This is a genomic window from Amycolatopsis halotolerans (genome assembly GCF_042647905.1).
Lineage (GTDB): Bacteria > Actinomycetota > Actinomycetes > Mycobacteriales > Pseudonocardiaceae > Amycolatopsis > Amycolatopsis halotolerans.
Map to the genome: position 1 here is coordinate 110,647 of NZ_JBHRWI010000007.1, position 115,343 is coordinate 225,989.

The 115,343-nt window shown below is 69.9% G+C and carries 96 protein-coding genes and 1 pseudogene (1 of these 97 running past the window's edge); 55 read left to right on the forward strand and 42 right to left on the reverse strand.

Features of this window, described 5'->3' with window-relative positions; genetic code table 11:
- Positions 1-72 precede the first annotated feature (72 nt).
- A complete protein-coding gene (locus ACFORO_RS06910) occupies positions 73-807 on the reverse strand; it encodes a zf-HC2 domain-containing protein (protein ID WP_377870514.1) in 735 nt (244 codons plus the stop codon).
- A 100-nt stretch (positions 808-907) separates the two neighbouring features.
- Between ACFORO_RS06910 and ACFORO_RS06915 the strand changes: the two genes are divergently transcribed.
- Both ACFORO_RS06915 and ACFORO_RS06920 read left to right on the forward strand, forming a co-directional pair.
- On the forward strand, positions 908-1,477 hold the full coding sequence (locus ACFORO_RS06915) for a sigma-70 family RNA polymerase sigma factor (protein ID WP_377870515.1): 570 nt from the start codon (positions 908-910) through the stop codon (positions 1,475-1,477).
- Between the two features lie 472 nt (positions 1,478-1,949).
- Positions 1,950-3,890: a cytochrome c oxidase assembly protein gene (locus ACFORO_RS06920; protein ID WP_377870516.1), complete on the forward strand. Its 1,941-nt coding sequence runs from the start codon at positions 1,950-1,952 to the stop codon at positions 3,888-3,890.
- 153 nt (positions 3,891-4,043) lie between these two features.
- Here the strand turns inward: ACFORO_RS06920 and ACFORO_RS06925 are convergent, their stop codons facing one another.
- Positions 4,044-4,277 carry a hypothetical protein gene (locus ACFORO_RS06925; RefSeq protein WP_377870517.1) on the reverse strand — a complete coding sequence of 78 codons (234 nt, stop codon included), beginning with the start codon at positions 4,275-4,277 and terminating at the stop codon, positions 4,044-4,046.
- 188 nt (positions 4,278-4,465) lie between these two features.
- On the opposite strand from ACFORO_RS06925, the gene ACFORO_RS06930 reads away from it, so the two are divergent.
- The 15 genes and pseudogenes from ACFORO_RS06930 to ACFORO_RS07000 all read left to right on the forward strand — a co-directional run bounded on the left by ACFORO_RS06930 (position 4,466) and on the right by ACFORO_RS07000 (position 28,906).
- The gene (locus tag ACFORO_RS06930) at positions 4,466-6,703 is read left to right on the forward strand and encodes a heavy metal translocating P-type ATPase (RefSeq protein ID WP_377870518.1); all 2,238 of its coding nucleotides are present in this window, start codon (positions 4,466-4,468) and stop codon (positions 6,701-6,703) included.
- A gap of 89 nt (positions 6,704-6,792) precedes the next feature.
- Positions 6,793-6,939 (forward strand): annotated as a pseudogene (locus ACFORO_RS06935) (SDR family NAD(P)-dependent oxidoreductase); the annotation flags it as partial.
- 282 nt (positions 6,940-7,221) lie between these two features.
- On the forward strand, positions 7,222-7,938 hold the full coding sequence (locus ACFORO_RS06940; protein ID WP_377870612.1) for a 2,3-dihydro-2,3-dihydroxybenzoate dehydrogenase: 717 nt from the start codon (positions 7,222-7,224) through the stop codon (positions 7,936-7,938).
- 152 nt (positions 7,939-8,090) lie between these two features.
- Positions 8,091-9,506: an isochorismate synthase gene (locus ACFORO_RS06945; RefSeq protein WP_377870519.1), complete on the forward strand. Its 1,416-nt coding sequence runs from the start codon at positions 8,091-8,093 to the stop codon at positions 9,504-9,506.
- Complete coding sequence (locus ACFORO_RS06950; RefSeq protein WP_377870520.1) at positions 9,503-11,098, forward strand: (2,3-dihydroxybenzoyl)adenylate synthase; 1,596 nt, start codon at positions 9,503-9,505, stop codon at positions 11,096-11,098. The genes ACFORO_RS06945 and ACFORO_RS06950 overlap by 4 nt, the downstream gene beginning before the upstream one ends.
- Positions 11,099-11,101: 3 nt before the next feature.
- Positions 11,102-11,764, forward strand: coding sequence for an isochorismatase family protein (locus tag ACFORO_RS06955; RefSeq protein ID WP_377870521.1), 663 nt, complete (start codon positions 11,102-11,104; stop codon positions 11,762-11,764).
- The gene (locus ACFORO_RS06960) at positions 11,761-12,003 is read left to right on the forward strand and encodes a phosphopantetheine-binding protein (RefSeq protein WP_116199911.1); all 243 of its coding nucleotides are present in this window, start codon (positions 11,761-11,763) and stop codon (positions 12,001-12,003) included. Before ACFORO_RS06955 ends, ACFORO_RS06960 begins: the two co-directional genes overlap by 4 nt.
- A complete protein-coding gene (locus tag ACFORO_RS06965) occupies positions 12,000-12,857 on the forward strand; it encodes a siderophore-interacting protein (RefSeq protein ID WP_377870522.1) in 858 nt (285 codons plus the stop codon). Before ACFORO_RS06960 ends, ACFORO_RS06965 begins: the two co-directional genes overlap by 4 nt.
- Positions 12,858-12,883: 26 nt before the next feature.
- Complete coding sequence (locus tag ACFORO_RS06970; protein ID WP_377870523.1) at positions 12,884-13,882, forward strand: ABC transporter substrate-binding protein; 999 nt, start codon at positions 12,884-12,886, stop codon at positions 13,880-13,882.
- Positions 13,879-14,862, forward strand: coding sequence for a FecCD family ABC transporter permease (locus tag ACFORO_RS06975; RefSeq protein WP_354743294.1), 984 nt, complete (start codon positions 13,879-13,881; stop codon positions 14,860-14,862). Before ACFORO_RS06970 ends, ACFORO_RS06975 begins: the two co-directional genes overlap by 4 nt.
- Entirely contained in the window at positions 14,859-15,881 is a 1,023-nt protein-coding gene (locus ACFORO_RS06980) for a FecCD family ABC transporter permease (RefSeq protein WP_377870524.1), read from the forward strand. The genes ACFORO_RS06975 and ACFORO_RS06980 overlap by 4 nt, the downstream gene beginning before the upstream one ends.
- A complete protein-coding gene (locus ACFORO_RS06985; RefSeq protein ID WP_354743290.1) occupies positions 15,878-16,654 on the forward strand; it encodes an ABC transporter ATP-binding protein in 777 nt (258 codons plus the stop codon). Before ACFORO_RS06980 ends, ACFORO_RS06985 begins: the two co-directional genes overlap by 4 nt.
- A 16-nt stretch (positions 16,655-16,670) precedes the next feature.
- Positions 16,671-26,498, forward strand: a complete 9,828-nt coding sequence (locus ACFORO_RS06990; protein WP_377870525.1) for an amino acid adenylation domain-containing protein — start codon at positions 16,671-16,673, stop codon at positions 26,496-26,498.
- 41 nt (positions 26,499-26,539) lie between these two features.
- Positions 26,540-27,850, forward strand: coding sequence for a DHA2 family efflux MFS transporter permease subunit (locus ACFORO_RS06995; RefSeq protein WP_377870613.1), 1,311 nt, complete (start codon positions 26,540-26,542; stop codon positions 27,848-27,850).
- A complete protein-coding gene (locus ACFORO_RS07000) occupies positions 27,851-28,906 on the forward strand; it encodes a 3-deoxy-7-phosphoheptulonate synthase (protein ID WP_377870526.1) in 1,056 nt (351 codons plus the stop codon).
- Here ACFORO_RS07000 and ACFORO_RS07005 read toward each other — a convergent pair.
- On the reverse strand, positions 28,903-29,748 hold the full coding sequence (locus ACFORO_RS07005) for a LuxR C-terminal-related transcriptional regulator (protein WP_377870527.1): 846 nt from the start codon (positions 29,746-29,748) through the stop codon (positions 28,903-28,905). The genes ACFORO_RS07000 and ACFORO_RS07005 overlap by 4 nt on opposite strands.
- A 91-nt stretch (positions 29,749-29,839) precedes the next feature.
- Between ACFORO_RS07005 and ACFORO_RS07010 the strand changes: the two genes are divergently transcribed.
- Positions 29,840-31,468: an AMP-binding protein gene (locus ACFORO_RS07010; protein ID WP_377870528.1), complete on the forward strand. Its 1,629-nt coding sequence runs from the start codon at positions 29,840-29,842 to the stop codon at positions 31,466-31,468.
- Between the two features lie 31 nt (positions 31,469-31,499).
- Positions 31,500-32,384 carry an SDR family oxidoreductase gene (locus tag ACFORO_RS07015; RefSeq protein WP_377870529.1) on the forward strand — a complete coding sequence of 295 codons (885 nt, stop codon included), beginning with the start codon at positions 31,500-31,502 and terminating at the stop codon, positions 32,382-32,384.
- Here ACFORO_RS07015 and ACFORO_RS07020 read toward each other — a convergent pair.
- The 8 genes from ACFORO_RS07020 to ACFORO_RS07055 all read right to left on the reverse strand — a co-directional run bounded on the left by ACFORO_RS07020 (position 32,381) and on the right by ACFORO_RS07055 (position 39,723).
- Complete coding sequence (locus tag ACFORO_RS07020) at positions 32,381-33,010, reverse strand: SMI1/KNR4 family protein (protein WP_377870530.1); 630 nt, start codon at positions 33,008-33,010, stop codon at positions 32,381-32,383. The genes ACFORO_RS07015 and ACFORO_RS07020 overlap by 4 nt on opposite strands.
- Before the next feature lie 53 nt (positions 33,011-33,063).
- The gene (locus ACFORO_RS07025; RefSeq protein WP_377870531.1) at positions 33,064-34,026 is read right to left on the reverse strand and encodes an NAD(P)H-dependent flavin oxidoreductase; all 963 of its coding nucleotides are present in this window, start codon (positions 34,024-34,026) and stop codon (positions 33,064-33,066) included.
- Positions 34,023-35,594, reverse strand: coding sequence for an AMP-binding protein (locus ACFORO_RS07030; protein ID WP_377870532.1), 1,572 nt, complete (start codon positions 35,592-35,594; stop codon positions 34,023-34,025). Before ACFORO_RS07030 ends, ACFORO_RS07025 begins: the two co-directional genes overlap by 4 nt.
- Positions 35,591-36,331 carry an enoyl-CoA hydratase/isomerase family protein gene (locus tag ACFORO_RS07035; RefSeq protein ID WP_354743264.1) on the reverse strand — a complete coding sequence of 247 codons (741 nt, stop codon included), beginning with the start codon at positions 36,329-36,331 and terminating at the stop codon, positions 35,591-35,593. The genes ACFORO_RS07030 and ACFORO_RS07035 overlap by 4 nt, the downstream gene beginning before the upstream one ends.
- Entirely contained in the window at positions 36,331-37,521 is a 1,191-nt protein-coding gene (locus tag ACFORO_RS07040) for a CaiB/BaiF CoA transferase family protein (protein ID WP_377870533.1), read from the reverse strand. The genes ACFORO_RS07035 and ACFORO_RS07040 overlap by 1 nt, the downstream gene beginning before the upstream one ends.
- Entirely contained in the window at positions 37,518-38,234 is a 717-nt protein-coding gene (locus ACFORO_RS07045) for an enoyl-CoA hydratase/isomerase family protein (RefSeq protein WP_377870534.1), read from the reverse strand. Before ACFORO_RS07045 ends, ACFORO_RS07040 begins: the two co-directional genes overlap by 4 nt.
- 21 nt (positions 38,235-38,255) lie before the next feature.
- Entirely contained in the window at positions 38,256-39,176 is a 921-nt protein-coding gene (locus ACFORO_RS07050; protein WP_377870535.1) for a hydroxymethylglutaryl-CoA lyase, read from the reverse strand.
- Between the two features lie 61 nt (positions 39,177-39,237).
- Positions 39,238-39,723 (reverse strand): MarR family winged helix-turn-helix transcriptional regulator, encoded by a 486-nt coding sequence (locus ACFORO_RS07055; RefSeq protein WP_377870536.1) that lies wholly within the window; start codon positions 39,721-39,723, stop codon positions 39,238-39,240.
- A 97-nt stretch (positions 39,724-39,820) separates the two neighbouring features.
- On the opposite strand from ACFORO_RS07055, the gene ACFORO_RS07060 reads away from it, so the two are divergent.
- The 4 genes from ACFORO_RS07060 to ACFORO_RS07075 all read left to right on the forward strand — a co-directional run bounded on the left by ACFORO_RS07060 (position 39,821) and on the right by ACFORO_RS07075 (position 47,410).
- The gene (locus tag ACFORO_RS07060; RefSeq protein WP_377870537.1) at positions 39,821-41,158 is read left to right on the forward strand and encodes an MFS transporter; all 1,338 of its coding nucleotides are present in this window, start codon (positions 39,821-39,823) and stop codon (positions 41,156-41,158) included.
- A gap of 220 nt (positions 41,159-41,378) precedes the next feature.
- A complete protein-coding gene (locus tag ACFORO_RS07065) occupies positions 41,379-42,812 on the forward strand; it encodes an LCP family protein (protein WP_377870538.1) in 1,434 nt (477 codons plus the stop codon).
- A 270-nt stretch (positions 42,813-43,082) separates the two neighbouring features.
- Positions 43,083-46,967: a Pls/PosA family non-ribosomal peptide synthetase gene (locus tag ACFORO_RS07070; protein WP_377870539.1), complete on the forward strand. Its 3,885-nt coding sequence runs from the start codon at positions 43,083-43,085 to the stop codon at positions 46,965-46,967.
- 53 nt (positions 46,968-47,020) lie between these two features.
- Positions 47,021-47,410, forward strand: coding sequence for a hypothetical protein (locus tag ACFORO_RS07075; protein ID WP_377870540.1), 390 nt, complete (start codon positions 47,021-47,023; stop codon positions 47,408-47,410).
- A gap of 8 nt (positions 47,411-47,418) precedes the next feature.
- Here the strand turns inward: ACFORO_RS07075 and ACFORO_RS07080 are convergent, their stop codons facing one another.
- Both ACFORO_RS07080 and ACFORO_RS07085 read right to left on the reverse strand, forming a co-directional pair.
- Positions 47,419-48,621 carry a CaiB/BaiF CoA transferase family protein gene (locus ACFORO_RS07080; RefSeq protein ID WP_377870541.1) on the reverse strand — a complete coding sequence of 401 codons (1,203 nt, stop codon included), beginning with the start codon at positions 48,619-48,621 and terminating at the stop codon, positions 47,419-47,421.
- Positions 48,621-49,805, reverse strand: a complete 1,185-nt coding sequence (locus tag ACFORO_RS07085; protein ID WP_377870542.1) for an acyl-CoA dehydrogenase family protein — start codon at positions 49,803-49,805, stop codon at positions 48,621-48,623. Before ACFORO_RS07085 ends, ACFORO_RS07080 begins: the two co-directional genes overlap by 1 nt.
- A gap of 124 nt (positions 49,806-49,929) precedes the next feature.
- Here ACFORO_RS07085 and ACFORO_RS07090 point away from each other — a divergent pair, with 124 nt between their 5' ends.
- Together ACFORO_RS07090 and ACFORO_RS07095 are read left to right on the forward strand one after the other, a co-directional pair.
- A complete protein-coding gene (locus ACFORO_RS07090; protein WP_377870543.1) occupies positions 49,930-50,670 on the forward strand; it encodes an IclR family transcriptional regulator in 741 nt (246 codons plus the stop codon).
- Between the two features lie 145 nt (positions 50,671-50,815).
- The gene (locus ACFORO_RS07095; RefSeq protein ID WP_377870544.1) at positions 50,816-52,132 is read left to right on the forward strand and encodes an MFS transporter; all 1,317 of its coding nucleotides are present in this window, start codon (positions 50,816-50,818) and stop codon (positions 52,130-52,132) included.
- Here ACFORO_RS07095 and ACFORO_RS07100 read toward each other — a convergent pair.
- Together ACFORO_RS07100 and ACFORO_RS07105 are read right to left on the reverse strand one after the other, a co-directional pair.
- The gene (locus tag ACFORO_RS07100) at positions 52,125-53,297 is read right to left on the reverse strand and encodes a polysaccharide pyruvyl transferase family protein (RefSeq protein WP_377870545.1); all 1,173 of its coding nucleotides are present in this window, start codon (positions 53,295-53,297) and stop codon (positions 52,125-52,127) included. The two genes, ACFORO_RS07095 and ACFORO_RS07100, sit on opposite strands and share 8 nt — an antisense overlap.
- Positions 53,294-53,833, reverse strand: coding sequence for an OmpA family protein (locus ACFORO_RS07105; protein ID WP_377870546.1), 540 nt, complete (start codon positions 53,831-53,833; stop codon positions 53,294-53,296). The genes ACFORO_RS07100 and ACFORO_RS07105 overlap by 4 nt, the downstream gene beginning before the upstream one ends.
- 407 nt (positions 53,834-54,240) lie before the next feature.
- Here ACFORO_RS07105 and ACFORO_RS07110 point away from each other — a divergent pair, with 407 nt between their 5' ends.
- The gene (locus ACFORO_RS07110) at positions 54,241-54,858 is read left to right on the forward strand and encodes a DUF998 domain-containing protein (RefSeq protein ID WP_354750831.1); all 618 of its coding nucleotides are present in this window, start codon (positions 54,241-54,243) and stop codon (positions 54,856-54,858) included.
- On the forward strand, positions 54,855-56,870 hold the full coding sequence (locus ACFORO_RS07115; protein WP_377870547.1) for a glycosyltransferase: 2,016 nt from the start codon (positions 54,855-54,857) through the stop codon (positions 56,868-56,870). Before ACFORO_RS07110 ends, ACFORO_RS07115 begins: the two co-directional genes overlap by 4 nt.
- Before the next feature lie 71 nt (positions 56,871-56,941).
- Here ACFORO_RS07115 and ACFORO_RS07120 read toward each other — a convergent pair whose 3' ends face one another.
- The 4 genes from ACFORO_RS07120 to ACFORO_RS07135 all read right to left on the reverse strand — a co-directional run bounded on the left by ACFORO_RS07120 (position 56,942) and on the right by ACFORO_RS07135 (position 63,188).
- Positions 56,942-60,217 (reverse strand): GH92 family glycosyl hydrolase, encoded by a 3,276-nt coding sequence (locus ACFORO_RS07120; RefSeq protein ID WP_377870548.1) that lies wholly within the window; start codon positions 60,215-60,217, stop codon positions 56,942-56,944.
- A gap of 558 nt (positions 60,218-60,775) precedes the next feature.
- Entirely contained in the window at positions 60,776-61,978 is a 1,203-nt protein-coding gene (locus tag ACFORO_RS07125; RefSeq protein WP_377870549.1) for a sensor histidine kinase, read from the reverse strand.
- Entirely contained in the window at positions 61,975-62,646 is a 672-nt protein-coding gene (cseB, locus tag ACFORO_RS07130) for a two-component system response regulator CseB (RefSeq protein ID WP_377870550.1), read from the reverse strand. Before cseB ends, ACFORO_RS07125 begins: the two co-directional genes overlap by 4 nt.
- 8 nt (positions 62,647-62,654) lie before the next feature.
- On the reverse strand, positions 62,655-63,188 hold the full coding sequence (locus tag ACFORO_RS07135; RefSeq protein WP_377870551.1) for a hypothetical protein: 534 nt from the start codon (positions 63,186-63,188) through the stop codon (positions 62,655-62,657).
- Positions 63,189-63,341: 153 nt separating this feature from the next.
- Between ACFORO_RS07135 and ACFORO_RS07140 the strand changes: the two genes are divergently transcribed.
- Positions 63,342-64,493 carry a DUF418 domain-containing protein gene (locus ACFORO_RS07140; protein WP_377870552.1) on the forward strand — a complete coding sequence of 384 codons (1,152 nt, stop codon included), beginning with the start codon at positions 63,342-63,344 and terminating at the stop codon, positions 64,491-64,493.
- Positions 64,494-64,496: 3 nt separating this feature from the next.
- Here ACFORO_RS07140 and ACFORO_RS07145 read toward each other — a convergent pair whose 3' ends face one another.
- Both ACFORO_RS07145 and ACFORO_RS07150 read right to left on the reverse strand, forming a co-directional pair.
- Positions 64,497-65,798 (reverse strand): MFS transporter, encoded by a 1,302-nt coding sequence (locus ACFORO_RS07145; RefSeq protein WP_377870553.1) that lies wholly within the window; start codon positions 65,796-65,798, stop codon positions 64,497-64,499.
- Positions 65,799-65,876: 78 nt separating this feature from the next.
- Complete coding sequence (locus tag ACFORO_RS07150; protein ID WP_354748113.1) at positions 65,877-66,680, reverse strand: IclR family transcriptional regulator; 804 nt, start codon at positions 66,678-66,680, stop codon at positions 65,877-65,879.
- A gap of 89 nt (positions 66,681-66,769) precedes the next feature.
- On the opposite strand from ACFORO_RS07150, the gene ACFORO_RS07155 reads away from it, so the two are divergent.
- The 3 genes from ACFORO_RS07155 to ACFORO_RS07165 are packed head-to-tail and all read left to right on the forward strand — an operon-like array spanning position 66,770 to position 69,523.
- The gene (locus ACFORO_RS07155; RefSeq protein WP_377870554.1) at positions 66,770-67,936 is read left to right on the forward strand and encodes a mandelate racemase/muconate lactonizing enzyme family protein; all 1,167 of its coding nucleotides are present in this window, start codon (positions 66,770-66,772) and stop codon (positions 67,934-67,936) included.
- A gap of 4 nt (positions 67,937-67,940) precedes the next feature.
- Entirely contained in the window at positions 67,941-68,819 is an 879-nt protein-coding gene (locus ACFORO_RS07160) for a dihydrodipicolinate synthase family protein (protein ID WP_377870555.1), read from the forward strand.
- Positions 68,816-69,523, forward strand: a complete 708-nt coding sequence (locus ACFORO_RS07165) for an SDR family NAD(P)-dependent oxidoreductase (protein ID WP_377870556.1) — start codon at positions 68,816-68,818, stop codon at positions 69,521-69,523. Before ACFORO_RS07160 ends, ACFORO_RS07165 begins: the two co-directional genes overlap by 4 nt.
- On the opposite strand, the gene ACFORO_RS07170 is transcribed toward ACFORO_RS07165, so the two are convergent.
- From ACFORO_RS07170 to iolC, 5 genes are read right to left on the reverse strand one after another with little or no spacing between them, the layout of a single operon-like run.
- Positions 69,520-70,863 (reverse strand): MFS transporter, encoded by a 1,344-nt coding sequence (locus ACFORO_RS07170; protein ID WP_377870557.1) that lies wholly within the window; start codon positions 70,861-70,863, stop codon positions 69,520-69,522. The genes ACFORO_RS07165 and ACFORO_RS07170 overlap by 4 nt on opposite strands.
- Positions 70,864-70,906: 43 nt before the next feature.
- Positions 70,907-72,766: a 3D-(3,5/4)-trihydroxycyclohexane-1,2-dione acylhydrolase (decyclizing) gene (gene iolD / locus ACFORO_RS07175; RefSeq protein ID WP_377870558.1), complete on the reverse strand. Its 1,860-nt coding sequence runs from the start codon at positions 72,764-72,766 to the stop codon at positions 70,907-70,909.
- The gene (gene iolB, locus ACFORO_RS07180; protein ID WP_377870559.1) at positions 72,763-73,569 is read right to left on the reverse strand and encodes a 5-deoxy-glucuronate isomerase; all 807 of its coding nucleotides are present in this window, start codon (positions 73,567-73,569) and stop codon (positions 72,763-72,765) included. The genes iolD and iolB overlap by 4 nt, the downstream gene beginning before the upstream one ends.
- Positions 73,566-74,432: a Cgl0159 family (beta/alpha)8-fold protein gene (locus ACFORO_RS07185; protein WP_377870560.1), complete on the reverse strand. Its 867-nt coding sequence runs from the start codon at positions 74,430-74,432 to the stop codon at positions 73,566-73,568. Before ACFORO_RS07185 ends, iolB begins: the two co-directional genes overlap by 4 nt.
- Positions 74,429-75,376, reverse strand: a complete 948-nt coding sequence (gene iolC, locus ACFORO_RS07190) for a 5-dehydro-2-deoxygluconokinase (protein ID WP_377870561.1) — start codon at positions 75,374-75,376, stop codon at positions 74,429-74,431. The genes ACFORO_RS07185 and iolC overlap by 4 nt, the downstream gene beginning before the upstream one ends.
- A gap of 90 nt (positions 75,377-75,466) precedes the next feature.
- Between iolC and ACFORO_RS07195 the strand changes: the two genes are divergently transcribed.
- Positions 75,467-76,231: a GntR family transcriptional regulator gene (locus ACFORO_RS07195; protein WP_377870562.1), complete on the forward strand. Its 765-nt coding sequence runs from the start codon at positions 75,467-75,469 to the stop codon at positions 76,229-76,231.
- Between the two features lie 33 nt (positions 76,232-76,264).
- Here the strand turns inward: ACFORO_RS07195 and ACFORO_RS07200 are convergent, their stop codons facing one another.
- Complete coding sequence (locus tag ACFORO_RS07200) at positions 76,265-77,110, reverse strand: enoyl-CoA hydratase/isomerase family protein (RefSeq protein WP_446681600.1); 846 nt, start codon at positions 77,108-77,110, stop codon at positions 76,265-76,267.
- 39 nt (positions 77,111-77,149) lie between these two features.
- Complete coding sequence (locus ACFORO_RS07205; protein WP_377870563.1) at positions 77,150-78,025, reverse strand: FAS1-like dehydratase domain-containing protein; 876 nt, start codon at positions 78,023-78,025, stop codon at positions 77,150-77,152.
- A 207-nt stretch (positions 78,026-78,232) separates the two neighbouring features.
- Between ACFORO_RS07205 and ACFORO_RS07210 the strand changes: the two genes are divergently transcribed.
- Positions 78,233-78,910: a GntR family transcriptional regulator gene (locus ACFORO_RS07210; RefSeq protein WP_377870564.1), complete on the forward strand. Its 678-nt coding sequence runs from the start codon at positions 78,233-78,235 to the stop codon at positions 78,908-78,910.
- Between the two features lie 9 nt (positions 78,911-78,919).
- Here the strand turns inward: ACFORO_RS07210 and ACFORO_RS07215 are convergent, their stop codons facing one another.
- Entirely contained in the window at positions 78,920-81,703 is a 2,784-nt protein-coding gene (locus ACFORO_RS07215; protein ID WP_377870565.1) for an FAD-binding and (Fe-S)-binding domain-containing protein, read from the reverse strand.
- 54 nt (positions 81,704-81,757) lie between these two features.
- Between ACFORO_RS07215 and ACFORO_RS07220 the strand changes: the two genes are divergently transcribed.
- Together ACFORO_RS07220 and ACFORO_RS07225 are read left to right on the forward strand one after the other, a co-directional pair.
- Entirely contained in the window at positions 81,758-82,537 is a 780-nt protein-coding gene (locus ACFORO_RS07220) for a FadR/GntR family transcriptional regulator (protein ID WP_377870566.1), read from the forward strand.
- Between the two features lie 5 nt (positions 82,538-82,542).
- Positions 82,543-82,881 (forward strand): DUF3140 domain-containing protein, encoded by a 339-nt coding sequence (locus ACFORO_RS07225; RefSeq protein WP_377870567.1) that lies wholly within the window; start codon positions 82,543-82,545, stop codon positions 82,879-82,881.
- Between the two features lie 366 nt (positions 82,882-83,247).
- Here the strand turns inward: ACFORO_RS07225 and ACFORO_RS07230 are convergent, their stop codons facing one another.
- The 6 genes from ACFORO_RS07230 to ACFORO_RS07255 form a co-directional block, all read right to left on the reverse strand.
- The gene (locus ACFORO_RS07230) at positions 83,248-83,553 is read right to left on the reverse strand and encodes a MoaD/ThiS family protein (protein WP_354748083.1); all 306 of its coding nucleotides are present in this window, start codon (positions 83,551-83,553) and stop codon (positions 83,248-83,250) included.
- On the reverse strand, positions 83,550-84,665 hold the full coding sequence (locus tag ACFORO_RS07235; RefSeq protein ID WP_377870568.1) for a WD40/YVTN/BNR-like repeat-containing protein: 1,116 nt from the start codon (positions 84,663-84,665) through the stop codon (positions 83,550-83,552). The genes ACFORO_RS07230 and ACFORO_RS07235 overlap by 4 nt, the downstream gene beginning before the upstream one ends.
- 32 nt (positions 84,666-84,697) lie before the next feature.
- On the reverse strand, positions 84,698-85,495 hold the full coding sequence (locus ACFORO_RS07240; RefSeq protein ID WP_377896499.1) for a helix-turn-helix transcriptional regulator: 798 nt from the start codon (positions 85,493-85,495) through the stop codon (positions 84,698-84,700).
- 296 nt (positions 85,496-85,791) lie between these two features.
- Positions 85,792-86,010 (reverse strand): hypothetical protein, encoded by a 219-nt coding sequence (locus ACFORO_RS07245; RefSeq protein WP_377870570.1) that lies wholly within the window; start codon positions 86,008-86,010, stop codon positions 85,792-85,794.
- A 92-nt stretch (positions 86,011-86,102) separates the two neighbouring features.
- Entirely contained in the window at positions 86,103-86,291 is a 189-nt protein-coding gene (locus ACFORO_RS07250) for a hypothetical protein (protein ID WP_377870571.1), read from the reverse strand.
- A 153-nt stretch (positions 86,292-86,444) separates the two neighbouring features.
- A complete protein-coding gene (locus ACFORO_RS07255; protein WP_377870572.1) occupies positions 86,445-86,999 on the reverse strand; it encodes a CGNR zinc finger domain-containing protein in 555 nt (184 codons plus the stop codon).
- Positions 87,000-87,081: 82 nt separating this feature from the next.
- Here ACFORO_RS07255 and ACFORO_RS07260 point away from each other — a divergent pair, with 82 nt between their 5' ends.
- Positions 87,082-88,236, forward strand: a complete 1,155-nt coding sequence (locus ACFORO_RS07260; RefSeq protein ID WP_377870573.1) for an epoxide hydrolase family protein — start codon at positions 87,082-87,084, stop codon at positions 88,234-88,236.
- 73 nt (positions 88,237-88,309) lie between these two features.
- Positions 88,310-89,743 (forward strand): alpha/beta hydrolase, encoded by a 1,434-nt coding sequence (locus ACFORO_RS07265; protein ID WP_377870574.1) that lies wholly within the window; start codon positions 88,310-88,312, stop codon positions 89,741-89,743.
- A gap of 58 nt (positions 89,744-89,801) precedes the next feature.
- On the opposite strand, the gene ACFORO_RS07270 is transcribed toward ACFORO_RS07265, so the two are convergent.
- Entirely contained in the window at positions 89,802-91,667 is a 1,866-nt protein-coding gene (locus ACFORO_RS07270) for an FAD-binding monooxygenase (protein ID WP_377870575.1), read from the reverse strand.
- 133 nt (positions 91,668-91,800) lie between these two features.
- On the opposite strand from ACFORO_RS07270, the gene ACFORO_RS07275 reads away from it, so the two are divergent.
- Genes ACFORO_RS07275 through ACFORO_RS07290 form a run of 4 tightly spaced genes read left to right on the forward strand, consistent with a single transcriptional unit; the run spans position 91,801 to position 95,124 of the window.
- Positions 91,801-92,457: an IclR family transcriptional regulator gene (locus tag ACFORO_RS07275; protein WP_377870576.1), complete on the forward strand. Its 657-nt coding sequence runs from the start codon at positions 91,801-91,803 to the stop codon at positions 92,455-92,457.
- A 37-nt stretch (positions 92,458-92,494) separates the two neighbouring features.
- Complete coding sequence (locus ACFORO_RS07280) at positions 92,495-93,499, forward strand: D-cysteine desulfhydrase (RefSeq protein WP_377870577.1); 1,005 nt, start codon at positions 92,495-92,497, stop codon at positions 93,497-93,499.
- On the forward strand, positions 93,496-94,173 hold the full coding sequence (locus ACFORO_RS07285; RefSeq protein ID WP_377870578.1) for an aspartate/glutamate racemase family protein: 678 nt from the start codon (positions 93,496-93,498) through the stop codon (positions 94,171-94,173). Before ACFORO_RS07280 ends, ACFORO_RS07285 begins: the two co-directional genes overlap by 4 nt.
- A 12-nt stretch (positions 94,174-94,185) precedes the next feature.
- Positions 94,186-95,124: a GNAT family N-acetyltransferase gene (locus ACFORO_RS07290; RefSeq protein WP_377870579.1), complete on the forward strand. Its 939-nt coding sequence runs from the start codon at positions 94,186-94,188 to the stop codon at positions 95,122-95,124.
- Here ACFORO_RS07290 and ACFORO_RS07295 read toward each other — a convergent pair.
- The gene (locus ACFORO_RS07295; RefSeq protein WP_377870580.1) at positions 95,111-96,472 is read right to left on the reverse strand and encodes a serine hydrolase; all 1,362 of its coding nucleotides are present in this window, start codon (positions 96,470-96,472) and stop codon (positions 95,111-95,113) included. The two genes, ACFORO_RS07290 and ACFORO_RS07295, sit on opposite strands and share 14 nt — an antisense overlap.
- Positions 96,469-96,729, reverse strand: a complete 261-nt coding sequence (locus ACFORO_RS07300) for a hypothetical protein (RefSeq protein ID WP_377870581.1) — start codon at positions 96,727-96,729, stop codon at positions 96,469-96,471. Before ACFORO_RS07300 ends, ACFORO_RS07295 begins: the two co-directional genes overlap by 4 nt.
- 179 nt (positions 96,730-96,908) lie before the next feature.
- Between ACFORO_RS07300 and ACFORO_RS07305 the strand changes: the two genes are divergently transcribed.
- A complete protein-coding gene (locus tag ACFORO_RS07305; RefSeq protein ID WP_377870582.1) occupies positions 96,909-97,826 on the forward strand; it encodes a GbsR/MarR family transcriptional regulator in 918 nt (305 codons plus the stop codon).
- Here the strand turns inward: ACFORO_RS07305 and ACFORO_RS07310 are convergent.
- The gene (locus tag ACFORO_RS07310) at positions 97,792-98,964 is read right to left on the reverse strand and encodes an FAD-dependent oxidoreductase (protein WP_377870583.1); all 1,173 of its coding nucleotides are present in this window, start codon (positions 98,962-98,964) and stop codon (positions 97,792-97,794) included. The genes ACFORO_RS07305 and ACFORO_RS07310 overlap by 35 nt on opposite strands.
- 182 nt (positions 98,965-99,146) lie before the next feature.
- Here ACFORO_RS07310 and ACFORO_RS07315 point away from each other — a divergent pair, with 182 nt between their 5' ends.
- The 11 genes from ACFORO_RS07315 to ACFORO_RS07365 all read left to right on the forward strand — a co-directional run bounded on the left by ACFORO_RS07315 (position 99,147) and on the right by ACFORO_RS07365 (position 110,304).
- Positions 99,147-99,431 (forward strand): alkylmercury lyase, encoded by a 285-nt coding sequence (locus tag ACFORO_RS07315; protein ID WP_377870584.1) that lies wholly within the window; start codon positions 99,147-99,149, stop codon positions 99,429-99,431.
- A 146-nt stretch (positions 99,432-99,577) separates the two neighbouring features.
- Positions 99,578-100,135: a TetR/AcrR family transcriptional regulator gene (locus tag ACFORO_RS07320; protein WP_377870585.1), complete on the forward strand. Its 558-nt coding sequence runs from the start codon at positions 99,578-99,580 to the stop codon at positions 100,133-100,135.
- A gap of 221 nt (positions 100,136-100,356) precedes the next feature.
- Positions 100,357-101,796 (forward strand): aldehyde dehydrogenase family protein, encoded by a 1,440-nt coding sequence (locus ACFORO_RS07325; RefSeq protein WP_377870586.1) that lies wholly within the window; start codon positions 100,357-100,359, stop codon positions 101,794-101,796.
- Positions 101,797-101,820: 24 nt separating this feature from the next.
- Complete coding sequence (locus tag ACFORO_RS07330) at positions 101,821-103,098, forward strand: aminotransferase family protein (protein WP_377870587.1); 1,278 nt, start codon at positions 101,821-101,823, stop codon at positions 103,096-103,098.
- Positions 103,099-103,109: 11 nt separating this feature from the next.
- The gene (locus ACFORO_RS07335; RefSeq protein WP_377870588.1) at positions 103,110-104,150 is read left to right on the forward strand and encodes an extracellular solute-binding protein; all 1,041 of its coding nucleotides are present in this window, start codon (positions 103,110-103,112) and stop codon (positions 104,148-104,150) included.
- A complete protein-coding gene (locus ACFORO_RS07340) occupies positions 104,147-105,028 on the forward strand; it encodes an ABC transporter permease (protein ID WP_377870615.1) in 882 nt (293 codons plus the stop codon). Before ACFORO_RS07335 ends, ACFORO_RS07340 begins: the two co-directional genes overlap by 4 nt.
- Positions 105,021-105,839: an ABC transporter permease gene (locus ACFORO_RS07345; RefSeq protein ID WP_377870589.1), complete on the forward strand. Its 819-nt coding sequence runs from the start codon at positions 105,021-105,023 to the stop codon at positions 105,837-105,839. The genes ACFORO_RS07340 and ACFORO_RS07345 overlap by 8 nt, the downstream gene beginning before the upstream one ends.
- Positions 105,836-106,861 carry an ABC transporter ATP-binding protein gene (locus ACFORO_RS07350; protein ID WP_377870590.1) on the forward strand — a complete coding sequence of 342 codons (1,026 nt, stop codon included), beginning with the start codon at positions 105,836-105,838 and terminating at the stop codon, positions 106,859-106,861. Before ACFORO_RS07345 ends, ACFORO_RS07350 begins: the two co-directional genes overlap by 4 nt.
- The gene (locus ACFORO_RS07355) at positions 106,858-108,480 is read left to right on the forward strand and encodes an amidohydrolase (protein WP_377870591.1); all 1,623 of its coding nucleotides are present in this window, start codon (positions 106,858-106,860) and stop codon (positions 108,478-108,480) included. Before ACFORO_RS07350 ends, ACFORO_RS07355 begins: the two co-directional genes overlap by 4 nt.
- Positions 108,481-108,486: 6 nt before the next feature.
- Entirely contained in the window at positions 108,487-109,116 is a 630-nt protein-coding gene (locus tag ACFORO_RS07360) for a flavin reductase family protein (protein WP_377870592.1), read from the forward strand.
- Between the two features lie 522 nt (positions 109,117-109,638).
- Complete coding sequence (locus ACFORO_RS07365) at positions 109,639-110,304, forward strand: DNA alkylation repair protein (RefSeq protein WP_377870593.1); 666 nt, start codon at positions 109,639-109,641, stop codon at positions 110,302-110,304.
- Here the strand turns inward: ACFORO_RS07365 and ACFORO_RS07370 are convergent.
- From ACFORO_RS07370 to ACFORO_RS07380, 3 genes are read right to left on the reverse strand one after another with little or no spacing between them, the layout of a single operon-like run.
- A complete protein-coding gene (locus tag ACFORO_RS07370; protein WP_377870594.1) occupies positions 110,288-111,058 on the reverse strand; it encodes a methyltransferase domain-containing protein in 771 nt (256 codons plus the stop codon). The genes ACFORO_RS07365 and ACFORO_RS07370 overlap by 17 nt on opposite strands.
- Complete coding sequence (locus tag ACFORO_RS07375; RefSeq protein WP_377870595.1) at positions 111,055-111,771, reverse strand: hypothetical protein; 717 nt, start codon at positions 111,769-111,771, stop codon at positions 111,055-111,057. The genes ACFORO_RS07370 and ACFORO_RS07375 overlap by 4 nt, the downstream gene beginning before the upstream one ends.
- Before the next feature lie 25 nt (positions 111,772-111,796).
- Complete coding sequence (locus ACFORO_RS07380) at positions 111,797-112,696, reverse strand: LysR family transcriptional regulator (protein ID WP_377870596.1); 900 nt, start codon at positions 112,694-112,696, stop codon at positions 111,797-111,799.
- 72 nt (positions 112,697-112,768) lie between these two features.
- On the opposite strand from ACFORO_RS07380, the gene ACFORO_RS07385 reads away from it, so the two are divergent.
- Together ACFORO_RS07385 and ACFORO_RS07390 are read left to right on the forward strand one after the other, a co-directional pair.
- On the forward strand, positions 112,769-114,388 hold the full coding sequence (locus ACFORO_RS07385) for an APC family permease (RefSeq protein WP_377870597.1): 1,620 nt from the start codon (positions 112,769-112,771) through the stop codon (positions 114,386-114,388).
- Positions 114,389-114,405: 17 nt separating this feature from the next.
- A protein-coding gene (locus tag ACFORO_RS07390; protein ID WP_377870598.1) for a MalY/PatB family protein crosses the window boundary here: on the forward strand, positions 114,406-115,343 show its 5' portion. Its footprint extends 214 nt past the window's final position; only the first 938 of its 1,152 coding nucleotides appear in the window; the start codon lies at positions 114,406-114,408; its stop codon lies beyond the right edge, outside the window.

Consider the following 115,343-nt stretch of genomic DNA (forward strand, 5'->3'; position numbering starts at 1 on the left):
CGGCGAGATTCCTTGCTCGCGTGTCCGGCCGGGGTGAGCTGCTTGGCCGGAACGCGCGAGCGGGGACGGGCGTCAGGCGGCGCGGTGCCGTCCGGTCGGGCGTTGGGAATCGCGGCCGCGTTTCGGGTGCGGGCGGACCAGAGCGAGCGCGCCGTGGGTGGTCACGGCGGTCTGGTCCGGGTCGTTGGCGGTGTCGGCGAGGTCCGGGCCCGGCTGGTGCCGGAGGCGGTGCTGGCGGTGGACCGCGTAGAGCAGTGCCAGCCCGACGACGAGGAAGACGTGCGACAGCACCCGGGCGACGGTCACCCGGTCGCCGATCAGGTCGCTGGTCGTGAGCACGGCGAGGACGATCACGAAGCCGGTGATCATCGGCAGTTGCCCGGCCGCCGCGCGGGTTCGCAGGGCGGCCCACAGCAGTCCGACGCCGACCGCGAGGTTCCAGGCCGCGCTTTCGTTGATGAGGTGGCCTTCCATGAAACCGCCGTGGGCGTGGTCCATGCCCAGCAGTTGTGCGAACGCCAGCCCGCACTGGACCAGCCCGACCAGTCCCAGCGCGACCCGCAGCCCCCATTTTTCCCGGGGCGGGGCCGGGGTTTCGGCGAGGATCCGGTCGGTGAGGTCGGGCACCTCGGGCGCGCTGCGGACCAACATCGTGCGGCGCAGCGTCGCGCTTCTTTCGTACCAGCTCCGGCACGACGCGCAAGTCTCGAGGTGCTGGTCGACCTGCGGTTCGGGCAGCGGGCCCGCTTCGCCGTCGAGTCGCGCGGACAGCGCTTCGCGGAAGATTTCACAGCTCACGTCTGTCATAGTCGCTCGGACGCGCGCCTGAGTTCCCGGCGGGTTCGGCGATTTTCCCGGCACCTGGTCGTGGCGCCGCCGCCGGACGGCATGGACTACCGTGACATCCGTGTCCACCGGCCGCGACAACGACGACGAGCGGATCACCGCGCTGGCCCTCGCCGCGGGCCGCGGTGACCAGGCCGCATTGGAAGCCTGGATCCGCGCGACGCAAGCCGACGCGTGGCGGTTCCTGGCCCACCGCACCAGCCCGGCCGACGCGGACGACCTCACCCAGGAAACGTACCTGCGCGCGTTCGGCTCCCTGCCGCGCTTCGCGGGCCGGTCGTCGTCGCGGACGTGGCTGCTGTCCATCGCCCGCCGGGTGGTCGTCGACCGCATCCGCGCGCGCTCGGTCCGCCCCCGCGAATCCACGACGGCCGACTGGCAGCGCGCCGCCGAAGAACAATCGGCCCGGACGCGCACGGCGGGTTTCGAGGACCTCATCGAATTGGGCCTCCTGCTCGACACTCTCGACGAGGACCGCCGCGAAGCCCTGGTGCTGACCCAATTCCTGGGCCTTTCCTACGCGGAAGCGGCCGAGGTGTGCGGCTGCCCGGTCGGCACGGTGCGTTCCCGGGTGTCCCGCGCCCGTGATGATTTGCTGCGCGCGCAGGAGGAGAGCGACACCGCTATGTGATGCGGGTCGTTCCGTTCTGCCGCTTGGGTGTTGGCGTGGGTTGCTTGGTAGCGGGCCGGATCTGCTCGGCTGTCGGCGAGTGGGTCGGCCGTCCGGTAGCAGGCGGATCGCCTTGGTTACCGGGCGGGTCGCTGCTCGAGTCAGAGCCAAAGCGGGGTGGACGGCTGGTCGTATCGGACGACGGCGGCGGGCCGGTCGCTCGACGGCGATCGTCTGGAGTGGACGGTGGCGGATTGCCGGGCTAGGTGATCGGCTTCGCTTTCCCGAGCCGAGCCGAGCCGAGCCGAGCCGAGCCGAGCCGAGCCGAGCCGAGCCGAGCCGAGCCGAGCCGAGCCGAGCCGAGCCGAGCCGAGCCGAGCCGAGCCGAGCCGAGCCGAGCCGTCGTTCCGGCAGCCTGGTAGGGCCCGCCGTGGGATCCGGCCGTGACGCAGGTCGCGGGAACTCGCGGCCGTCTCCGCCCGACTATTCTGCTGTGCGCACTATTCCGGCCCCGCACCGGCGGGGTTTGCTTGCCGCCGCGGGGTTTGCCGCCGTGGCCGTCGTGGCGGTGGTCGCCGCGGCGGGCGATGTCTATGCCGCTCTCGGCAACCCGGCTCCCGGCCCGTTGACGTCCTTCGGCACCTCCTTGCTCCGGTTGATCGCCGACGCGGCCGGGGTGGTCTGCGTCGGCGCGCTGGCATTCGCGGCGTTTCTGAGCCCGCCGGGCGAATCGGGACGGCTCTCCCCGGACGGTTACGCAGCGACCCGCACAGCAGCGGGCGCCGCGGTCGTCTGGGCGCTCGCTGCCGCGATGCTGGTGCCGTTCGACGCCGCTGACGCGTCCGGGCGATCGGTCTCCGAGGCGTTGCACCTGGCGAACCTCGCCGTCCTCGTCGACGCCATGGAGGAACCCAAAGCCTGGCTCTGCGTCCTGGCGGTGGCGACGGTCGTAGCGATCGGCGTTTGGCGCACGTTGACCTGGCGCACCACGGTGTGGTGGCTAGGCCTGGCCATCGTCGGGCTGCTGCCGCGGGCGATCGCCGGGCACGTTTCCATCGGCGCGTGGCACGACCTGGCCACGAATGCCTTGGTGTGGCACGTGATCGCGGCGGCGCTGTGGACTGGCACCCTCGTTGCGCTGCTGGTCCACGTCCGACGTTCGGGCTCGGTACGAGAAGTCGCGCTGCGTCGATATCGACGGTTAGCGACCTGTTGTCTCGTCGTACTCGCCGCGTCCGGAATAGTCGACGGTCTCGCGCTGGCCCGTCCGGCTGGATTAATTACTGGCTATGGCTTTCTCCTTGGGATAAAGGTCGTGGTCACGGTGGTGCTGGCGGTGCTGATCGCCGTCACGCGCCGTCGTTGGGGTGGCGGGAAAGCGGCTCTCGTGTCTGAGGTCGTGGTGCTGGCTGGGGCAATGGGCGTCTCGGCTGGGCTGGCGCGTCTGGTGCCACCGGCGTTCGTGGACGATCCGGCGACCGTCGGCGAGACCGTGCTCGGCTACGACCTGCCTGACCCTCCGACATTCGCCCGGCTCTTTCTCGATTGGCGTCCGGACTTGCTGCTCGGCGTCCTGGCAGTGCTCGCCGTCGTGGCCTACGCGGTCGGGGCGCGGCGTCTCCGCACTCGCGGCGACCACTGGCCGCGCGGCCGGTTCTGGGCGTGGACCTGCGGCTGGGCGACGGTGCTGATCGCGACGTCGTCCGGCCTGGGCAAGTACTCGTCCGGAACCTTCAGCCTGCACATGGTCATCCACATGACGCTGGCCATGCTCGCCCCGGTGCTGCTCGTGCTCGGCGGCCCGGTGACCCTCGCACTGCGCGCTTTGCCGGTGGCGGGCAAAGGACCGGACGGTCCGCGCGAGTGGCTGGTGGCCCTGCTGCATTCGCGGTTCACACGCCTGGTCGCACACCCGCTGGTGGCGTCAGTGGTGTTCGTCGGCTCGTACTACGCGCTGTACTTTTCGGGCCTGTTCGGCGAGGCGATGCGCTACCACTGGGCGCACCAGCTGATGAACCTCCATTTCCTCGTGTCCGGCTACGTCTTCTTCTGGCTGGTGATCGGCGTCGACCGCCCGCCGCGCTCGTTGCCGCATCTGGCGCGGCTCGGCATGATGTTCGCGGTGATGCCGTTCCACGCGTTCTTCGGCGTGATCCTGATGAACAAGCAGACGGTGATCGCCGAGACGTTCTACCGGTACCTGTCCCTGCCGTGGATGCCTGACCTCCTCTCTGACCAACGTCTTGGCGGCGGAATCGCCTGGGCCACCGGGGAAATCCCGATGATCGTGGTCGTCGTGGCGCTGCTGGTGCAGTGGGGCCGCCACGACGACCGCGAAGCCGCGCGTCTGGACCGTCGCTTCGACCAAGGCGACGACGACGATTTCGCCGCCTACAACGCGATGCTCGCCAACCTGGCGGCCAGAAGGCAGTAGCCGCGGCCCGATGCCTGCCTCAGCGAATCAGGTCGATCACTCCTGAGTTTCGCTCGACCGGCATCGGCCCGCCGCACGCTGAAATCTGGCAGTCCGCAGATCGCGTCCCACCTCGGGAAGCCACGATCTCCGGGCATCGCAACGATTCTGTCGCTAAACCACGGCAGTCACCACCTTGTCCAAGGCTCCGTCCTTGACGTCTTCGACGAGAACTTTCAGCTGTGCCAAGCTCATCTGCACGCGTTGCCCGAAGTCGTCGGTCAAGACGACGCGACGCTCCGCCGGGGCGGCGTCGTCGAGGAACAGCTCCGGGCAGCCGCAGTCGCAGTTGCCGCAGAACGTGGTCACGTGCCGCAGATCTCCTGATGCGGCAAAGGTTTCGGACATCTTCGCTCCTGTCTGATCGGGTCGGGCCGGGCACTGCCACCATCTGGATAGTCGTCGGGGAGGGTCGAAAGGTTCCCAAGTCACCCGAAGGAGTGGCGGCGGAAAACCAGGCGTACTATGGAAATCAGTCCGCCTTTCGGCGTCGGCACTGCCACCGCTTTCGTGCCCGTCCTGGAATTCGGAGAACCATGTCCACGCAGACCGCTGCCCCCGCGGCGACCCCGACCCGTCACCTCGATCTCGCCGTCGGCGGGATGACCTGTGCCGCTTGCGCGGCGCGCGTCGAGCGTTCCCTCGGCAAGCTCGACGGCGTCCGCGCCACGGTGAACTACGCGACCGAACGCGCGACCGTCCACTATCCACCTGACCTCGATCCCGCCTCGCTGGTCGCGACGATCGAGCGGGCGGGCTACACCGCGACTGTCCGCGGCGAAACGAGCCCGGAAAACCGCGACGCGCGGGTTCGCGATCTGCGCCGTCGGCTGATCGTGGCCGCGGTGCTGGCTGTCCCGCTGGGAAACCTGTCGATCACGCTCGCGCTCGTGCCGTCGTTGCGGTTCCCGTTGTGGGAGCTGGTGTGCTTGCTGCTCGCGACGCCGGTCGTGTTCTGGTCGGCGGCCCCGTTCCACCGTGCCGCGCTGCGCAATCTGCGGCACCGATCGTCCAGTATGGACACTCTCGTTTCCTTGGGGGTGTTGGCGTCCTACCTGTGGTCGGCCGCTTCGGTGCTGGTCGGATCAGGCAGCGAGGCGGGCTACTGGATCGGGTTCGGCGCGACCGCGCCGGGCGCGGATTCGGTGTACCTCGATGTCGCGGCAGGCGTGACGACGTTCTTGCTCGCTGGCAGGTACTTCGAGGCGCGGTCCCGGCGTGGCGCGGCGGACCTTCTCGGGGCGCTGGACGCGCTGGCGGCGAAGGACGTGCGGATTCTGCGCGCGGACGGCGAAGTGCTGGTCGGAATCGGCGAACTGGCGGTCGGCGACCGGTTCGTGGTGCGGCCGGGGGAGAAGATCGCCGCTGACGGAACTGTCGACAGCGGTTTGTCCACAGTGGACGTCACTGCCATCACGGGAGAACCGGTGCCGGCGGAGGTCGGGCCGGGAAACCGGGTGATCGGCGGGAGCATCAACCTGAACGGCCGGCTGGTGGTGCGTGCGGAGGCAGTCGGGGCGCGGTCGCAGCTGGCGCAGATGAGCGCGCTGGCCGAGCGGGCGCAGGAGCGGAAGGCGGCGGTGCAGCGGCTGGCCGACCGGGTGTGCGCGGTGTTCGTCCCGGTGGTTTCGGCGCTCGCCGTGCTCACGCTGGCGGGGTGGTTGCTCAGCGGGCACCCGGTGCGGGACGCGTTCGGGGCGGCGGTGTCCGTGCTGATCATCGCGTGCCCGTGTGCGTTGGGGCTTGCGACGCCGACGGCGTTGATGGTCGGCGTCGGGCGGGGCGCGCAGCTCGGGATCCTGGTGAAGGGGCCGGACGCGCTCGAGGCGAGTCGCACGGTCGACACCGTCGTGCTGGACAAGACCGGCACGGTGACCGAGGGACGGATGACTCTCGCCGAGACCAGGGCGTTCGGGTCGTTTTCGTCGACGGAAGCGCTTCGTCTCGCGGCCGCGGTGGAAGCTTCGTCGGAACATCCGATTGCGGCAGCGATTGTCGCTGGTGGGCCGGAGGCGCTTCCGGCCGCAGCGCAGTTCGAGGCCTTGCCGGGGCTGGGTGCGCGTGGTGTCGTCGAGGGAACGGCAGTCGTGGTCGGGCGGCCGAAGTTGCTGGTCGGCGAAGGGGTTTCGGTTGGCCCTGAGGTCGAGGCTGAAGTGGCGTCGGCGGAGGCGGGCGGGGCGACGGTCGTGCTCGTGTCGAAGGCCGGCGAGGTCGCGGGCATGCTCGTAGTGCGGGACGAGGTGAAGCCGTCGGCGCGGGCGGCGGTCACGCAGTTGCATCGGCTGGGATTGAAAACGGTGCTGCTGACCGGCGATAACGAGGCGACGGCGCAGGCGGTCGCGGCGGAGGTCGGGATCCCCGAGGTGCTCGCCGGGGTTTTGCCCAGCGAGAAGGCGGCGGCGGTGTCCGCGTTGCAGCGCAAGGGACATCGGGTAGCGATGGTCGGCGACGGAGTGAACGATGCTCCGGCGCTGGCGACCGCGGATCTCGGGCTGGCCGTCGCGGAGGGAACCGATCTGGCCTTGCGGTCGGCCGACATCATCCTGGTCCGCGACGATCTGTCGGTGCTGCCGGACGCGATCCGTCTCGCTCAGCGGACATTGCGCACTATCCGCGGCAATCTCGTCTGGGCGTTCGGGTACAACGTGGCCGCGTTGCCGCTCGCCGCGTGCGGGCTGCTGAATCCGCTGATCGCGGGGGCCGCGATGTCGCTGTCGTCGGTGCTGGTGGTGGCCAACAGCTTGCGGCTGCGGAATTTCGCGCCCGGCCGCTGAGCCGGGGGTGGGCGGGATCACCCTGGCCGTCGCTCACTCGATTAGGTTAGGTTTGCCTAATCAGTCGGCGACGGAGGGTGAGGTGCGCGGTGACGCGGGACGCGGAAGCCGGGATCGAGGGGCGGGTCGCGCTGGTCACCGGCGGTGCGCGCGGGATCGGCGCGGCCGTCGTGGAGGCGCTTGCCCGCGCCGGTGCCGTGGTGGCCGCGGTCGACATTGACGAGGAGGGGTTGCGGGAGGTTGCCGCGCGTGACTACGGCGCGGGGCGGGCTCGGGCGGATGCCGGGAATGCTTCGAACGGTGGAGCGCTTGGCGACGCTGCGCCGGGTTCTCTGGCGGCGGGTGCACCGGAGGGGCGTGGTGTTGAGCGATTATCCGGGCATGCACCGGAGGGGTGTGACGTTGAGCGATTATCCGGGCATGCACCGGAGGAGCGTGATGTTGAGCGACTTTCCGGGCATGTTCTGGCGGGGACGTCCGTAGGCGGCGATGTCTCGGGGAGCCTTGCGGCCGAGGTCGTGTCGGAGCGTGCGGACGGCGATGCTGCGCAGATAACGGCCGATGCGGCGCGGGCTTGTGCGGAGGCGGGTGCCGGGCCGCCGGTCGGGGGCCGAGGCGGGCGGGTGGTGCCGTTCGTGGCGGATGTGGGGGATCCGGCAGCGGTTGCGCGGGTTGTCGCGGATGTCGAGCGGGAGTTGGGGCCGATCGGGATCGGGGTGTCTGTCGCGGGGGTGTTGCGGCCTGGAAGCGTCAGCGAGACCAGCGACGAGGATTGGGCGGCGACCTTCGCGGTCAACTCGACGGGGGTTTTCACTGTGCTGCGCGAGATCTCCCGGCGGATGCAGCCGCGGGGGAGTGGGGCGCTTGTCACCGTGGGCTCGAATGCGGCTGGTGTCCCGCGGACCGGGATGGCGGCTTATGCGGCTTCGAAGGCGGCGGCGACCATGCTCACCCGCTGTCTCGGGCTGGAGCTCGCCGGCTCGGGGATTCGGTGCAATATCGTCTCGCCGGGGTCGACGGATACCGACATGCAACGTCTACTGTGGACGGACGACTCCGGCGAAGCCCGTGTGATCGCGGGGAATCCCGAGGAATTCCGCGTCGGGATTCCGCTCGGGCGGATCGCCGACCCGGCCGATATCGCGGACGCTGTGTTGTTCCTCGCGTCCGACCGGGCGCGGCACATCACCATGCAGAACCTCTACGTCGACGGCGGGGCCACGCTGCGTGCGTGACCCGGGTTGACCCGCCGGGCGGCTTTTCCTTTTCGTCCGGATACGGTAGCGTCCATTAGGTTAGGCTAACCGAACAGTCAAGGTCTGGACCTTGTCCAAGGAACAGACGGGCGGCTCGGCCGCCTGCGCGTGTGCGAAAGGGAATTCACCTCGTGTCCTCACCTGCTCCGGCCCGTCCGCGGCCGGTCCACCGGGCGGCGGATCTCCTGGCCGCGTACCTGCCGGGGTCGTTCTACTACTCGTCGGCCCGCGGGGTGCTGCTCGCCGACGGGGTGCACTCGTGCGTCCGCGGCACACCCGGCAACCGGGCCGCGGCTGCCGCTGAGGCGTTGGAAGCCGCTGTGCTGGCGGGGGTTGCCCATCCGGTTGTGGTGGGAGCGATCGGGTTTCGGCCGGATTCCGGGAGCAGTTTGATCGTGCCCGCGGTGGTGCGCCGGGCCAAGGCGCCGGGCAACGCGGCGAGTGGGGCTTCGGGCGTGGATGGTCGTGCGGAGTTGGCTGGCGCGGATTCAGGCGTGGCCGGTCGTGCGGAGTTGGCTGGCGGGGTTTCAGGCGTGGGCGGTCGTGCCGAGTTGGCTGGCGCGGATCCGGGTGTGGGTGGTCGTGCGGAGCTGGCCGACGGGGTTTCAGGCGTGGGCAGTCGCGCGGAACTGGCTGGCGGGGTCTCCGCTGAGGGCGATCGCGGGGAGCCGAGCGGGTTCTCGGCGCAACCCTCCTGGACCGTAGTCCCTCAACCGGCCCCCGAGGTTTACGCCGAAAGTGTCCGTCGGGCCGTCGAGCTCATCACCGACGGGGAACTCGAGAAGGTCGTCCTTGCCCGGGCGCTGGATCTCGTGGGCCAGCAGGGCGTTTCCGTCCAGCGGCTGCTCCGCAACCTCGTCGTGGCCGACCCCGCGGCGCACGCGTTCGCCGTTGACGTCAGCGCCCCGGGGGATCCGGCGCCGCGGACGCTCGTCGGGGCTAGTCCGGAGTTGCTGGTGTCTCGCGAGGGCGACGTCGTGACCGCGAATCCGCTCGCTGGGTCGCGGAGGCGGACGGGGGACCCGGTCCAGGACGCACAGGCGATTGCCGAGTTGAGAGTGTCCGAAAAGGACCTCAACGAACACGCCCTCGTCGCCGCGCAGGTCGCGGAGGTGCTGGGGCGTTACTGCACTGAGCTGGAAGTTCCGCAAGAGCCGGAAGTGATTGGCACGCCTACGATGTGGCACCTTTCGACCCGGATCACCGGTCAGGTGGGGCCGGGTGGGCCGTCGTCGTTGGAGTTGGCTGAAGCCTTGCATCCGACGCCTGCGGTGTGCGGGGTGCCGGTCGATCTCGCGCGCGACACGATCGCGCGACTGGAACCCGAGGATCGCGGGTACTACGCGGGGCTGGTCGGGTGGACCGACCTCGCGGGGGACGGCGAATGGGTGGTCACGATCCGGTGTGCGGAGGTGTCCGACAAGACGGCGCGGCTGTTCGCGGGGGCCGGTGTCGTCGCTGGGTCTGATCCGGCGGCGGAATTGGCCGAGACCAGTGCGAAGTTCGGGACGCTGCTGCGTGCGCTGGGCGCGGAGGGGGTCGCGTGAACCTGTGGCCGGAAGAAACCGCGGCCAGGTATCGGGCCAGCGGGTATTGGCGGGGGCAGACGTTCGGGGCGTTGCTGACGTCGCTCAAAGAAGCGTATGCGGACCGGACGGCCGTGGTCGGCGAGGATCAGCGGTGGACGTTCGCCGAACTGGACGAGCGGGCGCATCGGTTGGCGGCTGGGTTCGTCGCCGGCGGGATCAAGCAGGGCGACCGGGTCGTCGTGCAGTTGCCGAACGTTCCGGAGTTCGTGTCTGTCGTTTTTGGACTGTGGCGGGCCGGTGCGGTGCCGGTGTTCGCGTTGCCCGCGCATCGCGACAGCGAGTTGCGGCACTTCGTGGAGCAGAGCGAAGCACAGGCGATTATCACCGTCGGAGAGCACGCTGGGCACAATCACGCGAAGATGGCGCGGGAGGTTGCCAAGGGGAAAGTCTTCGTCGTCGGCGAGCCGGAGTTCGCGGAGCTGGCGGCGACCGAACCGTGCGAGCTGCCGGAGCCGGATCCGGAGGGGATGGCGTTTCTGCAGCTGTCCGGCGGAAGCACGGGGTTGCCGAAGCTGATTCCGCGTACTCACGACGATTACCTTTACAGCGTAAGGGAAAGCGCGCGGATCTGCGGACTCAAGAAGGAAAGCGTGTATCTCGCGGCCCTGCCCGTCGCGCATAATTTCCCGCTCAGCTCGCCGGGGCTGCTCGGCGCGCTGCACGCGGGCGCGGCGACGGTGATGGCGCCGCGGCCGGACGCCGACACCGCGTTTCGGCTGATCGAGGCCGAAGGGGTCACCATCAGCGGGGTGGTTCCGCCGCTGGCGGCGGCTTGGGTGCAGGCAGCCGCGCGGACCGGGCGGGATCTGTCCTCTTTGGAGGTTCTGCTCGTCGGCGGCGCGAAATGCGGCCGGGAACTCGCCGAACGGATCGGTCCGGCGCTGGGATGTCAGTTGCAGCAGGTGTTCGGCATGGCCGAGGGGCTGGTCTGTTACACCCGGCTGGACGATCCCGACGACCTCGTCCTGAGCACCCAGGGGCGGCCGATCTCGCCGGACGACGAGGTGCGCGTCGTGAATCCGGACGATCCGCTGGCGAAGTCGGACCGCGTAGTCGAGCCCGGCGAAATCGGTGCGCTGCTCACGCGCGGGCCGTACACGATTCGCGGGTACTACAACGCGGACGAGCACAACAAGACCGCGTTCACCGAGGACGGCTTCTACCGCACTGGCGATTTGGTGCGGCAACGGGAATCCGGGCATCTCGAGGTCGTCGGGCGGGCGAAGGAGCAGATCAATCGCGGCGGAGAGAAGGTCGCGGCGGAAGAGGTCGAGAACCACCTGATGGCGCATCCGGGCGTGCTCGACGCGGCCGTCGTCGCGGTGCCGGACGAGTACCTCGGCGAGCGGACCTGCGCGTATGTCGTTCCGGTGGAAGGAAACCAGCCGAGCGCGGCGGAACTGCGCCGGTTCATGCGCGGACGCGGGATCGCCGCGTTCAAGGTGCCGGATCTGGTGGAGGTGGTCGGGGAGTTCCCGGTCACCGGCGTGGGCAAGACCAGCAAACGCGAACTGCGGGCGGCGCTGGCCGCCCTGGCGAAGGAGAGGTGAGGCGTGTCCCTGCCGAAAATCCGGGCGTACCCGCTGCCGAGCGCGGCGGACCTGCCCGCGGGGCGGGTCGGCTGGCGGCCCGACCCGGCGCGGTCGGCCCTGCTCGTGCACGACGTCCAGCGGTATTTCCTCGCCCCGTATGAGGGTTCGCCGATTCCGGAGATGATCGCGAACATCGCGGAGCTCGCCGAGAAGGCGCGCAGCCACGGCATTCCGGTGTTCTACACCGCGCAGCCGGGCAAGCAGCCCGCCGCCGATCGCGGGCTGCTCACCGAATTCTGGGGCGACGGCATCGGCGCGGTGATCGACGACGACCCGCGCGCCGCCGACATCGTCGACGAGCTGGCCCCGCGACCGGGCGACACCGTGCTGGACAAATGGCGCTACAGCGCCTTCCAGCGCAGCACTTTCCGCGAGCAGCTCGGCGACCGCGACCAGCTGCTGATCACCGGTGTCTACGCGCACATCGGCTGTCAGACCACGGCGGTCGAGGCGTTCATGCGCGACGTCCGGCCGTTCCTGATCAGCGACGCGGTCGCGGACTTCGACCGCTCCCGGCACGACCAGGCGTGCGAGTACGTCGCGCAACGCTGCGGCGTCGTCACCACCACCGCCGACGCGCTCGCCGCGCTGTCGGCGCCGATTCCCGCAGGAGCACCTCGATGAGCACCCCCGGACTGACTGCCGGCCAGGTCAACGCGGACGTCGCCGAATTGCTCGGCTGCGGTCTCGACGAGCTGACCCCGGACACCGACCTCGCCGACCTCGGCCTCGATTCGATGCGGATCATGAGCCTGGTCGAGAAGTGGCGCGGCGCGGGCGCGGCGCAGCTGGAATTCGCCGACCTCGCCGAGGACCCGCGGCTCGGGCACTGGACGAAGCTGCTCACCGGCGGCGCGCAGTGAGCCGGGACGAGCACCGGCGCCGCCACACCGCCCGGATCGCGGAGGTCCGCGCGGGCCGTCAGGCCGAGAAAGTGCCGTACCCCATCCGGATCCGGCGCGCGGAGGTCGTGCGGACCAGCGCGGTCGGCACCGGGCTGCTGCGCGTCACCCTCGGCGGGCCGGGCACGACCGGGTTCGAGGCGCATTCGCCGGACGAGCACGTGAAGATCCTCTTCCCGGACGCGGACGGCCAGCTGCGGCTGCCCGAAGCGAACGGGGACATGCTCCGCTGGCCGAAGCCGTCGCCGGTTTCGCGCGAGTACACCGTCCGCCGCTACGACCCGGCGTCCGGCGAGCTGGACCTCGACGTCGCCCTGCACGACGGCGGTCTCGGCTCGGACTGGGCGCGGGCGGTGCGGCCGGGCGAGGCCGTGCACGTCGCCGGTCCGCCGGGCGGGCTGATCGTGCCGCACAACTACGACCGCTACCTGCTCGCCGGCGACATCACGGCGCTGCCCGCGCTCGCGCGCTGGCTGGAGGAACTGCCGCGGACCGCGGTGGGCTGGGCGTTCGCCGAGGTCGCCGACGCGAGCGAGCAGATCGACCTCGACGCCCCGGACGGCGTCGAAGTCCGCTGGCTGTACCGCGGCACCGGCAATCCGCCCGGCAGCGTCGAGCTTCTCGCCGACGCCGTGCGCGAAGTCAGGGTGCCCGAAGGCGAACGGCTTTACGCCTGGATCGCCGGAGAGGCGGGCGCGATCAAGCCGTTGCGCCGCTGGCTGCGCGACGACCTCGGGCTCGCCCGCGAGGACTGCGACGTGACCGGCTACTGGAAACGCGGCGTCGCCGACTTCGACGACGAGCACGATCACTGATCCATCAGAACAGCAAGGACCCTCGCATGACCGTCACCAGAAAGACCCGTCTCGCCGCCGCCGCGCTCGCGGTCGCCCTCACCGTCGTCGCCGGCTGCGGCTCCGGTGACGCGCAAAGCGGCGGGAGCGACGCCCCGACCCGCGCGTTCGCCGCCGACAACGGCGAGATCAAGATCCCGGTCAAGCCGAAGCGCGTGATCGCGACCGGCTACGCCGTCCCCGCGCTGCTCGAGGCGAAGGCGCCGCTCGTCGGGATTTCGACGTGGAAGCGCGGCTTGCCGATGATGACGGCCGAGGACCGCAAGAAGTACGACGAACTGCCGAAGGTCGCGGGCGAGCAGGCCGCCGAGACGAACTACGAGGCCATCGCGCAGGCGGATCCGGACCTGATCGTGATCGGCGTGCCGAAGCCGGTGCTCGCGGACATCGACGTCAAGCGGCTGCAGGAGATCGCGCCGGTCGTGGCGATCGGGCCGTCGGTGCCGTCGGCGTGGCGGGAGCTTTCGCGCAAGCAGTCCGACGCGGCGGGCGCGCTGGCCGGGTTCGACGCCGCGCGCCAGGAGTACGAGGCGAAGGCCAAGCAGCTCGCGGACAAGTACAAAACCGTGCTGCCGCAGCTGAAACTGGGGCACATCGGCGCGTACGGCGAGGTCGCGAAGGGCAACTTCCAGCGCGAGTTCAAGGATTCCTGGGGCACCAACATCGCACAGGACCTCGGCGCGAACTACTACGGCCAGGTGAAGGTCAAGGGCGGCGGCTCGAAGGACGTCAGCGAGTACCCGTCGATCGAGGAACTGCCCACGGCGTTCGCGCAGGCGGACGCGATCACCTACTCGGTGAAGCCGGACGGCTCGGTGCCGCCCGCGGTGAAGTACGTGCTCGATTCGCCGCTGTGGAAGGAACTTCCGGCGGTGAAGGCGGGCAAGACCTTCGCCTTCCGCTACACCGAAGCGGCCACCTACCGGGCGGCGATGAAGACGCTGGACGCGGTGGACCAGGCGTTCGCGCCGCTGCTGAAGAAGTGACCGCGCGCAGCCGGACCGCGCTGCTGGCCGCCGCCGTCGTCCTGCTGGCGGCGGTGGCCGTGGTCAGCGTGGGCGTCGGGGCGCACGGCATCGCGCCGGCGGAGGTGCTCAAGGCCATCTTCGGGCACGGCGACCCGGCCGATCAGGCGGTGGTGCGCGACGTCCGGGCGCCGCGTGCGCTGCTGGCGGTCGGCGTCGGCGCGGCGCTCGCGGTGGCCGGGGTGCTCGTCCAGGTGCTGTCGCGCAACCCGTTGGCCGAACCCGGAGTGCTCGGCGTGACCGCCGGGGCCGGGTTCGCCATCACGATCGGTTCCGCGCTCGGCATCGCCGTTTCCGAGTCGGGGGAGCTGCTGTTCGCGGTGCTCGGCGCGGTGCTGGCGACCCTGCTGGTGTACGCGGTCGGCCGGCGGTCGCCGTTGCGGATGGTGCTCACCGGCACCGCGCTGACCTTCGTGCTCAGCGGCGTTTCGCTCGGGCTCCGGCTGCTGCTGCCGGACACTTTCGACCGGTACCGGTTCTGGGCGGTCGGTTCGCTGGCCGGACGGGAACAGGCTCCGTTGACAGTGCCGCTGATCGTGATCGCGGTGAGCGTGGTCGCCGCGTTTCTGTTGAGCCGTCAGCTGAACGCGCTCGCGCTGGGCGACACTGTCGCGCACACTCTCGGCGCGCGCGTGGCTCGAATCCGCGCGGTGACGCTGTTGCTGATCACCTTGCTGGCCGGAGCGGCGACCGCGGTGGCCGGGCCGATTCTGTTCGTCGGGCTGATCGTGCCGCATCTCGCGCGGCGCGCGGCGGGTGCGTCGGTGCCGTGGCTGACCGCGTTCGCGGTGGTGCTGGGCCCGATTCTGCTGCTGGTGTCGGACATCGGCTCGCGCGTGCTGCTGCCGACCGGCGAGGTGCCGGTCGCGATCGTGACGGCGTTCGTCGGCGGTCCGGTGCTGATCTGGGCGGTCCGCAAGTACGGGACGGCCGCGCTGTGACCGCGTTCGTGTTCCGCCGCGGGCGGGTTTCGCTGCGGGTCGAGCGCCGGACGGTCATCCTCGTCGCCGTGCTCGGCGTCGTTCTCGCCGGTCTCGCGTTGCTGGGGCTGTGTTACGGCGCGGCCTGGGCGAGCCCGGCGCGGGTGTTCGCCGCGCTCGGCGGGTCCGGCGGCGGGCCGGGCGTGGTGATCCGCGAATGGCGGCTGCCGCGCGTGGCCGCCGGGCTCGTGTTCGGCGCCGCGCTCGGACTGGCCGGAGCGATTTTCCAGAACGTCACAAGGAACCCGCTCGGCAGCCCGGACGTGATCGGCCTCGATTCCGGGGCCTACACCGGCGCGCTGATCGCGATGACGGTGCTGTCCGGTTCTCCGGCGCAGCTGACGTTCGCGTCGGTGCTCGGCGGACTGGTCACCGCGGCCGCGGTCTACCTGCTTTCGATGGGCGGCAGCCGGTCCGGGTTGCGGCTGATCGTCATCGGGATCGCGATCAACGCGATGCTGACCGCGTTGAACTCGTGGATCGTGCTGCGCGCCGACCTGGAAGTGGCGATTGCGGCGGTCGGCTGGAGTGCCGGTTCGCTCAACGGCATCGGCTGGAGCGACGTCGCCGTGCCGTTCGGCGTGCTGGCTGTGCTGTTCGCGGTGCTGCTGACCCGTGCGCCCGCACTGCACCAGGCGGCGCTCGGCACGGAACTCGCGGTGACGACCGGTGTCCGTCACGAACCCCTGCGGTTGCAACTGGTCGTGATCGGCGTCGCCTGCACAGCCACGGTCACCGCGGTGGCCGGGCCGATCGCGTTCGTCGCGCTCGCCGCCCCGCAGATCGGCCGCAGGCTCGCCCGCGCGCCCGGCATCCCGCTGCTGCCCGCCGCGCTGACCGGCGCGGTGCTGCTCGCCGGCGCGGACCTCGCCGCGCAGATGCTGCTCGCCCCGGTGTCGCTGCCGGTCGGCGTGGTCAGCACGGCGATCGGCGGCTGCTACCTGATCTGGCTGCTCACCAAGGAGGTGCGGCGGAAGTGACCGCCCGCTTGACCGCGCGGGACCTCACCCTGCGCTACGGCGACCGCGTCGTGTCGACGCAGTTGCGGCTCGACGTGCCCGACCGCGCGTTCACCGCGGTGGTCGGCCCGAACGCGTGCGGCAAATCGACATTGCTGCGCGCGTTCGTCCGGCTGCTCCGGCCGTCCGAGGGCGGCGTGACCTTCGACGGCCGCGCGGTCGGGACGTATCCGGCGAAGGCGCTGGCGCGGGAACTCGGCTTCCTGCCGCAGGATCCGTCCGCGCCGGAGGACGTCCGCGTCCGGCAGCTGGTCGCGCGCGGCCGGTTCCCGCACCAGTCGCTGCTGTCGTCGTGGTCGGAAGAGGACGAGACGGCGGTGGTCGGCGCGCTGACCGCGGCCGGGGTCGCCGGGCTCGCCGACCGTCCGGTGCAGGAGCTGTCCGGCGGGCAGCGGCAGCGGGTGTGGATCGCGGTCGTGCTCGCGCAGCGCACGCCGTACCTGCTGCTCGACGAGCCGACGTCGTTCCTCGACATCGCGCACCAGTACCAGGTGCTGGAGCTGCTGAAGCGGCTGCGCGACGAGGGCCGGACGGTGATCGCCGTGCTGCACGACATCAACCAGGCCTGCCGCTACGCCGACCACGTGGTCGCCATGCGCGACGGCCGGGTCGTCGCCGAGGGCGCGCCCGGCGACGTCGTGGACGCCGACCTGATCAAGGAAGTCTTCGACCTGCCGAGCGTCGTGGTGCCCGATCCGGTCACCGGCACGCCGATGGTCGTGCCGTCGCTCTGACCCCAGGAGTCACCTGTTGAGCACCGCACTCGCCACCCTCGAACTGACCAGCGCCCAGCTGGGCATCTGGAACGCGCAGCGGCTGGAACCGGATTCGCCTTACTACCTCGTCGGCGATGTCATCGAGATCTCCGGCGCGCCGGTCGACGTCGCGGCGCTGGCCGAGGCGGTCCGGGCGACCGCCGAGGAAGCCGAAAGCCTTCGCCTGCGGGTGCTCGACACTCCGGACGGTCCTCGGCAAACCGTGTCCGCCGAGCCGGTTCCCTTGCCGGAGATCGTTGACCTGCAAGGGGAATCGGATCCGCTGGCGGCCGCGCACGCGCGGGTCGCGGCGGAGCGGCAGCGGGTGGCCGAGGCATGTCGCGGGATGCTGGACCGGGCGTTGTTCTCGCACGTGATCCTCCGGCTTTCCGACACCGAGGTGTGGTTTACCCAGCTGGGCCACCATTTGGTGTTCGACGGATACACCGCCGCGATGCTCGCTCGCCGCACGGCCGCTCGGTACACCGCGGCGGTGCGGGGCGAAGAGGCACCGCCGTCGACGTTCGGCCGGTTCGCTGATCTGGTGGACGCCGACCGTGCGTACCGGATGAGCGAGCGGTTCACGCAGGACCGCGCGCACTGGTGTGATCGTTTCACGCCGATGCCGGAGCTGGCCGAGGACGCGAGCGCGGCCGGGCTGCCGGAAGCGACGTTCACCGCGCGCGCCGAACTCACCGCGGACGAGGTCGCCGGGCTTGGCGAACTGGGGAAGCGCGCCGGGACGACCTGGGGCGACGCGCTGATCGCGTGTTACGCGGCGTTCCTGCATCGGGTGCTCGGGACGGCTGACGTGGTGTTCGCGGTTCCGTTGATGTGCCGGGTCGGTGCGGCGTTGCGTACTCCGGCGATGGCGGTCAACGTGCTGCCGTTGCGGGTCCGCGTGCAGCCGGGGGACCGTCCTGAGGAGTTGACCGCGCGGGTCGCGGCGGCGCTGCGGGAAATGCGCGCGCACCAGCGGTACCGGGGCGAGAATCTGCCGCAGGATCTGGCGGTGCCGGGCGCGGGTGCGTTGCTGCACGGACGCGGGATCAACCTCAAGGCGTTCGACCTGGAGTTGGCGTTCGGCGAGGCGCGCGGGACGATGCGGAACGTCGCGGGCGGGCCGCCGGAGGACATGGGGCTCAGCGTGCTGCCGACGGCTGGCGGCGGGCTGTTGCTGGGGTTCGAGGTCGACGCGCGGTCGCAGGACCAGGCTGGCGTTGATGCGCAGCTGACGGCGTTGAAGGCGTTGATCGCCGCGTTCACCGGGACGGACGCGCCGGTGGTCGGCGGGGTGGACCTCGTGCCGGACGTGGCTGCCTTGCTCGCCGAGTGGTCGACGCCCGCCATTGCCGAGACTGAGCACGGACTCTTGGACGGACTCGGCGGGCAGATCGCGCTGGTCTGCGGCGACGAGCGGCTCACCGGCGACGAGGTGCTGGACCGGGTGCACCGGCTGGCGCGGGCGTTGCGGGCGCGGGGTGTCGGGGCGGACGACGTGGTGGCGCTGGCGCTGCCCCGGTCGGTCGATCTGGTGGTGGCGCTGCTGGCGGTTCTCGACGCCGGTGCCGCGTTCCTGCCGCTGGACCTGGCGCATCCGGCGGAACGGGTGCGCGCGCTGGTCGCCGAGGTGACCCCGAAACTCGCCGTCACGGACTCCGCTCTGCTGCCGGGAGTGCCGCGGCTCCGGTTGGACGATCCGGCGGTACGGACTGAGATCGCCGGGTATTCGGCGGCGGAACTGTCCGATGTGGACCGTCATCCGGAAGATCTCGCGTACGTCATCTTCACCTCGGGCTCCACGGGACAGCCCAAGGGGGTGCTGGTCAGGTCCGGTGGGCTGGAGACGTTGCTGCGGAACCATCGCGCGACCACGGTCGCCGAGACCGCGCAGGGGCGGCGGCTTCGCGTGGCGCACACGTATTCGTTCGCCTTCGACTCGGCGATCGAACAGCTGCTGTGGATGCTGTGCGGGCACGAATTGCACGTCTACGACACGGAAACCGCGCGTGACGTCGACGCTTTGCACGCCGCTTTCCTGCGCGACCGGATCGACGTCATCGACACGACGCCGTCGATGGCCGCGCCGTTGCTGGACGCGGGTTCGCTCGACCCGGCGTTGCTGGTGCTCGGCGGCGAGGCGACGCCGCCGGCGTTGTGGCAGCGGGTCGCGTCGTCCGGTATTCGGGCGCGCAACATTTACGGACCGACTGAGGCCACTGTGGACGGTGCCAGCGCGCCGATCACCGGGGACGAACCGGTGATCGGGTTCGCGGTGCCCGGGACGAGGGCGTACGTGCTCGACGCCGCGCTGCGGCCGGTGCTGCCGGGCAGTCGCGGGGAGTTGTACCTCGCCGGGCCGCATCTGGCTCGCGGTTACCTCGGCCGTCCGGGCGGGACGGCGGAGCGGTTCGTCGCCGATCCGTTCGGGCCGCCGGGGGAGCGGATGTACCGCACCGGCGACGTCGTGCGCTGGGTTCCGGGGCGCGGGCTGGAGTACCTGGGGCGGCGCGACGGTCAGGTCAAGATTCGCGGCCACCGTGTGGAATTGGGCGAGGTCGAGGGCGCGCTGGGCGCGGTTCCCGGTGTTCGGGCCGCTGCGGCGGCGGTGCGTGGGCCGCGGTTGATCGGTTATGTCGTCGGCACCGAACTAGTGGCGGAAGACGTTCGCGGGACGCTCGCGCAGCGGTTGCCGGAGGCGATGGTCCCGGCGGCGGTCGTGGTGCTGGACGAACTTCCGGTGACCAGCAACGGGAAACTCGATCGCGCCGCGCTGCCCGCCCCGGCAGCGGCAGACGGCGGACGCGAGCCGCAGACCGAGCGGGAACGGCTGCTGTGCGCCGCGATCGCCGAGGTGATCGGTGTGGAGCGGGTCGCGGTCGACGATGACTTCTTCGCTCTCGGCGGCGACAGCATCACGGCGATCAGCGTGAGCAGCCGGTTGCGGGCGCACGGGCTGGACCTTCGGCCCAGGGATTTGCTGGCGCGGCGCAGTTTCGCGGCCTTGGCGGCGGCGAGCCGGGATCTGTCCGAACCGGACAGTGAACCGGACGAGCCGATCGGCGAGGTTCCGGCACCGCCGATCGTGCGGACGTTGTTCGACCTGAATCCGGATCTGGACGCGATCGTCGGCTATGCACAGTGGACAGTGCTCCGGGTGGACGGTCCGGTGCCGGGGCTGCGCGAAGGCGTTCAGGCGATTCTGGATCACCATGACGTGTTGCGGCTTCGCATCGAATCCGATGGCTCGTTGGTGATCCGGTCGCGCGGAGCAGTCGCGGCGGCGGTCAGCGAGGCGACGGGGAATCCGGCCGAGGTGGCGGAGCGGCTGGCGTCCGAATTGGACCCGCGCGCCGGGGAGATGCTGCGGGTCGCGCTGGTGGGGGACCAGGTGGTGATCGTCGTGCACCACCTGGCGATCGACGGGGTTTCCTGGCGCATCCTGCTGCCTGACCTGCAGACCGCTTGCGAGGGTGGGGTTCTGGAGCCCGTGCGTACTTCCTGGCGACGTCATGCGCTGGCGCTCGCCGAACAGGGCGCGAGCGGTGCGCGGCGCGGGGAACTGGAGTACTGGCGGTCGGCGCAGACGAGCAAGCTCGACCCGAGGCGCGATACTGTTGCCACCGCGCATCGTTCGGTCACCGTCGCGAGCGAAGAGGAAAGCACGGCGATCCTCACGACCCTGCCCGCCGCCTATCGCGCGGGCGTCGACGAGGTGCTGCTCGCCGCGCTCGTACTGACGCTGCGCGGCGGCGAGGACGCGTTGACTGTCACGATGGAGGGCCACGGCCGCGAAGGCTTGGATCTCGCGCGCACCGTCGGCTGGTTCACCGCCGAATACCCGGTCCACATTGAACTGTCTGGTGTGGACACTCTCGACCGGTTGCTGCGCGCGGTCAAGGAAGCGCGTCGAGCAGTGCCGGACGGCGGGGTCGGCTTCGGCGTGCTCCGATATCTGGATCCCGGTGCCGAGTTCGCGCCGGAAATGCCGGACGTCCTGCTCAACTACCTCGGCCGGTTCACCGCGCTGTCCGGCGGCTGGCAGCTGCCGGACGAGGATCCGTTCGCTGTCATCGAGCCGCCCGCGAAGGCGTTGGAGCAGGTCCTGGCGTTGAACTGCTTTGTCCGCGAGGACGGCGTGCCGCGGATCGCCGTCGAATGGACCGCCGCCAGCCGGGTCCTGCCGCCGGACGAGGTCGAACGCCTCCAGGAAGCATGGGACGCGGCACTCGCCGCGCTCGCCAAGCATGCGCGGGAGAACGTCGGCGGCCTCACGCCGTCGGACCTTCCGTTGGTCACGCTCACTCAGGACGACATCGACGCTCTCGAACAGCAGAGTCCGCTCGCCGACGTCCTGCCTGCGACGCCGTTGCAGGCCGGGCTGTCGTTCCACACGCTGACCCGGGGCGGACCGGACGTCTACACCGTGCAGGCGGTCACCCGGCTCGAAGGACGCCTCGATTCGGACCGGATGCGAGCCGCCGCCGAGGAACTGCTGCGGCGGCACCCGGCGCTGCGCGTCCACCTGCACACGACGGCGGCGGGCGAGGTCGTGCAGGTCGTGCCCGCCGAGGTGCACCTGGACTGGCGGCACGTCGAGCACCCGGAGAACGCCGACGACGAATGCGCGGCCGAACTGGCCCGCCCGTTCGACCCGGCGGTGCCGCCGCTGATCCGGTTCCTGCTGCTCACCCTCGGCCCGGCCGAACACCGGCTGGTGCTCACGATCCATCACGCGCTGCTCGACGGCTGGTCGATGCCGCTCGTCGGCCGCGCCCTGCTGGCCACTTACGCCGAGCTGGACGGCGGACCGGCCGCTCCCGTCGCGCCGCCGCTCGCCGAGTACCACCGCGTGCTGGCCGCCCGTGATCACGACGCGGCGGTCGAGGCCTGGCAGACCGCATTGGCTGGCCTGGAAGAAGGAACCCGCCTCGCTCCGGCGACCAATGAGTCCACTTTGGACCGTCCGCAGCGGATCTGGGCAGGACTCGGCGCGAAGTTCAGCGAACAGCTGCGCGTCTTCGCCCGCGAGCGCGGGGTGACGTCGACGGCGGTGTTCCAGACCGCGTGGGGCGTTCTGCTGGCGCGGCTCACCGGACGCCAGGACGTGGTGTTCGGCTGCCCGGTATCCGGCCGTCCGTCCGATGTGCCAGGCGTGGAAGCGATGATCGGCCAGCTCGGCACGACCATCCCGGTGCGCGTGAAGTTCGCTCCGTCCGATCCCGCCGCGGAGCTGCTGACGCGAGTGCAGGACGAGAACGCGCGGCTCACCGACCACCATCACCTCGGCCTGCCGGACATCCAGCGCGCGGCGGGCGTCGGCGATCTGTTCGACACGATGCTGGTGATGGAGAACTTCCCGCTCTCCAGCCGGGAACGCGAACCGCTCGCGCCCGGACTCGACCTCGCCGGCGTCGACATCACCGACGCGACGCATTACCCGCTCACCGTGATCGTGCTGCCGGGCGACGAGATCTCGATCGGCCTCGGCTACCAGCCGAACGCCTTCGACGAGGCGACCGTGGCGGCTTACGGCCGTTGGCTGACGACGCTGTTGCACGAGATCGTGGCGGACCCGCGGCAACCGGTCGCTCGGCTGCGTTCTCTTGCCGCAGAAGAGGAAGAAGCTCTTCTCCAGCAAGGAAGAGGTCCGGAACCAAGGCGGGAATCCGGCACCTGTCTGGCGGAATTCGCCCGCTGGGTGCGGGAAACGCCGGACGCCGAAGCCGTCGTGTGCCGGGATCGCCGCCTGACCTACGCGGAACTGGACCGGAAAGCGAACCAGCTCGCGCACGCGTTGCGCGCGGCCGGGGTGCGCGAACAAGACCCGGTCGCGGTGCTGCTGGAACGGGACATCGACCTGGTCGTCGCGTTGTTCGGCGTGCTCAAGGCCGGTGCGGTCCATGTCCCGATGGACCCCACGTATCCCGCGGAACGCTTGGCGCACCTGGTCCAAGACAGCGCGCCCGCCGCCGTGGTGTCCACTTCGGACCCGGGCTTCGGCATTCCGCTCATCGACCCGCTTGTCCTCAGTGGACCGTCTGCTTGGGACGACGTGGTTCCCTCGCCGGACTCGCTGGCGTACGTGATCTACACGTCCGGTACCACCGGAAAGCCCAAGGGCGTCGCGATCACGCACCGCGGCATTCCGAGCCTGGTCGCGCTGCAGGAGGACATCGTCGGCATCCGGCACGGCGAGCGGTACCTGCACTTCGCGTCCACGAGCTTCGACGTGTCGTACTGGCAGTTCTTCCTGCCGCTGCTGTCCGGCGGCACCTCGGTGATCGCGCCGGAGGAGGTCCGCGGGTCCGGCGACGACCTGCTCGCCTATGCCGCGGAACACCGCGTGACCGGGCTGAACCTGTTGCCGTCGTTCCTGTCCGCGATGCCGGACGACGCGACGGTGGACCCGGAGGTGTTCTTCGTGGTCGGCGCCGAACGGCTCGACCCGGAGCTGGCGCACCGCTGGGGCGCCCGGCGGGCGCTGTTCAACGCCTACGGCCCGACCGAGGTCACGATCAACTCCGTCACCTGGGTGTACTCCGCCGACGATCCCGGTCCGCTGCCGATCGGGCGGCCGGACCCGCAGGTGCGGGCGTACGTGCTGGACGCGGGGCTGCGGCCGGTCGGGACCGGCGTCACCGGCGAGCTGTACCTCGCCGGGCCGAAGCTCGCGCGCGGGTACGTGAACCGGCCGGGGCAGACCGCGGAGCGGTTCGTGGCCGACCCGTTCGGCGCGCCCGGCGACCGGATGTACCGCACCGGCGACCTCGTGCGCTGGCGGCCGGACGGGCAGCTGGTGTTCCTCGGCCGCGCCGATCACCAGGTCAAACTGCGCGGGTTCCGGATCGAGCCGGGCGAGATCGAATCGGCGCTGGCGCGGCATCCGGACGTGCGGGCGGCGGTCGTGCTCGTGCGCGAGGATCGGCCGGGGGACCGGCGGCTGGTCGGCTATGTCGTGCCGGTCGACGGCGCGGACCCGGATCCGGCCGCGCTGCGCGAGTACCTGGCCGCCGAGCTGCCCGCGCACATGGTGCCGTCGGCGGTGCTCTCGCTGGAGCGGCTGCCGCTCGGGCCCAGCGGCAAGCTTGACCGGGCCGCGCTGCCTGCGCCTGGACCGCGCAATGTCGCGGCGGCGCGCCAACCGGTGACCGAGGCGGAAACCGTGCTGCTGCGAGTGGTTCGGGAACTGCTCGGCCCGGACGTCACGATCGACGACGGGTTCCTCGACGCTGGCGGCGACAGCATCGCGTCGCTTCGGCTGGTCGCGCGTGCCCGGCGGGAGGGCCTGCACCTGACCGCGCGGGACGTGTTCGAGGGCGGCACGATCGCCGGGATCGCGGCGCGCTGCAGTGACCAGACGGTGGTGGTGTCGCCGGATCTCACGCCCGCGGTCGGGGACGCGCCGTTGACGCCCGTCATGCGTGAGCTGCTGGAACGCGCTGGCTCGGACGCGGACGGGTTCTGTCAGTGGGTCGAGGTGTGCGTGCCGTCCGGCGGTGACGTGCCGAAGTGGCGGGCGGCGCTTGACGCGGTGCTCGAACGGCACGACGTGCTGCGTTCGCGTTTGGCTGGTGACGTGCTGCGCGTTCCGGAGCCTGGTGCGGTGGCCGGGGCGGACGTGCTGATGGTCGTCCCGGCGGGCGAGGACGCGGATCTGCGGGCGCTGCTGGACGATCAGATCGAGGCTGTCCGGTCCGCAATGGACCCGCGGACCGGTCCGATGCTGCGTGCGGTGTGGGTGGATGCCGGACCCGCGCGTCCGGGCCGGCTCGCGCTGGTCGCGCACCACCTCGTCGTGGACGCGGTGTCGTGGCGGATTCTTCTCGACGACCTTGAGCAGGCGTACCTCGGTCACCAGCTGCCGGATCGCGGGCCGTCGTTCCTCGGCTGGGCACGCGCGTTGGCCGCGGCCAAGCCCGCACGGCAGGTGGAAAGCTCGCACTGGCAGGGAGTTTCAGCTTCGGCTCGTCCGGTGAGCGGAACTGCGCGGCACCACGAGATCGAGGTGTCGGCGGAGATCACACAGGCGGTGCTGACGACGTTGCCGGGCGCGTACCGGACCGGCCCGGACGCTGTGCTGCTCACTGCTTTCGCGAGGGCTTGGCGCGGCTCGGAGTTGCTCGTCGCGCTGGAGAGCCACGGCCGTCCGGACCACACGCCGGACTTCGCCGGAGCCATCGACCTGTCTCGCACGGTCGGCTGGTTCACCGCGATGTACCCGGCGCGGATCACCCCGCCAGAGGGGGAGACGGCGATCGCCGCGGTCCGCGATCAGCTCCGGGCCGCCGGCGACGGGCTCGGGTACGGCATCCTCGGCGGAACGTCGACCGGGGCGGATGTCAGCTGGAACTACCTCGGCCGGTTCGAGGCGGCGCCGCAGGCGGAGACGCCGTGGCAGCGCCCGCCGGACGCCGATCCGCTCGGCTCCGACGGCGGCCCGCTCGGGCATGCGCTGATGGTGAACGCGATGGTGCGCGACGACCGGCTCGCGGTGCGGTTCACCTGGCCGTCCTCGGAGTTCAGTGCGGACGAGATCGCGGCTTTGGGTGCGGCGTTCCAGGGGGAACTCGCTGCGCTGGCTGCTGCGGTACCTGCTGGCGAGCTGCTGCCGTTGACGCCGCTGCAGGAGCTGATCCTGCGCGAATCGCGGGCGGCGGACGAGGATCCGTACCCGGTGCAGGCGGCGTTCTCGCTGGTCGGAGCGCTCGACGTACGCGCGTTGGCGGCTTCGGCGAACGCGCTGGTGCGGCGGCATCCGAACCTGGGCGCGGTCTTCCCGGCCGGGCACGAGGTGCAGGTGCTGCCGACCGAGCCGCAGGTCGGCTTCCGGGTGCGCTCGGTCGAGGATGACGTCGAACGGCTGCTTGCCGAAGATCTCGCTGAGCCGTTCGATCTCGTCGGTGGGCCACTGCTGCGGGTGACTGTGCTTCGGCACGGTCCGGACCGGCACGAACTGGTATTGACCAGCCATCACCTGCTGTCCGACGGCTGGTCGGCACCACGGATTCTGGCCGAGTTGTTCGCCGGGTACTCCGGCGAATCGCTGCCGGAGGCGGTGCCGGTGTCGCGGTACACGCGGTGGCTCGCCGCGCGGGACCACGCGGTCAGCGGACACGCGTGGCGGACGGAACTGGCTGATCTGCCGTCGCGGAAGCTCCTGTGCGGACAGCCTGCGGCGGTCGAGCCGGAACTGTTCACTGTGGACGCTCCACTGGTCGCCGAGCTGACTCGAGCCGGTGCCCGGCACGGGGTTACGGCCGGGACGTTGCTGCAGGGCGCGTGGGCGGCGGTGCTCGCGGCTCGGGCCGGGGTGGCCGATGTCGCTTTCGGTGCGATGGTGTCCGGCCGGACGTCCGAAGTGGACGGTGTCGAAGAGATCCTCGGATTGCTCGCCAACACCGTGCCGGTCCGGGTTCGTTTCACCGGTACGGTGGCGGAGACTCTCGTGCAAACCCAATCCCGGCAACAGGAATTGCTGGCGCATCAGCACGTCGGCCTGGCGGAGCTGTGCGCGCTGACTGGGCAGGACCAGCTGTTCGACAGCCTCGTCGTGTTCGAGAACTACCCGGTGGATCCGGCGAAACTGCGCGAACCGGCCCCTGGGCTGACGATCACCGGGACCCGCTTCCGCGAGCGCACGCATTACCCGATGACGGTCACCGTCGTGCCCGAACTCGCGGGCGGCTGGTCCGGCGTATTCGGTTACCAGGCGGGGATTCTGCCGGCCGCGGAAGCCCGGTCGCTGGTCGCGGACCTGCTGCGATTCCTGGCCGAGCTTCCGTCGCGGCTGGACAAGGACGCGGGCGAGTGGCTGCGGTGAACCTGTGGCGGACCGCGTTCGTGCTCGTGCTGGGCACGTTCATGGCGACGCTCGACAGCACGATCGTCTCGGTCGGTGTCGAGACGCTGGCGCAGCGATTCGACGCGTCCGTCACCGAGGTCCAGTGGGTCACCACCGCATATCTGCTGGCGGTGGTGGCCGCGGTGCCCGCGTCGGGCTGGCTGGCCGCGCGGTTCGGCGGGCGGCGGACCTGGCTGACCGCGGTGGTCGTGTTCGTGCTGGCATCGCTGTTGTGCGGGCTGGCGAGTTCGCTGCCGATGCTGGTCGCGTTCCGGGTTTTGCAAGGGCTGGCCGGCGGTTTGCTGCCGCCGACCGGCCAAGCGCTGCTGGCGCGGGCAGCCGGACCGGAGCGGATCGGACGGCTGATCAGCGTCGTCGGCGTGGTGCCGTTGCTGTCGCCGGTGCTGGGTCCGCTGGCGAGCGGGGCGATTCTCAACGTCGCGGACTGGCCGTGGCTGTTCTACGTCAACCTGCCGGTCGGCGTGGTCGCGGTGCTGCTCGGGCTGCGGTATGTCGCGGCGGACGCGCCGACCGATCCGCGCGAGCCGTTCGATTTCCGCGGTGCCGCGTTGCTTTCGCCGGGATTGGCCGCGGTGGTTTTCGGGCTTACCGGGTTCTCCGACGGATACCCGAAGCTGCTTTCCTCGGCGGCGGTCGTGGCGGGTTTGCTGATGCTGGCCGCGTTTGTCCGGCACGGATTGCGGGTGCGGGCGCCGTTGCTGGATCCGCGATTGTTCACCCGGCCGCCGTTCGGGGCCGCTGCGTTGGCGTTGGTCGTGCTGGGCGCTTCGGTGTTCGGCACCATGTTTCTGCTGCCGTTGTACCTGCGGCGCGGTGCCGGATTGGACGCGTGGGACACCGGATTGCTGCTGGTGCCACAGGGAATCGGCGCAGCGGCCGGGTCGGTTCTGGTGCATCGCATAGTGGACCGGGCGGCGCCGCGGACGCTGGTGCTGTCCGGGATCGGCCTGGTCGCACTGGGAACGGCGGCGTTTACTCAGCTGGGTCCGGAACTCCCGGATGTTGTGTTGGTCATTTCGTTGTTGCTGCGGGGTTTAGGAGCGGCGATGATCAGTGCGCCAGTGCTGGCGTTGGTGTACCGCAGTCTGGAGAAAACGCAGCTGCCGAAGGCGGCTGGCGCGCTGAATTTGCTGAACACGCTGGGCGGTTCGGTCGGGACCGCTGTTCTCGCACTGGTGTTGCAAAACCGTTTGGCCGCACGGGGCGCCGACGTCGCGGCGGCCTTCGCGGACACGTTCTGGTGGGTGCTCGGACTGGTCGTGGTGGCGGCTGCCGGGGCGGCGAAGCTGCCTAAGGAAAGGAGCCGGTAGATGCAGGACACGTTGCCCAGCCCGGTGGAGGTGACCGCCGGGGTCGCGCCGGATGTCGCGCGGCACCGCGAAACGGTCTCGGCGGTGCTGGCCCGGCGCGATCCGCGGTTGCTGGTGATCGTGGGGCCGTGCTCGGTGCACGATCCGGAGGCGGCGCTGGAATACGCCGGGTTGCTGGCCGGTGCGGCGGCTCGGTACGCGGACGACCTCGTGGTGGTTTTGCGAGCGTACTTGGAGAAACCGCGATCGGTGACCGGCTGGACCGGGTTTCTCCCGGACCCGACCCTGGACGGCAAAGGCGATCTCTCCACCGGCGTCCGGCTGGGTCGGCGGTTCCTGCTCGACGCGGCGGCGACCGGATTGCCGCTGGCGTATGAATTCGTGGATCCGGTGCTGGCGCCGTATGTCGCGGACACGGTGAGCTGGGGCGCGATCGGAGCGCGGACGGTGGCCAGCCAGCCGCATCGGCAGCTGGCGTCGTGGTTGCCGATGCCGGTGGGGATGAAGAATTGCGTGTCCGGGCGGCTGGGTCCGGCGGTGGACGCGATCCGCGCGGCCGGGGCGGCGCACGCGTTTCCCGGGCTGGGCGTGGACGGGCGGATGAAAACCTTGCGCAGCAGCGGGAATCCGGACGCGCATCTGGTGCTGCGCGGAGGTCCGGTGCCGAATTACGACGCGGCGTCGGTCGCCGAGGCGATGGCGGTGCTGGGGGAGGCCGGGCTGCCGCGAAGAGCGGTGGTCGACGCGTCGCACGGGAACAGCGGGAAGGACCACAACCGGCAGCCGGGCGTGGTCGCCGACGTGGCGGGGCAGATCCGGGACGGGGCCGCGGTCGCCGGGGTGATGATCGAGTCGTACTTGCGGGACGGGGCACAGGATCCGGAGCGGGTGCCCGCGGACCCGGCGGTGAGCCGGACGGATCCTTGCCTCGGGTGGGAGCGGACGGTTCCGTTGCTGGAGTCGCTGGCGTCGGCCAGCCGGGAGCGTCGCGGGAATGCCGTGAGGGGAACCCTCAGGGACTCTGAGTCCCTCAGGGTTCCCCTCACGGACGGCTAAGGCAGCAGATTGGCGCGGCGCGCGGCGTTGACCGCTTGCAGGCGGGTCTTCGCGTCCAGCTTCCGCATCGCGTTGCGCAGGTAGCTCTTCACCGTTTCCGCACCCAGCCCGAGCGCTTCGGCGATGTCCGCGTTCGTTTGCCCGGCCGCCGCACCGGCCAGGACGTCCAGTTCGCGCGCAGACAGCGTCGGTCGCGGACCTTCCGGGGCACCGCCAGCGAGCGAGCGGCAGACGGCGTCGAGACGATCGCGCAGGTCCGGATCGTCGAGGGAAGCTACGATCCGGCGGAGCTCGGCGTGGCTTTCCCGGACCGTTTCGCGGTCGGCCGGTTCGCCGGTCGCGACGTCCGGGGCGGGGGCGAGCAGTTCCAGCCGCCGGTGCACCTCGGCGCGGATCGCCAGCTCCTGCTCCAGGTCACGGGCCACTTCGACCATCGCGGTGACCGAGCGGTCGCCGAAGCGGACGTGTTCGCGGACCGCGCCGTAGAGGACCGCTCGGACGGTGCGGGACACGATCACCGGCACCGCCATCACCGAGCGCACGCCCTCGGCCTGCACGGCGCGGTCGAAGTGGTGGCTGATCGCTTCGCTGGTGTAGTAGTCCGCCAGCACCACCGGTTTCCGCACACCGATCGCGCGCCCGCCCAGGCCCTTGCCCTCCGCGACCACCAGGCCGAGCAGCGACGTCGTCGAGTTCCCGACCAGCTCGGTCATCCGCAGCCGGCGACCGTCCGTGACGACCCCGCCGAAGGACAGCGGGACCTGTGCGGCTCCGCGCAGCCGCACCAGCGCGCGACGGACCTCCGCGACGTCCTCGGCCGGGCCGGGATCGGTGACGGGCATCGGGGCGTCACCCCTTTTCGGGGGTAGTGGGCCTGCTGACGTGCGGTGATAGTACCGCCGACACCGGCCAACGACGACCGTGGAGCACGCTGTGAGCCCTGAGCGGACCACCTTCGACCTGCTGCAGACCTACGCCGCGCCGGACGCGGACGCGACCCATTTGCTGTGCGGACGCCATCCTGCCGACGCCGTCGCGTTCACCCTCGTCGAGGCCGACCTCAGCAGCCGCGACCTCACGTACGGCCAGCTCGAGGCCGCCTCCGCCCGGTTCGCCGCCGCGCTGGCCGCGCACGGCGTGCGCCCCGGCGACCGGGTCGCGACGCTCATGGGCAAGTCGGCTGAATTGGTCACCGCGCTGCTCGCGATCTGGCGGCTCGGCGCGGTCCATGTGCCGTTGTTCACCGCGTTCGCACCGCCCGCGATCGCCCAGCGGATCGTCGGCAACGGAACCCGCGTGGTCGTCGTCGACGCTGGTCAGCGCGCCAAGCTCGACCCCGGCGAGGACCTGCCCGCCGACCCGTCGCGGATCATCGTCACGACCGGCGAAGCGTCCGGCGACGACCTGTCCTTCGAGGCGCTGCTGGACGAGCCGCACCCGCTGCCCGACCCGGTCGCGGTCGGCGGCGGCGGCACGCTGGTCGAGATCTTCACCTCCGGCACCACCGGCACCCCGAAGGCGGTGCCGGTACCGCTGCGCGGGCTCGCCGGGATCCACTCCTACCAGCAGTTCTGCCTCGACCAGACCGACGAGGACGTCTTCTGGAACGCCGCCGACCCGGGCTGGGCGTACGGGCTGTACTTCGCCTTGCTCGGCCCGCTCGCGACCGGACGGCGCAGCCTGCTGCTGCACGCCGGGTTCAGCCCCGAACTGACCTGGCAGGTGCTCGAACGCTTCGGCGTCACCAACTTCACCGCCGGTCCCACGGTGTACCGCGCGCTGCGCAGTTCGGGCCTGCCGGTGCCGGTCGGCCTGCGGCTGCGGCACTGCTCGTCGGCCGGGGAGCCGCTGACGCCGGACGTCGTGACCTGGGCCGAGGAGGTGCTCGGCTGCCCCGTGCGCGACCACTACGGCCAGACCGAAACCGGCATGGTCGTCGGCAACGCCTGGCATCCGGCCCTGCTCGCGCCGGTCAAAACCGGGTCGATGGGACGGCCGCTGCCGGGGTTCGCCGTCGAGGTCCTGAAGGCTGGCAGCGACGAGATCGCGGAGGTCGGCGAAACCGGTCGCGTCGCGATCGACGTGTCGGCCAGCCCGCTGATGCCGTTCTCCGGCTACCGCGACGCCCCCGAGCGGACCGCGGAACGCTTCAGCGCCGACGGCCGCTGGTACTACACCGGCGACATCGCAGCCCGCGACCGCGACGGCTACCTGACCTTCGGCTCGCGCGACGACGACGTGATCCTGATGGCGGGCTACCGGATCGGCCCGTTCGAGGTGGAAAGCGCACTGACGCAGCACGAGGCCGTCGCGGAAGCCGCGGTGATCGGCGCGCCGGACGAACTGCGCGGCGAGCTGGTGGTGGCTTACGTCGTGCTGAACCCCGGCGTCGACGGGTCGGCCGAGTTGGCGGATGAGCTGAAGCAGACGGTGAAAACCCGCCTGGCCGCGCACGTTTACCCGCGGCGGATCCACTTCGTGGCGGAACTGCCGAAGACCCCGAGCGGCAAGATCCAGCGTTTCGCGTTGCGGGGCCGGGAGCTGAGCACCGCTTCGAGCTGAGTTTTTGGTCCGCTGGTGCCACACTGGCCCGATGCCGCCAGATCTGCACGACCGGGTCGCCCTCGTCGCGGGGGCGACCCGCGGTGCGGGCCGGGGGATCGCCGCCGCGCTGGGCGAGGCCGGGGCGACGGTGATCTGTACTGGACGCAGCAGCTCGAGCGGAGTTCGACGTTCGGACTACGACCGGCCGGAAACTGTCGAGGAGACGGCTTCGCTGGTGTCCGAGCTGGGCGGTGTCGGCGTTCCGTTCGTTGCTGACCATTTGGACCACGACGACGTCCGTCGGTTAGCCTCGTTCGTCGCGTCTGAATACGGTCGGCTTCACTTGCTGGTCAACGACATTTGGGGCGCTGAGCGGCTCAAAGGCGGTCCGGCGGACTGGAATACTCCGGTGTGGGAGCACGATCTTGACGCGGGGTTGCGGATTCTTCGGCTGGGTGTCGAGACGCATCTGGTTACGTCGCATTTCCTGCTGCCGCTGGTGATTCGCGAGCCTGGCGGGTTGGTGGTCGAGGTTACCGATGGGACCTTGGCGCATAATGCTTCGCGCTATCGGATTTCGGTGTTTTACGACCTGGCCAAGGCTTCGGTGAACCGGCTGGCTTTTTCGCAGGGGCACGAGCTGGCGGGTTACGGCGCTACGGCTGTCGCGGTGACGCCGGGGTGGCTGCGGTCGGAGATGATGCTCGATGCTTACGGGGTCAGTGAGGGGAACTGGCGCTCGGCGTTGGAGGCTGGTGCTCCGCCGGGGTTCGCTGAGTCGGAATCGCCGCGGTATGTGGGCCGCGGGGTGGCCGCGATGGCGGCGGATCCGTTGCGGGAGCGGTGGAATCAGCGGTCGGTGAGTTCGGCGGAGCTGGCGAGGGAGTACGGGGTGACGGACTTGGACGGGCGGCAGCCGGACAGCTGGCGCTAGCGGTATTCCTTGTGGGGGATCCAACCGCGTCGCTCACCGGCGTAGATTGACGGGACCCGGAAGACCGGCTCTTCGTGATCGAGGTCGCGGCGGAGGAGATTGCCGCCGCCGGGGCGGGTGAGGACTTCCCAGATCATTTCGACGACCCCGCCGTCGTATTCGAACCATTCGCGGAGGTCCGCGCTGTAATAGGCGATCGGCCACTGGTTCGGGTCGGCGGGCTCGGTCAGCCAGCAGAAGATGCCGCCCTGAAGGTCCCCGCCCCAGGGGAGGAGTCCGGCGGGCTCGGGGAACGGTGCGTAGCCGGTGTCGCACAGGTATTCCAGACTTTCGTCGCTGAGTGTCGCGACGACCCTCCCTACGTGGTCGCGGGCGAACTCCTCCAGGTCGACGCGGGCGTCGATGGGGTTTTCGAAAGAGACGGCGTTGCGGAAGAAGCCTGAGGGGAAGCGGGAGAGCATCGCTTTGTAGTCGTCCGGCAGGGAGATGCCGAGTTTTCGTTCGACGTCAGCCCAGTCTCGGCCTTGGCGGATTCCTCCGGCCCAACCGGAAGCCTGGGCGAGTTCGTCGACCGAGTGCCTTCGCGAGAGCAGTTCCGTGTCGTCGTCCGGGGGCGGTTGGCTCACCTGCGCATCCTACCGAAACTCGATCACCGGCCGGATTGCGCTGAACGGAGCAATCAACCCTCAAGCTGAGGCAGACGACGCACCACAGCCGCGTATTCCTCCGTGATCCGTGCGACGATCTCCGCTGCCGGAAGAATCTCCGTGATCAGCCCAGCCGACTGACCGGCCTCCACCTTCCCGGTAGCTACATCACCATGCAGCGCGGCGTCCTTCAGCGAAGAATCCTGAAAAACCTTCCGCCGCAACGACTCCTCCGCGCCCGAAGCCTCCAGTTCCGCCATCCGAGCGGTGAATTCGTTCGACAGCGCACGAATCACGCCAAAGCCTCGACCAACCGTCCGAGTGTCGTCGACGCCAGCGGCCAGCACTGCCTCCTGGTAAGACCGGTGCACGGTCGCCTCGGCGCTCGCCAGGAATCGAGTCCCGAACTGGGCCGCCCCGGCACCCAGGGCCAGCATCGCGGCCAGCCCGGCGCCATCGGCAATCCCGCCGGAGGCGATCACCGGGATCGACGGCACCGCGGAGACCACTGCACGCACCAAAACCTGCGTGGTGACCATCCCGGGCGGCGGATGTCCGCCAGCCTCGGCGCCGACTACCACCAAACCGTCGACACCGGCGGCAGCGGCTTTCAAAGCATGCGAGACCCCGGCGACGACGTGCAGGCACCGGGTCCCGACGGCGTGGAACCGGTCCAGATATCGTCGCGGGCCGCCTTGGGAGGCGATCAGCACTGGAGGGCGGCGGGAGAGCAGGAGGTCGATGACCTCGTCGGCGCCGGCGCGGTAGAGCGGCAGGTTCACGGCCCACGGACGGTCGGTTCCGGCGGCCATTTCGTCCAGTACCCGTGTCAGGTCGGGCAGGCGCATCGGGCCCGCGGCGACGACGCCGAGGCCGCCGGAGTTGCTGACGGCCAACGGCAAAGCGGAGGACGACGAAGCCCACGACATTCCGGCTTGGATGATGGGCAGGTCAAGGCCCAGCAAATCGGTGACCGAGGTACGCAGCCGCGTCATGAGTTCTCCAGCAGGGCCCGGGCGTAGCGAGCCAGTTGGTTCTTCTGGACCTTGGCGCTGGCGGTCATGCCGATGGCCTCGAAACCGTCCACAATGCGCAGGTGTCGCGGGACCTTGAAACCGGCCAATCGTTCTTTCGCCCACAAAAGCAGGTCTTCTTCCGAAATGCCCGGCGCAGTCAGGACGACAAAGGCGAAGGGCACTTCGATCAAGCGCTCATCGGGGACTCCGACAACTGCGGCCTGGCGGACGGAGGGGTGGCGATGCAACACATCCTCGACATCCGCGGGCGCGACGTTTTCCCCGCCAACCCGGATGATTTCCTTGGTGCGGCCGGTGAAATGGAACCGGCCGGAATCGTCCAGCAGGCCGACGTCTCCGGTGGACAGCCAGCCCTCGGCGTCGATGGTTTCGGCGGTCCGAACGGGATCGTCCAGGTAGCCTTGCATGACGTTCCAACCCCGGACCAGCACCGGGCCGGGTTCGCCGGGAGCGCAGTCGCGGGTGTCGTCCAGGGACCGGATGCGGATTTCCACGCCTGGTTCGGGGGCCATGGCACCGGAGGCGCGGATCTCCTCCGGTTCCCACCAGGCGGATTGGGCGACGTTGGGGGAGGCTTCGGAAAGTCCATACCCGGCAACGCATTCGCGAGCGCCGAGTTCGTCGATGACCCGGCGCACGACGGTCGGCGATGCGGCGACCCACGCACCCCGCAAGGAGAGGCGGCGCTGCGGGCGGTCGGGGTGGTTGAGCAGGAGCAGGGCGATGGTGTCGTTGCCGGAGAAGTGCGTGCAGCGCTCAGCTTCCAAGAGCCGCAACGCTTCCGCTGGTTCGAACTTCGGCATCGTCACCAGGGTGGTGGCGTGCTGCAAGGACGACAACACAGACAGCGTGCTTCCGGCGACGTGGAAGAACGGGCGCGCCGAGTGGAATCGGTCGCCGGGGCGCAAACCCAGGCGGGCGCCGGAAAAGAAGGCGTCGGCGCACATGCTGCGGTGAGTCAGGAGGACACCCTTGGGACGCGACGTCGTGCCGGAGGTGTATTGCACGAGAAGAAGATCGTCCGGAGCGGCACTGGATTCGGCGGGAGAACCGGCGGCCAGGAAATCGTTCCAGCTGTCCTGGCCCAGGATGACGATCCGCTTCAAAGAAGGCAGAGTCGCGCAGCCGGGTTCAATACCGGCCTCGGAGAACAGCGCGGGGAAATCGACGTTCAAGACACGCTCGGCGGCGAACAGAGTGCTGACGCCGGCGTGGGCGAGCGTGTAGTGCACCTCGTCCGCGGTGAAGCGGGTGTTGACGGGGACAACCAGCGCGCCAAGAGAACCCAAAGCCAGGAACAGCGTGACCCACTCGGGAGTGTTGCCCAGGCAGAGCCCGACCCGGGAGCCTCGGCCGATTCCCGCAGCGGCCAAAGCGCCGCGCACCCGGGCAACCTCAAGAGCCAGTTCCCGGTAGGTGATCCGGGCGTCGGCGGTGACGACGGCTTCGACGTCAGGAGCCAGCAGGGCGGCCCGGGCGAGGGCGTCCTGGACGGTGAGCGGGCAGGCGGTGCGCAGGTCGGTCATCGGGTCTCTCCAGTGAACCGGGCGACGCCGTCGCGCCAGCTGCCGTCGGCGAGGTTCTGTTCGATGGCGGACATTTCGATCCGGATGCCGCGGTCGAGGTCGGTTTCCGAACCCAGGTCGACGGCCCGTTTGGTCAGGGCGATCGCGCCGGGCGGGGCGGCGGCGACGGCGGTGGCGACCTCGGTGCCGGCGGCGGCCAGGTCGGGAACGACGCGGTTGACCAGGCCGAGGGAGGCGGCTTCAGAAGCGGACAACGGCGTGTTGGTGAACAGCAGTTCCTTCGCCCGGCGTTTCCCGATGGCCCGCTGAAGCCGTTGAGTAGCGCCGACCGTGCCCCAATGTGGTTCAGGGAAACGGAAAACGGTGCCTGACGCGGCGAGAGCGAAGTCCGCGGCAAGGGCGATCTCCCCGCCGGAGCCGACGACGGTGCCGTGCACCAGCGCGACCACGGGACAGCGGCAGGCCTCGATCGCCGCGTAGGCCGCGAAGGAGGCGACTCGGCGGCGGCGGACCCAGGCGGCGTCCTTGCCGGTCCGTTCCTTCAAGTCCGCACCGGCGCAGAAGACCGGACCGGCGCCGCTGAGCAGCACAACCCGCGCCTCTGAGAGGTCAACGGCGTCGAAGGCTTCCTTCAAGGCGTGGCACATCGCGAGATCCACAGCGTTGCGCGCCGACGGACGGGCCAGTTCGACGCGGGCGATTCCGTCGGTGACGTCCAGCGTCACGCGTTCGTTCATCAGATCACTCCCGCAGCCCGCAGGCCCTCGATCTCGCTGTCCGACAGTCCCGCCAGGTCACGCAGCACGACGTCAGTGTCCGCGCCTAGCACCGGCGGCGTTCCCAGCGCAGGGCCGTCTTCGGCAGTCTCGCGCAACGGCGTGCGCAGCGCCGGGAACGAGCCTTCGACGGGATGCGTGAACTCGCCGACGACGCCCCGCGCGACGGCATGCGGATCGGCCAGCGCCTCCCGGACCGAACGCACGGCACCAGCGGGTACCTCCGCCGCCTGCAGTTCTTTGACCAGCTGGTCCCGGTCGTGCTGGGCGATCGCGCCGCGCAGGGCCTTCATGACGCGCGCGCGGTGTTCGACGCGGCCCGCGTTGTGCCGCAGCGAAGGGTCAGCGGCCAAAGCGGACAATCCGAGCACGGTGCACAGCGGCCGCCAGTGCTGGTCGCTGCCGCTGATGTGCAGCCATTCGCCGTCCCCGGCCTGGAACGCGGCCGACGGCACCCGCCCCGGATGTTCGGTCCCGGTGCGGACGGGGTCCTCGCCGAGCGCGAACAGCCGCGCGGCGTTCAGCGCGTGCAGGCTGAGCTGGACGTCCATCATCGCCACGTCGAGGTGTCGGCCGCGACCGTCCGCGGACCGTCCGGCGAGCCCGGTCAGCACCGCGATCACCACCCACAGCCCGGACGTCAGGTCCGCGACCGGCACCCCGGTTTTCGCGGGCGGACCAGCGGGGTCGCCGGTCATCGCCATCACGCCGGACAGCGCCTGGAACACCGTGTCGTAGCCCTTGCGGTGCGCGTCCGGCCCGGTCTGGCCGAAGCCAGTCGCGGACACCAGCACGAGGCCGGGGTTCTCCGCGGCCAGTTCCGCGTAGCCGAGGCCGAGCCGGTCGAGCGTGCCGGGCAGGAAGTTCTCCACGACGACGTCGGCCCGCGCGGCCAGTTTCCGGACGACGTCGCGGCCGCGCGGGTCCTTCAAGTCCACAGTGACCGATTGCTTGCCGCGGTTGAAGGCGAAGAAGTACGCGCTTTCGCCGTGCGGCAGCCGGGGTTCGAAGCCGCGGGTCTCGTCGCCGGAACCGGGGCGTTCGACCTTGATCACGGTCGCGCCGAGTTCGGCCAGGACCTGCGTGGCCAGCGGCGCGGCGAGGACCCGGGAAAGGTCCAGCACGGTGACCCCGGCGAGCGGCCCGGTCATGACCGGAACCCGCGCATCAGCGCGTTGACGTCCCGGCCCGCCCGCATCGCGGCGTCCGTCGGCAGGTCCGCGACGCGGTAGAAGAGGTCCTTGGCCGCGGCGAGCGCGCGGGGTTCGACCGAGGCCCAGCGCTGCGCGACGGCGAGCGCGGCGGGCACGATCTCGGAAGGTTCGACCACTCGGTTCACCAGCCCTTTTGCCAAGGCCTCCTCGGCGGTGAGCAGCCGACCGGTGCTGACCAGCTCGAATGCCAGCTTGCGGCCCAGATGCCGGACCAGCCCGGTCATCACCAGCGCGGGCACGATCGAATGCTTCAGCTCGGGATACCCGAACTTCAGATCCGACCCGGCGACCACCAGGTCCGCCCCGATCGCCAACCCGGCGCCGCCGCCGACAGCCGCCCCGCGCACCGCGCTGACCACCGGGACCGGCAGCTGCTGCATGCGCGTCTGCAGCCGGGCAGTGAGCGCAGCGCGTTCGAGAACGGCTTCCGGCTGATCCGGGGTGAGCGACGAGAACTCGTTCAAATCGGCACCGGCGCAAAAGCCGCGCCCAGCCCCAGTCAAAACGACCGCGCGGACGCTCGGGTCCCGTCCGGCTTCGTCCAATGCGGTATCGAGAGCGCGAGTGAGCGCGGTGTCGAGCGCGTTGAGTTTGTCCGGCCGGTTCAACGTAAGAACGCGGACGGCGTCGTGATTTTCGGTCAGCAGCACAGGTTTCTCCCCAAAGAAAAGTCAGGCGGACGCGAAGCCGGCGCGGGCGACCATGCTGTACAGCGGCCGGCCGAGCGCTTCCTCGCAGGCCGCGGACGCCGCGGCGAGCTGGTCGAGATCGAGGCCGGTGTCGACGCCCATCGCGGCGAACAGGCTGGCCAGGTCCTCGGTGCACACGTTGCCGGTGAGCCCGGCCCCGTAGCCGATCTTCGCCGGATGCCCGCCGACGCCGCCCATCGCGGAATCGAAATGCCGGCACCCGGCTTCCAACGCGGCGACGGCGTTCGCGATCCCGGTGCCGCGCGTGTTGTGCAGATGCGCGACCAGCGGCAGCTCCGGGTTTTCCCGCGACAGCCGGGTGTACAGCGCGCGCACCGAGCCCGGGGTCGCGACGCCGGTGGTGTCGCCGAGGGTCACCAGGCTCGCGCCGAGGTCGGCGAACCGGGCGACGTCCTCGGCCACCCGGCCCGGGTCGACCTTGCCCTCGAACGGGCAGCCGAACGCCACCGAGACCACTCCGACCAGGCGAAACCGCCCGTCGGCGAGCTTGACCATCTCGGTCACGCGCTCCCATTGCCCGGCGCGCGTGGTGCGCAGGTTCCGTTCGGTGTGCGCCTCCGTGGCCGACACCAGCAGGCTCAGTTCCTCGGCGCCGTGCCCGGCTTCGAGGTCGGCGAGCGCGCGTTCGACGGCGCGCGGGTTCGGGCAGGTCGCCTTGAACGCGACGCCGGGGTGCCGGTCGATCCCGGCGAGCACCTCGGAGGCGTCGGAGAAACCGGGAACCCGCGCGGGATGGCTGTAGCTGGTCGCCTCGATCCGGCGGAAACCGGTGCGCGCGAAGGAGTTCAGCAGCGCGATCTTCGTCGCGGTCGGCACGGGCTCCGGCTCGTGCTGCAGCCCGTCGCGGGCGAAGCACTCGCAGATCGTGACGGCGTCGGACATCCTGGGCCCACCTCCTCGTCGGTGGTTCCAGGAGTACGCGAGGGTGTTGATAAAGTCAACACTACTCGGCTGCCGGGTGAGCCCGCTCACTCTCCTCGACGGCCAGCGCGTGCTCCGCCAGTTTGTCGAGCGCGCGGTCCAGCACCCGGGCCTCCTCGCCGGTGAGGACGGCGAGGAAGTCCGCGTCGCGCTCGTTGGCGGCGGTGATCAGGCCGCGGTAGGTCCGGGTGCCCTCGGCGGTCAGCGCCAGCTGCGACGTGCGCCCGGACCCGGCCGTGCGGTTCACCAGCCCGCGATCGGTCAGCCGGCTGACCACGCGGCTCATCTGCGCTTTGTCGAGTCCGGCACGGCGCGCGAGCCGGTTGAGCGTGAGCGTCGGGTCGGCCGCGATGAGCGCGATCGCGCGCCATTCGCCGAGGCTCACGTCGAAGTCCCGCCGGTAGCGCGCCGCGGCGCTGCGCGACATCGCCGACGACGTGCGCGAGAGGCGGTAGGACAGCAGTCCGGAGATGGGGACCAGGTCGTGTCCGTCTGCGCGTTCGGCCATGGCCGGACATCGTAGCCGTTACCCGGTAGGTGTTGACAAACTCAACACTCGATGCGGAGACTGCCACTCGCCCGATCCGGACGAAGGAGTCTCAGCCGTGGCCGAACCATCCGCTGTCACCGGCGCTCCGGCAACCGCCGGCCTCGACCGCAAAGCGACCTATCGCACGATCGCCCGGCGCGTCATGCCGCTGCTGGTGCTGTGTTACGTCGTCAGCTACATCGACCGCACCAACATCGGGATCGCGCAGCAGGGCCTCAAACGGGACCTCGGCTTCGGCCCGGCGGTCTACGGGCTCGGCGTCACGCTGTTCTTCGTCGGCTTCATCCTCTTCGAAGTCCCGAGCAACGCGCTGCTCGCCCGCATCGGCGCGCGCAAGACGCTCGCGCGGATCATGGCCACCTGGGGCGTGATGACCGTGGTGACCCTGTTCGTGCACAACGAGATCATGTTCTACGCCGCGCGCTTCCTGCTCGGCGTCGCCGAAGCCGGGTTCTTCCCGGGCGCGCTGTACCTGTTGTCGCTGTGGTTCCCGTCGTCGCGGCGGACGCGGATGACGGCCGTGTTCTTCATCGGCATTCCGGTGTCGGGCGCGCTCGGCTCGGTGATGTCCGGCTGGATCATGCACTCGCTCGGCGGCGTCGGCGGGCTCGCGGACTGGCAGTGGCTGTTCCTGATCGAGGGGATCCCGCCGATCCTGCTGGCCGGGCTCGTGCTGCTCTTCGTCACCGACGGGCCGGAGCAGGCGAAGTGGCTCACCCCGGAACAGAAGGCGGCCGTGCGCGCCGACCTCGAAGCGGACCGGCGCGACAAAGGTCCGGCGACTGAGAAACACAGCGGCCTGCTGCTCGCCCTGCGCGACCCGAAGGTCTGGATTCTCGGGCTCTGCGCGTGCGGCGCGTACACGCTGGCGAACGCCGTCTCGTACTGGACGCCGCGGATCATCGCGAACGCGGGCGTCGGCAACGTCCTGAACCTCGGTTTCTTCTCGGCGATCCCGCCGCTGCTCGGCATCGTGGTGATGCTGCTGGTCGGCAGGCACTCCGACCGCACCCTGGAGCGGCGCTGGCACGCGGCGACGAGCTGGATCGTGGCGGCGTTCGCGATGCTGGCGATCTCGGTGTCCGGCGGCAACGTCGTGGTGGTCATCCTGCTGCTCGCGGTGATGGCGGCCGCGCACTACTCGGGACTGACGGTGTTCTATTCGATCCCGTCCATCTATCTGAATGACCGGGCGGCGGCCACCGGGATCGCGGTGGTGACGTCGATGGGTTCGTTCGCGGCCGCCGCTTCGCCGTCGCTGCTCGGGTTCATCGAATCCGCGACCGGGAGCCTGTCGCTGGGGCTGCAGATCAGCGCGGGCATCGTCCTGCTGGCCGTCGTGGTGCTGCTCGTCGGCGTCCGGCCGGGCGATCTTCGCGAACGGCGCCGCTGACCCTCCGGCCGCGGACACGGCAAGCCGCCTCCCCGCTCCCGCCGTCGGGCGTCCGGTGCCGGGTCCGCCGAACCAGGCGGCGCTGACCCTCCAAAGTGTGCCGTTTCGCACGCCGCGGCCCGTTTGACCTCGGCGGGCTGCCCGGGCGGTCCGCTTTCTCATCGCTCTCACAGGAACCCCGTAGTAGACCGGGTGCCGCCGGAGGGAGGGGCGGTGAGCGATGGAGCGCGCGAACGGGCACTGGGCCGAGCGGATCGGCGTGGTCGCACTCGTCGCCGTCCTGCTGGGCGGGGCCGTCTACGGGTGGGCCGAACTGCGCGCGCTGCTGTCCGGGGTCACCACGTCCACCGCGCTCGACGGGCAGGCCCGGCCGGGCGGGGACACGAACATCCTCGTCATGGGTCTCGATTCGCGGCTCGACGAGCGGGGCGAACCGCTGCCCGCCGAGCTGTACGAACAATTGCACGCGGGGGACCAGCGCGTCGGGGGCTACAACACCGACGTCCTGATGCTGCTGCACGTCCCGGCCGACGGCGGGCACCCGACGGTCATCTCGATCCCGCGCGACGACTACACCGACCTCTCCGGCTGCCCGGACGGGGTGTGCAAGGGCAAGATCAAGGAGGCTTACGGGTACGCGTTCGCCGCGGAGTCCCAACGTCTTGCCGCGCAAGGCGTCACCGAGAAGGCGGCTCGCGAACAGAGGTCCCGGGACGCCGGCCGCGCGGCAGAAGTCGCGACGGTGCGCCAGTTCCTCGGAGGGGTCGCGGTGGACCATTTCGTCGAAGTCACCCTTGTCGCGTTCTTCCAGCTCGCCCAGGTCGTGCAACCGATCACGGTGTGTTTGGCCGACAGCACGCGCGACAGCTATTCCGGAGCGGATTTCCCGGCCGGGCAGCAGCAGATTTCCGCTGCGCAGGCCCTCGCGTTCGTGCGGCAGGGCCACGACCCGCGGCACGAGTTCACCGACCTGGACCGGGAACGGCGGCAGCAAGCTTTTCTCGTTTCGCTGGCGCATCAGCTGAAAGAAGGCCGGGTGTTCGGCGACCCGGTGAAACTCGGCCGGCTGGTATCGGTCGCGAAACAGAACATCGCGATCGATTCCGGGCTCGACCTGAATGCGCTGGCCCGGCAGGCGGAAACATTCGCCGGCGGGGATCTGACACTCGCGTCGCTTCCGGTCGAAAGGTTCGAAAAAGACGCACGGGGCGAAGACGTCAACATTGTCGATCCGGTGAAAATCCGCGCCGCCGCGGCCCGGTTGCTCGGCCGGACGGTCCCGCCGCCGCCTGCCGCGACGGCCGGGCCCGCGGTGGACGTGGTGAACGCGAGCGGCCGTGAGGGCGCGGCCGCCCGGGTGCTCAAGACGCTCCCGTCGCGGGGATACCGCGCCGGGCGCACGTTCAGCGCGCGGCACACGCACCGCACCGTGGTCCGCTACGGGCGCGGGGATTCCGCGTCGGCGGCGAAACTCGTGGCCGCGCTCGGCGGCGGGTACGCCGTGGGCTACGACGGCGCGCTGGCCGCGGGGGAGCTGAAACTGGTGCTCGGCACCGATTTCCGGGAAAAGGCCGACCAGGTGGACCCGGTGCCGGTCTCCCCGGTTTCGCCCGCCGACGAATTGTCCGGAGGCGGGGTGCCGTGCGTGCGGTGAACGGGAGAAGCACAACGATCCTGTGAACCCGTTGAGAACGAATTCCGAAATTAACTCTCCCGAGTGACAGCGGCGGTGATGTGCCCGCTAATGTCCGGGATCGGGTGACGAGCCGCACGGCCGCGGCAGGGGGATTGCCCGAAATCCGATCTTGCTCCGATTTCAGTGCCGGATAACGGCGCTGCTGCTTCAACCCGGCCTCACGCCGCCCATTGTTGAGTGGCGACCGGCCGGTTTCGTGAGTCCTGTTCTTCTGGAAAGAGGTTTCCTGTGACGCTGGACGCGGATCGGGCGCGCACAGTCGCGCCCGAGAGGCTCGCCGAAGAGGCGACGGCGGTTTACCGGGCGGGTCCGACGCCCGCCGCGCGCACGCTGTACGACATTTTCGCCGAAACGGTGCGCCGGCACCCGGACGCGCTCGCGCTGGACGACGGCTCCACGCGGGCGACGTACCGCGATTTCGCCGCGCAGGTCGAAGAACTCGCCGGACGTCTGCGTACGGCTGGGGTCATGCCGGGGGACCGGGTCGGGATCCGGATGACTTCCGGCACGGCCGCGCTTTACCGCAGCGTTCTCGCCGTTCTCGCCACCGGTGCGGCCTACGTTCCGGTCGACGCCGACGATCCGGCCGACCGCGCCGGGACAGTGTGGACCGAAGCCCAGGTGAGCCTGGTCCTGAGCGACGCGGGATTGCCGCCCTCGCGCGGACCGCAGTGGCCGCGAGTCCGTCCGCAGCCGCAGGACGACGCCTGGATCATCTTCACCTCCGGCTCCACCGGCAAACCGAAGGGCGTCGCGGTCACGCATCGCGCGGCTGCGGCCTTTGTGGACGCTGAGGCCCGGTTGTTCTGCCAGGCACGGCCGCTCGGTCCGGGCGACCGCGTGCTGGCCGGGCTGAGTGTCGCGTTTGACGCGTCGTGCGAGGAAATGTGGCTGGCGTGGCGGCACGGCGCGTGCCTGGTCCCGGCCCCGCGCTCGCTCGTCCGCGCGGGAGCGGATCTCGGGCCGTGGCTGGTCGAGCGCGGCGTGACGGTCGTGTCGACGGTGCCGACGCTCGCCGCACTGTGGCCAGTGGACACGCTGGCCGGCGTCCGGCTGCTCATCCTCGGCGGCGAAGCGTGCCCGCCGGAGGTGGTGACGCGCTTCGACGACGGCACCCGGGAGATCTGGAACACATACGGCCCAACGGAAACCACGGTCGTCGCGTGTGCACAGCGGTTGCGCGCGGGCGAACCGGTGCGGATCGGGCTGCCGCTCGACGGCTGGGAACTCGCGGTCGTCGACCCGGAGGACCCGGCGGGCATCCCGGTGCCGTGGGGCCGCAGCGGCGAGCTGGTGATCGGCGGCGTCGGCCTGGCCCGGTACCTCGACGCGGCGAAGGACGCGCAGAAGTTCGTGCCGCTCCCGGGCCTTGGCTGGAGCCGGGCATACCGCAGCGGTGACCTGGTGCGCGCGGTGCCGGAGGGCTTGGAGTTCGTCGGCCGCGCGGACGGCCAGGTCAAGATCGGCGGACGGCGCGTCGAACTGGGCGAGATCGACGCCGCGCTGCGTGCGCTGCCGGGTGTCGCCGCAGCGGCGACGGTGGTGCGGCGCACGGACAGCGGCGCGCAGGTGCTGGTCGGCTACGTGGTGCCGGAGGGCGAGAGCCTCGATCGCACCGCCGCGCGCAGTCTTCTGCGGGACCGGCTCCCGGCGGCTTTGGTGCCACGGCTGGCCTTGGTGCCGGATCTGCCAGTGCGAGCGTCGGGCAAGCTTGACCGCGACGCGCTGCCGTGGCCGCTGGAGGAACCGACCGCCGCGCCCGTCGTGCCGTCCGATCCGAAGCTGGCGTGGCTGTTGCAGGTGTGGAGCGAACACCTAGGGACCACGGCCGGGCCGGACGACGACTTCTTCGACCTCGGCGGATCCAGCGTGACCGCCGCGCGGCTCGTTTCCGTGCTGCGCGAACGGTATCCGACGGCGGCAGTGTCCGATGTGTACTCCTGCCCGACGCCGCGCGAGTTGTACGAACGTCTCGCCGGGGAGCCGGTCGAAACTGTCGAGGTGGAAGAGCCGCAGGTTCCCGCGGTTCGGGGCAGCGGCTGGTGGCAGGCCGGGGTGCAGCTGGTTTTGCTGGCCCTGTCCGGAATGCGCTGGCTGCTGTCGGTTTCGTTGCTCGGCTCGCTGGTCGCTCTGGTGCTGCCGTTGCAGTGGCTGCCGCGGATGTCGTGGTGGGTCCTCATCCCGGCGTGGCTGGTGCTGCTGAGCCCGCCGGGACGGATGCTGCTCGCCGCGGGCGGGGTGCGGATGCTGCGCGGAAAGCTCGCGCCAGGGGAGTACCGGCGCGGCGGAATCGTCCACATGCGACTGTGGACCGCCGAACGGTTCGCTGCCGTGGCCGGTCCGCCGGGAGTTGCCGGAACGCCGCTTGCCGCGCCTTACGCCCGGTTGCTCGGCAACCGCGTCGGCCGGGGCGTCGATCTGCACTCTCCGCCGCCGGTGGGCGGCCTCGCGGACTTCGGCGACGGATGCGCGATCGAGCCCGAGGCGGACCTGGCCGGGTGGTGGCTGGACGGTTCGGTGCTGCGGATCGGCCGCGTCCGGGTCGGTGCCGGCGCCCGGGTCGGCGGCCGCAGCACGCTGCTGCCGGGTACGGACCTCGGCGCCGGATCGGTGCTGCTGCCGGGCTCGACGCTCGACACCCGCGTGCCGGACGGCGCGGTCTGGGGCGGTTCCCCGGCCGGACCGTCGGGCGAACGTCCGCCGCGGCCGACCGCGGCGGCACCGCGGGCGAAGCGGTACTCGCTGGCGTTCGCCCTGGGCGGCACGCTGCGGTCGCTGTTCCTGTTCGTCACCGCGATCCCGCTGATCGCGGTCGCGCTGCTGCTGGTCCCGGCGGCGGACGACCCGCGCACCGCCGCGCTGGCGATCCTGCCGTGGACGCCGCTGCTCGTGTTCGCCGGAATCGTCTTGTACGCCTTGACGATCGTCCTGCTGGTGCGGCTGGCCGGCCTGGCCGTGCGGCCGGGAACCTATCCGGTGCTGAGCCGCGCGGGCTGGGCAGCCTGGTTCGTGCACGAACTGCTGGAAATCGCCCGGCGGCAGCTCTTCCCGCTCTACGCCGCGCTGGCGACCCCGGTCTGGATGCGGCTGCTGGGCGCGCGGATCGGCCGCGGCGTGGAACTGTCCACTGTGCTCAGTCTGCCGTCGCTGCTTCGGGTGCGGGACGGCGCTTTCCTCGCCGACGACGTCCTCGCCGCACCGTACGAACTCGACCGCGGCTGGGTCCGGCTGGGCGTTTCCGAGGTCGGGGAGCGCGCGTTCGTCGGCAACTCCGCCGTCGTCGGCCCGGACCGGACGCTCGGCTCGGGCTCGCTGGTCGGCGTCCTGTCCGACACCCCGGCGGACGTCCCCGACGGCACGTCCTGGCTCGGCCGCCCCGCGTTGGAGCTGCGGCGGACCGCGGACGCGGTCGACCCCGCCCGCACCTTCGCGCCGCCGCGCCGGTTGAAGCTGGCCCGCGCGCTGGTCGAGTCCTGCCGGATCGCGCCGCTGCTCATCGCGGGCATCCTCGGACTCGCCGTGTCCACGGTGCTGGCCGGGGTGGACATCGCGGACGGCTTCTGGATCGCCGCCGCCATCGCGCCCGCCGTGTTCGTCGCGGCCGGTCTCTTCGCCGCGCTGCTGACGACGCTGATGAAATGGACGCTGGTCGGCCGATTCCGCCCGGGACGGCATCCGTTGTGGAGCGCGTTCGTGTGGCGGAACGAGCTGTACGACACGTTCGTCGAGACGCTCGCGGTGCCGTGGTTCGCCGGTTCGTTCCTCGGCACGCCGGTGCTGAACTGGTGGCTGCGGACCCTCGGCGCCCGCATCGGCCGTGGCGTCTGGTGCGAGAGCTACTGGCTGCCGGAAACGGACCTCATCCACCTCGGCGACGGTGCCGTGGTGAACCGCGGCTGCGTGCTGCAGACGCACCTGTTCCACGACCGGGTCATGCGCCTGGACCCGGTCCGCCTCGGCCCTGGCGCGACGCTGGGCCCGCGCGCGTTCCAGCTGCCGGGCAGCGGAGTTTCCGACGGCGCGACGGTCGGTTCGGGTTCGCTGGTGATGGCGGGGGAGACCGTTCCGCCGCGCACGCGGTGGCGCGGCACGCCGGTCCGTCCCTGGCGGTGAAGCCCCGGTGGGCGGTTCCGCTGACCGGAGCCGCCCACTATCCTGGGGGAGCCATGGACTACCGGAAACTGTTCGCCGACATCCGCCAGCGCCCGGGGATGTTCGGACTGGACGGCAGTTATCACGACTACTGCACGTTTCTCCACGGCCTCGACTTCGGCAACGACCGACAGCTGCTCACCGGCTTCAGGGAGTCGCTTATCCCGCGGGTCGGCGACGGCGACAACCTCACCTGGGAGGCGCTGGTCCTGCACCTCGCGTTCCCGGACCGCACCCAGGGCTGGCGCGACGAAGCCGCCGGGGCGGGCCAGGAGGCCGTGAACGACCTGCTCTTCTCTTTGCTGGACGAGTTCTTCGAGAAACGGGGCCAGCCCCGGGGGACAGCGGCGATCTTCGACGAATACCTGACCTGGCTCAAAGCCCAGTCCTGGTATCGCCGGTGAGCCCGAACTCAACCAGACGCCTGCGGCCGGGGAAGCCGCGTATGCGCCGCCCCGCTGGCGAGCGCGTCGTCGACTTCTTCTGCGGCTAGGCCCGCCGCAGCAAGCACCTCCCGCGTATCCGCCCCCGGCGACCGAGGAGCTTCGGCAGCGCACCCAGGCGTACGGCCGAGTTTCACCGGCACCCCGACCCCGCGATACCCGTCCCGCTCGACCACCATCTCCCGATGCCGCACCTGCGGGGCATTCATCGCCTCCGCGATGTCGTGCACCGGAGACGCCGGAACTCCCTTAGCCAGCAACAACTCGGCCAAAGAATCCCGTTTGTACTGTCCGATCAGGACCGTCAACTCCTCCCGCAACGCCCCCACATTGCGAACCCGATCCGCATTGGAAGCAAACCGCGGATCGGCAGCCAGCCCAGGCGCACCGAGCACCTCGACCAGCGCCGCGAACTGCCGATCATTCCCCGCCCCGACAAAGAACAACCCGTCCACCGTCGAAAAAGTCTCGTAAGGCGCGATCGACGGATGCGCCGAACCGGTCCGCCGCGGCACCGCACCGTCAGCGAGCCAAGCCGCGGAATGCGGATGCAGCAGGCTGATCACCGTGTCCAGCAACGAACAATCCACCAGCTGCCCGAGCCCGGACCGTTCCCGCTCGTGCAGCGCCAGCAGGATCCCGGAAAACCCGAGCACCCCGGTCACCACATCGACAACAGGCACCCCGATCCGCAACGGCGGCCCGTCGGCCTCGCCGTTCACGCTCATCAGCCCGCCGTACGCCTGCAGCACCGCGTCGTACCCAGGCAGTCCGCCGAGCGGCCCGTCGGTGCCGAAACCCGTGATCCGGCAATGGATCAGCGCCGGATACGCCGCCCGGATCGTCTCGTCCGGCCAGCCCCACCGCGCGAGCGTGCCCGCCTTGAAGTTCTCCACCACGACGTCCGCGCCCGCGAGCAGGGTGCCGAGCAGCGAACGACCGTCCGGACCGGACAGATCGAGCACGATGTTCTTCTTGCCCCGGTTGAGATTCGTGTAGTAAGCGCTGGTCCCGTCGGCGAGAAAGGGCGGACCCCAGCCCCGGGTCTCGTCCCCGGCGGGCGATTCGACCTTGATCACCTCGGCGCCGTGATCGGCCAGCATCTGCGTGCAGTACGGCCCGGCCAGCACCCGCGACAGGTCCAGCACCCGCAGTCCGTCGAGCGCGCCCATCAGTACGACCTCGGCAGCCCGAGCACGTGCTGCGAAACGTAGTTCAGCACCATTTCCTGGCTGATCGGCGCGAGCCGCAGCAGTCGCGCCTCCCGGAAGTAGCGCTCCACGTGGTACTCCCGCGCGTAGCCCATCCCGCCGTGGGTCTGGATCGCCTGGTCGGCGGCCTGGAACCCGGCGTCCGCGCACAGCCATTTCGCCATGTTCGCCTCCTTGCCGGCCGGCAGGCCGTGGTCGTAGCGCCAGGCGGCGTTGCGCGCCATCAGCTCCGCCGCGTCCAGCCGAGTCGCGGCCTCGGCCAGCGGGAACGCCAGCCCCTGGTTCTGCCCGATCGGTCGCCCGAACACGTGCCGCTCCCCGGCATACCGGACCGCGCGCCGCAACGCCGCGCGGCCGATGCCGAGCGCCTCGTGCGCGAGCAGGATGCGCTCCGGGTTGAGGCCGTCGAGCAGGTACCGGAAGCCCTTGCCCTCCTCGCCGACGCGCGCTGATTCCGGCACCCGCAGGCCGTCGATCAGCACCTCGTAGGACGACACCGCGTTGCGGCCGAGCTTGGGGATCGCGCGCAGCTGCACCGCGTCGGACTCGATGTCCACGACGAACAGCGACATGCCGTCGGTCGGCTTCTCCACCTCGTCGCGCGGCGTGGTCCGGGCGATCAGCACCATCTTCTGCGATTGGCCTGCCTTGGTGATCCAGACCTTCCGGCCGTTCACGACGTAGGAATCGCCGTCGCGGCGGGCGAAAGTGGAGATGCGCGTGGTGTCCGTGCCCGCGTCCGGTTCGGTCACGCCGAAGCAGACGTGCAGCGAACCGTCGACCGCGCCGGGCAGGATCTCCCGGCGCATTTCCTCGCTGCCGTGCTTGACGATCGTGTTCAGCCCGAAGATCGTCAGGTGCATCGTGCTGCACCCGTTCATCCCGGCCCCGGACGCGGCCACCTCTTCCAGCAGCAGCGCGGCTTCGAGGATGCCGAGCCCGCCGCCGCCGTACTGCTCCGGGATCGCCATGCCGAGCCAGCCCGCCGAGGCGAACGCGTCGTAGAACTCGCGCGGGAACTCGGCGCGCTCGTCGCGCTCGGCCCAGTACTCGTCGGGGAACCGGGCGGCCAGCTCGCGCACGGCGCGCCGGATGTCCTCCTGGTCTCGGGTCAGCTCGAAGTCCACAGTGCTGCTCTCCATCATGCGCATATAAGAACGCTGAGTTCGGATATACGTTCAACGTAAGGCGACGCGCGCTTCGGGTCAAGCGCCGTCCAGGGCAGATGCCGAGATAGGGTTCGCATGTACGAACGCAGGGGAGTCCGCAATGACCGAGTCGACCGCCAAGGCCCACCGGACGGTCGGGCGCGTCACCAGCATCCTGGAGTGCGTCGCGCGGCAGCCCGGGATGCGGCTGCACGAGCTCTCGGTGGCTCTCGACGCGCCGAAATCCTCGGTGTTCGGCCTGGTCAAAGGGCTGGTGTCGACCGGTTACCTGATCGAGGCGGACGGTGCCTACCAGCTCGGCCCCGCGCTGGGGAACCTGCTCACCGGCGGCCTGCCCGGCATCGCGACCGCGGCCCGGCCCGCGCTGGAGGAGCTGCGCCGCCGGTTCGGCGAGACGGTGATGCTCGGCGCCGCGGTCGGGGATTCGCTGATCTACGTGGACGCGGTCGAGTCCGAGCAGCCGATCCGCTACTCCGCGCCGTTGCGCACACGACGGCCGCTGTATCCGCCGAGTGCGGGCAAGATCTTCCTCGCGCACTGGTCGGTGCGACGGCGCGAGGCGTACCTGCGGTCGGTGCTCCCGGATGCGGAGAGAGTGCGGGCCGCGATGGAGGAACTCGACACCGTCCGCGCCGAGGGCGTCGCGCTCAACCGCGGCGAAACCCTGCCCGACGTCAGCGCGGCTGCGCGGCCGATCCTGGTCGACGGAGAGGTCGTCGCGGCGATCGCGGTCGCGGGTCCGACCACGCGGATTTCCGAACGCCTGCCCGAGATCGGCGACGCGCTGGACGACATCACGGCGGCGGTCGTGAAGCGCTGGGAAGCCGCGCGCCAGGGCTGAGCCCGAATTCCCGAAGACCCTTGACCGGTGTGTTCGCGGTCTCTTAGCATCCGGATATACGCATCAAGCGTTCCCAAATACGCACGCAATGGCGCGCGCCGGCTGGCTTCCGCTCGCCTGTGCCCCAGTCCCGGAGAGCAGGACCATGCCCAGTGTTGTGGACGACAGCGTCGGAACGACCCGGAAAGCCCCGCGCGGAGTCGGGGTGGCGGTGGTCGTCGGCTCCGCGCTCGAATGGTTCGATTTCTACCTCTACGCGTCGATGGCCGCGCTGGTGTTCGGCCAGGTCTTCTTCCCGCCCGGCAACGACGCCGCCGCGACGATGGCCTCGGTCGCGACCTTCGCCGTCGGGTTCCTGGCCCGGCCGGTCGGCGGCATCGTCTTCGGCGCGCTCGGCGACCGGATCGGCCGCAAAAAGGTGCTTTCGTGGACCTTCGTGCTGATGGGCGTTTCCTCGGCAGGGATCGGATTGCTGCCCAGTTACGCGAGTGCCGGACTTCTCGCGCCGGTACTGCTCGTGGTGCTGCGGCTGCTGCAAGGACTGGGTGCCGGAGCGGAATTCGGCGGCGCGATCGCCGTGGCCTACGAGCACGCTGACCCGAGCAAACGCGGACGGCAAGGGTCGTGGCCCGCGCTGGGCGTGAACGTCGGGTTGCTCGTCTCCTCGCTCGCTGTCGCCGGACTGACCACTTTGGACAAAGAGTTCCTGCACGGTTTCGGCTGGCGGATCCCGTTCCTGGCCAGTTTCCTGCTCGTCGGCGTCGGGCTGTGGGTGCGCCGCCGGGTGCCGGAGACGCCGGAGTTCGAGAACCTGGTGCGCACCAGGAAAAACCGGCCGCGCGGCTGGGCTAACCGGCCGCTGGTGAAGCTGTTCCGCAGCGACTGGCGCGCGCTGACGGTGGTCATGGTGATCACCATCGGCTACAACGGCGTCAGCTACGTGTTCAAGACCTTCTCGCTCGCTTATCTGACGAATTTCCGCGGCGTGCCAGCGAATATCGGCGCGCTGGGGATCAGCATCGCGAGCGGCATGGCGATCGTGACGGTGCCGATCGCCGGATGGGCCAGCGACCGGATCGGGGCGAAGAAGGTCGTGGTCGCCGGTGCGGTGGCGACGGGCTTGCTGGCGTTCCCGTTCTTCTGGCTGCTCGACACCGGCACCAGCTGGCTGATCTGGCTCGGTCTCGTGCTGGCGACCGGCATCGTGGTCCCGGCGATGCTTTCGGCGCAAGGCGCGTTCCTGGCCAAGCAGTTCCCGGCCGAGGTCCGCTCGACCGGTCTCGGCACCGGCCGCGAGGTCGGGGGAGCGGTGTCCGGCGGGCTCGCGCCGCTGGCCGCGCTGGCGATCGTGGAAGCGTCCGCGACGCACGCGACCTGGGGCGTTTCACTGCTGTTCGTCGCGGGCGCGTTGTGCATCGGGCTCGGCGCGCTGGCCGATCAGAGTCGCGGTGCGCTCAACTGAGCCGCGGCCACCGGGTGCGGGTCTTGGGCAGTTCCGGACCGTAGACGGCTTCGGCGACCGAGCGCTTGAGGTTCGCGCAATGATGCAAGACGTGCGCCGGAAACCCGTTGCCAGAAGGACGTTCCGGCGGCTTCTCGGCCCCGGCGGGCGTGAGCGTCCAGCCGGAGCCGAGGTCGATCAGGCTGCGGTGTTTCGTGGTGTAGTACTCCGGCGAAACGTCGATCGCCACGCCGGTCGCGCCCGCCGCGGCGGCGACCAGGTGCACGTGGAAGCGGCTGGAGATCCACGTCTGGCCCGCCGCGAGCGGAAGGCCGCGGTGCCACACGTCGCGGAACGGATGGAACTCCGCGCCGGGGAGTTCGTGTTCCAGCAACGCGAAAACCTCGCGGTCGACGCGCGGAATCCCTTCCACCACAGCGAGTTCGCCCGGCGGCAGCCGCCACGCGCGCACCAGGTCGAGCACCTGCGCCGCGAGCACGGACGGCCGCTCGGCGCCGATGTCCGACTGCACGCACAGGACGAACTCCCGCGAGGTGGGCGTCGTCCGCGGGTGCGGGTCGAGGAAGACGTCGTCGCAGGTCCGCTCAGCGCCCGCGACCCCGTGCAGGAGTTCGGCGGACGGATCATCGCGAACGTCGACGACGTCGAACCGCTCGGCGAGCACGCGCAACAGACCGGCCGCGCCTGGAGAAAACGGCACGAAGCCCTGTCCGGTCATCGCTGAGCGAGCGTTCGAACGCTGCGCCGCGGCAGCGGCCCCGGCGACCAGTCCCAGGTGCCGGGGCCACAGCGCGTTGACGTAACCGCCGCCGATCAGATGCACGACGTCGAGCCGGCCGAGCAGTTCGATCCCCGCGTCCCAGCGCGGTGCACGACCGGGATCGTGCACCGCGGCTTGTACCCAGGACGCGACTTCCCACGGATCGTCCGACGGCGCTTCGCCGCACAGCCGCCACAAGGTGTCCGTACAGCGCAACCGAGGATGCAGGTCGCCGAACAAATGCTGGGCCGGTCCCGGCGAATGCGTGTCGAGCCAGACTTCGGCGTCCGGTTCGGTGCGGGCCAAGCGGCGGATCCAGGCAGCGGCGATCAGCTCGTCGCCGAAATTCGGATATCCGCTCGGCCCGACCAGGTAATGCCGGCGGGGGGACGGGGCTCGGGTCACGAAGCGACAGTAAGCTGCGTGTCCAACGCCTGTTCGCCCTGGGCCTTTTCGCTTCCGCTCGGCTCGGCCTGCACGCGGTCCTTGGCGACGCCGTCGCCCTCGAGCGCGGTCGAGATCGCCTGCGCGCGCTCCTCGGAAAGCTTCTTCGCCTTTTCCGCGTCCGGGTAACCGGCGTGGGTCTCGACCTTCAGCTTGACATCGTTGCCCTGCATGGCTTTCGCGATCGCGGAGAGGCCTTCCTTGGCCTGACTGGTCAGTTCCGCCTTCTCCGGCTCGAACTTGATCGGCGAGGCCTGCGAGGCCTGCTGGATCGCGGCGGTGACCGCCTGCGCGGCCGGGCCGCCGTTCTGCCCGGGGGCTCCGTTCTGCCCGGAAGCACCGGCCTCGCCGGACTGGGCGGCTCCGCTGGACTGGGCGGTGTTCTGCCCGGACGCTCCGGATCCGGACGAGTCGTTCGATCCGCCCGACCCGCACGCGCTGACCAGCGCGACGACGGCTGCGGCCCCGACGACCGCCTTGACGAGTGCCCTCTGCATGAGAATTGCGCTCCTTCGGCTGGGTTCGCGGGGATCTGAACACGGGGTCAAGGCCGCGGCAACCGCGGCCCGCCCGGCGACCGGGGCGAGCCGGCACGCGGTTTCGCGCTGTCAGCAGGGCGGGGGCCGCTGCTCGCGACCTCACCCGGCAAGGTCGACATCCACCCGGGTGAGGGACCCGGGAAGTCCACAAAGGACAGTCAAGGTGCCGGTTTCGCGGCTGGTGTATAACGTCCTATTCAGCGCGCGGTGCGGCATTTCCTCCGGCGCCGCCGACGGCGAACCGGAGGCGCGCGTCCGGTCCGATCCGGTAGCAAAATGCCCCAGGGGTCGCTGCGGATTCCAGGGGTGCATCTCAGGGTGTTCCCCGATGTCGAGGTGTCACAGCCGCCAGCATGCTGATTGCTGTGACCCTCATAACGCGGAAGGCCAGGGCGACGGCGCCCGTCATCGCCGCTGCGGCCTTGGCTTTTTCGCTGGTGCCGATCCTTCTTCTGCACGTAGTGGCGGGCACGATCGACCCGGTCCGCGACGTCATCAGCGACTACGTCTTCCCGCCCGGCGGGGCCGTGCTCCTGGCGGCGGCTTCGCTCGGGCTGGCCGGCGCGTCGCTGGCGGTCCGGCACGCGCTGCTCAGACAGGGGTTGCCGAAACGCAGCCCGGAGTCGGTGCTGATCGCGTTGTGGGCGGCCGGATTGGTCATCGCGACCTTCTTCCCGACCGATCCGACCGGCGTCGAAACGTCGTTTTCCGGTGCGGTGCACCGGTATGCCGGCGCGGCGATGTTCGTGTGCCTGCCGCTGGCGGGATGGCTGCTGGCGCGCCGGCGGCCGGAAGCGAAGGCGGTGCGCTGGCTTTCGCTGGCGTCCGGAGCCGCTTCGCTCGCCTTTTTGCTGGCCCACGCGCCCTTGCTGGAGCAGTCCGTGCCCGAGTTCCTGGGGTTGTTCGAACGCGTGCTGTACGCCCTGCTCTACGCACAGCTTTTCGCCGTCACCGCGATGGCCCGATCCGAGGTGGCCTCATGACGGTCCTCGCCATCGCACTCGCCGTGCTCGGCGCGGTTTTCTTTTCCACCGGCGCACTTCTGCAGCACGGCGTGGTCACCGGGCTGTCCGGCCGGCCGCGGATCGGGGAGCTGCTCCGGGCGCCGCGCTGGCTCGGCGGGCTCGCTCTGCTCGGTTCGGGGGCGGGCGTGCACGCGGTCGCGCTGGGGATGGCTCCGCTGACGGTCGTGCAGCCGGTCGGGGTCATTGCCGTTGCCATTACTGCGATTCTCGACCGGCGGCGGCGGGATTTGCCCGCGGTCGCGGTCACCATGCTCGGCGTCGGGACGTTCGTCACCGTCGCCGCAGGCAGCACCACGAGCACCGCGGTCGGTGCCGACGCGCAAACGCGCGCGGCATTGCTGGTGCTGGGGGTTGTGGCGCTGCTGACTTTGATCGGCGCGATTTCTTCTCGTCCGTCGATCCGCGGGCTGTGTTTCGGCGCGGCCGGCGGCGCTGCCTACGGCTTCGTCTCGGTGTTGATGCGAGCGGTTTCCCTTGAGATCCAAGAGGACTCCGTCGATTTCAGCACCGCCGTGTCGGTCGCCGCGATGGTGACGGCGCTGCTGGCCGGCGGTTGGCTCGTGCAGCTGTCTTACCGGTGCGGTCCGCCGCACCTCGCCGTCGCGTGCCTCACCGTCGTGGATCCGCTGGTCGCGGTGGGTCTCGGCGCCGGAGTGCTCGGCGAAGCCACCCATCTCGACGCCACGGCGACCGCGGTCGCGCTGACCGCGGCGGTCCTGGCGGTCGGCGGCGTCGCGGTGCTGAGCCGCAGCAGTTCTTCTCCTGTCCATTCCACCAGATCGGAGCACCCTGTGAACGACGACCGGGCTTTGCGCATCGTGGTCGCCGCCGAAACCTACCCGCCGGACGTCAACGGCGCGGCGCAGTTCGCGTACCGGCTGTCCGCTGGTCTCGCCGGCCGGGGACATGAGGTGCACGTCATCAGCGTCGACCCGGACGGCCCGGCGAGCACCGAAAGAGACGGCGACGTCGTGGTGCACCGCGTCCGGTCGCATCGCACCCCGTTCCACCGGACCTTCCGGATCGGCCTGCCCTGGGAGGTGAGCAAGGACGTCGCTGCGCTGCTGGAGGAGCTGCAGCCCGACCTTGTGCACGTCCAGGCGCATTTCGTGGTCGGCCGGTACGTGCTGAAGCACGCCGCCGCGATGGGCGTCCCGGCGGTGGCGACGAACCACTTCATGCCGGAGAACCTGTTCGGCCACGTGCGGGTGCCGACGTGGCTGCGCGGCGCGGCTTCGCGGTGGGCGTGGCGGGATCTGACGCGAGTGTTCTCGTCGGCCCGCGTGGTGACTGCGCCGACGCCGCGTGCGGTGGAACTGTTGCACGACAACGGTTTCCCGGAGCGAGCGGTCCCGGTGTCGTGCGGTATCGACATCGACCGTTACCGGTTGCGCAAGGTTTCGCGGACATCCGACGATCCGACGGTGTTGTTCGTCGGTCGGCTTGACGAAGAGAAGCGTGTCGACCAGCTGTTGCGTGCGGTCGCGCTGCTGCCCGGGCTGCGCGCGGAGATCGTCGGCGACGGTTCGTGCCGGACAGAGTGGGAAAAGCTGGCCGGCGAGCTCGGGATCGCCGACCGGGTCCGGTTCCGCGGGTTTGTGTCCGAAGAGGACTTGCTGGACGCCTACGCGGCGGCGGATCTGTTCTGCATGCCGGGGATCGCCGAACTGCAGAGCCTCGCGACGATGGAAGCGATGGCAGCCGGGAAACCGGTGGTGGTCGCGGACGCGATGGCGCTGCCGCACCTGTGCCGTCCGGGATACAACGGCTGGCTGTTCGAGCCGGGCAACGTGGGGGAGTTGGCCGAGCGGCTGCACGCGGTGATCGCCGACCCGGCGACGCTGGCGCGGATGGGGGCGGCGAGCGGCAAGATGATCGCCGGGCACGCACTGGAGTCCTCTTTGGACTCGTTCGAGGCCTGCTACGCCGAGGCGATGGGCCGGGTCGCGGCAGTGCCCGCGGCCGCCTGAGACTTTCCGGGGGCTGGGGATGGCCGGGTTCGCCGGACGAAGGGGAGGGATCCGGCGAACCCGGCCGGACTCTACGCGAGAGTGATCGCGTAGAGCTGGACCCGCGGGTCGTTCGGCAGGCTCACCGACTGGACGGTCTTGGCGCCGTCCACTGTGGAGGAGATGCCGAACAGCCGCACCGGCGGACCGTCGACGCCGCTGCCCGCCTTGATCCGGTGCGGCATATCGAGCGCGACGGTCGTGCCGGACGGCGTCGACCCGGCCCAGTCGCCGAACGTCACCGGGAGATCCGCGCTGGATCCGTCGCTGTAGTGCACGGTCAGCGAGGTGGACACCGGACCGTTGTGCGACGAGCCGATCAGCTGGACCGCTTGGTGCTTCCCTGCGGGCAGCAGCAGCGATTGGCCGCGTGCTTCCACGAAGTTCGCCGCGGTGCCGGTGGGATCGGGCGCCGCGTAGGTGACTCCATTGTGGACAAAGGTGCCAGCTGGCGGCATCAGGTCAGCGTCGTAACTCCAGCCGCTGCCGTCGAAGTTGCCCTCCGTGGACGCTGCGACGGTCGCGGTCCCGTCATGGTTGCGGTCGTGGCTGAGATCGACCGCGCACTGGGTTCCGGACGTCGTCGCGCACACCGTGGGTTCCCTGACCGCGATGCTCGCGGTTCGGGAGACGGTGTTCGCGCCCGGCCCGGATGCCTTGAGCTGCACCGAATACGTGCCGACCGGCGTGTTCGGCGGAATGGTCACTGTGACCGGCGCGGTCTTCTGCGTCGGCAGCCGGAAAGACCACAGCAGCTGCAGCGGATCGGTCTGCACCCGCCAGCCGGACGGTGCCGACGAGGTCACGAAGACCGGTTGCGCTCCGGGGTTCTGACCGAGCACGTCGAGGTTCAAGTGGACAGTCTGCGCCGACGATTGCTGCGGCAGCACAACGGAACTCGGCCGCAGCGTCGCGTCCACGTGCCGACGCGGATCACCGGTCGATTGGTTGACCGACGGCGGTTCCGTCCCCGGCTGCGTGCCCCAGTTCGACGGCTTCGCGCCGACCTGGTAGCCGAGATTGCCGCCATGCGCGACCGCGGACCAGTCGAGCCAGGTCTGCCGGACGTCCCTGCCGTTGAGTGAAACGCTTTGCACGTATCGGTTCGCGTCGCTCGCACCCGGCGCCGTGACGGTGAGCGTGCCGCCTTGCTTGCCCTCATACTGTCCGATCCGGACGGTCGCCGATTCGAACTGCGGACTGGACACGGCGAGGAAGTTCGCACCGCTCATCGTCGGGTACAGGCCGAGCGAGGAGAAGACATACCAGGCGGACATCGTGCCGAGGTCGTCGTTGCCGGTCATGCCGTCCGGGCCGGTGGTGAACAACGTCATCGCCGCGCGGACGACGGTCGCGGTCTTCGCCGGCGCGCCGACCCAGTTGTACATGTACGGGGAGAGCAGGTCTGGTTCGTTGTTGGGGTTGTAGGTGGCCTTGGCGTAGTAGTCGTAAGGGCTGGCGATCCAGTCCTTGCGCGCGGTGCCCGCGGGGTCCTTGAGCAGGTTGTCGTAGGCGAAGAAGGAGTCGAGCCGCTTTTCGGTCGCCTGCTTGCCGCCCATCAGCGAGGCGAGCCCGGCCGGATCCTGCGGCACGAGCCATTGGTACTGGTAGGCGCCGCCCTCGTGGAACTGGTGGTCGGCGTCGACCGGGTTGTACGGCGTGAGCCAGGTGCCGTCCGTGGTGCGCGGGCGGAACTGTTTGTCGGCGGCGTTCCAGACGTTGCGGTACCACTGGCCGCGGTCGGCGAACATGCGCGCGTCGGCCTGGTGGCCCAATCCCTTGGCCATCAACGCGAGCGCGGCGTCGGCGGCGGAGTACTCCATGGTCGCCGAGGTCGGGTGCTCGCAGTCGTTGTCGCCGCCCTTGGCCGCGCAGTCCTTGCCGAGCGTGAGCCCGCTCGGGAGGTAGCCGCGGTCGTTGTAGTAATTCACGCCGGAGCGCCCGTTGTACGGCGAATCGGCGGGCGGGGTGCTCGTCGCGTTCTTCTTGAGCAGCCCGTACGCCTCGTCCTCGTGCCCGGCCAGCAAGCCCTTGGACCAGGCCTCGACGAGGAACGGCGTCACGGGGTCGCCGGTCATGATGTTCGTTTCGCTGCCCGCCAGCGCCCATCTCGGCAGCCAGCCGCCGTCGCGGCCGATCGACAGCACGGACAGCGCGACGTCGCGGGCTACCTGCGGTTCCAGCATTTCGAGCAGCTGGTTCTGCGGGCGATAGGTGTCCCAAAGGGAGAAGTTCTGATACGGCGTGTAGCCGTTGGCGCGGTGGACTTTGCCGTCGAAACCGGCGTAGTCGCCGCTGATGTCGCCAGCCAGGTTCGGGTGCAGCTGCGCGTGGTAGAGCGAGGTGTAGAACGCGGTCTGGCGTTCGGCGGTGCCGCCGCTGATCTTGATCGCGCCGAGCCGGTCCGTCCACTGCTTGCGCAACGCGGTGCGGGTCGCGTCGAAGTCGTAGCTGTCGCTGGTTTCTTTCGCGAGGTTGTCCCGCGCGCCCGCGAGACCGGTGTAGGAGAGCCCCACCTTGAGAACGACATCGTGGTCAGTGGTGGCGTCAAAGCTGACCCACGCGCCGTTCCCGCCGGTGCCCGCGGCGTCGCGGCTGCCAGCGGCGCGGGTGTTGCCGCGCCAGGTGCCGTAGGAGGCGAACGGACGGTCGAAGGTCGCGGTGAAGTAGACGGTGTGCTCGTCGTGCCCGGCGCAGAAGCCGCCCGCGCGCACGCGACCCTCGAGGGTCCGGTCGCCGACGACGTGGATCTCGGAATCCTTCACGGACTGGTTCGCCTGGCCGGTGTTGAACAGCACGTTGGCCTGGCCGGTCGACGGGAAGGTGTAGCGCTGCCAGCCGGTGCGCGGGGTGGCGGTGAGCTCGGCGTCGACGCCGTACTTCTTCAGCCCGACGCGGTAGTAGCCGGGTTCGGACTTCTCGTCGTCGTGGCTGTACTCGGATTTGTAGGAGTTCTTGTCGACGGAATCGACGGCCCCGGTGGTCGGCATGACCGGCAGCTCGCCCATCACGCCGCAGCCGACGCCGGAGAGGTGCGTCTGGCTGAAGCCGTAGATCGAGTTCTGCTGGTAGTCGTAGCCGCCTTGGCCGCCGGTGTCCGGGCTGACCTGGACCATGCCGAAGGGCGCGCTGGCTCCGGGGAAGGTGTTGCCGAAGTTCTGCGTGCCGACGAACGGGTTGACCAGTGAAACCGGATCCGCCGGGGCGGCTGCGCTGGTGGCTGCTGCTGCGGTCGTGCCGGACATCAGCCCGGCCACGACGAAGCCCGCTGCCGCGAGAGCGGCCACCCGTCTCTTCTGCGACCACATGGACGCGCTACCTCCAGGGCTGACAACGTTGTCATCATGCGCGCCGGTGCGGGGGCTACCGGCTGGTGAGCAGCTTGTCATCCCGGAGGGGGTTTGAGAAGGGCGACAACGGGACAGCTTCCTGGGGCGTGTTCCTTGGGCGGGTTCCTTGAGACGAACTCTGATTCCCTCGGGGGTTCCTTCCCGATCGGCCTGGGGCCGTGAGGGTTCCCCTCACGGAACCGGGGTGTGGTGGGGCCCCGCACCCCGAAGCTTGATTGTGCTGACGGTCTGGGGTTGCTTGTCAAGGCGGGAAAGATGCCTTGACAAGCAACCCCAGACCGCAGGGAGGCTTCGTATCGGGGTGCAGGGCGGGGGCTGGGTGCCTCGACAGCTGGGTGCGCGGGTGCCTGTTGAGGCGTGGTCCGTGAGGGTTCCCCTCACGGATTCAATGCCGGGAACCTCGGCTCCGAGGACTCGTCCTGCCAACTGTCCACAAAGGACGTCAATCGTGTCGAAATGGCCTATTTGTCACCATGCGGCCGAGTCTTGAGGTCCGTGAAGGGCTCCTTGGGGGAATCAGATTCCTTCGAGGAGCCCTTCACGGACCGCCAGCTCCGGCAGCCGAAGCACTGCCTGTGCCCCGCCTTCCGGAGGGTTTCCGAACTCCAGTTCCGCCCCAAGCACCCGCGCTTGCGCGACCGCGATCGTCAATCCCAGTCCGTGTCCGCCGCCGCGGGCGTCTGTGCCGGTTCGGAATCGCGCGGGTCCTTCCCGGAGCAGGACGTCCGGATACCCTGGCCCCCGGTCGCTGACCACCACGCATCGGCCGTCGACCTCGACTGTCACCGGCGCGGCTCCGTGTTTGGCCGCGTTCGACAGCAGGTTCGCCAGAATCCGTTCCAGCCGCCGGGGATCCGTCCGCACTTGGACCGCGTGAGGAGCCATCGCGTCCGGCACTCGGCGCCGCACGAACTCCGCCAGGTCGATCTCCGCCAGGTCCGCGCGCTCGGCGGCGGTGTCCAAGCGAGCCACCTCCAGGACGTCCTCCACCAGCGATCGCAGCGCGGCGACTCGGTCGCGGACCAGTTCGGCCGGACGTCCGGGTGGCAGCAGTTCAGCGGCGGTCACCAGGCCGGTCACGGGGGTTCGCAGTTCGTGGGCGATGTCCGCGGTGACCCGTTGTTCCGCGGCCAATCGCGCCTGCAACGCGTCCGCCATCGCGTCGACCGCCTGGGCGAGATCGGCTGCTTCGTCGCGCGGACGCGGCCCGATCGCGTCGCGCACCCTGGCTGGAGCGCCGTTCGCGACGTCCCGGGCGGCATCGGCGGCCCGCCGGAGCCGCCGTGCCATCCCAGCGCCGAGCACGACGCCCAGCAGCGCCCCGGCGACGGTCACGACAGCGGAACCCGCCAGCAATTCCCGGTCCAAAGTGGCCAGTGCTTGCGTTTGCGAGGCATAACTAGTCCGCACCGAGACGACGTGACCACCGGTTTCGGCCGCTGCCCACAAAACCGGTCCGTCCAAATAGGTCGCTCGGTTGCCGCCGCGGACGGCGTCGCGCAGGGGAGCGGGCAGTGTCGGATCGTCGAATTGGCCGTCGACACCGGGATTGCGCAGAAGCAGCTGGATCCATTCGTCCTGCGCATGCCGCGCCTGCTCGGCTTGCGTGCGCGCGAATTGCTGGTGCACCAACAAACTCAGCGTCAGCGCGACGGCGGCTGACACGAGGGTCACCGCCGCGGTCAGCCGCCACCGCAGCGTGGCCGGGAAGAGTTTCACGGCTCGGCGCGGAGCTTGTACCCGAAGCCCCGCACGGTCTGCAGCCGTTCCTGGCCGATCTTCACGCGCAGCCGTTGCACGTGGACGTCGACCACTCGCGTATCGCCGCCCCACGCGTAATCCCAGACGCTGGCCAGCAGCGTGTCCCGGCTGAGCACAGTCCCGGGCGATTCGGCGAAACGCAGCAGCAGCCGCAGTTCGGTGGGGGTCAGGTCCACCGGCTGACCGGCCCGGCGCACGTCCAGCCCGGCGCGGTCGATTTCGAGGTCGCCGAAGCGGACGAACGCGTCCTCCTCGGGTCCGGACCAGCCGCTTCGCCGCAGCACCGCCTGGATCCGCGCGATCAGCACCGCGGTGTCGAACGGCTTGGTGACGTAGTCGTCGGCACCGGCTTCGAGGCCGAGCACGACGTCGACCGAATCGTCGCGGGCGGAGACCATCAGCACCGGTGTCCGGCTTTCCTCGCGGATCCGCCGGCACAGGCTGACGCCGTTGAGCCCGGGCAGCATCACGTCGAGCAACGCGACGTCCGGCGGCTGCGCGCGGAACTGGGCGAGCCCGGCGAGCCCGTCCGCGGCCGTCGCGACCCGGAACCCGGCGCGTTCGAGCGCGAGCTGCGTCGCTTCCCGGATCACGTCGTCGTCCTCGACGAGCAGTACCTGCGTCATGTCCCCTCTCACTCCGGCGAAAAACCGGCGCCGGTCCAGCGGTAGCGGGCCACTCCGTTGTTCGGCCCGGTCGCCGACATCGTCGCCAGCTGCCCGTCGAGCACGGTCAGCATGGCACCGGAGTTCTCCAGCCTGAACAGCTGTTTCCCGCCGATGGTGTAGACGTAGCCGCCGAGATACGCGCTGACCGGCACGCCGGTCGCGCCGCTGCTGCCAGTGCCCGGGGCGCCGACCGCGCCGCACGGATAGACGTTCACCACGACGTCGACCTCGCCGGTCAGCTCGTGGTAGGCGGTGCTGACGGGATACGACCCGGCGCTCGGACCGTACGGACACGGTCGCAACGCCGCCTTCGTCCTGGCACTGACCGTCGGGTCCGCGCGCAGGAGAGCGACCGCGTCCACGGTCGGGCCGCGCGGGTTGTTCGCCGGTGCCGGGGCTGCCGCCGCTGGCGGAGCCGGCCCGGCGACGCGCACACCGTCCACATCGGAGCAAGCAGTGAGCGACAGCAACGCGACCGCCGCGAGCACTGTCCTCCGCATGCTTCGCACAGTAGCCATTTTGCCGTCCGCGCGCTGCTCGGGGAGCGCTGTTACCCAACCGATGGGTTTCCTCCGGGCGGCTGCAACGCGACTCCCGGCGGCCGGTGATCCGCGGTTCCTACCTTGGCGGGGAATCGACCAGGGAGGAGTCCGATGAGGACGGAAACGGTGCGGGACCCGGCGGAAACGCGGGTGCCGAAGGGACGGTTGCTGGGCGTGGACGCGGTCCGGGCGCTGGCGATCGTCGGGGTGTTCATCGAGCATTTCTTCGCGAGCGGCTGGCTGCACGGCGGCCCGCCCCAGACGGCCCCGGGATTCCTGACGTGGCTGAACGTGCAGACGTCGTCCCGGGCGATGAGCCTGTTCGTGCTGCTGTTCGGGCTGTCCGCGGCGTTGATGACCGGCGGCGCGACCCCGTACGAGGGGAACGAGAAGTGGCGCGCCCGCAGCAGGCTCGCGGTCCGGGCGGTGGTGTTGTTCCTGCTCAGCCTGGCGATCGACGAGTACGGCATGTCGGTGATCGAGTACTACGCGGTGCTCCTGCTGCTTCTGCTGCCGCTGACCCGGCTGCGCGCGCGGACGCTGTTCATTCTCTCCGGAATCGCCGTCCCCGCGATGACGCTTTACGCGTTCTGGGTGTTCAACGCCCATTCCGACTGGCTGATGTCCGAGACCGCGAGCGGGCTCGCGATCTTCGGGCATCCCGAACAATGGGGCGAGTTCCTGAAAGGAATGGTGCTGACCGGCGGCGGTTTCCAGGTCGCGTACGGCCTGCCTCTGGCATTGGCGGGAATGGCGATCGGCCGCCTCGACCTTCGCGCGCACCAGGTCCGGATGCGGTTGCTGTACACCGGGTTCGTGCTCGCCGCCGGGTCGATCCTGGCTTCGTGGATCGCCACCTATCCGCTGGGCGGAGCCGAGGCGATCGCTACGACCCCGCCGCCCGGGATGCCGTGGCAGGTGCTGCTGGCGATGCCGCCGGACGGATCGCTGTATGCCACCAGTCCGCTCGGCATCGTGCTCATGATCGGCGTCGCGATGGTGTTGCTCGGCGGGCTGCTGATCGCCTTGGACCGGCCGCTCGGCCGTCGCGCGCTATGGCCGCTCGCGGCCGCCGGCGGAATGGCTTTTACCTGGTATGCGGCACATTTCGCGGTCTTGAAGCTGGTGCCGAAGCCGTATTCCTTCGTGTTCCTGGTGACGGTGGTCGCGGTGATGCTGGCCGCGTCGGCGGCGTGGCGGCGTTGGCGGCGGCGCGGTCCGCTGGAATGGCTGGTGCACCGGGCGACCCTGCTCGTGCCCTGAGGTTCAGCGGGCGCGGAGTCCGGCGGTTTCGCGGATCCCGCGCAGCACCGTCACGAGCGTGATCACGGCGGCCAGCATGATGTAGAAGGCCGGGGAGAGCTTGTAGCCGGTCGCGGCGACGAGCCAGGTCGCGATGTACGGCGCGGTGCCGCCGAACAGCGAAACCGCGATGTTGTACGGAATCGCGATCGCGCCGGAACGGATGCGCGGCGGGAACAGTTCGGCCATCGCCGCGCCCGCGGCACCGTCGTAAGCGGCGATCAGCAGGCCCAGCACCACCATCCCGACGACGGCGAGCACCGGGTTTCCCAGCGACATCAGCACAAGCGCGGGCCAGGTCAGCACGACAAACCCGACAGTGCTCGCGATGAGCAGCGGTTTGCGTCCGATCCGGTCGGACAACGCACCGGCGACCGGAACCGCCGCGGCTACGACGGCCAAACACACCGTGGCCGCGACGAACGATTCGATTTTCGAGAAGTGCAGCGTTTTCTGCAGATAGCTGGGCATGAACGTCTGCAGCGTCCAGTGCGCGACACCCTTGACCACGACGAGTCCGGCGAGCACCAGCATCGCTCGGCCTCCGGTGCGGAAGGAATCCCGCAGCGGGCTTTCGGCGACCTGGCCGGTGCGTTCTAGATCGTGGAACTCCGGCGTGTCCGTGAGTCGCGTCCGCAGGTACAGCCCGGCCAGGCCGAGTGGAAGGGCCAGCAGGAACGGCAACCGCCAGCCCCACGCGGACATCGTCGCGTCGCCGAGCGTCGCGGTGAGCAGCAGCGCGAGTCCGGAGCCGACAACGAAGGCGGCGAAACCGAATGTGTTGGAGAAACTCGTGTAGTAGCCGCGACGGTTCGGCGGCGCGAATTCATAGAGAACGGTGACCGCGCTGGACGTCTCGCCGCCTGCGGCGAAGCCCTGCACCAGTCGGGCGAGCACGAGCAGCAGCGGCGCGAGCGTGCCGACCGCTTGGTGCGTCGGGAGCACGCCGATGGCGAACGTCGACAGCGACGTCGCCAGCACGACGATCGCGAGCACCCGCTGCCTGCCGATGCGGTCGGCTAGCGGGCCGAAGAACAGCCCGCCCAGCGGCCGGATCACGAACCCGGCGGCGAACACCGCGAACGTCGACAGCAGTGCGGCGGTGGCGTCGCCATCGGCGAAGAAGTTGTCGGCGATGAAGGCCGACAGCGTGCCGTAGAGGCCGACGTCGAACCACTCCACGAAGTGGCCGGCACCGGCGGCGAACACGACCTTGCGCGGCGAAACCGTTGCCGGAGCCGAAGTTCCCAGCGTCTGTTCGGACATGACGGACCTCGTTGTCTGTCGGCGGGGACCGTTCCGTGAGGGGAACCCTGAGGGACTCTGATTCCCTCAGGGTTCCCCTCACGGACGGACGGGGGAGGGAGTGTGGGCCGGGCCGAGGTAGCCGAGCCCGATGCTGACCGTGTCGGCCGCTTCGACGATGAGCGCGCCGAGTTCGGCCTCGCGTTCGTCCAGCGCGATGGCGGAAAGCGCGCCGGACAGCGAAATCGCGGCGGCGATCTCACCGGTGTGGTCGCGCACCGGCGCGGCGATGCAGGCCCGGCCCAGCGCGAGTTCCTCGATCTCGGTGGTGTAGCCGCGCCCGGCAGCTGCGGTCAGGTCGGTGCCGAGGGCGTCGAGGGTGGTGTGGGTGTGCGAGGTGAACCCGGGCAGCGGTTCGGCGCCGAGCAGTTCGGCGCGCTGCTTGGCGGTGGTGTCGAGCAGCAGGCTCTTGCCCATGCCGGTGGCGTGCAGCGGATTGAGCTGCCCCATCAGGGAGAACGACTTCTGGGCCAGCTGGCCTTCGACGTTCAGCAGGTAGAACAGCGACGAGCCGCGGCGCACCGCGACGTTCGCGCCCAGCCCGAGTTCCCAGGCCAGCCGCTGGGCGACCGGGCGGGCCTGCCGGTAGATCGGATCGTTGTTGAGCGCGATGCCCGCCATGGTCAGGACCGCCGGGCCCAGCTCGTACAGCTGGCTCACCGGATCGCGTTGCACCAGCTCGGCCGCTTCGAGAGTCGCGAGCAGGCGTGAGGTGGTGGAAACGCCCAGCCCGACCTCCGCTGCCACATCGGACACGCGCAGTGCGGGGCGGCCGGGTGTGAAGGCGCGAAGCACCGCCGAGGCTCGCTCGACGCTCTGATTGCCACCGGTCTCGGAAACCATGGTCCCGAGTATGGGTAGTAGTTGCATATTTCGCAAGCGACATGCAAAAGTTGGAGCTGACTTCCTGAATCCTGGTGTTGGAGGGCTGCATGCGCATTGCCGACGTCACGACCTACGTGCTCAAACCCGCTGGTCGGCGGGCATATCTCGGTGCGCTCGAGGACGGCAGCGAACTGGGCGCGGACCAGGGTTACGTGGTGCGCGAGCCGTGGCGCAGCCTCTACTCCGGCCGGTTCGAGACGATGCTGGTGAAGATCACCGCGGACGACGGCACGACCGGTTGGGGCGAGGCGCTCGCTCCCGTCGGCCCGGAGGTCGTCGCGACGATCGTCGACCGGCTCCTCGCCGGTTGGCTGCGCGGCCGTGAGCTGACCGGGCCGCGCCCGCTCTGGCACGGACTGCGCGACCTGATGCGGGAACGCGGCCACCTCGTCGGACACCAGGCCGACGCACTGGCCGCCGTCGACATCGCGCTGTGGGACCTCTACGGCAAACTGACCGGGCAATCGGTCGCGCAACTGCTCGGCGGCGCGCACCGCGACCACGTCGAGGTGTACATCTCCGGCCTCGCCCGCTCCACCGACGAGGAACGCGCCGCCCTCGCCGCGGACTGGGCGCGTCAGGGCGCGACGAGAGTAAAGCTGGCTGCGGGCAAGGGAATTGAAACCGACCTGGCGACCTTCGACGCGGTCGCCGCGGCTGCGCCGGAGATGAAGATCGCGCTCGACGCGCACTGGGCGTACCGGATCGGCGAGGCCGTCGAGCTGGGTCGCGAACTGGACCACCGGGGCGCGTTGTTCTTCGAAGCGCCGCTGGTGCCCGAGGATGTCGACGGGCACCGCGAACTGGCCTCGCGAATCACGACGCCGGTCGCGGTCGGCGAGGCGATGCGCAACCGGTACGAGTTCGCCGACTGGCTAGGCCGCCGCGCGCTGCGGCTGGCTCAACCGGACGTCGCGCGCACGGGCATCACCGAGGCGATGTCCATTGTGGAGCTTGCTTCGGCTTGTCACGTTCCGGTTGTCTGTCACCATTCCGTCGGCCTCGGGGTCTCACTGGCGGCCGGGATCCACGTGTCCGCGGCGAGTGCGGACACCCCGTACTTCGAGTACCAGCCCGACACGATTCCGGTGGCGCAAAGCATCCTGCGCACCCCGTTGACCGCGGGCCCGACCGGCTTCGCGGTGCCGTCCGGGCCAGGGCTGGGCGTCGACGTCGATGCTGATTTGATCGCTACGCTCGCGAAGGAGAACTGACGCTGTGTCGAACCCGCCGATCGGGCTCATTCCCATCCTGGCCACCCCGTTCGCCCCGGACGGATCGCTCGATGTGCCGTCGCTCCGCTCGCTGGTCGAGTTCGAGCTGTCGGCGGGCGCTGACGGGGTCGCCGTCTTCGGCATGGCCAGCGAGGGGTTCGCTCTGTCCGCCGCGGAGCGGGAAGTGATCCTGCGCGAGGTGCGTGCCGTGACCGGTCCGGAGGTGCCGGTCGTCGCCGGGGTGAACGGGACCGGGATCGCTCCCGCGCTGGAACAAGCGCGACTCGCCGCGGAGGGCGGGGCCGTCCAGATCATGGTCTTGCCGCCGTTTCTGGTGAAGCCCGGTCCTGGTCAGGTCGTGGAATTCTTCTCCGAGATCGCTGCGCGAGCGGACTTGCCGGTGATGATCCAGGACGCGCCCGGCGTGACCGGAGTGTCGATCGACCCGGCGGCGGTGGCCGCGCTGGCCGGGGTCGAGGGCATCACGTCGATCAAGGTCGAGTCGCCGCCGACTCCGGTCAAGGTCGCCGCGGTTCGTGATTTCGGGCTCGCCGTGCTGGGCGGGCAGAACGCGCAGGCGCTGATCGAGGAGTACGACAACGGCGCCGTCGGGACCATGCCCGCTTGCGAGTTCACCGATGTGCTGCGAGTGGTCCTGGACGATCTCGCTGCCGGACGCCGGTCCGACGCGCGCGCCGGGTTCGCGCGGCTGCTCCCGCTGATCCACCTGGGCGTTCGGCCGGGGCAGGCGTGGGCCGTGCACAAGGAAATCCTGGTCCGGCGGGGAATCATCGCTTCGGCGACTGTGCGGCTGCCAGCCCGGCCGTTGGATGCCGTGACGGGGAAGGCGTTGAACGAGATTCTCGAAGAGTTGGCGTGGTGAGCCGGTCGGTCGTCGTCATCGGCGGCGGTTCGGCAATCGGGATCGCCATTGCCGGGGCATTCGCTGGGGACCGCGTGATCGGTGCGGGCTTGGCAGCGGCGAACCACCCGGCGTACGCGGATTTCGTGGTCGCCGATGCGTCCACTTCGGACGGTGCGGACGCGATTGTCCAGCACGCCGGAGCGGTGGATGTCCTGGTTCTGGCCGCCGCCGCACAGCCCGTCGCGGCGGCCGTCGACACCACCGACGCCCAGTGGCACTCCGCGATCTCCAACACTCTGGACGCGGCGTTCTACCCGGCTCGCGCGGCGTTGCGGGTGATGCCGCCCGGCGGGTCGATCGTCGCGGTGACGTCGGTGAACGGGTTCCTCGCCGCCCCCGGGCTGCCGGGTTACGCGGCGGCGAAGTCCGGAGTGGACGGTTTGGTGCGGCAGTTGGCGCTCGAGTACGGACCGCGCGGCATCCGGGTGAACGCGGTCGCGCCGGGGATGATCGGCGCGACCGGCCTGCCAGGAGTGACCGAGGGCTATCCGCTGGGCCGCACCGGAACTCCGCGCGAGGTGGCGGACGCGGTCGAGTTCCTGGCGTCCGACCGGGCCTCGTTCGTGACGGGAGTGGTGTTGCCGGTGGACGGCGGCTTGTCGATCGCTTCCCCGGCGGCGTTTCTGCGGCCGGATCTGCGGGCGCGGTTCCTGCCGGGTTAGCGAGCGGCGACCAGTTCCCGTCGCCGGGTCGCCAGCAGCGTGCAGCCGACCGCCGCCGCGTAGCCGAGAGCGACCACGGTCATCGGGACGCTCATCGACATCGTCGAGCCCGCGGTGAGCAGGGTGCCGAGCACTGCGGTGCCCAGCGCGCCGCCGCTCTGCCGGGCGGTGTTCAGGACCCCGCTGGCGAGCCCGGTGTGCTCCTCGGGCGGCGTCGACATCGCGACCGATGTCATCGCGGGCATCGCGATCGAGCAGCAGCACAGCACCACGCCGCCCGCCACCACCATCGGCACCGAATCAGCCGTGACCAGCAGGACCGCGCCGAGACCGGCGAGGCTGAAGCCGATCAGCATCGGGACGCGAGGGCCGAAGCGTGCGGTGAGCCGTCCGCTGGCGGTGGCTCCGATGCCGATCGCGACGGTGAGCGGGAGCGTCAGCATGCCGGTCGCGTAGGCGGACTGGCGGAGCGGGCCTTGGAGGAACAGCGACAGGCAGAGCAGGGTGCCGTAGAGGCAGAAATTGAAGAGCAGCCCGGCGGTGCTCGCGGCGGAGAACGGGCGGGACGAGAAGATCGCCAACGGCAGCATCGGATCACGCCGGCGGTGCTCGACCAGGAGGAACGCGAGTCCGGTCAGCAGGCCGGCGGCGATCAACGGCACCGCCCAGCTGGACCGGCCGACCTGGATCAGCCCGCCGGCGAGCGCGGACAGGGCGACGGTGCCGAGGACGAGCCCGTACGGATCGAGGCGGCGGTTCCGCCCCGGCGACTCGACGACATAACGGCAGGTCAGCGCGATGGCGAGCGCGGCGACCGGGACGTTGACCCAGAAGATCGCGCGCCAGTCGACCAGCGCGATGAGCACGCCGCCCGCCACCGGGCCGGTCGCGAGGCCGATAGCCGCGATGCCGCCCCACAGGCCGAGCGCGTGCGCCCGCGCTCGCGGTTCCGGGAACTGCCGGACGATCAGCGCGAGCGAGCACGGCAGCAACGCGGCCGCGCCGACGCCTTGCAGGGTCCGCGCGAGGATCAGCACTGAGATGGTCGGGGCGAGCGAGCACAGCGCGGACCCGACCCCGAACACGACGGTCCCCAGCACGCACACCCGCCGCGAGCCGTAGCGGTCGCCGAGCGAGCCCGCGGTGAGCATGCCCGCGGCCAGCGCGATGGTGTAGCTCGCGATCACCCATTGTTCACCGCCCAGGCCGCCGCCGAGGTCGCGCCGGATCGCCTCGACGGCGACGCTCACCACGGTCGCGTCGAGCTGGACGATGAAGAACGGCAGGCACAGCGCGATCAGGGCCAGTCGTTGCCTGCGTGCGGAGGTCGTTGCGGTCACGAGACAAGGGTGACCCGGGAACGGTTCGGTGTGGGCCGAAGCGTCAGAGGTAGCGGCGTTGGTTCCGCTTCTCTTCCGCGTAAGTCTCGTAAGCCGCGCTCGTCGAGTCCAAATCGGACACTTCGCTCACCGGTACCTCCCACCACGCCGAGCCCGGCGGGTTGGGCGCGAGCGGATCCGTCTCCACGTGCACCACCGTGGTCACCGGATTGGCCTTGGCCTGTTTCAAAGCGGCTCGGAACTCGTCCACAGTGGACGCGCGCAGCACAGTTGCGCCGAGGCTCGCCGCATTGGCTGCGAGATCGACCGGCAGGACGTCGCCCTCCAGCAAGCCGTTGTCGGCGCGATACCGATAAGACGTACCGAACCGTTGTGAGCCCAGTGATTCCGACAGTGACCCGATCGAGGCGAACCCGTGGTTCTGCACCAGCACGATGATCACCTTGAGCCGTTCGGCGATCAGCGTGACGATTTCCTGCGCCATCATCAGATACGAGCCGTCGCCGACCAGCACCACGACCTCGCGGTCCGGCGCGGCCAGCTTCACCCCGACGCCCGCGGCGATCTCGTATCCCATGCAGGAGTAGGCGTATTCCACGTGGTACGCCTTGGGATCTCTCGCCCGCCACAGCATCTGCAGGTCGCCGGGCATGGAACCGGCGGCGTTGATCACGACGTCGCTGTCGTCGAGCGAGCGGTTCAGCGCACCGAGGATCTCCGTTTGCGCGGGCAGGGGAGCGTGACCGAGGTCGAAGCAGGCGTCGGCGGTGCGGTTCCAGTCGTCGGCGAGTTGCCGGGCCCGCGCGCGATAGGCGTCAGAAACGTGCCAGCCGGACAGCGCGGTCGACAAGGCTTCCAATCCGCGTCGGGCGTCGGCGACCACTGTCTCGGCGGAGTGTTTCGCGGCGTCGAACCGGGCGACGTTGAGGTTCACGAACCGCACGTCCGGGTTGCCGAAGACGGTGTGCGAAGCGGTGGTGAAGTCGCTGTACCGGGTGCCGATTCCCAGTACGACGTCGGCTTCCGCGGCCAGGGCGTTCGCGGCGGCCGTGCCGGTGGAGCCGAGACCGCCGACCGCGCACGGGTGATCCCACGGCACCGCCCCCTTGCCCGCATGTGTGTCGGCGACGGGGATGCCGGTAGCCGAGGCAAAAGCACGCAGCTCCGGCCAAGCCTCGGAGTACACAACGCCGCCGCCCGCGACGATCAGCGGTGCCTTCGCCGAACGCAGCAACTCCGCGGCGCGGGCCAAGGCTTCCGGAGCAGGCGCCGGACGGTCCACGTGCCAGACTCGGCGGCGGAAGAAGTCGTCGGGCCAATCGCAGGCTTCGGCCTGCACGTCTTGCGGCAGCGCGAGCGTGACGGCGCCGGTTTCCACCGGATCGGTCAGCACGCGCATCGCGGCGAGGGCGGCCGGGATCAGCTGTTCGGGCCGGGTGATCCGGTCGAAGTACTTCGACACCGGGCGGAAGGCGTCGTTCACCGAGACGTCGCCGCAGCGCGCGTCTTCCAGTTGCTGCAACACGGGATCCGGTCCCCGGCCGGCGAAAACATCGCTCGGCAGCAGGAGGACGGGAAGCCGGTTCGTGGTGGCCAGCGCGGCCCCGGTGATCATGTTCGTGGAACCGGGACCGGTGGACGCGGTGCAGGCGAACGTCTGGAGCCGGTCGCGCATTTTCGCGAACGCGGTCGCGGCGTGCACCTGGCCCTGCTCGTTGCGGGCGAGGTAGTACGGGAACTCGCCGGTGTGCGCGGCCTGCAGCAGGGCCTGGCCGAGCCCGGCGACGTTGCCGTGCCCGAAAATCCCGAAGCAGCCCGGAATCAGCCGATGCTCGACGCCGTCGCGCTCGGAGTATTGGTTGGCCAGGAAGCGCACGAGGGCTTGCGCGGTGGTCAGCCTCATCGTGCGCCTCCGAACGGCAGCCGGGGATCGACGTCCTGGGATTCCCAGGTCTGGCGCACCCACGCGTGCGCGGGGTCGTCGCAGATCAGCCACGCCCGTTCGGGTCCGGGACCGGCCATCACGTTCAGGTAGTACAGGTCGTAGCCAGGCGCGGCCATCGAGGGACCGTGCCAGCCGTGCGGAATCAGCACGACGTCGCCGCTGCGAACCTCTTCCAGTACGTCGATCGGGCGCTCGGCAGTGCCGTAGACCCGCTGGTAGCCCATGCCGCCGCCGGCGACCTCGAAGTAGTAGATCTCCTCGAGCTCGCTTTCGCCCTCGCGCGCCTCGTCGTGTTTGTGCGGCGGGTAGGACGACCAGTTCCCGCCCGGGGTGAGGACTTCGCAAACGAGCAGCTGGTCGGCGTCGAAGGTGTGTGGGAGGCAGTAGTTGTTGACCTGGCGGCTGCAATTTCCCGCGCCGCGCAGTTCAGTAGGCACGCCCTTTGCCGGGCCGTATCGCGCGGGCAACCGCTTCGAGGTTTTCGCCGACGGCAGTGCGAATCGGCCTTGACCCGTGACGGTTGCTTCGGCATCCCTTGGCAGGTAAGCGAAATCGGTGACCGCGTCGAACACGCCGGTACGGCCGGTCAGCTCGAACGTCTCGTCATCGACCGACACCGTGCAGCTGCCGGACAACGGGAGCACGAGCGTTTCCGCGTCGCCGGTGGAGAAAGTCTCGGTGCCGTCGAGTTCCAGCACGCGCAGGCCGGAGTAACCCCATCCGGCCGATTCGGGAGTGATGACAAGGCTGAACTGGTTCACAACAACCCCACCGCCGTATCGACTGCCTTGGCCACGTCGCCGTCGTGCGGATAGAGCAGCGACCGTCCGACCACCAAACCCTGCACCGTCGGCAGCGCGAGCGCCTCCTGCCAGGACGCGAACGCCGCGTCCGGGTCGGTCACCTCGCCGCCGAGCAGCACCGCGGGCAGCGTGGAGGCGGCCAGGACCCGCTCCATCTCGGCGACCACCGGCAGCTTCAGCCAGGTGTAGGCCGACGATCGGCCGAGTCCGGACGCGATCGTGATGGACCGGATGACCGATTCGGGGGAGAGGTCGTTCTTGATGTGCCCGCCGATCCAGCCGGACAGGAACGGTTCGACCATCGCGAGCAGCTTCCGGTCGGCGAGCGAGTCGATGGCCTTCGCGGTGTTCTCCAGGACGCTCGGCGTCGCCGGGTCGTCCAGGCAGATCCGGGTGAGCATCTTCCCGCCGTCGAACCGCATCCGGGCGATGGTTTCCGCGTCGTAGCAGGCGAACCGGTCGTCGATCTCGAAGCTCGACCCGGCCAGCCCGGTGCGGTTCATCGACCCGAGCACGGTCTTGCCGTTCAGCACGCCGAGCAGCAGCAGGTCGTCGATCACGTCCGGGGTCGCGAGCACCCCGGTGACGCCCGGGCGTTCCAGCGCGAGACAGAGCCGGTCCAGCAACTCGCCGCGATCGGCCATCGCCAGGGGATCCGCGCCGACCGCGTTCGCGCCGCGCGCGGGATGATCGGCCGCGATGATCATCGCCGCGCCCTTGTCGTTGAACGGCGATTTCGCGCGTATCCGCGCAGCGGCCGCCTCGGCGATCGCGTCCGGATCGTGCACCCGTTTGGCGACGATCCGCTCGACGGTATTCATTCCGTCCCTCCGAGCCTGCGCAGTACCTGGTCCTCCGTGGGCATCGCGTCCGAACAGGCGAGTTCCCCGGCGACATGTGCGCCCGCGGCGTTCGCGAAGCGCATGATCCGCTCGATGTCCCAGCCGGACAGCAGCCCGTGCACCAACGCGCCGCCGAACGCGTCGCCCGCGCCGAGGCCGTTGACCACCTCCACCGGAACCGGCGGCACCTCTGCCTCGCCGGTGTCGTCCACCGCAAGCACGCCCTTCGGTCCCTGCTTCACCACTGCTAGCGAGATACCCTTGTCCCGTAACGCTTTCGCTGCTTCCCGCGGTTCGCGCAGCCCCACCGCGGTGTCGCATTCGTCGAGGTTGCCGACCGCGACCGTCGCGTATTCCAGCGCCTTGCCGACCCATTCGCGCGCCTGCTCGCGGGACTCCCAGAACATCGGCCGGTAATCGAGGTCGAGCACGGTGATGCCCTTGCGGCCACGGGTTTCCAGCGCGGCGAGCGTGGCCGAGCGGCTCGGTTCCTGCGACAGGCCGGTCACTGTCGCCCAGAAGACTTTCGCCGAGCGGATCGCGTCGAGATCCAGGTCGTCGACCGTGATGTCGAGGTCCGGTGCCTTGGGGAAACGGTAGAAGTAGAGCGGGAAATCGTCGGGTGGGAAGACTTCGCAGAACGTCACCGGCGTCGGCAGTCGCGGCGAGGTGCCGACGTACCGGTCGGCCACGCCGTACCCGGCGAGCGCGCGGCGCAGGAACCGGCCGAACGGGTCGTCGCCGGTCTTCGTGATCACCGCGCTGCGCCGGCCGTACCGGGCGGCGGCGACCGCGACGTTGGTCGCGCTGCCGCCGAGGTATTTGCCGAACGAGGTGACGTCCTCCAGGCCGACGCCGGTCTGCAGCGGGTAGAGGTCCACCCCGATCCGGCCCATCGTGACGAGGTCGAACCCCGTGGTCATCGCGTCCTCCTCGCAGGCTGTGCCCCGACCGTGCCCGGTTCCCGAGGACTTTGTCAAGACATATGGACATACGCACGGTAGGCTTCGGCGATGAGCACCAGTCCGGCCTGGGACCCGGTCCGCGGGATCGCGGTGGACCCGGCGAGCCCCGAGCCGCTGTACTTCCAGGTCGCGCGCCAATTGCACGCCGCGATCGACGACGGCCGCCTCCCCGCGGGCTCCCGGCTCGCGAACGAACTCGACCTCGCGGCGGGGCTGCGGCTGTCGAGGCCGACCGTGCGGCAGGCGATTCAGTCGCTGGTCAACCAGGGTTTGCTGGTGCGCAAACGCGGCGTCGGCACCGAGGTGGTGCGCACGAAAGTCGCCCGGCCGCTGCGCCTGAGCAGCCTTTTCGACGACCTCGCCGGACTGGGCGAGACGCCGTCGTCGCGGGTGCTGGTCAACCGCGTCGAACCGGCCGATGCCGAGGCCGCCGCTGTGCTGGAGGCTCCCGAGCTGCAGCGAGTACGCCGGTTGAAGCGGATCCGCTGCACGGGAGGCGAACCGCTGGCGGTCATGAACAACTGCCTCCCGGACGGCGTTCTCGACGTCGTCGACGACGAATTGCGCTCGCAGGGGCTCTATCAGCTGCTGCGGCAGGCGGGGATCCGGCTGCATTCGGCGCAGCAGAGCATCGGCGCGCGGCTGGCGACCGAGGAGGACGCGGCGCTGCTGGACGAATCGCCCGGCGCGGCGTTGCTGACGATGCAGCGCACGACGTACGACGAGACGGGCCGGGTGGTCGAGTACGGCTGGCACGTTTACCGGGCGTCGCGGTATTCGTTCAATCTGCCGCTGACGCACGGTCCGCAGTGAAGGGTTTCCCCGCGGACCGCCGCGTCTGGTTGGTCAGCTTTCCCGGTCGTGCACGCGGGTGAAGTCCGGCTTCCGCCGCTCGCGATGCGAAGCGAGCCCTTCGCGGACCTCAGGACCGGCGAAACCGTAGAACTCCAGCGCCAGCGAGGAGTCGAAGATCGCGCCCGCGAGCTGCCGGTACCAGAGGTTGAGGCTCTGCTTCGTCCAGCGGATCGCGTTCGGCGCGCCGTTCGCCAGCTCGTGCGCGATCTCCCGCGCGGTCGGCAGCAGCCCGGCCTCCTCCTCGACACACAGCGACACCAGCCCGATCCGCTCGGCCTCGGCTCCGGTCATCGGACGGCAGGTCATCAGGTAGTACTTGGCCTTCGCCATCCCGCACAGCAGCGGCCAGCACACCGCCGCGTGGTCGCCCGCCGCGACGCCGAGGCGCGTGTGGCCGTCGATGATCTTGGCGTTCGCGGCGGCCACGGAGATGTCCGAGAGCAGCCCGGCGACCAGGCCCGCGCCGACAGCCGGGCCGTGGATCGCGGAGACGGTCGGCTTGGCGCAGTCGATGACGTTGTAGACGAGGTCGCGGGCCTCGCGCATGGTGCGCGAACGGGCCTCGAAGTCGTTCGCCAGCTTCTCGACCAGGTCGAATGACCCGCCCGCGGAGAACCCCTTGCCCTCGCCGCGCAGCAGGACGGCCTTGACCTCGGGGTCGCGGTCGAATTCGCGCCAGACGTCGGCGAGCTCGCCGTGCGCGTCCTCGCTGACCGCGTTGAGGTGCGGCGCGTCCAGGACGAGTTCGATGACGCCGTCCTCGTCCGGTCCGTCGACCCGCAGGTTCTCGAACTGCGCGTAGCGGCTCATTCGGCTTCCCTCCGTCGTCCGGAACATCTGCGTCACCTTGCCATTGCTCCGGACACTGCCGCCAGATCACGAGCCCTCTCCGGACAGTTCGACGGCGAGGCTGGTGCTCAGGCCGGACGGGCCGAGCAGGTCGAGCGTGACCGAACGGGCGCCGGGGCTCGCCCGCAGTTGCGCGGGCTGCCCGCAGAACAGCGGCGCCTGGTTGCGATGGCTGATCCGGCGCACCCGCGAGGCGGGGGAGTCGAGCCGCAGCACCTCGGCGAGGGCAAGTGACATCAACGGCCCGTGCACGACGAGGCCGGGATAGCCCTCGACTCTCGTGGCATACGGCCAGTCGTAGTGGATGCGGTGCGCGTTCGCGGTGGCCGCGGAGAACCGCATCAGCAGCGTCGGATCGGTGACGAACTCCCAGCTCTGCCCGTCGGTGCGGCGGAACGGCGAGCCCACCGGTTCGAGCGCGGCGGCGGTTTCCGGTACCGCGGGCGCGGCGAGCGGTCCGGCCTCGCGGTAGAGCATGTCCTGACGTTCCTCGACGTACAGCGTTCCGTCCACTCCGGACAGTTCCGTGCGCACCCGGACGATCGCCAACTTCCCGGAACGGCCGGACTTTTCGGTGACAGAGTCCACAATGGATTTTCGGCGAACGGTCTCGCCGACCTTCGGCGCGCGGTGCACCACGACCTCGCCTCCGGCGAACATCCGCCGCGGCAGGTCGACCGGGGGCAGGAACCCGCCGCGCACGGGATGGCCGTCCAGGCCGAGGCGTGACGACACCGGCCAGCGGGGGAGAGCCACCCAATGCCACAGCGGAGGGAGGTCGTCGCCTTCGCCAGGCGCGGGGAGCCCGTTGTCGAACAACGCCGCCAGCGCGGCGACCGGGCCGGGTTCGAGCACTTCTTCGCTGGTGGCGGCGTAGGGCTCCCAGGCTTCCGGTGCGGACATGGGGTTCCTCGGATCTGGTTTCGGACGAGGCAGTCGGGGTGAATACTTTATCAGGAATTACCCGGTGCCTCGCGGGCTAGTGGCGCTGTTCGTTCAGCTGTACGCAGCATCTGGCCGTGGTGAACGGCGGCCGGTGGCGGGCTCGAACAGGGCGGCTTATGTAATACTTTATCTGCTCGAACATCCGCCAGAGGGGAGGCCGGGGCGATGCCCGAAGCCACGGGCGCCGGACTGCGCCGCAGCGGTCCGGCGAACCTGAAGGCGCTGGCCGCGCACGAGATCCGGCGACGGGTCTTCTCCGGCCAGTTGCGCGCCGGGGCGAAGATCGACCAGGAGGCGCTGGCGGACGAGCTCGGCATCAGCAAGCTGCCCATTCGCGAGGCCCTGATCACGCTCGACCACGAAGGCGTGGTGGAGCACATCGCCCGCCGAGGCGCGTTCGTGGCGCGGATGACGCGCGACGACATCCGCGACCACTACCGCGTGTTCGGCCTCGTTTCCGGCTTGGCCGCCGAGCGCGCGGCGAAGAATCTTTCGCCGGAAAGCCTGCGGGCGTTGCACGATCTGGCGGACCGGATGGAGTCCGGAGTGGACCGCGGCGAACAGGAACGGCTGAACTTCGAGTTCCACCGCAGGATCAACTACGCCGCCGATTCCCGCCGGCTGGTGTCGATCCTGGGCATCCTGGCGAAAACGGTGACGCACGGGTTCTACGAGGCGCACGAGGACTGGCCGGAAAAGGCGCACGACGACCACCGGAAGATCCTGAACGCACTCAGCGCCCGGTCGGCGTCGCGGGCCCGGTCCATTGTGGAGAAGCACTTCTCGGACGGCGGCGAGCGTGCGGTTTCCTTGCTGGAGAAGCAAGGTTTCTGGGACCGCTGACCCTGGGCGTCAGCGTCGCTTCAGCAACTGTGCCAAGTGGACGCCGCGCACTCCGGCCAGTTGATCGGCTTGCGTGCGGCAGGAGAAACCGTCGGCGAGGAACACGGCGTCCGGGTTGTCTCGCAAGGCCGGGAGCAGTGCGTTCTCCGCCACGGCAACGGAAACGTCGTAATGGCCGCGTTCCATGCCGAAGTTCCCGGCCAGACCGCAGCACCCGGCAAGAGTGCGCAGTTCCGCTCCGGTCGTCGCGAGCAGAGCCTGATCGGCCTCGAAGCCCATCACCGAATGATGGTGGCAATGCGGCTGCGCGATCACTGTGACGCCGGACAGATCGGGCGCTCGCCAGCCGTCCGTCTTGGCAAGGAGTTCGGCGAGCGTCGTGACCGCGGCGGAGACCGTCGCGGCGTCCGGATCGTCGGGGAACAGGTCCAGCAGATCGGACCGCAGAACGGCGGTGCACGACGGTTCGACGCCGACGATCGGAAGCCCGGCCCGCGCGTACGGGCGCAGCGTGTGCACGAGGTCGCGGAGCTTCCGGCGAGCGGTGTCGAGCTGACCGGTGGTGATCCAGGTGAGCCCGCAGCACGGCTGCCGCGGCGGGACGAGCACGCGATATCCGGCGTCGGCGAGCACGGCCGCGACCGCTTCGGCGACCTCGGTGTCCATACCGTCCGAAAAGGAATCCGCCCACAGCACGACTTCCGGGCCCTGCTCGCGGATCCTTCGCCGGGACCGGGTGAACGACCGGCGGGCGAACCTCGGTGCGTGGCGGCGAGTGTCTACTCCGGACAGCGCTAACAGGACCTTCTCGACCGGGCGGAGCGACATCAGCGCGTTGACGACAAGCGGGCCGAACACCGGGAGCCGGTGCAGCAGGCGGATCCAGTCCGGCAACCGGCCCAGCGTGTAGTGCGAAAGAGGGCGGATCTTGTGCCGGTATTTCCGGTGCAGAGCTTCGGATTTGTACTGTGCCAGGTCCACTCCGGCCGGGCAGTCGCTGCCGCATGCTTTGCAGGACAAGCAAAGGTCGAGCGATTCGTGCACCGCGTCGTCCGACCAGCCGGACACCAGCGAGCCGTTCGCGACCTCCTGCAGCACCCGGGCGCGGCCGCGCGTGCTGTCCTTTTCATCACGAGTGGCGAGATAGGACGGACACATGAAGCCGCCGGCCGCCCGGTTGTCGGCGCGGCATTTCCCGACTCCGACGCAGCGGTGCACGGCACGGGTGAAGTCGCCGCCGTCGTGCGAGAAGGAGAAACCGCCCGCGACGACCGGGAGCGGATGTGCTTGCGGGCGGCGGAGATCGGCGTCGAGCGGGTGCGGCCGGACGACGACGCCCGGGTTGAGGAGGTCGTCGGGATCGAAGAGGTTTTTGACCGCGCCGAACAGCTCGATCGTTTCGGCCGAGTACATCTTCGGCAGCAGTTCGCCGCGCGCCCGGCCATCGCCGTGTTCGCCGGAGAACGAGCCGCCGTAGCCGACGACCAGATCCGCGGCGGCGGTCATGAACGCGCGGAACACCGACGCGTCGCGTTCGAGCGGCAGCCCGAGCCGGACGTGCACGCAGCCGTCGCCGAAGTGGCCGTACGGGAGCCCCTCGAGGCCGTATTCGTCCAGGAGAGCGTCGAAATCCCGCAGATACGCGCCGAGCCGTTCAGGCGGGACGGCGGCGTCCTCCCAGCCCGGCCACGCCTGCTCGCCGGTCGGAGTCCGGCCCGCCAGCCCGGCCCCGTCCTCGCGGATCTGCCACATCGCGGCCGCCTCGGCACCCTGGGCCAGTACAACGTGGTCGAGCGCTTGGGAATCTTTGACGAGCCGCTCAGCGTTGTGCCGGGCCGCGGCTTCGGTCTCACCGCCGACCTCGATCATCAGCCAGCCGCCGCCGTCCGGGAGCGCGGGCACGTTGCCGCGATGGTGGCGCACGAGGTCGACCAGTCGCGCATCGAGCCCTTCGACAGCCAGCGGCCGGTGCGGCAGCAGCCCGGGCACGACGTCGCCAGCCGTCGCCATGTCCGGGTAACCGAGCACGACGAGCAGCCGCGCGGGGGAGATGTCGACCAGGTCGACGGTCGCCTCCAGCGTGACCGCCAGGGTGCCCTCGGCGCCGACCAGCGCGCGGGCGAGCGACCGGCCGTTCTCCGGCAGCAGGTGCTCGAGCGAGTAACCGGAAACCTGGCGGCTGAACCGGCCGAATTCGGTGCGCAGCAAGCTGAGCCGGGTGTCGATCAGCTCGGCGAGGCCCGGCACCGCGTCGGACGGACCAGCGGTGAACTGGCGTCCGGTGCCGTCGACCACACTCAACTCGCGAACGTTGTCCGCGGTCCGGCCGTAGGCGATCGCGTGCGGGCCGCAGGCGTTGTTGCCGATCATGCCGCCGAGCGTCGCGCGGGCGTGCGTGGACGGGTCGGGACCGAAGCGCAGCCCGTGCGGCGCGGCGGCGCGCTGGAGGTCGGCGAGGATGACGCCGGGCTGGACGACCGCGGTCCGTGCTTGCGGGTCGAGGTCGACAATGCGGTTGAGATGCCGCGAAAAGTCGATGACCACGCCCGGCCCGATCGCGTTGCCCGCGACCGACGTGCCCCCGCCGCGACTGGTCAGCGGAACACCGTGGCGGCGGGCGATCTCGAGAGTCGCGAGTACGTCCTCGGTCTCCCTCGGCAGCACGACGACCTGCGGTACGACACGGTAATTCGACGCGTCGGTGGAGTACTCGGCGCGACGGCGGACGTCGGCGTGCACCTCGCCGCGAACGTTCGCGCGGAGGTCGTCGAGCAGGTCAGTTTCGGTGCGCATCCCGGCCTGAATTTAGGTGTTTGAAACAGTGCCGTCAATCCGTACGCTGGCGCGATGACCTCGGGACGGAGGGGACCGCCGCCGGAGCTGGCCAGGGTGCGGCGGGTGAGCGTGGTGGATTCGCTGGTCGAAGAGATGACCCGCAAAATCCTCGGCGGCGAATGGCCTCCCGGGACCGCGCTGCCGTCGCTGCGGCACTTCGCGGCCTCGGCCGGGGTGTCGATGCTGACCGTCCGGGAAGCAGTCCGGACGCTGCAGGCGCGCGGCTGGGTCGAAACGCGCCAGGGCGTCGGAACGTTCGTGCTGGAACCCTCGGCGGCGCGGTTCGTCCCGTGGCAGCTGGGTGCTTCGGACGTGGCGGAGTATCGCGAACTGGTCGAGGCCAGGGAAGCGATCGAATCGACCGTCATCGCCTTGGCCGCCCGCCGCCGAACCGCCGCTGAGCTGGCGGTTTTGACGGATTTGGTCGACCGGATGGCGGCGGCTTCGACCGACCGGGACCGCTTCCTGGAGGCGGACGCGGAATTCCACGTCGCGCTGGCCGAGGCCGCGCACAACCGGATCCTGCTGCGCAGCATGCTCGCGATCCGCCTCCCGCTGCGCCGCCTGATGGCCGACCGGCTCTTGGCGGAACTCGCCGAACACGGCGACCTTTCCCGGTCGTGGGAGGACCACCGGACGATCGCGTCAGCTGTCCGGGCGGGGGTGCCGGAGCCAGGATGTGCCGCCCTGGCACGAATCGCCGCCCGGGGCCGGTCCTATGTGGACTCTACGTTGCCAGGTTTGCCGTCTCGCGGTCCGGGTAACCGGGCTACCGACGACTCCGGGAGGTGATCGAGGTGGCCGCGCACGTGGACGACGACCTGTGGACGGAATTCCACCGGGTGGTGAACATGACCTCGCGGGAGCTGGCCGACTGGCTGCGCACCCGGGAAGCCGGAACGGAGACAGAACCGCTGCCGGACCAGGCGGGGCCCGCGACCGGCCGTCAGGTGCTGTCGATCCTGGGCAAACGCCGGTCGGACGTGAACGACAGCGATGTCGAGGTAATGCGCGACGTGGTGGACCGGGTGCACGCCGCTCGCCGGGATGATCTGGAGCCGGTGGCGGGGGATGCGGGGTGGCGGCAGGGATTGATGTCGCTGGGGCATGATCCGGTGAAACCGGTGCGGGACTGAATCTGGCCGGGTTTGGCGGGACGGCCGCGTGGGGCCCGTTGCGGGGGAGAGACTGACCGTTCGGGCTGGGCGAGTTCCGTCTTCTGGCGCAACGGAGCAGTTTCAGCGTGCCGGATCTGACGCGAGTGGTTCCGCCGCCCCGGCTCGGCGTGGGTGCACTTGACTTGATGCCAAGGGCTTCAGCGCGTGGAGTTTGGCGCGGCGGGTCTGTCGCGCCCGGCTCGGCGGCGACCGGCCCTGGCGGAAGCAGCTCCGGTGCCAGGGAACCCGGCGAAATCTGTTCCAGCAGGCGTAAGCCCCGGGCCTCGGTGCGCCCCCGGGACGCACCGAGGCCTGGGGTTCTTCCCCTCGGCCGGTGGTTCGTGGTCAGCCGCCCGCCATGGCTCCGATGATCAGGAACGGCTCGGCTCCGGATAGGACCGGGGCGGGCAGTGCGGTGTCCGGGGCGGTGTTCGACAGGTCTTCCTCGCAGGCGAAGAACCGGACGAACGCCCGGCGTTTGCCGGTCGTCGTGTCGCGGACCGTGCCGCGCAGTTGCGGGTACGCGCGTTCCAGGGCGTCCAGCAGGGTTTCCCGCGTCGGCGGGTCCTCGACTGGCAGCTGGATCTCTCCCTCGACCTTCGCCAGGCGGCGCAGGTGCGTGGGCAGCTTGACGCGGACGACGGTGGTCATCGCAGGGTTTGCACCTCGACCGAGCACACCGCGGGCAGGTCGCGCACGATCGGGGCCCAGCTTTCGCCCGCGTCGTGCGAGGCGTAGACCTGGCCGCCGGTGGTGCCGAAGTAGATGCCGGCCTCGTCGAGGGAGTCGACGGCCATCGCGTCGCGCAGGATGTTCACGTAGCAGTTTTCTTGCGGCAGGCCGTGGGTGAGCGGTTCCCATTCGCCGCCGCCGGTGCGGCTGCGGTACACGCGCAGCTTGCCCTCCGGCGGATAGTGCTCGGAATCGCTGCGGATCGGGACCACGTACACCGTTTCCGGTTCGTGCGGGTGCACCGCGATCGGGAAACCGAAGTCGCTCGGCAGGTTGCCGCTGATCTCGCGCCAGTTGTCGCCCGCGTCGTCCGAGCGCATCACGTCCCAGTGTTTCTGCATGAACAGCACGTCCGGCCGCGACGGGTGCAGTGCGATGCGGTGCACGCAGTGGCCGACCTCGGCGTCCGGGTCCGGGATGCCGTCGGAGTGCAGGCCGCGGTTGATCGGCTGCCAGGTTTCGCCGCTGTCGTCGCTGCGGAACGCGCCCGCGGCGGAGATCGCGGCGAACATCCGCTTCGAGTTCCCCGGGTCGAGGATGATGGTGTGCAGGCACAGCCCGCCCGCGCCCGGCTGCCAGCCCGGCCCGGACGTGTGCTTGCGCAGCCCGGTGAGTTCGCGCCAGCTCTTCCCGCCGTCGGTGCTGCGGTACAGCGCCGCGTCCTGTGCGCCCGCGTACACCGTGTCCGGGTCGGTCAGCGACGGTTCCAGGTGCCAGATCCGCGTGAACTCCCACGGCTTCGGCGTTCCGTCGTACCAGAGGTGCTCGCCCGCCCCGCCCTCGTAGACGAACTCGTGGTCGACCTGGTTCCAGGTCTTCCCGCCGTCGTCGGAACGCTGGATCAGCTGGCCGAACCACGACGTGGACTGCGACGCGTACAGCCGGTCCGGGTCCGCGGGCGAGCCGGCGAGGTGGTAGACCTCCCAGCCGCCGAAGTGCGGGCCGTCGACCTCCCACCGCGTGCGTCCCTCGTCCGAGGTGAGGATGAACGCGCCCTTGCGCGTGCCGACCAATACTCGAACTCCAGGCATGCTTTCTCCCTGACAACGGGCTGTGACCTGGTTCAACCTAACCTCGCCAGACGGGAGCCGCCTCTCCATTCTTGCGCTCCCTCCGACGCCAGCGGAGGCAGCGCGACCAGCACCGGGGGCGACCACGCGGGCGCGACCTCCAGCCGGACGTCCTGGCGCAGCGGCACCGGCCCGGCCCGGATCCGCACCGGGCGCGCGGCCGAGCCGACCGCCTGCACGCTCGGCGCGAGCTGCGCCCGCGGATCGGCGGCCGAGGGCAGCGCGCAGGCCAGCAGCCGGTAGGCGCCCGGCGGAACGTCGAAGAGGGCGAACTCCAGGTCGGGCCCGAGCAGCGAGCCGCTGACCGGGACGCCGCGCGCCGACGACCCGGCGAACAGCCCGACGTACACCGCCGGCGCCCCGTCGAGCGCGGCGACCGCGTCCGGGCTCAGCAGCGCGCGGCCGGTGACCGCTCCGCCCGCGCAGTCCGGGCCCGCGACCCGCACCGGTTCCGGCGGGTGCTCGGCGAGGAGGCCGGGCAGCTGCCGGAACCGGTGCGGGCTCACCCCGACCGCCGCGGTGAAGCGCGTGGTGAACGTGCCCGGCGCGGAGAACCCGACCTCGTGGCAGATGTCGACCACCTTCTCGCCGGTGTCCAGCAGCAACTCCTTGGCGAGCTGGAACCGTTGCGCGGCAAGGAACTTCCCCGGCGGCAGGCCGATCTCCCGCTCGAACGCGCGCGCCAGGTGGAACGGGCTGTACCGGACGTGGTCGGCCACGTCCTCGAGCGTGAGCCGCCGGGTGCGTCCGGCGGCCAGGAACCTCGCCGCCTCGAGCACGGCGTCCCGCATGTGCACACCTCCTCGGATGTGCCGCCATGGTAAATCCGGGGACCGACAATTCCGGGCGTCAGCTGTTTCGCAGCTCGATGACGACGGTACGGGCGTGGATGTTTGACGCAGTCGGGCAGGTAGTTGTCGGTGAAGTACCGCGGAATGAGGCAGTTGCTGGGCGCGGATCCAGGGATGGGCGATCCGGGATAGCCGGCGAGGACTAATCCAGGGGCTCGACAATCCCCGTGTCAGTTGTCTTCCAGTTCGACGACCACCGCCGAGCGAGGGCGGCCGAGTGAGGCAGTTCGGCTGTTTCATCGCGACATCCCCGAACGCACGGCGCTGTAATCGGGCGAGCTGTGCGGCGAAGACGGTTTCTCCTCGGACCGGCTCGCGTGCAGCAGCGAGATCCGGCTGCGACCCGGACGCGAAAGCCACGTGCGGAGGACGCCCATCATCGGCATGATTCCGCTGCCCGCGGCCATCAGCACGAGGTCGGCCCACGCCCGCCGACCGTCCACAAAGGACGTCATCGCCGCCGGAATGCCTGATTTATCACCATGTGGCCAGGTCTTGAAGTCCGTGAGGGGAACCCTGAGGGAATCAGATTCCCTCAGGGTTCCCCTCACGGACGCCCCGCCCCACCCAGGTCCGCCGCGACCTGGGCACACCGCACCTGCGGCACCGCATCAAGTCCCCTGCATCGCGGGCCGGGATGGAACGAACCGGACGGGCCGCGCACCGAGAGGCGGTCGCCGACCTGCGGGCGGTCGTGAAGGCAAGCGGAGAATCGGCCGTCCTCGACACGTTTCACGGTGGTCGACCCTGCTGGCTGAGATAGCCAGGTTTTCGCTGTTCATACCTATATTGTGAGCTTTAGCTCGGGTATTCGGCCGCACGCTTTCGCGGCTGTGCGAAACCGGTGTTCAGCGGGGATCGGCCGCAGCGGCTGCTCACATTCCGAGGGTCACTTCGCCGCGGCGCGGTTGGCGTTGAAGCGCGCCTTCTTCTGCCGGTTCCCGCACGTGTTCATGTCGCACCAGCGACGGGTGCGGCTCTGGCTGGTGTCGAAGAAGGCGGCTTGGCAGGTCGGCGAGGCGCACAAGGCCAGTTTTCCGTCGCGTTCGCCCGAGATGATGCTGATCGCGTCGGCGGCGATCACGCCGAGGGCGTCTTCGACTGAGGTGAGCTGCCAGCGCCGTTCGCCGTCGGGCGTCAGGACGGCTGCGGCCTGGCCCCGGGCGCTGTGGTCGTTGATGACCTGGACGGCGGACACGGGCAGGGCCTCGCGGCGTGCGGCCGCGGTCGCGGCGGCGTGAATCGACTCCCGCAGTTCCTTGGCGAGTTCGAGCTGGTCAGCGGTGCAGGAGTCCACGGCGAGGCCGCTCACCGCCAGCCAATCGGCGAGTCGCCGCGGCGTCGGAACGCGCTCGACGGCATCGCCGCAACGCTCCGTGAGGGTCGCGGTGAAGCTCGTCGCGAGCACAGTGCCGAGGCGGAAGTCGGGGAACGCGGAAGGCATGGAACCAGCTTAGCCGGTTGCGCTGGGGTGCGGGTGACTGCTAGAACCGTCTTAGCCGGTTCCAATCCATCGAGGAGGACTCATGACCGCTCTGACCAGCGACGTAGCGGCGTTCGAAGCCCGTGCGACGGACGCTGACCTCGACGATCTGCGGGCTCGGCTAGCCGCGGCGAGGCTTCCGGAGGCCGAGACGGTGCACGGCCCGCGCCGATGGGATCAGGGCCTTCCGCTCGCCGACCTGGTCGAGCTCGTGAACTACTGGCGCACCGAGTACGACTGGCGGGCGTTCGAAGAGCGTCTTGACCGGATCGGCCAGTTCCGCACGACCATCGACGGCCTGGGAATCCACTTCCTGCACCGCCGGTCCCCGCGTGCGGATGCCACTCCGCTGATCGTGACCCACGGGTGGCCGGGAAGCATCGCGGAGTTCGTCGACGTCGTGGACGCATTGGCGGATCCGGACGACGTCAACGCGCCGGCATTTCATGTCGTCGCTCCGTCATTGCCGGGCTTCGGGTACAGCGACAAACCGGCGACTGCCGGGTGGGGGACGGAAAAGATCGCGGCCGCGTGGGCCGAGCTGATGGGGAGGCTCGGTTATCGCCAGTTCTTGGCTCACGGCGGCGACTGGGGCGGCAATATCACCACGGTTCTCGCCGGCCGGTTTCCGGAGCACGTTCTCGGCGTCCACACGTTGTTCGCGGAGGGGCCGCCGGGGCTGTCGACGGACGGGCTGACGGCGGACGAGCTCAGGTGGACCGAGGAGACCCGCCATTTCTGGCGGCACCGTGCGGCGTACGCGAAGCAGCAGGCCACGAGGCCGCAGACCATCGGGTACTCGCTCGTCGACTCGCCGGTCGGGCTTCTTGCCTGGCTCGTGGACAAGTTCGCGGAGTGGTCGGACACTGCGGACAGTCCTTTTGAGACTATCTCCCGCGATCGTGTTCTCGACGATGTCACGCTGTACTGGCTGACCCGGTCCGGTGCTTCGGCGGCCCGGATTTACTACGAGAGCCACAATTCGCTGGATCCCGAGCTTCGGGTGGACGTTCCGGCGGCGGTCACCATGTATCCCCGGGACACCGAGAAGACCCCTCGTCCTTGGGCGAAGGAGCGGTTCCGGCAGATCGTCCGCTGGCGGGAGCCGGAGCGGGGCGGGCATTTCCCGTCGCTGGAGGTGCCGGGGTATTTCGTCCGGGATCTGCGGGAGGGGCTCGCCGCGGTGCTGCGGGGGTGACAAATGGCAGGGGTCCGGTGCGCCGTCGGCTGGTGTGGTGAATCAGCAACTCCGATCCGAAGAGGAGAGCTGAATGCGAAAGACCATGCCGATCGCGCTTGCGGTCGCGGCGTTGGCAGGAGTGGTGTCGGCGGCGCCCGCGTCGGCTGGGCCGTTGCGGTGGGGTGCCTGTCCAGGCGGTGGTCAACTGCAGTGTTCGACTGTGGCCGTTCCGCTGGACTATCGGCATCCGGACGGGCGGAAGATCGATATCGCGGTGTCCCGGCTGTCTGCGGCGAAACCGGAGAAGCGGCGCGGGGTGCTGCTCGTGAATCCCGGCGGTCCGGGTTTGGCCGGGTTGCGCGTCCCGGTCGCGCAGCCGTTTCCGCAGGCGGTGCGGGACAGTTATGACATCGTCGGATTCGACCCGCGCGGGATCGGCTCCAGCGCGGGGCTGACCTGCGGGCTGAACGACGCGGACAAGGCGCTCGCGGCCAACCCGCCTTATCCGCACAATCCGGCGGAGGTGGCGGAATCGGCCGCGCTGGCGGAGCGGATCGCCAAGCAGTGCACCAGTTCGGAGACCGCCGATCTGGTGCCGTTCATCACCACCGCCAACACGGCGCGGGACATGGACCGGGTGCGGGAAGCTCTGGGCGAGGCGAAGATTTCCTATTACGGGGAGTCGTATGGCACGTATCTCGGGGCGGTGTACACGACATTGTTTCCGGAACGCAGTGACCGGGTCGTGCTGGACAGCAGTTTGCCGCCGGAGGGCTACGACGTCGAGGCGTTGCGGGCGCAAGGCATGGGTTTCCAGGTGCGGTTTCCCGACTTCGCGAAGTATGCCGCGAAGCACGACGAGGAATACCGCCTCGGCGCTGCTCCAGCGGACGTGACGGCGAAGTACTACGAGCTGGCCGATCGGCTGGACCGGAAGCCGGAGTCCGGGTTCGACGGGACGGCGTTCCGCGGCTTCACGTCGGGGGAGCTTCGGAATGACGGCAGCTTCGAAGAGCTTGCCACGTACTGGCATCTCCTCGACACGCACCAGCCGCTTCCCGGCGCGGCAAAGGCAACGGCGAAGGCGGGCGATCGTGGCAGCTTCCCGGTCGGCTACCTCGGGGTGATCTGCGGGGATTCGCAGTGGCCGACGTCGGTGCGGACCTATCAGCGCAACGTGGAAGTCGACCGGGCGCGGTATCCGATGTACGGCGCTTACACCGCCAACGTCCGGGCGTGCGCGTACTGGCCCGCGCCGGCGGAGCCGAAGGTGCGGATCACCGGCGACGGACCGGCGAACGTGCTGATGGTGCAGAACCTCCGCGACCCGGCGACACCGTTGCCCGGGGCGTTGCGCACGCGCTGGGCATTCGGCGGCCGGGCCCGGATGGTCACCGCCGACCAGGGCGGGCACGTCGCTTACGGCGCCGGTGCGAACAAGTGCCTGAACGACACGACGACGGAGTACCTGGTCGGCGGGGACTTCCCGGCGCGGGACCGCTTCTGCCCGGCCGAGCGTTCCTGATCTACGTCCGTGAAGGACTCCTTGAGGGAATCAGATTCCCCCAAGGAGTCCTTCACGGCTATCCGGCGCTGAAGATCGGGGCGAAGAACGCGGCCAGCTCGGCGGTGCCGGTGAGGGGGAGGACGTTCGCGACGTACTGGTCCGGCCGGACCACCACGATCGCACCGTCCGGCGAGATCCCGCGGGCGGCGAAGATGTCGTCTGCGGGATCCGCCGCGTAAACCTTCTCGTAGTCGATCAGCGAGAAGGGACCGGTGCGGGGCAGGAAGACTTCCGGGACCTCGCCGAGATCGATCTCCTCGTACGGCCCGGGGTAGATCACCTTCACGTCGAACCAGGCGTCGACGTCCAGATTCTTCGGCGTGTGGGCCACGACCGGGGAGTCCGGAGAATTCCCCAGCCAGCTGGCGAAATCGGCGACCGGGGCGGCGGGCCCGAAAACGTAGACGCGCCACCGACCGTCGGCCTGGGCATGGTGTCCTAAGTGGACCAGGTTCGCGTCGCAGACCCGCATGACGGGAGCCGACTTGAAGCGTTTGCCGACCGGGAACCCGGTCGCCAGGTCCTGGTGTTCCGGCGAGGCGACGATCGCCGAGGGCTGGTAGCACGTCAGGAAACCGGACGGGAATTCGAAGGTCTTCACGTAGAACTCTTCCAGTTCCGCCGGATCGGCCAGGTTCTCCGGCCGGGTCGCCATGAGCGTCGACCATTCCTTGTCGAAGTCGATGAGGTTCTTCGCGATCAGCTGGCGTTCCGCGGAGTAGGTGGCCAGCAGCGAAGCGGGACCGCGGCCGTCCAGGACGTGGCCGAGTTTCCAGCCGATGTTGAACCCGTCCTGCATCGAGACGTTCATGCCCTGTCCGGCTTTCGCGCTGTGCGTGTGGCAGGCGTCGCCGGTGATGAAGACGCGGGGCAGGCGGGTGTCGCCGACGGGGACGTCGTCGAACTTGTCGGTGAGGCGGTGGCCGACCTCGTACACGCTGTGCCAGGCCGCATTCTTCACGTCCACTGTGTACGGATGCATGATCGCGTTGGCGCGCGCGATGATCTGGTCGATCGTCGTCTTCCGGACGGCTCCGCGATCGTCCTCGGACACCTCGCCCAGGTCGACGTACATCCGGAACAGCGCGCCGCCTTCGCGGGGGATCAGCAGGATGTTGCCGCCGTCGTGGGACTGGATGGCGCATTTCGTGCGGATGTCCGGGAAATCGGTGACCGCGAGGACGTCCATCACGCCCCACGCGTGCAAAGCCTGATCACCGACGAGTTCCCGGCCGATCGACTCGCGTACCGCGCTGCGTGCGCCGTCGCAGCCGACCACGTATTTGGCCCGGACAACGCGATCCTCGCCGGCGCGCGAGCCGACAGTATGGCGCAGCGTGACAGAAACAGGGTATTCGTCGCCTTCGGTAATATCGAGTGCCTGGAATTCCAGGCCGAAATCGGGCGTCATCCGGCTCGGCGAGTTCGCCATGTACTCGGCGAAGTAGTCCTGCACGCGGGCCTGGTTCACGATGAGGTGCGGGAATTCGCTGATCCCGGTGGGGTCGTCGGGCACTCGCGAGGAGCGGACGATGCGCTTGGGGTCGGCGGGATCGGGCTTCCAGAACGACATCGTGGTGATCCGGTACGCCTCTTCGACGATCCGGTTCGCGAAGCCGAACGCCTGGAACGTTTCGACGCTGCGCGCCTGGATCCCGTCCGCCTGGCCGACTTCGAGCCGTCCGCCGCGGCGTTCGACGATGCGCGTGGTGACGTCCGGGTACCGGGACAGCTGCGCGGCGGTGATCATGCCCGCCGGGCCGGTGCCCACGATCAGGACGTCGACCTCGTCCGGCAGTTCCGCGGGCCGGTCGATCCCGGTTCCGGCGGCGGGCAGGACGCGCGGTTCGCCGGAAACGTAGCCGTGGTGGTGGAACTGCATAAGTTTCCTCACTTCGCTGTGAAGCACCAGGGGGACCGTGTTCGATAATAGAACTTGTTGTTCAATTAATGAGTACATCGATGCTAAGGTGGGCCGCTCCGGTGCACAAGACCCCGCGGGGAAGGACCGAGTCGTGACGGAAGCCAGGCAAGCGGCCGGGTCGCAGACGTTGTCGCGCGGGCTCACCGCGCTGGAAGTTCTCGCCGAGGCCGACGCGCCGCTGTCGATCGGCGAGCTGGCCTCGCGGCTCGGGCTGCACCGGTCGATCGCCTATCGGATCGTGCGCACCCTCGAGGACCACGGCCTGGTCGTGCGCGGCGCGAACGGCGAGCTGGAGCTGGGCGCGCGGCTGGCGGCGTTGGCGCGCAACGTTTCCCGCGATCTGCAGTCCACTGCGTTGCCCGAGCTGACCGTGCTCGCGAACGAACTGGGCATGACGGCGTTCCTCGCGACGCTCGACGGCGAGGATTCCGTCGTCACACTGGCCAGCGTCGAACCGCGACAGGCGACGGCGGCGGTGGCGCAGCGGCCGGGCAGTCGGCATCCGATCACCGACGGCGCACCGGGTCGCGCGATTTCGCAGCAGCTGCGCGGGGAGAAAGCGCCGTACGAAACCAGCCATGACGAGGTGATCCCCGGGTTGTCGTCGATCGCGGTGCCACTCGCGGTGCCCGGACAGCACCCGGCCGCGCTGGCGGTGGTGTATTTGACCGGTCCGGTCGATGTCTCCGCGATCGGTGCGCGCCTGGCGCAGGCGGCGCAGGTGATCCGGGCCGAGCTGCATCCGTAATGGACGCGGTGGACAGCGGCCGGGCCCGGGAAGCACGATGGCGTCCGTGGTACAGACGACGCGCTTCGCCCGCTTCCCGCTCGGACACTTCCCGACCCCGCTCGAACCGCTGGAGCGGCTCACCGCGCGGCTGCGCGAACGCCATCGGGACGTTCCAGACCTCTGGATCAAACGCGACGACTGCACCGGTTTGGCGACCGGCGGCAACAAGACGCGGAAGCTGGAATTCCTCGTCGGCGACGCGCTCGCGCAGGGTGCCGACACGCTGATCACCCAGGGCGCGACGCAGTCCAACCACGCCCGGCAGACCGCCGCGGCCGCCGCACGCGCCGGGCTGAGCTGCAAGTTGCTGCTGGAACAACGTCAGGTGCGCGACGAGGAGTACGAAAACTCCGGCAACGTGCTGCTCGACGAACTGCTCGGCGCGGAGATCGTGGACCGCGTACCGGCCGGAACCGACATGCCGGCGGCGATGGAGACGGTCGCCGAGAAGCTGCGCGCCGGGGGACGGCGGCCGTACGTGATCCCGGGCGGCGGGTCGAATCCGATCGGTGCGCTCGGGTACGTCCAATGCGCGCTGGAGCTCGATGCCGCGCCGATTCCGGTCGACTGGGTCGTGCACGCGACCGGCAGCACCGGCACGCAGGCCGGGCTCGTCGCCGGATTGCGCGCGGTGCACAGCCCTGCTCGGGTGCTCGGCGTCAGCGTGCGACAGCCGGAAGCGCGGCAGATCGACGCGGTGCACGGGCTCGCCAGCCGGACCGCGGAGCTGATCGGCACCGAGGTTTCCCGCGACGACGTGCTGGTGGACGACCGCTGGGTCGGCGAGGGCTACGGCGTGCCGACGCAGTCGATGGCGGACGCGGTGCGGCTGCTTGCCGAGACCGAAGGGATCCTGCTGGACCCGGTGTACTCGGGAAAGGGGTTCGCCGGTCTGCTCGGCGAGATCGAGGAAGGCCGGTTCGCCGCGACCGACACCGTCGTGTTCGTGCACACCGGCGGCGCCGTGGGGCTGTTCGGCTACCGGTCGACCTTCCAGTGATCGCGGGCATTCTCGGCGGCATGGGCCCGGCGGCGACCGCGGAGTTCTATGCCAAGCTCATCGCGCGCACGGCCGCGGAGCGCGACCAGGACCACCTGCGGGTCGCGATCTGGGCGGATCCCACGGTGCCGGACCGGGTCGCCGCCGTGCTCGACGGGAGCACTGACCCGTATCCGGCTTTGCTTGCCGGGGCGGAAAAACTCCGCGATCTCGGCGCTTCCGTGGTGGCGATTCCTTGCCACACCGCGCATTTCTTCCTGCCGCGGTTGGCTGCGGACAGCGGCGTGCCGTTCGTGGACATGGTCGCGGAGACAGCGAAATTCCTGGCCGGACGCACGGGTCCAGTCGGACTGCTCGGCACTCGCGGGACGATCGCCGCCGGGCTGTACCAGCGGGGAGTGCCCGAGGCGGAGTGGGTGCTGCCGTCCGAGGCCGGGCAGACGGCGGTGGACGCGGCGGTGGCGGCGGTGAAACGCGGCGACCTGGCGGGCGGAGCGGTGCACTTCGATCGGGCGCTCGCGGACGTCGACGCGTCGTTGTCCGTGCTGGCCTGCACGGAACTTCCGCTGGTGGCAAGACAGGCTGCTGGCGTTCTCGATCCGACCGACCTGCTCGCCGACGCGGTGATCCGCAGGTGCGGCGGAAAACCGGTCGACTCCCGGCGGCCCGCCTGACAGAGTCCGAGAATGACTGATCTGCTGACCGCCTCGGACGTGCTTCTCATGCAGGAGCTCGCGCAGCGGGTCACCGCCGTCCGCCAGGACCTCGTCAACAGCGACGCGGCCTACGGCGAACTGGCCTGGAACTGGGGCAAAGGGCATGCCGCGCAAGGCGCGAGCTGGGTCCGCCGGCTGTGGTTCGCCGGCGACGACCTCGTCGCTTGGGGCTGGGCGCAACTGCCCCGGAGCGTGCGGCTCAACGACGGCTCAGTCAAGGACGTCACCGGTGCTTACCTGGCCTATCAAGTCCATCCCGATCACGCCGCGCTGGTCGACGAGGTGATCGACTGGTTCGACGCCACCGCGGACGGCCTCGAACGCACCGTGCTCCCCGGGGCGGCCGACGAGTTCGGCCTGGAACGCTGGGCGGCGCACGGCTACGGCCCCGATCCAGACAGCCTCGGCGACACCGGATCGTGGACGCAGCTGAACGAACGCGACCTCGAGGTGCTCGAAACGCCGGTGCTGCCGGACGGATTCCGCTTCCGCACCGCCGCCGAGGCCGGACCGGAGGCGGCGGTCCAGTCTCATGTGGACGCCTGGGGCGTGACCGCGTATACGCTGGAAAGCTACGAAGGCGTCCGCGCGACCCCGGCGTACCGCGGCGACCTCCACTTCCTGGTCGAAGCACCGGACGGGACGATGGCGGCGTCCACGATCATGTGGCTCGACGAGGCGAACAAGACCGCCGAATTCGAGCCGGTCGGCACCCACCCGGGCTACCGGCGGCTCGGACTGGGCCGCGCGATGCTGCTGCACGGCATGGACCGCGCGCGGGCGGCCGGAGCCACCCACGCGACGGTCGCTTGCCTCGGCGCGCCTGGGCATCCGTCGGCGCGGGGGTTGTATTTCAGCGTGGGGTTCAGCGAGATCTCGCGGGATGTTCCGCTGCTCAAGCCCGCGTGACGCGCGGGTGCACCCGGCAGTTGGTGTGGAGGTACTGCGCCGGGCCGTTCGCGAAATCGTAGATCGCGACTGACTGGGTGTCTTCGAGCGGATCTGTCGGCGGCATCAGGAAAAGCGTCTCGCTCACCGGCAGCAGCTCGTAGCGGACGCGGTCCGGTTTCCTCAGGAACTCCGCCCGCGTCGGGTCGATCGCCAGGGTCAGGCTCAGCTGCCCGGCTTCCGCGGAAACCTCGTATCGCGCGCCGGGCCGCTCGTAGACGCCGACATACCTTTCGAGGTCGAGTTTCAGCTCAGGGTCCGGCGCGGGCAGCGACGGGATAGTGTGCTCGGCCAGGATTTCGGCGAACACGGTGCGGGAGAAGCTTTCCCTGGGCCCGCCGTTGGTGAGCATCGCGACGGCGGTGTTCGATTCCGGCAGGATCCGGAGCCGGGAGTTCTGGCCGACAGTGCTGCCGTCGGTCGCGTAGACGGTTTCGCCGTTCCAATCGCAGACGATGAGACCGAGCGCCCATTCCGGTCCGAACATCAGCGGATCCGGTATCGGCACTCGCGAATTCTTCATTTCCCGGAGGAGTTCCGCCGAGAGCACGCGGTGTCCGTTCGGCGCGACGCCGTCGTTCAGCAGGACGTGGGCCAGCGCGAGGACTTCTCCGATCGTCGACGTGATGCCGCCGCCCGGGCCGAATGCGCGCGGCAGGTAGTCGATCGGGGTCACGATCGGGCCTTCGGCCAGGGACCGGACCAGGTGCCCGGTGGCCTCCCGGGCCTGGTCGGCTTGCTCGGGCCGGGTGTTCGTGCTGGTCAGGCCCATCGGGCGGAAGAGCCGGTCGCGCATGGCGTCGTCCCAGGTCTTCCCGTCCGCCACCTCGAGGACGCGCGCGAGGACGGCGTAACCCAGTGCCGCGCTGTAGCCGTGAGTGTGGCCGAGCGGGAAGACCTGCGGTGCCTCGGCGATGGCGCCGACCATTCGCTCGCAGACGTCGTCGCCCTCGCCGGGGTCGCCGTATGCTTCCTCGATCCCGTTGGTGTGGTTCAGCAATTGCCGCGGCGTGACCTGTGCGGTGGTCATGGGATCGGCGACCGCGAAACCGGGCAAGTACGTGCGGACGGGTCGGTCGAGATCGACCTTCCCCTCGTCGACGAGTTGCAGGAACGCCAGCGCGGTCCAGGTTTTGGTCATGGAGCCGCATTGGTAGACCGTGCCGGTCGTCACCGGTTCCGAGGTTTCGACGTTCTTGACGCCGGCCGCGAACTCGGTGCGTTGCCCGTCTCGGAGGATGCCGATCGCGGCGCTCGGGATCCCGTACTCCGCCAGGAGTTCGGCGAGCCGCGGCGCGTCGAAGGTCATCGGGCCAGACCGACCGCGTTCGCGGCGTCCGCTTCGAAGTATTCCGTCGCGGCGTAAGGACCGGCATGAGCCTCGAAGAACTCGCGGACTCCGTCGACGGTGTCGTGCGCGATCACGTTCACCGCCCTGTTCCCGTCGGTGCTCGCGATCGCCAGCTTCCACTTCGCGCCCTGGGGGAGCTGAGCGTGCGCCTTCTTGAGGCCGCTCCAGAGCTTGCTGTGGTCCGAGACCGTCGATACGGCCAGCACGTGTGTCATGGGTTTTCCTCCCTTTCCGAATAACGAAAAGCTACGTTGCGTTTCATGGTGCGTCAACATTCACGGGGCGAAAATGGCCAGCTCAAGCTTAATTATTGCAATGAGTCTGTGGGTAAATGCAATGACCTGAAATTCGCCGTTGCACTGTACTGTGGACAAATGCACGAGAGGGCGCACTGATGCCGGGGGAGCGGCTGACCCGCGAGGAGCGGCTGCGGATCGAGGCCTGGCTGGCCGAGGGGCTCGGGTACGCGGAGATGGCGCGGCGCCTCGGCAGGCCGACGTCCACGATCAGCCGGGAGGTCGCGCGCAACAGCGTCGTCGGTGTTTACGCCGCGGGCAACGCGCAGGAGACCGCCGGCCGCCGAGCCCGCCTGCGCAAGCCCGCTCGGCCCGCCGAGCCGGTGCACGACGGGTTCCCGTCCGCGTCAGCGCGCGGTTTCGTGGACGAGTTCGCCGGGCTGCTCGCCGCGACCGGCCTGCCGCGGATGACCGCGAGGGTGTTCGCCTGCCTGCTGATCTCCGATGGCCTGACCTCGGCGGACCTCGTGCGGAGGCTGCGGGTCAGCCCGGCGTCGGTGTCCAAATCGGTCGGCCACCTGGAATCCATGGCGCTGGTGCTGCGCCGCCCGGATCCAGGCGGCCGTCGCGAGCGGTACGCGGTCGACGACGGCGCCTGGCTCCGGGCGTGGCAGGCCGACACCGCGGCGCACGGCCGGATCGCCTCCGCCGCACGGCGGGGCATCGAGCTTTTCGGCCCCGGCACCCCGGCCGGCGCCCGGCTCGGTGAGATGAGCCGATTCTTCGGACGGCTCAGCGAGCAGATGGGCGACAGCGGCCTCGCGGAAGCGGTCGGGTACGACGCCTTGACCGTGGTCGCCGCGCTGGTGCAGGCCGCTCGCCCGCTCGGCCTGGACGCCTTGTCCGCCGCGCTCGGCTGGCCGCGGGACCGGACGAGGGCCGCCGCGGAGGCGCTCCGGCGCCGCCCGGTGATCGCGGACCCGCTCGTTGTGCGGGTGACCGGAGACCAGACGTATCGCTTGGCCGTGCGGGCGGATCGGCTCAGCCCGGCACAGCGCGAGGCGCTCGAAAAATAAGCCTGGCCGCTGGCAGCTCAGGTTGTCCCATCCGCATCGCCCCGAACTTCGCCGACGTCCGGACCGCGTCGAAGCCGTAGCCGATCATCGCCGTTTCGTACTCCCGCAGCGCTGGGAGGGGATCGGTACCGGCCTCGGCGAGCTTCGCGGCGAGCAGTTCGGCGTCGCGCAACGCGGTGTTCGCGCCGACGCCGACCGCTGGGCTCATTGCGTGGATCGCGTCGCCGAGCAGGGTCACTGGGGTGGTCGGCCAGGGCTCGATCGGCACGCTGGTGCGCATGAAGATGGGGAACAGCGTCTCGGGATCGGCGAGGGACAAGAGCTCGCTCGCTTTCGGATTCCACTTGCGGGTCAAGGAAACCGTCATGTTCCGCAGCTGGCGGCCGGTCGCGGCGCGGAGTTCGTCGTCGGAGTACGGCAGCAGTTCGGTACGGGCGGCCAGCAGGCACATCACGTAGTCGCTGGTGTCGGTGAGGCCCGGCAGCGGTGCGGGACGCCGGGCGTGGACCGGGGCGATTCCGACGTGCTGGTTGTCCGGACCGACGAGCCCGCTGTAGATCCCGAACCACTCATCGGGGATCAGTTCGGCGGTCTCGCGGGTGAGCGGGAAGCGGCCGTACATGATGCGGATACCGGTGTCGACCACGCGTGCGTGCGGCAGATATTGCCTCCGCAGCACCGAATTCACGCCATCCGCGGCGACCAAGACGTCAGCGGAGGCAGTGGATCCGTCGGCGAAGGTGGCGGTGACGGTGTCGTCCACGTGGCAGCCGGTGCACTCGCGGCCGAACTCGACGACGTCCTCGAGGCCGTGCAGGAGGATCTCGCGCAGTGTGAGCCGGTTGATCGAGACATTCCGCTCGACCGGCTCGGCTGGCTGCGTCCCGTTGAGGAAGCTGGTCCGCGACGGCGTCGAACTGGCATCCCACACCGCCTGGCTGAGCCGCGCGGGGAGCAGCCGGTCGAGCGCGTCGAGACCGTTCGAGTCGATCCGCAGGCGGTACCCCTGCAAGCGGCCAACCGCCGAGGTATCGCGCTCGCAGACCGTGACGGCAACCCCGGCGCGACGCAATCCCTGGGCGAGTGCGAGCCCGCCGACGCCGGCGCCGATGATCAGGACGCGAAGTTTTCCAGGCACAGCGAATTCCCCTTCCGGACACGGAGCAAGGGGACGTGCTGGACGCACCGGAGGGGTGCGAGTACGAGCGCTGCGCGCCGCCCGGACTACCTACCGGGCTGTGGCTTTCGACGTCCTCCGGTCACCATAGCTTTTTCCGGAAGCGGATTGTCAAGGCCCGATTTCCGCTTAGGCTGGGTGCCATGTGCGCGACCGGGCCGGAGATCCGCGGGATCCGGGTGGAACTGCTGACCTCCCCGGACTGCCCGAACGCGGAGGCGGCCCGATCGGTCGTCGCGGGCTGCCTCGCCGAGAGCGGTCTCGACACGACGCTCGTCGAGCGCGTCGGCCGGTACCGCTCGCCGACGATCCTGGTCGACGGGGTCGACGTGATGGGGACGCCCGGTTCGGTCGCGGGGGACGCTTGCCGGCTCGACGTGCCTACTCGGGAGCGGGTGCTGGCCGCGTTGGCTTCGAAGCGCGGCTGAATCAGCGCCGCGACACGGTAAAAGCCTCACCGGAAACCGCTGTTCCCCGCGAGTTGTGCCCGGGATGCCGGTGCCGGTGACGCCGCTCTGGTCTACATTACAGATGTAATGTAGCTTGAACCCCGAGCGAAGCCGAGGAGGTGCGGATGAGCCGGTCCGGAACCGCGGACGAGGCGACCGGGATGAAGCTCGCCCTGCGCCGGGCGGCCGTCGGCGTGGTCGCTTCCGACGGCCTGCGCGGGCTCACCTACCGGGCGGTCGCCCGGGCGGCGGGCTGCACCACCGGCGCGGTCCAGCACCACTTCTCCTCGATCGACGACCTCCTCCAGTCCTCTTTGGACCTCGTGCTGGAGGAAAGCGCGGAGAACGGCCTGATCGGCGCCCGCACCGGCGTCTACGCGGACGGTCCCGAGGTGCGCCAGCGGTTCCGGGACAGTGCGGACCTGCAAGTGTTCCAGTATCAGCTGGTCGTGGAATCGGCGCGGCGGCCCGAATTGCGGCCGATCGTCCGGCGGCTCTACGACGGCTATCTCGCCGCGGTCGGCACGGAACTGTCGGCCGGCGGCGGGCTGGCCCAGCTCGTCTTCTACGCCCTCGACGGAATGTTCCTGCACCAGGTGGCGGACCCGGACGTCGATCCGGGCCCGGCGCTCGAAGCCCTGCGCGGCCTGCTCGCCGCCGCGGCTCGCCCGGAAGACAGCTGAACACGGCACCCTCCGGCCCGCCTGGCGTCGGTCCGTGAGGGGAACCCTGAGGGACTCAGAGTCCCTCAGGGTTCCCCTCACGGACCCGCGCCGCCGGAGCTGGAGTGGTGCCGTTTTTATTGTGCGACAAGGATTTTCGCAATATTTTCGGTGTTGACTTAATCAACACCTAGGGGTCAGACTCGGCGCATCCCGAATCCGCCGACCCGAAAGGCGTACCGATGCCCGACACCGCCGCCGCGACCTTGCTGATCGACGGCCGCTGGCAGTCCGCCCCGGCGACGTTCGACGTCGTCGACCCCGCGAGCCTCGCCGTCCTCGGCCAGGCCGCCGACGCGGGGCCCGAGCAGGCGCGGGACGCACTGGCCGCCGCCGCGCGGGCCGCCCGGGGCTGGGCGGACACCGACCCGGAGACCCGCAGCGGCCACCTCCGCGCCGCGGCCGCCGGAATCCGGGCGCGGCAAGGCGAACTCGCCGCGTTGCTCAGCCGCGAGAACGGAAAACCGCTCGCCGAGGCGAACGGCGAACTGGCCGGAGCCGCCCGGATGCTGGAGTGGGCCGCCGAGGAGGGCCGTCGCGCGTACGGGCGGGTCACCCCGGCGAACGCGGCCGGTCCGGGGCTCGTGCTGCGCGCGCCGGTCGGCCCGGTGCTCGCGATCACGCCGTGGAACTTCCCGGCCAGCATGCTGATCCGCAAGGTCGGGCTCGCACTCGCGGCGGGCTGCCCGGTCATCGCGAAACCGGCCGAGCAGACCCCGCTGATCGCCACCGCGCTGCTGGAAATCGTGCAGGACACGGGATTGCCGAACGGTGTCCTGCAGTCGCTGACCACTACCCGGCCCGCCGAACTCGTCGGCGCGCTGCTGGCCGACCGCCGCCTGCGCAAGGTCAGCTTCACCGGCTCCACCGAGGTCGGACTGGGCCTGCTGCGCCAGACCGGCGACATCCTCCGCCGCACGTCGCTCGAAATGGGCGGACATTCGCCGGCCATCGTGTTCGAGGACGCCGACCTCGAAGCCGCCGCGGCGGGCGTCGTCACCGGGAAGTTCTTCAACGCCGGGCAGAGCTGCACGGCGGTGAACCGGCTGTACGTCCACGAAAGCGTCCGCGACGACCTGCTTTCCTTGATCGAAAAGAAAACCGCCGCGCTGAAGGTCGGCCGGGGCGACGCCGAGGACACCAACATCGGACCGCTGATCGACGAGGCCGGGCTGGCGAAGGTGGAAAACCAGGTCGCGGACGCGGTCGGCAAGGGCGCGCGCGTGCTCGTCGGCGGCAACCGCTGGACGGATTCCGCGCTGCCGGGCCATTTCTTCGAGCCCACCGTGCTGGCCGACGTCACCCCGGACATGCTCATCAGCCACGAGGAAACGTTCGGCCCGGTGCTCGCGGTGGCCACGTTCCGCACCGACGACGAAGCCGTCGAACTGGCCAATGCCACCGACTACGGCCTCGCCGCCTACGTGTTCGGTACCGATCTGCGCCGCATCTGGCGCACCCTCGACCGGCTCGACTTCGGCGTGTTCGGCGTCAACGACCCGGCGCCCGTGCGTCCGGAACTTCCGTTCGGCGGCCAGAAAAACTCCGGCCAGGAACGCGAAGGCGGGGCCGAAGGCATCGACGCCTACACCGAGACCAAAGCCGTCGCTCTGCGGTTCTGAACCGCTCCCCGAAAGGAATCCGCATTGACCACCGCTGACCTCGCCGCCGCCGACCAGCGCACCCTCATCCATCCGCACACCGTCATCGGCGCCCCGGCCGAACCGCTCGTCCTCGACCGCGGCGAGGGCGCGCTGCTCTGGGACACCGACGGCAACCAGTACCTCGACGGCACCTGCGGGCTGTGGCAGTGCCCGGTCGGCCACGGCCGCGCCGAACTCGCCGACGTCGCCGCCGAGCAGATCCGCAGGCTGGAGTTCTACTCGTCCTTCGGCGACTACTCCAACGCCCCGTCGATCCGCCTCGCCGAACGCCTGCTGTCGCTCGCCCCGGCCGGGCTGGAACGCGTTTTCCTCACCAACGGCGGGTCGGAGGGCAACGAAACCGCGATCAAACTCGCCCGCCTCGCCTTCCACCACGCCGGTTCACCCGAGCGCACGGTGGTGCTGGCGCGGCACGGCGGTTACCACGGCATGGGCGGCGCGTCGCTGGCCGCGACCGGGATCGAGGGCCTGCGCGCCGGGTACGGCCCGCTGCTGCCGGACGTCGAATGGCTCGGCAAACCGCACGGCCTCGAACACGGTCCCCATGCGACAGATCTTCTCGTGGCAGAGCTGGAAAAGCGGATCGAGGAAATCGGCGCGCACCGGATCGCCGCGTTCATCGGGGAGCCGGTGCTCGGCGTCGGCGGAATGGTGCCGCCGCCGGAGGACTACTGGCCGCGGGTGCGGGAAGTGCTGCGGCGACACGGGATTCTCCTGATCATGGACGAGATCGTGACCGCGTTCGGCCGCACCGGGCATTGGTTCGGCAGCGAGCACTTCGGCGTCGAACCGGACATGATCGTCACCGCGAAGGGGCTCACCAGCGGGTACATTCCGATGGGTGCGGTCCTCATCGGACGCAGCGTGCTCGAACTCGCCGAAGGCGCGACGTTCCTGCACGGTTTCACCTACAACGGCCACCCGGTCGGCTCCGCGGTCGCGCTGGCGAACCTGGACATCATCGAAAAGGAGAACCTGCTCGAACGCGCCACTGTCCTCGGCGCCCGGCTGCGCGCGCGGCTTGACCCGCTCGCCGAGCTGCCGCACGTGCGCGAGGTCCGCGGCGTCGGCCTGATGCTCGGCATCGAGTTCGCCGACCAGCCCACCGCGCCGGTGCAGGCGGGCTGCCGCGCGGACGGCGTGGTGGTCCGCGCGTCCGGGACCAGCATCGTGCTGTCCCCGCCGCTGGTGATCACCGAGGACCAGATCGACACCTTGGCCGACGTGCTGTGCAAGCACGTCGCGGCCGCGGCGAGCTGAACGGAGGAGCCATGAGACGCCGGATACCGACGCTGCTGTCCGCCGCGCTTCTGCTCACCACTGCCGGCTGCGCGATTTCCGAGGGCGGCCCGAACTCGCTCGTGTTCGCCTCCTACGGCCAAGGCGCGTACCAGGCGGGCCAGCGCGACGCGTGGCTCGACCCGTACGAGAAGCAGACCGGGACCACGGTCACCATCGACGGCCCGTCGAGCAACGCCAAGCTCAAGGCGATGGTCGAGGCGGGGAAGGTGACCTGGGACGTCGTCGACACCGACGCGTCCGCTGCCGCCGCGGTGTGCGGGAGCCTGCTCGAACCCGTCGACATGGGCCCGCAGGCCGCCGGGTTCCCGGAGGGCTCGCTCACCGATTGCGGGGTGCCGGACGCCTTCTTCGGCATGATGCTGATGTACGACTCCAAGGTCTACGGCCAGCATCCGCCGACGAAACTCGCGGATTTCTTCGACCCGAAGCAGTTCCCCGGCCGCCGCATCATCTACGGCGGCGACCCGAGCGTCGGCACCATCGAGGCCGCGTTGCTGGCTGACGGCGTGCCGCGCGACAAGCTGTATCCGCTCGACATGCGCCGCGCGCTGCGGATGTACGACCGGATCCGGCCGCAGCTGTCCATCACCAGCACGTACGGCGACCAGCAGCAACGGATGGCCGGCGGGCAGGCGGACATGGCGCTGATCGTCAGCGCGCGGGCGTTTTCGCTGCTCAAGGCCGGGGCGGCGAACTGGAAGGTGGTGCCGGGCATCCCGGTTCCGGTGACCTGGGACGTACTGGTGGTGCCGAAGGGGACGGCACGCGCCGAGGAGGCGAAGAAGCTCATCCGCTTCGCCTCGCAACCGGCGCAAGCGGCGGACTTCGCCGCGCGGGCGGGCGTGGGACCGGCCAACACGGCCGCCCCCGCCGCCCGCTCGGAGATCGGCCGCCAGCTCGACATCTGGGGCGAGGGCAAGGAGGACTTGCGAGTGCTCAGCAACGTGCGTTATTGGGCGGCGAACCGGCCCGCGCTGGTGAAGGCGTGGTCGGATTGGACGACCGGATGACCGCCGTGGCGACCCGGCCCCCGGCTTTGCCGCAGGCCGGGCCTGAGAAGCGGCGGACTTCGTGGCTGCTGCTTCCCGCGGCGGCGGTGGTGCTGGTGTTCTTCTTCTACCCGCTCGCCGTGATTTTGTGGCGCAGCTTCACCGAGCCGTCGTTCGGCGTGGGCAATTACCTGGCGGTGCTCGGCGACGAGGTGCAGATCCGCGTGCTGCTGCGGACTTTGCGGACCGCGCTGATCATCACCGCGGCCACGCTCGTCATCGCGTATCCCTACGCCTACGCGATGACGCTCGTCGGCCGTCGCGCCCGGGCGGTGCTGACGCTGCTGGTCCTGATGCCGTTCTGGACCAGCCTGATGGCGCGCAACTTCGCCTGGTACGTGCTCGAACAGCGCGGCGGCGTCATCGAGAAGGCGCTGTCGGCGATCGGCGTCGACGGGGTGGTGCTGCTGGGTTCGGTGGCCGGCGTGACGGTCGCGATGGTGCAGGTGATGCTGCCGTTCATGGTGCTGCCGCTGCAAAGTTCGATGCTCAGCATCGACCGCAGCCTGCTGCACGCGGCGGGCAGCCTCGGCGCGCGGCGTCCGGTGGCGTTCCTCCGGGTCTACGTGCCGCTGTCGATGCCGGGCGTGCTGGCCGGGGTTTCGGTGGTGTTCATCATGTCGCTGGGCTTCTACATCACCCCGGCGCTGCTCGGCACGCCGCAGCAGGCGCTCGTCGCGCAGGTGATCGGCACCCAGGTCAACGACCTGCTCGACTTCGCGGGCGCCGGTGCGCTCGGGACGATCCTGCTGGTCGTCACGCTCGCCGTGCTCGCCGTGCTCAGCCGCGTGGCCGCGCCGCTGGGCACCAGTGCGGCCGGAGGTGCCGGCCGTGGCTGACAATCCGTCCATCAGCAGGGCCGCCGCGGTGCGGCGGCGGAGCCTCGGCTGGGGCCTGCGCGTATGGGTCGTCCTCGTCGCGTTCGTGCTCGTCGCGCCGACGCTCGTGGTGATCCCGATGAGTTTCGGCGCGGGCTCGACGTTCGAGTTCCCGCCGAAGGACTGGTCGTGGCACTGGTACGCGGAGTTCTTCACCAGCAAGCAATGGCTGGCCGCGCTGGCGAACTCGGTCCAGGTCGGGGTGCTCGCGGCGGCGCTGGCGACCGTGCTCGGCGTGGCGGCCGCGCTCGCGCTCGACCGGATGCGCCGGGGCCGCGGAGTCGTCCGGCAGCTGCTGATGGCTCCGATGATCCTGCCCGGCATCGTCGTCGCGGTCGCGATCTACGGGGTGTTCCTGCGCTGGCAGCTGAACGGCACGATGCTCGGTTTCGTGCTGGCGCACGCGGTGCTGGGACTGCCGTTCGTGCTCACGTCGGTGCGGACCAGCCTCGCCGGGTACGACCCGATCATGGAGAAAGCCGCGGCCAGCCTCGGCGCTCCCCGGTTCACGACCCTGCGCAAGGTCGTGCTCCCGATCATCGCGCCCGGGGTGCTGTCCGGCTTCGTGTTCGCCTTCGCCACGTCCTTTGACGAGGTTGTGGTCGCGTTGTTCCTGCAGACGCCCGCGATCAAGACGCTGCCGGTGAAGATGTACGAATCGATCGTGCTGGAAATCGACCCGACGATCGCCGCCGCGTCGAGCCTGATCGTCGTGTTCACCACCATTCTGCTGTTCGTCCCCGCCGTTTTGCGCCGAAAAGAGCAATCATGACTGACGGAATCGCGACCGCCCATGTGACGAAGGCGTACCCCGGGGTCGACCGGCCCGCCGTGGACGACGTCTCGCTGCACATCGCCGACGGCGAGTTCATGACCTTCCTCGGCCCGTCCGGTTCGGGCAAGACGACGATGTTGTCGATGATCGCCGGGTTCACGCCGCTGACGGCGGGTTCGATCACGGTGGACGGTCACGAGATCTCGCGGCTCAAACCGCACCGGCGGAACCTCGGCGTGGTTTTCCAGCAGTACGCGCTGTTTCCGCACATGTCGGTGGCGCGCAATGTCGCTTTTGGACTGACACAGCGCAAGGTGCCGAAGGCCGAGATCTCGCGTCGGGTGGACGAGGTGCTGGAACTGGTCGGGCTGTCGGCGGTGCGGGATCGGTTGCCGCGCCAGCTTTCCGGCGGCCAGCAGCAGCGCGTCGCTCTCGCGCGTGCAGTGGTGTACGAACCGCGTGCGTTGCTGATGGACGAGCCGCTGGGTGCGTTGGACAAGAAGCTGCGCGATCAGTTGCAGCGGGAAATCGCGCGGATGCACCGGGAATTGGGGATGACGTTTCTCTTCGTGACGCATGATCAGCAGGAGGCGCTCACGTTGTCGGACCGTATCGCGGTGTTCAACGACGGCCGGATCGAGCAGGTCGGCACACCGGAGGAATTGTACGAGCGGCCGGAGACGTTGTTCGTCGCGCAGTTCATCGGGGAGTCCAACGCGTTGTCGCTGACGCCAGGGGAGGTGACGATCGTGCGGCCGGAACGGTTGACGCTCCATACTTCCGCAGATCCCGTCCCAAGTGGACACCAGCGGGCGAGCGCGCAGGTGACTGACATCGTGTACGTCGGCGATCACACGCGGATCTGGTTGCGGTATTCCGACGGTGCGCGCGGTTGTGCGGTGGTGTCGGCGGGGGTCGCGCACGAGCACCGGCCGGGGGACGAGGTGATCGTGGCCTGGCATCCGGAGCATCAGGCCGTGGTGCCGAGCGGCGGCGTTCCGGAATTGGCGGCGGTATGACCGAGGAATTGCTGCTGCGCGGCGGAGTGGTCCGGACTTTCGATCCGGTGGTCGGGACCGCTTCCGCAGTGCTGGTTTCGGATGGCCGGATCGCCGCGGTCGGCGACGACAAGACGGTTTCCGCCGCGGCTTCGCCGGACGCGCGGGTGATCGAACTGGCTGGCCGGACTGTCCTTCCTGGACTGAACGACGCCCATCTGCACCTGGCCTTCCATGCCGCCGCCGGTCCGGAGTTCTGTGTGGACCTTTCCGCTGTCTCTTCTTTGGACTCAGTGGCTCTTGCGCTGGCCGACGCGCCGCCGGGGGAGTGGATCGTCGGCCGAGGCTGGCGGGAGACGACGATCGCCGAGTTCGCGGACGGCCGTGCGGTGCCGACCCGAGCCTGGCTCGACAGCGTGACCGGTGCACAGCCGACGGTGTTGCATCACGCGTCGTCACACGAGGTGTGGGCGAACAGCGCGGCGCTTCAGCGGGCAGGAATCACCGCGTCGACGCCGGATCCGGAAGCCGGGGAGATCGTGCGGGACTCCTCCGGCGAGCCGACCGGGATACTGGTGGAGAGCGCGCAGGAACTGGTCGCCTCGCTGGTGCCGCAGCCGAGCCGTTCCGTCCGGCTGGACGCGATCGTGCGCGGCATGGAACGGCTGAACGCCCTCGGGATGACCAGCGTGACCGACCCGATCGTCCCGCCTGAGCTGTGGCAGGACTACCGGGACCTGCACGCCGCCGGCCGCCTGCGGATGCGGATCACCGCACTGCTGCACTGGAACTGGCCGTCGCCGACGACGTCCGCCGCCTCGCTGGCGCAACTGCTGGACGAGACGGACTTCGCCGTCGGGGACGACCTGCTGCGGATCGGCGGCATCAAACTGTTCGCCGACGGAGTGCCGACGCACTGCACCGCGTGGATGCACTCGCCGTACCCGTCGGGCGAGCACGGAAGCCTGGTGACCTTCGGCCCCGACGACGCCGCGCGGGTGCGGGAACTGCACGAACTGATCCTGGTCGCCCACGTGCGCCGGGTAAGGGTGCAGGTCCACGTGACCGGAGACCGGGCCGCGGACGCGGTTGTCGACGCGATCGAAGCGGCTCAGGCGGCTGACCCGTGGCCAGAGGCACGACACGCCCTGATCCACGGCACCTTCTTGTCCGATGCGGTGCTCTCCCGTCTGGCGCGATCCGGCATCGGCGTGATCACCAGCTCGCTGATGCGGACCTACAGCGGCCCGTCGATGGTCCGCGTACTGGGCGAGTCCCGGTGGGCCGACGCTTTCCCCGCGCGAGCTTTGCTGGACCACGGCGTGGTGGTCGCCGACAGCTCGGACGCACCGGTGACCGTCCCGGACTGGCGCCGAGGCGTCGCGACCTTCACCGGCTCACCCGGGCCGAACGCGTACTCTCTCGTGGCCGATCCGCTGACCAGGGAGGAAGCGCTGCGGCTGTGGACGACCGGCCCGGCCTGGCTCGAACACGCGGAGGCTTTCAAGGGCACGCTCAGTGTCGGCTCCCTCGCCGACCTCGCGGTTTTCGCCCACGATCCGGTCACCGCTGCGGACGAGGAGTTGCTGAGCGTACGGTCGGAATTGACCGTGCTCGGAGGACGTGTAGTGGCAGGGTGAGGGTTCGTGTACAGCAGCAATACCGACGCCGATCGCGGCGCTTTCGTGTGGATGGTGAAGAACGCCGTCGTCCCGCGCCCGATCGCGTGGGTGAGCACGGTGGACGGCGCTGGCGTGCGGAATCTCGCGCCGTTCAGCTACTTCGCCCCGCTGACGATGGACCCGCCGACGGTGGTCTTCTCGATTTCGGATACGCCGAAGGACACTCTGACCAACATCTCGGCGCACGGCGAGTTCGCGATCACGATCGCGCTGAGCGGCCAGGAAGAACTCGTCGCGCACACTGCGTCCACAGTGGACTCCTCGGTGGACGAGGCGACGCAGGTCGGTCTGTCGTGGGCGCCCGGGGTGCGGATCGCCGTCCCGCACCCCGCCGGGGCAGGCCCCAGCCTGGAGTGCACGCTGGTGAAGATCGAGGAATTCAGGGGCTCGCATTTGGTGTTCGGCGAGGTGGTCGGGGTGGCGGTGGACGACCGGCTGCTCCGCGCGGACGGACGGCTGGACCAGGACGTGTACCGCCCGGTGGGCCGGATGGGAGGCGCGACGTTCACCCGGGTCGACAACTGGGTGCGGGTGCCGATTCCCGCTCCGGAGGAGTTTCTCGCCGGGGATCAGCACTCCGACTTGGGCAGGTAGCCCCGCCTTGTCCAGGTCCGTGAGGGGCTCTGAGGCCCCAAGCCAGGGATTTAAGCTGCACAGCCCAGGCCGCCGACCGTCCACAAAGGACGTCGGTGCCGCCGGAATGCCTGATTTGTGACCAGGTGGCCGTTTGCTGAAGTCCGTGAGGGGAACCCTGAGGGACTCTGAGTCCCTCAGGGTTCCCCTCACGGACGCCTGGTCCGGCTCAAGTCCTTCGACCTGGGCAAACCGCACCTGCAGCGCCGCCTTAAGCCACTGGCATCGGGGCAGCGGTCCGTGAAGGGCTCCTTGAGGGAATCAGATTCCCTCAAGGAGCCCTTCACGGACCTTAAGGCCCGGCCACATGGTGGCAAATCGGGCATTGCGGCACGGTTTGCGTCCTTTGTGGATGGTCAGTAGGCCGGGGCCTCGGAGCGTGAGTTCCCGGCATTGAATCTGAGTCCTCGGGGACCGCAAAGCCAGCCACGCCGCCTCGGCCCGTATTCTCGGTCCGGTCCGTACCTGAGCTGGGAGGTTCCCGTGGCCGACGCAACCCTCTCCGGGGTCCTCGCCCGCCTGGCGGAGCTTGACGACCCCAAAATCCGGGCCGTCAACGAGAACCACGGCGACGACCACAGCGTCAACCTCGGCAAACTCCGTGCCCTCGCGAAAGAACTCAAAGCGCAGCCCGACCTCGCCCGCGAACTCTGGCAGACCGGCGACACCAACGCCCGCCTGCTCGCCCTCCTCGTCGCCAGGCCGAAGCAGTTCGACCGCGACGAGCTAGACGCCATGCTGCGCGAGGCGGGCAAACCCAAGGTCCAGGACTGGCTCCTCGCGAACATCGTCAAGAAAAGCCGCTGCGCCGAGGAACTCCGCGTGGCCTGGTTCGACGACCCCGACCCGGTGGTGGCGAGCGCGGGCTGGGCGCTGACCGTCGACCGGGTCGCCAAGAAGCCCGACGGGCTGGACCTTCCCGGGCTCCTCGACGTCATCGAAACCGAGATGAAAGCCGCCCCGGAGCGGTTGCAGTGGGCGATGAACCACTGTCTCGCGCAGATCGGCATCGAGAACCCCGGCCTGCGCGCCCGTGCGATCGGCATCGGGGAGCGGCTGGGAGTGCTCGAGGACTACCCGACGCCGCCGAACTGCACCTCGCCGTACGCGCCGGTGTGGATCGCGGAGATGGTCAAGCGGCAGGCTTAGCGAAAACCCCGATGAACACCATGCTCGAAGCCAAAAACGGTCCCGCGGCCAGCACTGCCAGCCACTGATCCCCGACTGCCCGGTCCAGCTGACCCGCGCGCACCGCGCGTTCGGTGTTCCGGCTCAGCCCGAGAATCTTGTCCGCTGCCTCGAAATCGCGGAACACTGGTGCGGCAACCGAAACGTCGAGCACCTCGAATCCCGCTCCTAAAGCCAACCGTGGCAAGGAACGGCCGATGGTCGCGTTCCGGACCATCGTCGAGCACACAAACCGGTTGAACGCGCGGTTCGTCGGCAGCTCCCCGGGATCGACCACCAGACTGTCCCAATCCGGCTCGGCCACGCACGCCAGCCCGCCCGGACGCAGTACTCGGTGCAGCTCACCGAAAACCGCGGCGGGATCGGCGACGTGCTGCACCATCCGGTCCGCCCGCGCCCGGTCGACGCTCGACTCGGCCAGCGGCAGCGCGTGCGCGTCGCCCAGCCGGACCGAGATCTGCGGCGTCCCCGAGACCCGCCGGCCCGCCTCCTCGACCATCGCCGGTTCCGTGTCCACGCCGAGGACCGCGCCCGACGGACCCACCGCTTCGGCCATGGCGGGCAGATCGGTGCCGGGGCCGCAGCCGACGTCCAGCACGGTCAGGCCGGGCCGCAGGTCGAGCGCGGCCAGCACTTGCCGTTTGTAATCGCGCCCGGCCTCGGCGACTTGGGCGTAGTAGTCGATTTTGTCCGGTCGCGGAACGCCGAAAGTCATGTTTCGAGTGAACCAGAGGCCTCGGCGAGTGCGATGAAGCTGCTCCAATCCGGATCGGACAAGCCGAGATGCGCACCGGCTTCGGCGAGGGACGAAGCCGCGGAATCGAGGAACCAGGACGCGGTCAGCACCATGCTCGCCGCGACCGCGGGAGCGCGGCGGACGCCCTCGGGGGTGAGGTCCTGTGCGTTGAGCGTGTGGACGGCGGAGTCGAGCAGCCGGGCAACGAGACTGTAGGCGTTGGCCGCCTCAGTGGTGCGCGTGAGCGCCCGGAAACGGGGACGGGCGGCTTCGACGAGCGCCGGGGTCAGCAGGGTGCGCAGCCGCGGCCATTCCGCCGCCATGTGCTCGCCCAGCCACCCGGACAGCCGCTGGTACCGCGCGGCGGCCTGCTCGAACCGGCCTCGCAGGGCGATGAGTTCCGCCGGCTCGGAGTCGCCTTCCAGGAAAAGGATGCCGGTCGTCGCGACCACCGCCGGGTCGTTGAGGTCGACACATCCGACGGCCCCGTGCGCGGGATCGAGCCGCTCGGGGGCCGGACTGTCCGACCACCGGGCGGCCAGCAGCTTCAAGGCGTTGGAATCGCGCCGCCAGGCCGCGGCCTCCTCGAGCTTGAGCACCGAGTGGTAGCGCTCGTGCTCGCGGTGATCACGCGCCACCCGCACGTATCCGGCCAGTTCCGCAGGCGACGGACCGGGAACTTCGACAGTCATGTCTTCGAGTCAACCAGAAAACGCCTCAGTCCAACGCCAGTGCTTCCCGGAGGCCTCCGACATTGTCCAGCAACTCAGCCACCCCAGGACGACTCGCGGACGCGGCCGGATGCGCGAACCGGACCTCCACCTTCCACTCGCCGAGCGAGAGCGGCAACCGCCGCACCGTGCCCCGTTCGACCGCCCGTGCGGCGGCGAAATGCGGGACCACCGCGACATAATCGTCGTCCTCGGCGAGGTGCAGCGCGGTCCCCGGCAGGCCGATCGTGTGCACCGGCCGGTCCGCGGGCCGTTCCGGGTGTTCGAACGCCGCGGCGAGCGATTCCGCGCCGACGCCCCAGCGGTAGACGAGCACCGGACTGTCGGCGAGATCGCCGAACCGCAGCCGGGACCGCGCCGCCAGCGGATGGCCGGGACGGCAGACCGCGACGATGCCGGACCGTCCGATCCGGACTGAACGGAGGTCGTCCCCAGTCGGGCGCGACAGCAGGAAACCGGCGTGCGCGCTGCCGTCGCGCAGTCGTTGCAGAACCTCGTCGCTGTGCGCGACCCGGCAGTGCACCGCGACCGGCCGGCCCGCCAACACCGCCAGCACCGGCGGGAACACCGACGAACCGAGGCTGGCCGGCGCGGCGAGCACGAGCCGTTGCGACCGTTCGGCGCCGACCTCGGCGACGGCCTCGTCCAGCAGCCGCAGACAGCGTCGCGCGTACTCGGCGAGCTGTGCACCGGCCGTGGTCAGCACGCTGCCCCGCGCGCCGCGCTCGAACAGCTGGACACCGAGCCTGCGCTCCACCGCGGCGAGCCGATTGCTCACCGACGGAGCGGAAAGCTGCAGCTCAGCGGCCGCGGCGGAGAAGCTGCCGAGCCGGGCGGCGGCGTCGAGCACCACCAGGTCGGTCGTTTCGACGGGCACTTGAGCCATAGCCTCAGCTTAAGGCCAGCCGTAACGAATGTCCGGCTACCGCAATGCTCGCCGGTCCGTCACGGTGGACCGATGAACGAGGCAAGCAGAACTTCGGGCAACGACGCCGCGACAGTTTCCGCTGCGGCCGACCACCGGTTGCGGCGGGCGCTGGGCACGCCTTCGCTCGCGATGCTGACATTTTCCAGCGTGATCGGGTCGGGGTGGCTGCTCTCGCCCTACACCGTCGCGCGCGAGGCCGGGCCCGCCGCCCTGCTGACCTGGGTGATCGGCGGCGGGGCGACGCTGCTGGTCTGCCTGGTGTTCATCGACCTGGCGTTCCGCAACCCGATGTCGGGCGGCAACGTCCGCTGGCCGCGGATGGCGTCCGGGCCGCTGGTCGGCACCGCGGTGAGCTGGGCGATCCTGCTGCAGGCGGTGTTCGCCGGGCCGAGCGAATCGACCGCGGTGGCGCAGTATCTCGGCCGGTGGCTGCCCGGACTGCTCGGCGAGGACACCCTGAGCTGGGAAGGCCGGCTCTTCGCCGCAGCGCTGCTCCTGGTGTTCTGCTCGGCCAGCTTCTTCGGCGTCGTCTTCATCACGCGGCTCAACAACGTCGTCACCACGGTCAAGCTGATCGTCCCGGCCGCCACCGTGATCCTGCTGCTCGCCAGCGGTTTCGACTCGAACAACTACGCACTCGGCGGCGGTTTCGCGCCGTACGGCATCTCGTCGGCGCTGATGGCCGTGGTCGGCGGCGGTGTGGTCTACGCCTTCACCGGCATCAACGGCGCGGCGGTGATGTCCGGCGAAGCCCGCGACCCGCGCAAGTCCGTGCCGCGCGCGACGCTGATCGTCCTGGCCGGATCGGTGTTGCTGTACCTGGGATTGCAGGTCGCGATGATCTACACGCCGCCGGCCGGGCTGCTCGGTTCCGGCTGGCGAGGGATGAACCTGACGTCGCCGCTCGCGCAGCTGGCCGGTCTCCTCGGCATGGGCTGGCTGTCCGCGGTGCTGGTCGCGGACGCGGTGTTCTCCCCGTCCGGCAGCCTGCTGATGGGCACCTCGATCAAGGCCCGCTACACCTACGGCGCCGCGCAGAACGGCTTGCTGCCGCGCCTGTTCACCCGCGTCAGCGGCCGCTGGGGCGTGCCGTGGGCGGCGCTCGCGTTCAACGCGCTGATCGGCGCGACGGTGATTCTCAGCTTCGGGAGCTGGGAGTCGATTGTCAGCTCACTGAGCTTCTTCTACGGCCTCAGCTACGCCGTGGTGTCGGTCGCCGCGACGATCCTGTACCGCACCGAAGACGGCGAAGGCTGGCTCGGCCGGTGGGCGACCCCGGTCGGCGCGGCGTCCTTTGTGGTGTCCGGCCTGATCCTGTACTGGTCCGGCTGGGCGAAGATGCGGATCGCGCTGCCGCTGCTGCTCGTCGGGTTCGTTATCTACCTGATCCGCCGCGCGACCCGATCCGGCCGCTCGAATACCCCGGTGCTGCAAGGGGTTTGGCTGATCGGCTGGCTGCTCGTGCTCGGCGCGCTGTCCGCTTTCGGTTCCTTCAAAGGCGCCGGGACGATCGCGGCGCCGTACGACTCGCTCGCCGCGGGCGTGGTCAGCGCGGCCACCTGGTGGCTCGCACACCGGTCCGGCGTGCGGTACCGGATCGCGGAACAGACAGAATCCTCGGCGCGGCCCCAAGTTTTGCCCGCCCAGTGAAAGGGAGAAGAAACCAGATGACCGACACGCACGACCCCGGCTTCGCCTGGGACCTGGCGAAGTCCCGCGAGCGGCGCACGAAACGCTGGTCGGTGTACGGGCCGGACGTGCTCGACCTGACCGTCGCCGAAATGGACCTGCCGATCGCCGAGCCGATCCTGACGGTGCTGCGCGACGCGATCGAACGGCAGACCTTCGGCTACCCCATTCCGGCCGCGCGGTCGGGGCTGCCGGAAACGACCGCGAAGTGGCTCACCGAAACGCACGGGCTGACCGTCGATCCCGGCGAGATCCGGCTTCTGCCGGAGCTGATGAAAGGCATCACCAACGCGCTGCGCGAGTTCACCGCGCCGGGCTCCGCGGTGATCGTGCCGACGCCGACGTACCGGAGTTTCTTCGGCGCCGTCTCGCTGGCTGACCGGGAAGCGGTGCAGGTCCCGCTGCTGGACGGCCATCGGCTCGACTACGACCGCATCGACGCCGCCTTCGCCGCCGGTGCGGGGAGCCTCCTGCTGTGCCACCCGGCGAATCCGGTCGGCCGGATCTTCTCGCCCGCCGAATTGCGGCAACTTGCCGAGATCGCCGAACGCCACGGCGGCCGGGTGATCAGCGACGAGGTGCACGCGCCACTGCGCTACGGCGTGGATTTCGTGCCGTACGCCGCGGTCAGCGAGGCGGCTCGGCGGCAAGCGGTCACGCTGTTCAGCGCCTCGAAGGCGTGGAACATCGCCGGATTGCGCTGCGGTTTCGTCGCGCTGACCAATCCGGACGACGTCGTCCGCTGGGACCGGCTGCCGGGTGCGGCCAGCGGGGGCATCAGTCCACTCGGGATGGTCGCGTCCGCCGCCGCGTTCGAGCACGGCGCGCCGTGGCTGGAGCGCGCGCTCGCCTTCCTGGACGCCAACCGTCGCCGGTTGGCCGATCAGTTCGCCGACGCGGGCATGCCTGAGGTCTA

Bases quoted from the DNA above. Each gene is read 5' to 3' on its own strand.
- ACFORO_RS06910 (WP_377870514.1), bottom strand. From the start codon at position 807: ATGACAGACGTGAGCTGTGAAATCTTCCGCGAAGCGCTGTCCGCGCGA.
- ACFORO_RS06925 (WP_377870517.1), bottom strand. From the start codon at position 4,277: ATGTCCGAAACCTTTGCCGCATCAGGAGATCTGCGGCACGTGACCACG.
- ACFORO_RS06930 (WP_377870518.1), top strand. From the start codon at position 4,466: ATGTCCACGCAGACCGCTGCCCCCGCGGCGACCCCGACCCGTCACCTC.
- ACFORO_RS06960 (WP_116199911.1), top strand. From the start codon at position 11,761: ATGAGCACCCCCGGACTGACTGCCGGCCAGGTCAACGCGGACGTCGCC.
- ACFORO_RS06970 (WP_377870523.1), top strand. From the start codon at position 12,884: ATGACCGTCACCAGAAAGACCCGTCTCGCCGCCGCCGCGCTCGCGGTC.
- ACFORO_RS06995 (WP_377870613.1), top strand. From the start codon at position 26,540: ATGGCGACGCTCGACAGCACGATCGTCTCGGTCGGTGTCGAGACGCTG.
- ACFORO_RS07000 (WP_377870526.1), top strand. From the start codon at position 27,851: ATGCAGGACACGTTGCCCAGCCCGGTGGAGGTGACCGCCGGGGTCGCG.
- ACFORO_RS07005 (WP_377870527.1), bottom strand. From the start codon at position 29,748: ATGCCCGTCACCGATCCCGGCCCGGCCGAGGACGTCGCGGAGGTCCGT.
- ACFORO_RS07015 (WP_377870529.1), top strand. From the start codon at position 31,500: ATGCCGCCAGATCTGCACGACCGGGTCGCCCTCGTCGCGGGGGCGACC.
- ACFORO_RS07025 (WP_377870531.1), bottom strand. From the start codon at position 34,026: ATGACGCGGCTGCGTACCTCGGTCACCGATTTGCTGGGCCTTGACCTG.
- ACFORO_RS07030 (WP_377870532.1), bottom strand. From the start codon at position 35,594: ATGACCGACCTGCGCACCGCCTGCCCGCTCACCGTCCAGGACGCCCTC.
- ACFORO_RS07035 (WP_354743264.1), bottom strand. From the start codon at position 36,331: ATGAACGAACGCGTGACGCTGGACGTCACCGACGGAATCGCCCGCGTC.
- ACFORO_RS07040 (WP_377870533.1), bottom strand. From the start codon at position 37,521: ATGACCGGGCCGCTCGCCGGGGTCACCGTGCTGGACCTTTCCCGGGTC.
- ACFORO_RS07050 (WP_377870535.1), bottom strand. From the start codon at position 39,176: ATGTCCGACGCCGTCACGATCTGCGAGTGCTTCGCCCGCGACGGGCTG.
- ACFORO_RS07055 (WP_377870536.1), bottom strand. From the start codon at position 39,723: ATGGCCGAACGCGCAGACGGACACGACCTGGTCCCCATCTCCGGACTG.
- ACFORO_RS07065 (WP_377870538.1), top strand. From the start codon at position 41,379: ATGGAGCGCGCGAACGGGCACTGGGCCGAGCGGATCGGCGTGGTCGCA.
- ACFORO_RS07075 (WP_377870540.1), top strand. From the start codon at position 47,021: ATGGACTACCGGAAACTGTTCGCCGACATCCGCCAGCGCCCGGGGATG.
- ACFORO_RS07080 (WP_377870541.1), bottom strand. From the start codon at position 48,621: ATGGGCGCGCTCGACGGACTGCGGGTGCTGGACCTGTCGCGGGTGCTG.
- ACFORO_RS07085 (WP_377870542.1), bottom strand. From the start codon at position 49,805: ATGATGGAGAGCAGCACTGTGGACTTCGAGCTGACCCGAGACCAGGAG.
- ACFORO_RS07090 (WP_377870543.1), top strand. From the start codon at position 49,930: ATGACCGAGTCGACCGCCAAGGCCCACCGGACGGTCGGGCGCGTCACC.
- ACFORO_RS07095 (WP_377870544.1), top strand. From the start codon at position 50,816: ATGCCCAGTGTTGTGGACGACAGCGTCGGAACGACCCGGAAAGCCCCG.
- ACFORO_RS07105 (WP_377870546.1), bottom strand. From the start codon at position 53,833: ATGCAGAGGGCACTCGTCAAGGCGGTCGTCGGGGCCGCAGCCGTCGTC.
- ACFORO_RS07115 (WP_377870547.1), top strand. From the start codon at position 54,855: ATGACGGTCCTCGCCATCGCACTCGCCGTGCTCGGCGCGGTTTTCTTT.
- ACFORO_RS07120 (WP_377870548.1), bottom strand. From the start codon at position 60,217: ATGTGGTCGCAGAAGAGACGGGTGGCCGCTCTCGCGGCAGCGGGCTTC.
- cseB (WP_377870550.1), bottom strand. From the start codon at position 62,646: ATGACGCAGGTACTGCTCGTCGAGGACGACGACGTGATCCGGGAAGCG.
- ACFORO_RS07135 (WP_377870551.1), bottom strand. From the start codon at position 63,188: ATGCGGAGGACAGTGCTCGCGGCGGTCGCGTTGCTGTCGCTCACTGCT.
- ACFORO_RS07140 (WP_377870552.1), top strand. From the start codon at position 63,342: ATGAGGACGGAAACGGTGCGGGACCCGGCGGAAACGCGGGTGCCGAAG.
- ACFORO_RS07145 (WP_377870553.1), bottom strand. From the start codon at position 65,798: ATGTCCGAACAGACGCTGGGAACTTCGGCTCCGGCAACGGTTTCGCCG.
- ACFORO_RS07150 (WP_354748113.1), bottom strand. From the start codon at position 66,680: ATGGTTTCCGAGACCGGTGGCAATCAGAGCGTCGAGCGAGCCTCGGCG.
- ACFORO_RS07155 (WP_377870554.1), top strand. From the start codon at position 66,770: ATGCGCATTGCCGACGTCACGACCTACGTGCTCAAACCCGCTGGTCGG.
- iolD (WP_377870558.1), bottom strand. From the start codon at position 72,766: ATGAGGCTGACCACCGCGCAAGCCCTCGTGCGCTTCCTGGCCAACCAA.
- ACFORO_RS07185 (WP_377870560.1), bottom strand. From the start codon at position 74,432: ATGAATACCGTCGAGCGGATCGTCGCCAAACGGGTGCACGATCCGGAC.
- iolC (WP_377870561.1), bottom strand. From the start codon at position 75,376: ATGACCACGGGGTTCGACCTCGTCACGATGGGCCGGATCGGGGTGGAC.
- ACFORO_RS07195 (WP_377870562.1), top strand. From the start codon at position 75,467: ATGAGCACCAGTCCGGCCTGGGACCCGGTCCGCGGGATCGCGGTGGAC.
- ACFORO_RS07200 (WP_446681600.1), bottom strand. From the start codon at position 77,110: ATGTTCCGGACGACGGAGGGAAGCCGAATGAGCCGCTACGCGCAGTTC.
- ACFORO_RS07205 (WP_377870563.1), bottom strand. From the start codon at position 78,025: ATGTCCGCACCGGAAGCCTGGGAGCCCTACGCCGCCACCAGCGAAGAA.
- ACFORO_RS07210 (WP_377870564.1), top strand. From the start codon at position 78,233: ATGCCCGAAGCCACGGGCGCCGGACTGCGCCGCAGCGGTCCGGCGAAC.
- ACFORO_RS07215 (WP_377870565.1), bottom strand. From the start codon at position 81,703: ATGCGCACCGAAACTGACCTGCTCGACGACCTCCGCGCGAACGTTCGC.
- ACFORO_RS07220 (WP_377870566.1), top strand. From the start codon at position 81,758: ATGACCTCGGGACGGAGGGGACCGCCGCCGGAGCTGGCCAGGGTGCGG.
- ACFORO_RS07230 (WP_354748083.1), bottom strand. From the start codon at position 83,553: ATGACCACCGTCGTCCGCGTCAAGCTGCCCACGCACCTGCGCCGCCTG.
- ACFORO_RS07235 (WP_377870568.1), bottom strand. From the start codon at position 84,665: ATGCCTGGAGTTCGAGTATTGGTCGGCACGCGCAAGGGCGCGTTCATC.
- ACFORO_RS07240 (WP_377896499.1), bottom strand. From the start codon at position 85,495: ATGCGGGACGCCGTGCTCGAGGCGGCGAGGTTCCTGGCCGCCGGACGC.
- ACFORO_RS07245 (WP_377870570.1), bottom strand. From the start codon at position 86,010: ATGACGTCCTTTGTGGACGGTCGGCGGGCGTGGGCCGACCTCGTGCTG.
- ACFORO_RS07255 (WP_377870572.1), bottom strand. From the start codon at position 86,999: ATGCCTTCCGCGTTCCCCGACTTCCGCCTCGGCACTGTGCTCGCGACG.
- ACFORO_RS07260 (WP_377870573.1), top strand. From the start codon at position 87,082: ATGACCGCTCTGACCAGCGACGTAGCGGCGTTCGAAGCCCGTGCGACG.
- ACFORO_RS07265 (WP_377870574.1), top strand. From the start codon at position 88,310: ATGCGAAAGACCATGCCGATCGCGCTTGCGGTCGCGGCGTTGGCAGGA.
- ACFORO_RS07270 (WP_377870575.1), bottom strand. From the start codon at position 91,667: ATGCAGTTCCACCACCACGGCTACGTTTCCGGCGAACCGCGCGTCCTG.
- ACFORO_RS07280 (WP_377870577.1), top strand. From the start codon at position 92,495: ATGGCGTCCGTGGTACAGACGACGCGCTTCGCCCGCTTCCCGCTCGGA.
- ACFORO_RS07290 (WP_377870579.1), top strand. From the start codon at position 94,186: ATGACTGATCTGCTGACCGCCTCGGACGTGCTTCTCATGCAGGAGCTC.
- ACFORO_RS07295 (WP_377870580.1), bottom strand. From the start codon at position 96,472: ATGACCTTCGACGCGCCGCGGCTCGCCGAACTCCTGGCGGAGTACGGG.
- ACFORO_RS07300 (WP_377870581.1), bottom strand. From the start codon at position 96,729: ATGACACACGTGCTGGCCGTATCGACGGTCTCGGACCACAGCAAGCTC.
- ACFORO_RS07305 (WP_377870582.1), top strand. From the start codon at position 96,909: ATGCCGGGGGAGCGGCTGACCCGCGAGGAGCGGCTGCGGATCGAGGCC.
- ACFORO_RS07315 (WP_377870584.1), top strand. From the start codon at position 99,147: ATGTGCGCGACCGGGCCGGAGATCCGCGGGATCCGGGTGGAACTGCTG.
- ACFORO_RS07320 (WP_377870585.1), top strand. From the start codon at position 99,578: ATGAGCCGGTCCGGAACCGCGGACGAGGCGACCGGGATGAAGCTCGCC.
- ACFORO_RS07325 (WP_377870586.1), top strand. From the start codon at position 100,357: ATGCCCGACACCGCCGCCGCGACCTTGCTGATCGACGGCCGCTGGCAG.
- ACFORO_RS07335 (WP_377870588.1), top strand. From the start codon at position 103,110: ATGAGACGCCGGATACCGACGCTGCTGTCCGCCGCGCTTCTGCTCACC.
- ACFORO_RS07340 (WP_377870615.1), top strand. From the start codon at position 104,147: ATGACCGCCGTGGCGACCCGGCCCCCGGCTTTGCCGCAGGCCGGGCCT.
- ACFORO_RS07350 (WP_377870590.1), top strand. From the start codon at position 105,836: ATGACTGACGGAATCGCGACCGCCCATGTGACGAAGGCGTACCCCGGG.
- ACFORO_RS07355 (WP_377870591.1), top strand. From the start codon at position 106,858: ATGACCGAGGAATTGCTGCTGCGCGGCGGAGTGGTCCGGACTTTCGAT.
- ACFORO_RS07370 (WP_377870594.1), bottom strand. From the start codon at position 111,058: ATGACTTTCGGCGTTCCGCGACCGGACAAAATCGACTACTACGCCCAA.
- ACFORO_RS07375 (WP_377870595.1), bottom strand. From the start codon at position 111,771: ATGACTGTCGAAGTTCCCGGTCCGTCGCCTGCGGAACTGGCCGGATAC.
- ACFORO_RS07380 (WP_377870596.1), bottom strand. From the start codon at position 112,696: ATGGCTCAAGTGCCCGTCGAAACGACCGACCTGGTGGTGCTCGACGCC.
- ACFORO_RS07385 (WP_377870597.1), top strand. From the start codon at position 112,769: ATGAACGAGGCAAGCAGAACTTCGGGCAACGACGCCGCGACAGTTTCC.